The organism is Novosphingobium sp. BL-S-19 (genome assembly GCF_055521675.1).
The window spans coordinates 65,172-147,500 of the sequence record NZ_CM145497.1; the positions used below are offsets into that span (position 1 = coordinate 65,172).

The following is an 82,329-nucleotide window of genomic DNA, read 5'->3' on the forward strand; positions in this document are numbered from 1 at the left end:
CTGGCCCACAATCGACCGTTCGCAGTAACAGCTTCGCCGCCCTTCCCCGGGCGGCGGTGCACTACCAGTTGGACGACCGCCAGCAGGTCTTCGCCAACGTGACCACCAACTTCCGCACGCCGAACGAGTTCGCGCTCTACAACAGCTATTACGGCGGCGAGGTGGTCAGCCAGGGGGCGGACAATCTCAAGAACGAATATTCGGTCTCCGAAGAGCTGGGCTATCGCTACATCGGCCCCAGCCTGTCGTTCTCGCTGACCGCGTTCCACTACCACTTCCGCAACCGTCAGGTGGCGACAGTGATCGACAGCGGCGGCGCGCTGGTCAATTCCACCGTCAATGCCGGCAGCCAGACATCCTACGGCTTGGATGGAGAGATCGACTATCGACCGGCCAAGGGCGTCAGCGTCTATCTCTCCGGCGAATACCTGCACACGCGCCAGGGCGACGATCTGGCCATCGGCGACGACTATCTGCCGACCAAGGGCAAGCGCGCCGTGGCTAGCCCGAAAGTGCAGTTCGCCATGGGTAGCACCTATGACGATGGCCGCCTGTTCGGCAGCACCGCGCTGAAATACGTCGGCCGCCAATATGCGACCTTCATGAATGACGAGAGCATCAAGGGCTATGCCACGCTAGACCTGTCGGTGGGCGTGCATCTGGCGGGGCTGATCGATGCGCAGCGCATGGACCTGCGCCTCAACGCCATCAACGTCACCAACCCGCATGTCCTGTCCGGCGTGCAGGCGATCAGCAGCAATGCGCTGGATACGGTGGGCCGGGGCGGCACGGTGATCGCCGGCTCCGCACCGACTTACTACGTGGGAAGCGGGCGCGCCTTCGTGGTGTCGCTCAGCCGGGCCTTCTGACGATGAGCGGCGCGGCGCCAGATCTTGCCCCGCATTTCGTGCACGGTATGGGCACGGCGCTGGAGGCGCCGGTCTGGCCGACGATCACGACGGCAGAGGCAGAGATGGTGCTGGCCCGGTTCCCGGCAGCGGGCGCTCTGGCAGGGCTGCGCTGGCATTCGCCGCGCCCGTTCTCGGCCGCGACGCTGGTGGAGACGGACCGCGGCGCGTTCTTTCTGAAGCGCCACCACCGCCGCCTGCGCAGCCCCGCCGCGCTGGCGGAGGAACATGCGTTCATGGCGCACTTGCGCGCGGCGGGGCTGGCGGTGCCCGATGTCCTGACCGCAACCGATGGAACCAGCGCCATCGCCAGTGGCGAATGGAGCTACGAACTGCACCGCCGTGCGCCGGGCTGCGATCTCTACCGTGACCGGCAATCGTGGACGCCGTTCCTCTCGCAAGGCCATGCCCATGAAGCGGGCGTCGCACTGGCGCTGTTGCATCGGGCCGCCCGCGACTTCACGGCGCCCGCGCGCGGGAACCATCCGCTTATCTCCAGCCTCACCATCCTGCCCGCCCGCGACCCGTTGGCGGCGGCGGCAGCCTACGTCGCGGCCCGGCCGGCACTGGCCGGTTTTCTGGCGGACAAGAACTGGCGTGGCGAACTGACCCGGCTGTTCGCGGCTCTGGGCGAAGGGCTTTCGGAACTGCTGGAAACCCAGCCGCCGCTCTGGACGCATAACGACTGGCATCCCTCCAACCTGCTGTGGTCGCCCGAAGGCAGGGTGAGCGCGGTGTTCGACTTCGGGCTGGCGACGCGAACCTGCGCGCTGCACGATATTGCCACCGCCATCGAGCGCACGGCCATTCCCTGGCTGGAAATGGACGCCGGCCCGCCCGATGCCGAAGCCGCACTGGCGCTACTTGCCGGATACCGGACCATTCTGCCGCTGACCGCTGCGGATATCGAGGCCGTGACCCGCCTGCTGCCGCTGGTGCACATCGAATTCGCACTGTCCGAAGCCGATTACTTCGCCGGTATCCTTGCCGATCCCGATCAGGCGATGATGGCCTGGCAGGATTACCTGATCGACCATGCCGACTGGTTCCTCTCCCCGCCGGGGCAGGCCTTTCTGCAAGACCTCAAGAACGGAGAGCAGGCCTGATGTCGGCGCTCGAAATCATCGCCGTAATCGTCAGCTTCGCGGGGATCTGGCTGACGGCGAAGCGCCGGTTGCTGTGCTGGCCGGTGAACCTTCTGGCCTGCGCGCTCTACTTCAAGCTGTTCCTCGACGTGCGGCTCTATTCCGACATGGTGCTGCAGGCGCTGTTCGGCATTGCCATCGTCTACGGCTGGATCGTCTGGGCGCGGGGGAAGGACCAGACCGGCGAGGTCCTGGTGAGCCCCCTGTCCCCCACGAAGGCGTGGCTTGGGCTGGCGACAGGCGCAATCGGTGCAATCGCCATCGGCTGGTTCACCAGCCGCTATACCGATGCCGCCTTGCCGTGGATGGACTCGGGGCTCAGCAGCTTCAGCCTTGTCGCCCAATACTGGACGGCGCGGCGCCACGCAGCCAACTGGCTGCTCTGGATTGCGGTGGACGTTCTCTACGTCGGGATGTTCGTGTTCAAGGGGCTGTGGCTGACGGCCGGGCTCTACGCCGCGATGGTGGGGCTGGCGGTGCTGGGCTATGTTCGCTGGCGGCAGGCGGCGGCCGGATACGCCAGCGCGGCCTGACAATGCCCCCCAACGGCATAAGCGGGCTGCCCCTCTGCAAGCCGATCGGTAGATCCCTCAGGTCCTTAGAGGCCAGTGGGGCAACCGCCCCGGTAGTTATCCCGGATTAACCCTCAATAGCGTTGCCTCACCGCCCGCCATCCGGGCGACTATGCGGCAGTTATCGGGAGGAAGCCGATGCTCGAGGGTGCCAATGCCGAGCTGTTTTCCGAACTGATCGTCACCTGCGATGGAATGCTGTCCCCGCAAGTCTATGCCCGAGTTTACGAGACTGCGCAGCGCGGCGGGGTGATCGTGGAAGTGGGCACGGCGCTGGGCGCGGCCACGGTGGCGCTGGCGCTGGGCCTGCGCAATTCCGGAAAACCGGGGCATGTGTTCACTTTCGATCCGATGACCGGCGGCCCACGGCGATCGATCAAGACGGCGGAACAGCGCATCGCCCGGATCGAGAAAAGCCTTGCCCATTACGGCGTGGCGGACCGCGTCACCATTACCCCGCAAGATCTGGTCAGCGGCGTGGACGCGCTGCCAGCGGGTGAGGACGTGTCCGTCCTGATGCTGGACGCGGACGGCCGGATCGACCGCGACCTGCACGTCCTGCACGGGCGCTGCGCCGCGGACTGTGCGATGATCATCGATGACGTGGCGGACCGGGTACGCGTGAAGCGCCGGGGCGCAACCTACCGGATCGACAGCAAGATGCGGCTGTCATGGCTGCTGACGAACATGCTGATCTCGTCAGGCAAGCTGAGCAGCGGCCAGCGTCTGGTAGACACCTATTTCGGCGAACTGACTGGCGACCCCGCGCGGATCATCGACCCGGGCGATGCGCTGGCGGTCTATCGGCAACTGGTGTTCCAGTCGGCATCGGCCAACCGGATCCAGCGGCTGCGCTCGCGCGTGCTCGAATGGGGACAGGATCTGGCCCCGGACCTCGCTGCGCGGTGCCGCCGGGTCTATCGCCATGTGAAGTACGGTCCCGCGCAGGGCGAACCGCAAGCGCAGGACGACGAGGCGCCGGAGGACGAGGTCAGGCGGCAAGTCGCGAGCTATCACTGATCGCAAGCTACCATTGATCGCGCGGGCCCGATGATGCGGGAGCAATTCGGCTGGCGCAGGCGTTGTTGGGGCAGGAAAAGGAGCCTGCCCGATGTCGCTTGCCGCCGACTTTGCCACCACCGCCCGCCGCGAGATCCTTACCCGGCCGGTCCTCTCGCTCGTGCAATCGGCGCTGCCCGCGCTGTCCGCCACGGAGAACGAGGCGATCGACGCGGGCAACACCTGGTGGGATGCCGCGCTGTTCACCGGCAACCCGGACTGGGACCAGCTGCTCGCCGTCCCTCCCGCAGCATTGACCGAGGAGGAGCGCGCCTTTCTGGACGGCCCGGTCGACACGCTCTGCGCGATGATCGACGATTGGCGGATGACCTGGGAAACCCGCGATCTGCCGCCGGAAGCCTGGGACTTTCTGAAGCGGGAGAAGTTCTTCGGCATCATCATTCCCAAGGAACATGGCGGTCTGGGCTTTTCCAACTTCGCGCATAGCGAGATCGTGCGAAAGATCGCCACCCGCTCGGTCTCCACGGCGGTGACGGCCATGGTGCCCAATTCGCTGGGGCCGGGCGAACTGATCCTGCGCTTCGGCACGCAGGCGCAGCAGCAATACTGGCTGCCCCGCCTCGCCGACGGGCGCGAGGTGCCGGCATTCGGGCTCACCAGCCCGGAAGCGGGGTCAGACGCGGCCGCCATGATCGACGAAGGCGTGGTCTGCCATGGCGAATGGAATGGAGAGCAAGTGCTGGGCATCCGCCTCAACTGGCACAAGCGCTACATCACGCTGGGCCCGGTGGCGACGATCCTCGGTCTCGCCTTTAAGCTGCAAGATCCCGATCACCTGCTGGGCGGAGAGGACGATATCGGCATCACCGTGGCGCTGGTGCCCACCGATTTACCTGGTGTCACCATCGGCCGCCGGCACATCCCTTCGATGCAGACCTTCCAGAACGGCCCGAACGAAGGGCGCGACGTCTTCATCCCGCTGGACAATGTGATCGGCGGCCCGGACCGGGTGGGCCAGGGCTGGAAGATGCTGATGAGCGCACTGGCGGCGGGACGCGGAATCTCCTTGCCCTCGCTCTCGGCAGCGGCGGCGGCTTTTGCCACGCATACCACCGGCGCCTATGCGCGGGTGCGGTCGCAGTTCAACCTGCCGATCGGCAAGTTCGAAGGCATTCAGGAACGCCTCGCCCGGATCGCGGGCAATGCCTATCTGCTGGACGGGGCGCGGCGCCTGACTTGCGCGGGGCTGGATCAGGGCAACCATCCGGCGGTGATTTCCTCGATCCTCAAGCTCCATGCTACCGAGCGCATGCGCGTGGTCATCAACGATGCGATGGACGTCCACGGCGGCAAGGCGATCATAGAGGGGCCGCGCAACTATCTGGGCAGCCAGTACCGCGCCATCCCGGTGGGCATCACTGTGGAAGGCGCCAATATCCTCACCCGCAGCCTGATGGTCTTCGGCCAGGGCGCAATCCGGTCGCACCCTTACCTGTTGCAGGAAATCCGCGCCGTGGGGGAGGCCGATCGCAGCCGGGCTCTGGCCAATTTCGATCAGGTGCTGTGGAAGCACATTGGCCATGCGCTGAAAACCGCCATCCGCGCTTTCGTGCGCAGTTGGAGCGGCGGCATCTTCGCCCCCGCGCCGAAGGCCGATGGGCGGACGAACCGGGGCGCAAAACGGGTGGGCCGCTATTACCGGCAGATGAGCCGCTATGCCGCCGCCTTCGCCTTCGTGTCCGACATATCGTTCCTGACGCTGGGCGGCGAATTGAAGCGGCGCGAACTGCTCTCCGCGCGGCTGGGAGACGTGCTTTCCGAACTCTACCTGCTGTCCGGCGCACTCAAGCGCTGGGAAGATGAAGGGCAGCTGGATGACGACCTGCCGCTTCTGGCCTGGTGCATGGAAAGCGGCTTCGCCACCATCGAGCAGCGCTTTTCGGAGATCATCGCCAATTTCCCCGCGCGACCGGTCGGCTGGATGCTGCGATTGTTCATCCAGCCCTTCGGCCGCCGTCGCAATGGCCCGTCCGACCGCACGATCCGCCAGTGCGCGGACATCATCCTGGAACCCTGCCCCGCGCGCGACCGTCTGGTGGAGAACGTCTATATCGGCGGCGCGGACGAGGCGGTGGGCCGCCTGACCGACGCATTCCTGCAGACGGTGGCAACCCAGCCGGTCCATGACCGCCTGCGCAAGGCGCGCATCCGCAATCTGGACAAGGCACACGCGCAAGGCCTGATCACCGACGAAGAACTCGCAAGCCTGCGTGCCGCCGATGCGGCGGTGGCCGACGTGATCGCAGTCGACGACTTTGCGGCGCAGGATCTCAATCGCCCCGCGCAGGACGGCACAAACCGCATTGCCGAACCCGCCGAATAGCTTGGAGGCATGAGAAAAGGCGCATGGCCACGAGCCATGCGCCTTTTCACTCGCTTGCGGGCGATACCCTAAAGTCGATCGGAAACCGCTCTAGAGAGCCTTCGCCATGTTCAGGTGCGCCGTGACCGTGGGGATCAGCGACTTCGCGAAATCCTTCAGCGGGGCAGCGGCATCGGTGCTGGCGGCATAGGCCTTCAGCGCATCAAGCGTCGCCTGATGGCCATCGACTTGCGCCTTGGCATAGGCCTTGTCGAAATCGGCGCCCTTAAGGTCCTTGAGTGCGTCCAGCGCCTGCTGCTGCGCGTCGCTCAGGTCGGCATCGGGCGTGATCGAGGGGGACATCTTGCCGGTCACCAGCTTCAGCTTTTCGGTGGACTGGGTATGTGCGTCGATCATCTTGGTGGCAAAACGCTTCACTGCCGCAGACTGGCTGTTGGCAATCGCCAGCTTGGACGTCTCGATCTCGAAAGCGTCGCTCGCGGCCGCCGTGTTGACGAAGGTCTGCGCCGGATCCAGCGTGGCGTCCGCCACAGGGGTTTCGGCGCCCGGCATCATGTCCGGTGCCATCGGGGTGGCCGGCGCGGTCGTCGCCGTCTCGTTAGCAGCGGGAGCCTCCTTCTTGCAGCCGGCCAGAGCCAGCGCCGCGAACGAGACAGTCCAAAGTACCTGAAGCCTCATGGTGTATTCCTCTTCCAGTCCATTGCTGTTTCGTGAACCGATATCCCCGCCTTGCGTTCCCGCGATGCTTCATTCTGTTCCGTCAACCGCCCGTCGCGACCGGTTCGGCCGGATTCCCCAGCGTCTCGTCCGCGCCGATCGCGCTGTAGACGGTGACCCGGTTGGTCAGATCGGCCAGGATCGTCGCTATCCGCGTCTGCTGGTAGGCATAGAGCGAACGCTGGGCGACAAGCGCGTTGAGGTAGGTCTCCGTCCCCGCCCGATATTGCGCATCGGCAAGGTCGTAGCTCTTTTGCGCCGCCGTCACCAAGCGGTCCTGCGCGGTGCGCTGATCGGTGATGGTGCCGCGCCGGGCCAGCGCGTCGGCCACGTCCTTGAAGGCCGATTGCACCGCCGCGCGGTAGGTGGCGAGGTAGTATTCGCGCTGCGCCTTGGCGTATTCCAGATTGCCCTTGTTGGTGCCGCCCAGGATCGGCACGCTCGCGCTGGCGGTGCCGCTGGCCAGCGTCGCGCCGCCGGTGAACAGGTTGCCCAGCGCGGTGCTGGCGAGGCCCACCGCACTGGTCAGCGAGATCGTCGGGAAGAACGCCGCACGGGCCGCGCCGATCTGGGCATATGTGCCCTTCAGCTGGTGTTCGGCCTCCACCACGTCCGGACGGCGCAGCAGCACTTCGGACGACAGCCCGGCCGGAACCTGTCCGATGCGTGCATCCAGTTCGGCCAGCGATGCGGGCAGCAAGGCATCCTCCACCGATCCGCCGACCAGCAGTTCCAGCGCATTGCGATCCTGCGCCACCAGCGTCGTCTGCGCGGCGACATCGGAATTGGCCTGCTCCAGCACGGTCTGTGCGGAGGCGAGGTCTCCGGCGGCGGCAAGGCCGGACTTGAGCAGGCTTCGGGTCAGGTCCACCGACCGCTGGCCACTGGCGCGCGTCTGTTCGGCCAGCGTGAGCAAGTCCCGGTCCGAGGCCAGCGTGACATAGGCGGTCGCGACATTGGCCACCAGCGTCAGGCGGGCGGAGCGATAGCCGGATTCGGTCGAAAGGTACGTCTCGAGCGCCTCCCGGCTCTGGTTCTTCACGCGGCCGAACAGATCGAGTTCGAAGGAACTGAAACCGACATTGGCGTCATAGGTCTGCGTATCGGCCTGCGAGGTTTTGAGCCCGCGCGTTCCCACCGCGCTCGCCGTCCCCGCCAGCGTCGGCAACTGGTACGAGCGTTCCACATGATACTGCGCCCGTGCCGAGGCGACATTGGAAAGGCTGGCCTGAAGGTTCTGGTTGTTCGCCAGCGCCCGCTCGATCACCGTCTGCAGGCGCGGATCGGCGAACAGCGTGCGCCAGGGCATCCCGGCCTCTCCGGCTTCGGCCGGCGCATAGGCCGCGCCTTGCGGCCACTGCGCCGGGGCGGCGGCGGCCGGCTGGACGTACTTGGGCGCCAGATTGCAGCCCGACAGGGCCGTCGCGGCAATAAGGAGCGGGATCAGGGTGCGGCGCATCGGCATGGTCCTCGATGAAGGTGCCCGGAGCCCCGATCGATGGCGGATCGGCGGGGCCCCGGGCTTCACCGGCGCGGGAGGGTGCGATATTCTCCGGGCCGGTGAATGGGGGTCAAAGGCGGGCTGGCGGCAGTGGCTGCCGGTCAGGCCTCTCCTTCGGATGGGGTGCCCGGAACTTCGGCATGCGACCCTTGCCGCAGGTTCCGGGCAGCGTCGTCGTCACCTCCTCGGTGGAAGAGCTTGGCAACGACGACGAAGAACATCGGCACGTAGAAGATCGCCAGCGCCGTCGCGGTCAGCATGCCGCCCAGCACGGCGGTGCCGATGGCGATACGGCCCTGCGCGCCCGCGCCGGTGGCCACGGCGAGCGGGACGACGCCGGCCATGAAGGCGATCGACGTCATCATGATCGGCCGCAAGCGCACGCGCGCCGCTTCCAGCGCGGCGTGGAGCATGTCGTTCCCGTCGCGCCACGCCTGCTCGGCGAATTCGACGATCAGGATCGCGTTCTTGGCGGCAAGGCCGATGGTGGTGAGCAGGCCGACCTGGAAATAGATGTCGTTCTCCAGACCGCGCACGGCCACCGCGATCACCGCGCCGATCACGCCCAGCGGGATCACCAGCAGCACCGCCAGCGGCACCGACCAGCTTTCGTAGAGCGCGGCAAGGCACAGGAACACGACCGCGATCGACAGCGCGTAGAGATAGACCGCCTGCCCGCTGGACTGGTTCTGCTGGTAGGACAGATCGCTCCAGGCATAGCTGGTGCCGGGCGCGATCTTCTGTTGCAGCGCCACCATCTCCTGCATCGCATCGCCCGAACTATAGCCCGAACCGGCATCGCCCTGGATCGTGTAGGACGATCGCCCGTTGAAGCGCGAAAGGCTGTTCGGCCCGGTTTCCCAGCCCATCGTCGTGAAGGCGGAGAAGGGCACCATCTTGCTGGTACCATCGGCATTGGTGCCGGCGGTGGAGCGGACGAACCACTTGTCCAGATCGCTGGGCAGCATGCGCGCCTCCGCCTCACCCTGCACATAGACCTTCTTCACGCGGCCACGATCGATGAAGTCGTTGACGTAAGTGCCGCCCCAGGCAGTGCTGAGCGTATCGGTCGCGTTCGCGACGGACAGGCCGAGCACGGAGAGCTTGGCATCGTCGAAATGGACGTCGAACTGCGGCGTATCCGGCAGGGTGGAGGCGCGGACCTGTGAAAGCTTGGGATCCTGATTGGCCGCGGCGATCAGCTTGTCCCGCAGGGCGACGAATTTCGCCCGGTCCATGTTGGTGGAATTGAGCAACTGGAACGTGAAACCGTTCGACTGCCCCAGCCCCTGGATCGAAGGCGGCGTCATCACGAAGACTTGCGCATCGCGGATCTTCGACAGCTTGGCCATGATCCGCCCGGTGATGGCATTGGCGCTCTTGCTGGAATCCTTGCGCTCATCGAACGGGGCAAGATTGGCAAAGCCCATGCCCGCGTTCTGGCCGGATCCGTTGAAGCTGAAACCGCCGACGGTGAAGCGGATCGGAACGTTGCTGCCCTCGGACTGGAAAGCCTGCTCGATCTGCGCGCGCACCTTGTCGGTCCGTTCGGAGGTGGCACCGGCGGGAAGCTGGTAGACGACCATGACCTGCCCCTGATCCTCGGTCGGCAGGAAGCCGGTGGGCAGGCGCGTGAAGATCACGACGAGGGCGACGATCACCAGTCCATAGACCACCAGCCAGACGCGGCGGCGGGCGATCAGCTTCCCGGTCATATCGACATAGCGGCCGGTCATGCGGTCGAACCAGCGGTTGAAGGCGCCGAAGCCGCCGTTCACCCGCTGCTGCAGGCGCGACATCGCGCCGCGCAGGCCGGTTGCGGGCGCCTGCGCATGGTCCACGTCTTCACGCGCCTTCAGCAGTGTGGAGCAGAGCGCGGGCGAAAGCACCAGCGCGGTCAGCACCGAAAGCGCCATGGCCGAAACGATGGTGATCGAGAACTGGCGATAGATCACCCCGGTACTGCCGCCGAAGAAAGCCATCGGCAGCAGCACCGCCGACAGCACCAGCGCGATGCCGACAAGCGCGGAGCCGATCTCGTCCATCGAACGTATCGTCGCGCGATAGGGGCTCAGGCCCTCCTCGTGCATCACGCGTTCGACATTCTCGACCACGACGATGGCGTCGTCGACCAGCAGACCGATGGCCAGGACCATCGCGAACAGCGTCAGCGTGTTAATAGAGTAGCCCAGCAGCGCCAGGATGCCGAAAGTGCCCAGCAAGACCACCGGCACGGCGATCGCCGGCACCAGCGTGGCGCGCCAGCTTTGCAGGAAGGCGTACATCACCAGCACGACCAGCACGATGGCGATGACCAGCGTCTCGATCACTTCATGGATCGACAGCTTCACGAAGTCGCTGGTGTCGCGCGGGTAGGCGATCTTGTAGCCCTGCGGCAGGTCCTGCGACAGTTCGGCCACGCGCGCCTTCACGGCGGCCACGGTCTTCAGCGCATCCGCGCCGGAGGCCAGTTCGATGCCGATGCCCGCCCCCGGATGCCCGTTCATGCGGGCGGACATCATGTAGCTTTCCTGCCCCATCTCCACCTGGGCGACGTCGGACAGGCGCACCACCGAACCGTCGGTGAGCGTCTTCACCACGATCTGGCGGAACTGGTCGGCGGTCTGCAGGCGCGACTTGGCCTTGACTACGGCGTTGAGCATCTGCCCCTTCACCAGCGGCTCCGCACCCAGTTGCCCGGCCGAAAGGTCCACGTTCTGCGCGGTGATCGCGCTTTCCACGTCGGACGGGATCAACTGGCGCGCCATCAGCTTGGCGGGATCCAGCCAGATCCGCATCGCATATTGCGAACCCAGCACGCGCACGCCGCCCACGCCGTTTACGCGGGCCAGATCGTCCTGCAGGTTGGAGACGAGATAGTCGGCAACGTCGCTGTCGGTGGTCTTGTCGCTCTCGTCATAAAGCGCGACGACCAGCAGCATGTCGGAACTGGATTTGGTGACCGTCAGCCCCTGCTGCTGCACTTGCGTCGGCAGGCGCGAATTGGCCTGCTGCACCTTGTTCTGCACTTGCACTTGCGCAACATCAGGGTCGGTGCCCTTGGCGAACGTCGCCGTGACGGAGGCCGAGCCGGAACTGTCCGAACTCGACGAGAAGTAGAGCAGGTTGTCGATGCCGGTCAGCTGCTGTTCGATCACCTGGGTGACCGAGTTTTCCAGCGTCTGCGCCGAAGCGCCGGGATAGGTGGCGCTGACGGTGACGGACGGCGGCGCGACATCGGGATATTGCGCGACGGGAAGGCTCATGATCCCGGCAATGCCGGCCATCATGACGATGATGGCGATGACCCAGGCGAAGATCGGCCGGTCAATGAAATAGCGGCTGAGGTTCATCGGATCAGTCGCCCAGCTTCACGGTCACGGTCTTGACCTTGGCGCCGGCATGCGCCTTGTCCGTGCCTTCCACGATCAGGCGGTCGCCGGCCTTGAGGCCGCTGGTTATCAGCCACTTGTCGCCGATCGCCTGCCCGGTGGTGACCTTGCGCTGCTCCACCGTGCCTTGGGCATTGACCACCAGCGCGGTGCCGTTGCCTTTGGCATCGCGCGAGATGCCCTGCTGCGGGGCCAGGATGCCGTTCTGCATCACGCCCTGCGGCGCATCGACCTTCACGAACATGCCCGGCAGCAACAGCCCATCGGGATTGGGGAAGCGCGCGCGGATCGTCACCGTGCCCGCTTCGGGATCGACGTTGACCTCGCTGAATTCGATGGTGCCTTCTACGGGATATTTCGTCCCGTCCTCCAGCGTGAGGGAGACCTTGGTGCTGCCCGGCAGAATGCTGCCCTTGGCCAGCGCGCTGCGCAGGCGCAGCAGATCGGCGGAGGACTGGGTGATGTCCACGAAGATCGGATCGAGCTGCTGGATCGTCGCCATCGCATCGGTCTGGCTGGCGGTAACGAGCGCGCCCTTGGTTACCGAGGAGCGACCGATGCGGCCGGTGATCGGGGCGAGCACGCGGGTGAATTCAAGGCTCACGGCGTCGCTGCGGCTGCTGGCCTGATACTGGTGGACGGCGGCCTGCGCGGCGCGCGCGGCGGCGATCGTCTCGTCCTTGTCCTGCGCGCTCACCGCCTCGCTGTCGCCCAGCGTGCGATAGCGCCGGGCCTTGGCCTCGGCGCTGTAGAGCGTGGCCTGCGCATTTTCCAACTGCGCGCGCGAGGTATCGAGCGAGGCGCGATAGAGGCGCGGATCGATCTGGTAGAGCGGCTGCCCGGCGTGGACCAGCGATCCTTCCTCGAACAGGCGGGACTGGATGATGCCGGCCACCTGTGGGCGCACTTCGGCAACCATGGTGGCGGCGGTGCGCCCCGAAAGCGTAGTGGAAACGGCAACCGGCTCCGCCGTCAGGGTGACGACGCCGACTTCGACGTCCATCTGCGGCATGGCGGGCTTCTGCCCGCAACCGCCAAGGCTCAACGTGGCCAGCGCCAGCGCGGATGCCATGGCGAGATGTTGGAAGGGGTGGCGCAAGCGGGGGGCTCCTGTGCACGATTGCAGGTTTGGGGTGCAATTGTGCGCCGCAGCACGGATCGGCAATGAACGGTGCGTATCGTCAAGTTGCCGGCGGTAGCCTATTGTTTCATCGTGTATCGGCAGGGCAGACTTCACCGGGCAGCGCGTCTATGGCCTCTTTCATGATCCCGCAGAGCGATGCGCCCGAAGGCCGCATCATCGTCCTGGAAGACGATCCCGACATTCGCGAACTGATCGCCGCGCAGCTTTCGCGCGAACCGCAGCGCGTGGATTCGGTCGGCTCCGTGGCCGAACTGCGCCGCAGCCTTGAAGGCGATCCGGTGGACCTGCTGATCCTCGACCTCAACCTGCCGGATGGCGACGGGCTGGACATCTGCCGCGACTTGCGCGCCGCCGGGCATCAGGGCGCGATCATGATGGTCACCGCGCGCGAAGGGCCGATCGACCGCGTGCTGGGGCTGGAACTGGGTGCGGACGATTACCTGACCAAACCTTTCGAGCCGCGCGAATTGCTGGCCCGCGTGCGCAACCTGCTGCGCCGATCCCGCGTGTTCGACGGCGTGCATGGCGGTCAGGCCGGCGCGCGCCCGCGTGTGGCCCGCTTCGCCCGCGTGGGCCCGTGGCGGCTGGACCTGCACCAGCGCCGGCTCGTCACCGATGACGAGCGGCTGGTCATGCTCTCCTCCGCCGAATACCGCCTGCTTACCCGCTTTATCGAAGCGCCCAACCAGGTGCTCTCGCGCGAGGAACTGCTGCCGGAACGCAGCGCCACGGTCGCCTTCGATCGCTCCATCGATATCCAGATCAGCCGGTTGCGTCACAAGCTGGCCAGCGTGCCGGGCGGTGACGAACTGATCCTGACAGTGCGCAGCGAAGGCTATGTCCTGCCCGGCCCCGTCGCGTTCGAATGACCGCCGCTGAACCCGCAAAGCGCAGTTTCCTGCGGCGCCTGCGCGATTATCCGCGTTCGCTGGCCGGGCGGCTGACGCTGGTGCTGTCGCTGGGCATGGCGATTTCCGCGCTGCTGGCACTGCAGGCCTCCGACAGCCTGCGGCACTCCATGTTCCGCAAGGAACAGGTCGCCGCCGCGCTGCGCAGTGCCGAGGATATCGCCCACCGCTTCGAAAGGCAGCCCGAACAGACCGACCGCCTGCTGTCGCGCGGCGTGATCCTGGGCGCGCACGATGCCAATCCGGCATGGCGGATGACCGCGCCGGACGCCACCTTTTCGCAAAGCCTTTCCGAACGGCTCGGCCGCCCGGCCCGCGTCATGCCGCTGCTGAACGGAGAATGCTTCGCGCAGCTCACGCGCTATCCCCACGCGGCCGGCATGAACACCGATCCGCTGCCGGACTGCTGGTTCATCAAAGTGGCCCGCCCCGGAAGCGCCGACTTGCGCTATGTCGTAGACCTCTGGCCCGATCGCGGGTGGGATCGGCACCGCATCGGCCCGCCCTACCTGGAACTGATCATCATCGCCGGCGCCCTGCTGGGCCTGCTCGCGGCCAGCCTTGCCACCGCCCCGCTGCGCCGCATGGAACGCGCGGCCCGCGCCTTTTCGCTGATCGGGGAGTTCGAACCGATCCCGGTCAAGGGCCCCAGTGAAGTGCGCGCCGCGCTGGAAACCTTCAATCTGGCTCAGGAACGCGTGCGCGAAGGCTTGCGAGAGCGGACCCAGATCCTCGCCTCCGTCACCCACGATCTGCAGACCCCCCTCACCCGGCTGCGCCTGCGGCTGGAACAGGTGGAGGACGAGGATCTGCGCGAGCGACTGGTGGCCGATCTGGCGATCACCCAGCAGATGGTGCGCGACGGGCTGGACCTTGCCCGCAGCAGCGAGATTCGCGAGCCCTGGGCAGTGCTGGACATCGATTCCATCCTCTCCAGCATTGCCGAGGATGCCTCCGAATTCGGCCACCGCGTCGCCTTCGTGCGCGGCTGCGGGGCGGAGGCACGGGTGAAGCCCAATGCCCTGGCCCGCGCGCTGGGCAATCTGGTGGACAATGCCCTGAAGTACGGCGGCAGCGCGGAACTCAGCTGCCTGCGCGAGGATGGCGATCTGGTGATCCGCGTGGCGGACCGAGGGCCGGGCCTGCCCGAAGACGAATTGCCGCTAGCCATGCAGCCGTTCCGCCGGCTTTCCTCCAGCAAGGGCAATGGCACCGGCATCGGCCTTGCCATCGCGCTGGCGCAAGTGGGCACGTTCGGCGCCACGCTCCAGCTCCGCAACGCACCGCAGGGCGGGCTGCTGGCGGAAATCCGCATTCCCGGCAGCGCCATTCGCAGCAGGGACGAGGGCCACACCGGATAGGCACCACGCATCGTTTGCCATGCAACGTTGCAACGGATGCGGGCCCGCAATTTTGCCAAGCACGGCATCGACGGCGCGCATTCTGGCCGCTAGAGCGGCTGGCATGACTGCACAGATCACGATCCGCCGCCCCGACGATTGGCATGTCCACCTTCGCGATGGCGCGATGCTGAAAGCCGTTGTCGGCCACACCGCGCGCCAGTTCGCGCGCGCCATCGTGATGCCCAACCTGACGCCGCCCGTCACCACCGTCGCCGGCGCAGAGGCCTATCGCCAGCGAATCGTCGATGCCCTGCCCGAAGGTTCGGACTTCACGCCGCTGATGACCTGCTATCTGACCGACGGTGCCGATCCGGCGGAAATCGAGCGCGGCTATGAGCAGGGCGTGTTTGCCGCCTGCAAGCTCTATCCCGCCCACGCCACCACCAATTCCGCGCACGGCGTCACCGATATCCGCAAGCTGACCGGCGTGCTGGAAACCATGCAGCGGATCGGCATGCCGCTGCTGGTCCACGGTGAAGTCACCAGCCGCGAAGTCGACATCTTCGACCGTGAGGCCGTGTTCATCGACACCATCCTGACGCCGCTGGTGGCGGACATGCCGGAACTCAAGATCGTGCTGGAACATATCACCACCGCCGAAGCGGTCGAGTTCGTGGCGGCCAGCGGCCCGAAGATTGCGGCAACGATCACGCCGCAGCACCTGATCATCAACCGCAACGCGATGTTCGATGGCGGCATCCGTCCCCATGCCTATTGCCTGCCCGTCGCGAAGCGCGAACAGCACCGGCTTGCCGTGCGCAAGGCGGCCGTTTCGGGATCGCCGAAGTTCTTCCTCGGCACCGACAGCGCGCCGCACGAAGTGCATCGCAAGGAATCGGCCTGCGGCTGCGCCGGCATCTTCAACGCGCCCTTCGCGCTGGAAAGCTATGCCCAGGTGTTCGAGGACGAGGGCGTTCTGGACCGTCTCGAAGGCTTCGCGTCCGAGCATGGCCCCAATTTCTACGGCCTGCCGCTGAACGAAGGCACGGTAACGCTGACGCGCGAGGATGTGATCGTGCCCGATACGATGGGCGAAGGCGATCTTCGCGTGGTTCCCTATCACGCCGGCGAAACGCTGCGGTGGCGCTTCGCGGGCTGAACGCTGGCAAGTCCGGAAGGAGACGAGGATGGATCAGAACGCACGCGCGGCCAGCTTTGCCGCTATGCATGAACGGCCTGGACATCCTCTGGTCCTGACCAACGTGTGGGATGCCGGCAGCGCCAAGGCCGTGGCGGGGGCAGGCGCGGAAGCCATCGCGACCAGCAGCTGGGCCATCGCCGCCTCGCTCGGCCACGCCGATGGAGAGCTGCTGACGTTCAACACGCTCGCCGCGACTGTCAGCCAGATCGTCGCCACCGTTTCCGCGCCGGTCACGGTGGACTTCGAACGCGGCTACGCGGAAACGGCGGAGCTTGCGGCCGACAATCTTGAGCGGATGCTGGAGACGGGCATCGTCGGCATCAATGTGGAGGACGGCCTTGCCGGCACCACCGAATGCCGCCCCGCCGCCGATCAGGCCCAGCGCATCGCCGCTCTGCGCAACCGCGCGGAAGCACGCGGCGTGCCGCTGTTCATCAATGCGCGCACCGACTTCTTCCTGAACAGCGACGGCGCAGAGCACCCCGGCTTCATCGCCGAAGCCAAAAATCGCGCGCGCGACTACAGGGCCGCCGGCGCATCCGGCCTGTTCGTGCCGGGGCTGATGGACCCGGACCTGATCGCCGATCTCTGCGCTGCCGTGGACCTGCCGGTCAACGTGATGGTTACCGATCTGGCCGCTTCGCTGGAGCCCTTCGCGCAGGCCGGCGTGCGCCGCGTAAGTCGCGGGCCGGCGCCCTATCTGGCCGCGATGGCCCATCTGGCAGGCATCGCACAGGGCTGATCCGCACCGCTGGCACGGTCAGCCCTTTCGCGGCGGATCATACCAGCGGAACTGCGGCCACACTGTCCGAAGAGGTCAGGAACAGCGTCTTGCCATTCTGCCCCAGTGCGGAATTGGAAACGGCCTTTCCAGTCTCCACCACGCCGAGCACCTGCCCTTCCGGCGTGCAGACATGAATCCCGCCGGGGCCGGTGGCGAAGACGTGGCCGGCACGGTCCACTTTCATCCCGTCCGGCAAGCCCGGACGCCCTTCCGCCAGTTCTGCTCGGAGGTCCAGGAACCGGCGCCGATCGGTGGGCATGCCGTTTGCGTCGAGGGTATAGGCCAGAACTTCGGGCTGGGCCTCGTCCGACAGCGACAGGTAAAGCGTACGCCCATCGGGCGACAGCGCGACGCCGTTGGGGCGGCGATGATCGCGGTCCAGCACTGTCACCTTGCCGTCGGGCGAAAGGCGATAGAGGCCGCACCATGGCACTTCGCGCAGCGAGGAATCGTCGCCTTCCGCCAATCCATACGTCGGATCGGTGAAATAGATCGCGCCCGATGCGGCGATGGAAAGGTCGTTGGGGCTGTTGAAGCGCTTGCCTTCATACCGGTCCACCAGCGTTTCGCGGCGGCGCGTGGCAAGATCGATCCGCACCAGCGCGCGCGATCCGCTGTCCGCCGCGATCAGCGCCCCGCGGGCGTCCAGCGCCAGACCATTGAGACCGGGCTCGCGGATGCTGGCGGGAACCGGCGTTTGCAGGCCGGATGGGCGCAGAAAGACTTCCGCACCCTTGCGCGCGCTCCAGCGATGCACGGTGTTGGCGGGCGGATCGGTGAACAGCAGGCAATTCTCACGCGGAATCCATACCGGCCCCTCGGTCCACTGGAAGCCGGTGGCGAGACGGCGGATCTGCGCGCCGGGCGCGATGACTTTGTCCAGACCGGGATCGAGACGGCGGACATTGCCGAAACCGGCCTCCTTCGCCGCCAGCAGCGGCGCGGCGTCCAGCACGGACGCGGCGGCCATTCCCGCCAGAAGACTGCGACGATTCATCATGCCCCTCACCCCAATTCCGTCAATGCAACGTGGCGACGCTCCGCCATCGCGCGATAGATCGCTTCGATAATCCGCATGTCCTTCAGACCTTCCTCACCGGCGACGATCGGCGTCGCGCCGGTCTGGATGCATTCGGCCAGATGGTCCAACTGTGCCGCGAACTGGTTGCGCGCGGGCGGCGGCAGCATTCTGGGCGCGGTGGTGCCGTCCTTGTTGATCGTCATCGCCTGCCCCGCATAGGGCGTGGCCGGCTCCAGCGCGATCCAGCCCTGCGTGCCGGTCACGCGGTAGCCGTTGTGCGCGGAGCTATAGCTGGAAATGCAATTGGCCTGGATGCCGGAGGGGAAGCGCAGGACGAAGCTGACCCTGTCCTCCACCTCGCGGAAACGCGGGTCGGATCGGTCGGTCGATTCCACCGCGCTCACCTCTATGGGCTCCTCGCCGGTAAGATAGCGCGCGGCATTCAGGCTGTAGACGCCGATGTCCATCATCGAGCCGCCGCCGGACATCGCCCGCTGCAACCGCCATTGGCCCGGCTGGATGGAGAACCCATGCTCTGCGGTGATAAGGCGCGTCGGGCCGACATGGCCGCCGCGCGCCAGTTCGATCGCCAGCTGGTTGTAAGGCTCGAACCGCGATCGATAGCCGATCATCAGCTTGGTCCCCGCCTTCCGGCAGGCGGCGATCATCGCCTGACATTCGGCCACCGAAGTCGCCATCGGCTTTTCGCACATGACGTGCTTGCCCGCCCGGGCCGCGCGAACGGTATATTCGGCGTGAAGGCTGTTGGGCAGCACGATGTAGACCGCGTCGATATCCGGATTGTCGCGGATGCTATCGAAATCGGCGTAGCTGTAGCGATGCGATGGCGGGATGCCGTATTGCGCGCCGTACTGTTCCAGCTTTGCCGGCGTGCCGCTGACCAAGGCGACCAGCCGGGAATGCTCGCACCCAGCGAAGTTCGGCATGATCTGCCGCGTGGCGTAGTAGCCAAGGCCGACCACGGCATAGCCGATCTTGCGCGGTGCCGCGATGGCCGGGGGCGCGCGCAAGCCTGCCGCCATCACCAGCCCTGCCCCCATGCCGCCCAGAACTTCTCGCCGCGATCCCATCTCCGTTTCCCCTGCCGCCTTAAGGACAGAATGCCGAAGGCACCAGCCGCCCGGCGGCAATGGCCACCTGGGTGCGGTTGCGCACGTTCAGCTTGCGCATCAGCGCGGTCATGTGAACCTTCACCGTGGCCTCGGCCATGCCCAGTTCGTAGGCGATCTGCTTGTTCAGCAGACCAGACCGCACGCAGCGCAGAACCTTCAGCTGCGTCGGCGTGAAATGCGGTGCTTCCGCCACTGCCTCTCGCCGGCTGGCAGGAATCGTGCACGGATCTGCAGCGTGGTGCATCGGCTTCTCTCCCTTGACCCAATTCTTGCGGCGCCGTCGTTGAGCGCGGTGATACGGGAATCAGTCTGACAGGTTCAAGCGGATTCTGCCGTCAGGCGCGAAATCATGTGGAATATGCGCGCGCGCCAGCTATAACCTGTCCAACAGGTTTTTACGGGATGCACGCCCGTCAAACGGAAACAATAAGGGGAGAGGCGGGGAATGACGCCGTCATTTCATCGGGCAGGACCGCTCGACAAAAGGATAACCGACATGGTCGCACCGTCGGGAGCCGGCGAATCGTGACACCGGAAGACGTAAGGCTGGTCCTTTCCGCCGTCGCCGGCATCGCGCTGTCCATCGCGCTTATCGTTCGCGGCCGTCTTCATCCCTTCGTCGGGCTGCTATGCGGCGCTTTCACGGTGGGCATTCTGGCCGGAATCCCGCTGGAAGAGACCGTAAAGGCCGTGGAGAAAGGCGCCGGCACGATCCTTGGCGGCACCGGGCTGGTGGTGGCACTGGGGCTGGGCCTTGGCGCCATGCTGCAACTGTCGAACGGGGCTGCCGGGCTGGCGCGCGCGGCGCTGGGCGTCTCCGGCGTCAGGGGCGCGCCCTGGGCCAGCCTTTTCACCGCGCTGCTGATCGGCCTGCCGCTGTTCTTCGAAACCGGGCTGGTGCTGCTGCTGCCAATCGTCGCCTCCGCGGCGGCGGCACTGCCTAAGGGGCAGGACGACGACGATGCCAAGCTGCGGCTGATGTTGCCGGCACTGGCCGGCCTTACCGTCATTCACGCGCTGGTGCCGCCGCATCCGGGGCCGCTGCTGGCGGTCAACGCGCTGGGCGCCAACCTTGGCCTTACGCTCGCCTACGGCCTGCTGGTGGGCATTCCCACTGCCATCGTCGCTGGCCCCGTGCTGGCACGCTTCACGGCGCGCGGGGTCCAGCTCAGCCCGCCGCTGCTGGCACCCGCGACCATCGACGTGGCAACGCCTTCGGTCGGCCGCGCACTGGCCGCGGTTCTCCTGCCAGTTCTGCTGATCGCCGCCGGGCAGGCGCTCGCCCTCGCCCCGCCGGCTCTCGCGGCACGGCTGGCATGGGTGGCGTGGACGGGCGATCCGGTCGTTGCTCTGCTGCTGGCCAATCTTTTCGCCCTGCCGCTGCTGTTCGGGCACCGTTTGGGCGAACGCCGCATCCAGGAATCGATCTGGGCGGAGGCGATGAAGCCCGCCGGCGGCATCCTGCTGGCGATCGGTGCCGGCGGCGCGCTGAAACAAGTGCTCGTCAGTGCCGGACTTTCGGACATGCTGGTGCGCCTTGCCGGCGGGGGCGCGATTTCTCCCCTGCTGCTGGCCTGGGGCATCGCCGTCTGCATCCGCCTCGCCACCGGATCGGCCACCGTCGCCACGATCACCACGGCCGGCGTGATGGAGGGGCTGGTCGCCAGTTCGGGCGTCGCGCCCGAATGGATGGTGCTGGCGATCGGCGCCGGCTCGGTGTTCTTCTCCCACGTCAACGACCCCGGCTTCTGGCTGGTGAAGAGCTACCTCGGCACCGACATGCCCGGCACGTTCCGCACCTGGTCGATCATGGAAACCGTTGTCGCGGTGGTGGGCCTGCTGCTGGTGCTGGCCGGCAGCAGCCTGTTCTAGGCGTATAGGAGCTTCGATGAACCAGCCGCGCCTTTCCGATCATGCCTATGCGGGCATCGTGGAGATCATCAAGGCCGGGAATCTGGAGGTTGGCGCGCGCCTGCCGTCCGAAGCGCGGCTGGCGGAACGGTTCGGCGTATCGCGCGCCATCGTGCGCGAAGCGCTGGTGCGCCTGGCTTCCGACGGCATTACCGAGGCGCGGCGCGGCGCCGGCTCCTTCGTCAAGAGCCGCCCTTCCGACCGCCTAGCCGCCTTCATGCCGATGACCGAGCTGCCCGCGACGCTGGGCAGCTATGAGGTGCGCTTCGTGCTGGAAGCGGAAGCGGCGCGTCTTGCCGCGACCCGGCGCACGTCGGTGGAAATGGCCCATGTGGAGGAAGGGCTGGAAATGCTGCGTTCCGCCCTGCTGTCGAACGCGCCGGCCCATGTCGAGGACCGGGAACTGCATCGCCGCATCGCCGCGGCCACGGGCAATCCCGCCTTCCTGATCGCCTTCGATGCGCTGTGGTCCGATGTCGAGAAGATCATGCGCGCCGGCGTGGACATCTCCCGCTCCCGCTCACCGGACGTGATCGCCACGATGCTGCGCGAACATGAGGTGATAGTGGCGGCGATCCGCGCGCAGGATGCCGAAGGCGCTGCATTGGCGATGCGCTGGCACTTGTGGGAAGGCCGCCGCCGCCTGATGCCTTAAAGCATTTTCCAATCAGATGGAATCATCTGATGACTCGGAAAATGCGTCAAACCAGAAGCTTAGAGCAGTTGATCCGATGCAATCGGATCAACTGCTCTAAGTTATGCGAAGATCGCGCAGCACCCGGTCGCGCAGGATTTCAGGCGGCTGTTCGCTATCCAGAATCAGCGCCTGCTCACGGTCCACCGGGTATTCCAGCGTGGCCAACTGGCTGTCGAGCAGGCTTGCCGGCATGTAATGGCCGGGGCGGTTCTCCATCCGTGTGACCAGCTTTTCCCGATCGGTTTCCAGCAGCACGAAGCGCACCGGCTCGCCGATGGCCGCGCGCAAACGGTCGCGATAGATGAGCCGCAGCGCGGAACACGCGATCACCGTCCGGCCGCGCAGCGAAATCGCCTTGGCCCCGGCCTCTCCCAACCGGTCCAGCCAGGGCCAGCGATCCTCGTCCGTCAAGGCCTGCCCGGCGCGCATCTTCTCCACCGCATCGGCCGAATGGTACGCATCGCCTTCAAGGAAATCGCAAGCCAGCGCCTCCGCCAGCATCGCGCCCAGCGTCGATTTCCCGCAGCCGCTGACGCCCATCACGATCACGGCGCCGTCTGGCTGGCTGGAGTTTACGGAAGATCCTGGCAAAACGCGGTCCTTGCTGTCCGAACACACCCGGCGGGCGCATCGCTTCTGTCGCGGCCCAAGGTATAGAGCCGCAGCCTGCCGCCGAATACTACGACCTTCGTCGCAGGTGCCTCTGCCGCCCGTTTGAAAATTCGCGAAATGCGAATTTTGCGGCACCGGCCCTCTCCCGTTCCGAAGAACACGAAAAGGTCCGGGGGACCTTTTCGCTGAGGGGGCCTACCACCCGCAGGATACTACCGATGGGTGGTAGGGTGGGGGAGAGGGCCGGTGCCGCCTCAAAAATGCCCCTGCGGGCATTTTTCAAACGGACTCTGCCAGCGCTTCACCCATAATCCGGCGCGCAGTAAGTGGTTTTGAACGCAAGGATCGGATCGCTGGCGATCATCGCCTGCCCTAACGCGCAAGGCAGGCGATGAAGGACGAAGATCATGAATACCGGGAAAGAGACTTTGCACTATGCGATCGGTACCGCCCGGCTGGGCACAGTGATCGCCGCGACGAGCGCGCGCGGCGTCGCCGCCATCCTGATGGCCGACGATGCGACGCGGGCGCTGCGCGATTTGCGTGCCGCCTTTCCGGAGGCAGAGCTGATCGCCGACGAGGAAACGGCCGGCCCGGCGCTCGCCGCCGCCATCGCGCTGGTCGATGCGCCCCAAGGAGATTTCCCGTTGCCGCTCGACATGCGCGGGACCGCGCAGGAACGGGCCGTGTGGCAGGCGCTGCGGGCGATCCCGCCCGGCGAAACGCGCAGCTATGGCGCGCTGGCGAAAACGCTGGACATGGCAATCACCGCACAGGAAGTGGGCGCGGCCTGCGCCGCCAATCGCATCGCGGTGGCCATCCCCTGCCACCGCGTGGTCAAGGCTGACGGCGGCATTTCCGGCTATCGCTGGGGCGTCCATCGCAAGCGCAAGCTCATCAATATGGAAGCGGTGGCATGAGAAACGACAGGGCCACGCTGCAAACGCGCATCGCCGGCTATGATTGGCAGGCCCTGGCGGCAGACCTCGATCGCGATGGCTGGGCCGTGCTGCCGGGCCTGCTGGACGACGCGGAATGCGATGCATTGGCGGATCTCTATGGACCGACCCCCATTTTTCGCAGCCACATCCACATGGCGCGCCACGGTTTCGGCCTGGGCGAATACCGCTATTTCGCCTATCCGCTGCCGCCGCTGGTGCAGGCGGCGCGGACGGCGCTTTACCCGCGCATTGCCCCGATCGCGAACCGCTGGCACGAACGGATGGGAATCGATGTGCGCTTCCCGGCCGATCATGCGGAATTCCTCGCACGCTGCCACGCCGCCGGCCAGCGCCGCCCCACGCCATTGCTGCTGCAATACGGGCGGGGCGATTACAACTGCCTGCATCAGGATCTCTATGGTGAGCATGTGTTCCCCCTTCAGGTCGCCGTGCTGCTTTCCGCGCCGGGCACCGATTTCACCGGCGGCGAATTCGTGCTGACCGAGCAGCGCCCGCGCATGCAGTCGCGCGCGACAGTGGTGCCGCTGGGCAAGGGCGACGGTGTGGTGTTCGCGGTCAACATGCGCCCGCAACGCGGCACGCGCGGCGACTATCGCGTGATGCTGCGCCACGGCGTCAGCACGCTGCGCTCGGGCAAACGACATGCCTTGGGGATCATCTTCCACGATGCTGCCTGACTTGTTCGCCCACGAACGGCGCGATGCCACGCTGGGACCCGATGCGGGAATTCTGGGCGGCTTCGCGCTGGATATTGCCGATCAGCTGATCACGGAAATCCGAAGGATGAATGCCGATACCCCGTTCCGGAACATGGAGACGCGGGGCGGCCGGCGACTGTCGGTGGCGATGTTCAATTGCGGCGCGCTCGGCTGGATATCCGATCAATCCGGCTATCGCTACGCCGCGATCGATCCGGAAACGGATGCCCCATGGCCCGCGCTGCCGCCGCTGTTCGTCGACCTTGCCGGTCGCGCCGCCGCCGCGCTGGGCTTTGCCGGCTTCGTGCCCGACGCCTGCCTCGTCAACCGCTACCTGCCCGGAACACGCCTGTCGCTGCATCAGGACATGGATGAGCGGGACAAGGCGGCGCCTATCGTGTCGGTCTCGCTCGGCTTGCCCGCCACTTTCCTCTGGGGCGGTTTCCAGCGCGGCGACCGCCCTGCCCGGCATCGTCTGGTCCACGGTGACGTTGCCGTCTGGGGCGGCCGGTCACGCATGGTCTTCCACGGCATCGATGCCTTGAAGGACGGTGTTCATCCCGCGACCGGCGCCTTGCGCTACAACCTTACCTTCCGGAAAGCCCGGTGATTGGCCGGAAGGCGCGGTGCTGGGGTCCGTGACCGGCGCGCGCTCCTGCAGCACGGCGGCGATCACGCGCAATGCGTTCTCGCTGGTTTGCGCGACGTTGAAACGCATGAAGGGCGCGGCGCTTTGGCTGGGGCTGAACACGTTGCCGGGGGCCAGCACCACATCGCGCGACAGGCAGCCTTGTGCCAGCACGGCACTGTCCACCCCGCCCGGCAACCGGCACCACAAAGTGAAACCGCCAATGGGGCTGCCTTGCGGAACAATGCCCATTGGCGCCAGCCGCTCCGCCAGCGCCTTGCGTGCCTTGGTCAGCTTGCGCCGGAGATTTTCCATGTGTCGCCGATAGCCGCCGCCCGCCAGCACCCGGCTTATGGCGGCGGTGGCGATGGGGCTCGGCCCGCCGAAGCCGGTCGCCAGTTGCAGGTCGGTCAGCGCCTCGATCCATTCCGGGCGCGCGGCGATGTAGCCGCAGCGAAGCGCCGCCGACAGCGTCTTGGAAAAGCTGCCGATGCGGATCACACCCGAAAGCCCGTCCAGCGCGGCCATCGTTGGCGCGCCGGGGGCGAAATCGGCGAAGATGTCATCCTCGACGATCACCATGCCGTGCGCCGCAGCAATTCCCGGCAGCCGATGCGCGGTAACCAGGCTGAGGCTGGCGCCCGACGGATTGTGCAGGTTCGAATTGGTGATGTAGAGGCGCGGCCGCTCGGCGGCGACGATCGCCTCGAACTGGTCCGGATCCGGGCCGGTCGGCGTGAACGGCACGCTGACCGCGCGCACATCGTGTGCGGCAACCAGCGCCTGATAATTGAAGTAGCACGGGTCATCCAGAAGGACGGTATCCCCTGGCTTCAGCAGCAGGCGGCAGATCAGGTCCAGCGCCTGCGACCCTGAATGAGTCAGCAGGATGCGGTCCGCTTCGCATGTCAGCCCTTCTGCGGCAAAGCGCAGCGCGATCTGGCGGCGCAGCACCGGATCGCCGGCCGTAGTTCCGTAGAGAGCGAGCAGTTCGGGATCCCGGCTGACCTCGCGCAGCGCCTTTTGCAGGGCAGGTTGCGGCATCCAGTCCGGCGGCAGCCAGCCACAGCCCGGCTTGTCCGTCACTTGCGTGAAATCGAGCGACTGACGCGATACCCAGAAGGGATCGATCGCGTGCTCGCGCTGCGGCGTCCGTGCGGCGGGGCTTTGCGGCGCGCCGGCAAGCGGGCTGACGAAAAAGCCGGAGCGTGGCACCGCCTCGATAAGCCCGTCGGCAACCAGCCGGTCGTAGGCTTCGACCACCGTCGCCGGCGAGACGCCGAAACTTGCCGCGCTGGCCCGCACCGATGGCAGGCGATCCCCCGAACACAGCAGGCGCGCGGCAATCCGGCTGCGGATCCCCTCCATCACGCGCCCGGTCTGCGTCTCTTGGCCCATTCTGTGTCACTCTCTATACCAATACAGATTATCCATACTGTATCGTTCTGTCACTGGGATCGCCAGTGCCTTCGCCTAAAATCGACACGCATCGGATCGCGAAGGAAGAGTCGTGCAGGAACAGTGCGAAGGGCAGATCAATTTCAGGAGCAGCCGTCAGGTCGACGGTCGCGCAAGCAGATGGGCGGATTTCCGCGGCAGCGGCTGGAGCAGCGGTCTGCTGGCCGTGGCGATTTTCAGCGGATCGATGCCGGCGACGCGCCTCGCGGTTCTGGACATTTCCCCCCTCCTGCTGACCAGCGTGCGCGCCCTGATCGCGGGCGGACTGGCATTTCTCCTGCTGGCCGGCCGGCGCCAGCCGCTTCCCGCGCGGGGCCACTGGCCGAAGCTGGGTGTGGTGGCGGCATGTTGCGTCATCGGCTTTCCCTTGTTTTCGGCGCTGGCGCTGCTGCACATGTCGTCCGCGCGTTCACTGGTCTTCATGGGCCTGCTGCCGCTGAGCACCGCGATCTTCGGCGTGATCCGTGGGGGAGAGCGCCCTTCGCACGCGTTCTGGATCTTTGCCCTTGTCGGCGCACTGGCGGTCGCCTCTTTCGCGCTCCTGAAAGGCGGGGAGACATCCGCGCTGGGGGACGGCCTGATGATCCTGGCCATTGCCGTCTGCGGCCTCGGCTATGCCGAAGGTGCGGTGGTCAGCCGGGAACTGGGCGGGTGGCAGGTAATCTGTTGGGCGCTTGTGCTCAGCGCGCCACTGGCCGCAGGAGGCGCGATCGCATTCTGGCCGGCGGAGGGCATGGCCGGCGTACATGCCTCAAGCTGGCTGGGGCTGGCCTATGTCTCCGTCTTTTCGATGCTTGTCGGCTTCGTGTTCTGGTACCGCGGGCTCAGCCTGGGCGGGATAGCCAGGGTCGGACAATTGCAATTGCTGCAGCCGTTCCTGGGACTGGGGCTGGCCGCCTTCCTCTTGCGGGAACACGTTGCCCCGGCGATGCTGGCCGCAACCCTGGTCGTGGTCGCCTGCGTGGCCGGCGCGAAGCGCTTCGCCTGAGCCCGTTTGAAAATTCGCAAAATGCGAATTTTGCGGCACCGGCCCTCTCCCCCACCCTTCCCTTCGCCAGGAAAATCGTCGAGGATCAGGACATGCTAAGTCAACCCTACCCGCTCGTCGAACCCTACGAAACCGGAACGCTCGATACCGGTGACGGCCACAGCATCTATTACGAGCGCTGCGGAACACCGGGCGCCAAGCCGGCGGTCTTCCTTCATGGCGGCCCGGGGGGCGGCATTTCACCGGCGCATCGGGGCCTGTTCGATCCGGAACTCTACGATGTGCTGCTGTTCGACCAGCGCGGCTGCGGCCGGTCCACGCCGCACGCCTCGCTGGAAAACAATACCACCTGGCATCTGGTTGCCGATATCGAACGCCTGCGGCTGCTCACCGGTGTCGACCAATGGCTGGTTTTCGGCGGTTCCTGGGGGTCCACGCTCGCGCTGGCCTATGCGCAAAAACATCCCGAGCGCGTGAGCGAGTTGATCCTGCGCGGCATCTACATGTGCACGCGGCCAGAGCTAGACTGGTTCTACCAGTTCGGCGTATCGCAGATGTTCCCGGACAAGTACGAACGCTTCCTGGCGCCGATCCCCGAGGCCGAGCGGGGCGATATGCTGCACGCCTATCATCGCCGCCTGACTTCCGGATCGACCGAGGACCAGATCGAGGCGGCACGTGCCTGGAGCCTGTACGAGGGTGAAGTCATCACCCTGATGCCGGATCCAGCCATGTCGCAGCAGCATGACGATGGCCATTTCGCGCTGGCGTTCGCGCGTCTGGAGACGCACTATTTCGTCAATGACTGCTGGCTCGAACCGGGCCAGCTTCTGCGCGATACGGACAAGCTTCGCGCGATTCCGGGCACGATCGTCCACGGACGCTACGACATGCCCTGTCCCGCCCACTACGCCTGGGCGCTGCACAAGGCGTGGCCCGAGGCGGAGTTTCATCTGATAGAAGGCGCCGGACATGCCTATTCGGAACCGGGCATCCTGGATCGTTTGATCCGCGCGACGGACCGATATGCGAACAAGGGCGGCGACTAGGCTAGCTTGGCAAACCGGGCTGGCGCATGTTCCATGCACTAGCCCGGTCCCCTCGGATTTGCGATACCGAACCGCTTATGCCGCCTCTGCAATAGCTTTGGCACGGCGCGCGATGCTTTCGGCGAACATCGGCGTTTCCCGGCGATTGTGATCGCCTCCGGCCGCTTGGCGGGCGGCAGCGGCCTCTTCGTAACTGACCCCATGTTCCGCGATGAAAGCCATGAAGGCATCCGTCGGACGTGCGGTGACCCGATTGGTGTAACGCGTGCGGCCGTTACCGGCATCCTCCGCGATCAGTTCCCACAGGACATTGACCTGCGTACGGCCATTGGGCGTGAACACGTCCGAGATGGAATTCATCCGGCAATAGCTGGGCGTCGCTTCGTCGGCGATGTAATGCTGCACCACCAGGCCATTGCCGATCATCTCGACATTGATGGACATGCGGCGCCCGTCATCGGTGGTCGTCGTGCCCGCGGCGATATGATCCGGCACGCAGCAGCGCTGATATTCCGCTTCGGAAAGCGTGAATAGCCAATCGGCGATGTCGATCTGGCTGAAAGGGACATCGATCTCGTGCGAGTAAGCGGACTGCGAGAGAATTTTGTCGAGGATTTTCATGGCGATTCTCCTTTGGGCTGGCGGGAAGCGATTGCTTCGCCGGTGCCCACTGAATGCCTCGACACGGTGCCGCCGATAACGCATGGCGATGCACTAACGGCTTTGCGTTTTTGGCAAAGAAGGAGCTTGCTGCATGAAAGATCCGCGCTTCGCCGAACATCTGGCCGTGTTCGTGGAAGTGGTGCGCCATGGCAGCTTCTCCGCGGCGGCGCGACGACGGGGACAGACGCCGTCCGCCATCGTTCGTCAGATCGACGCACTGGAACATTCGCTGGGCGTGCCGCTGCTGACCCGCTCGACCCGTGCCCTGACCATGACCGACGCGGGCGAATGCCTCTATGACCGCGCGCAGCCGCTGCTGGATCAACTTGCCGACACCCATGCGGAAGTCTCCGCTTTCGACGGCATGGTCGCAGGTACCGTGCGCATTGCCTGCTTTCCCACATTCGGAAAGCGCTACGTCATCCCCGCGCTGGAACGCTTGATGGCCGAGCATCCGCGCCTGACCGCCGAACTGGACCTGACCGAGCGGCTGGCCGATCCCGTGCTGGAGCGGCTCGATGCGGTGATCCGGATCGGCAGGCTTGCCGACAGCACGCTCATCGCCGCCAAGCTGGCGGACCAGCGCAGACTGCTCGTTGCGAGCCCGGCCTATCTCGCGCGTGCCGGCATGCCGGTGAGCCTTGCCGATCTGAGAGATCATCGGCTGATCGACAAATTGCATGGCGCCGACCTGCTGGGCTGGGCCGATCTGCTGGGCGCGCCGGCTTGCACCGGCGGCGATCACGCCGCAACCTTCCGCTGTGACGATTTCGAGGCGATGCGCCTTGCGGCCCAGGCCGGCATGGGCATCGCACTGCTGCCCGATTGGGTGGTGGGGCCCGATGTGCAGGAGGGCAGCCTGATACGCCTGCCGATCGTTGGCGAACCTTGGAATTCCGACCCTTCGGGGATCTGGCTGCTACGTGCGCTTCCGCAGCCATCGGCCCGGCTTCGCGTGGTCATGGCTGCTCTGCGCAGCGCGGTCGGAAGCCCCCCGGTCTGGACGGTTTGACGCAAGTGGCACGCGACCTTCATGGTCCAGCCCGGTGCCGGCCGCGCGCATCGCGCTTTCCGGGCCGAACTGCTACAGGGTCGCCATGAAGCTTCCTGACTCGAACGCCCCCTTCGCTCTGGACGATGCCCCCGCTGCCGAAAACCCGGACTTCGTCGTGGTCGATGTCGAGACCGCCTGCGCGCGGGTCAGCAGCATCTGCCAGATCGGCATCGTCGGCTTTAGAAATGGGCAGGAGATCTTCGCCTACGAAACGCTGATTGATCCGCTCGACGACTTCTCCACATTCAACATCGGCATCCATGGCATTTCGCCCGAACACGTGGCGGGCAAGCCGACCTTTAGCGATATCCATGGCATCGTCGCAGGGCACCTGGCCGGACGTGTCACGGTCGCCCATTCCGGGTTCGACAAGGGCGCCTTATCCGCGGCTTGCCGGATCGGCGGCCTGCCCTTCATCGAAACCACCTGGCTTGACAGCGTGCGCGTGGCCAAGCGGGCGTGGCCGCAATTGCCCAATCACCGCCTCAACACGCTGGCCAGCCATCTGAAAGTCCGCCACCGGCATCACGACGCACTCAGTGATGCGCGGGCGGCGGGCATGGTCATCCTCAGGGCCATCGAGGAGACCGGCATCGATCTGCAAGGCTGGCTGGCCAAGCCCGCGAAACCCGGAAAGGCCCCGCGGGCCGCTTCCACCGGCACGCTGAAGGGCCAACGCATCGCGATCCTGGGTGAGCGGCGGGACGAAGGCCTGGCCCAATTTCTGGCCGCGCACGGTGCGCGCGTGGTTTCCAGCGTCGGCACGACCACGACGATGCTGGTCATCAGCGCGCGCCAGCCATTCGGTCGCTGGGCGGCCGCCCATGCGGAGTATCGCAAGGCCGAAAACCTGCGCATCACTGGCGCAGGCTTGGAGATCGTCACCGAAGCGGAACTGCGCGCCCGTCTTTAGAGCAGTTTTCGACCCGACCGCGTCGGATCGACTGCTCTAAGGTTTTGGTTTGGCGCATTTTCCGAGTCATCAGGTGATTCCACCTGATTAGAAAATGCTCTAGGCCGGGTGCGGAGAATTCACTCTATCGCAGCCATGCTTTCGCGGGCCATGCGGGCGAGGACGGGAAGGCTTTCGGCCCGGCTGGCCGCCTGCGCATTGGCGGCATTGCCGCGCAGCACCCGGCCCTTGATGCCGTGGAAGATCGCGGCCAGGCGGAACAGGTTGAACGCCACATAGAACTCGTAGTTGGCAATGCCCTCCCGCCCCGTGCGCGCGCAATAGGCCGCGACGTAGTCCTGCTCGGAGGGGATGTTCAGCGCGGCAAGATCGGCGTCGATCAGGCCCGGCACGATCTCCGGCGGCATCCGGTACATCAGCGTGTGATAGGCGAAATCCGCCAGCGGGTGGCCCAGCGTGGAAAGCTCCCAGTCCAGCACCGCCAGGACGCGCGGCTGCGTGGGGTGGAAGATCATGTTGTCGCAGCGGCAGTCGCCGTGGATCACCGAAGTCTCATCCCCCGGCGGGATCAGCGCGGGCAGCGCATTCACCAGCGCGTCCATGTCGGCATTGCGGCCGGCCAATTCGTCGGCCTGGTACTGCTTGGTCCAGCGGCCGATCTGCCGCGCGAAGTAATTGCCCGGCTTGCCGTAATCGCCCAGCCCCACCGCATCGGGATCGATGGCGTGCAGCGCCGCCATCGTCGCATTCATCGCATCGAAGTACGCCGGCCGCTCCTCACGAGAGACCTCAGGGAAAGTCGCATCCCAGAAGATGCGCCCCTCCACCATGTCCATCACATAGAACCAGGTGCCGATCACCGCGTCGTCGGTGCAGAGGCCATGGATGCGCGCGACCGGAAACCCCGCCGTGCCCAGCGCCATCTGCACCCGCGCCTCGCGGTCTACCGCATGCGCGCCGGGCAGCAGGTCTCCGGGCGGCTTGCGGCGCAGCACATAGTTGCGCGCGGGCGTGGAGAGCCGATAGGTCGGGTTGGACTGCCCGCCCTTGAATTGCTCCACCATGAGCGGCCCGGCAAAACCCTCGACATGCGCCGCCATCCAGCGCGCCAGCGCCGCCTCGTCGAAGCGATAGCCTTCGCGGACGGGCACGGTGCCCGCATTGTCGGCAGCGAGATCGACGGCCATCGCTTACGCCGCCTGCTCTGCGCGGGCGGCCTCTTGCGCCTGCTTCCATTCGCGCTTGATCTTCTTGGCGAGCGACCATTTGTGCACTTCGGTCGGCCCGTCATAGATGCGGAAGGCACGGATTTCGCGGAACACCTGCTCCACGATCGTGCGATCGGTAACCCCGGTGCCGCCCATCACCTGCACGCAGTTGTCGGCTATCTTCATCAAGGCCTCGCTGACCGAGACTTTCGCCATCGAACTTTCAACCGTGCCCAGCGATCCGGTGTCCAGCACGCCCGCGCACCAGTCGATCATCAGCCTGCACTGCTGGATCAGGATGCGGTTTTCGGCGAGCATGAAGCCCACGCCTTCGTGATCGATCAGCGTCTTGCCAAAAGCCTCGCGTCGGCAGGCATAGTCCACGGCAATCTCGTGCGCGCGGATGCAGGCGCCCAGCCAGCGCATGCAGTGCGAAAGGCGTGCGGGGCTGAGGCGGATCTGCGCATACTTGAAGCCCTCGCCCGGATCGCCCAGCATCTGCGCGGCGGGAACGCGAAGCTCTCGGATCGTCACAGTGGAATGGCCACCGGGCATCGAACTGTCGATGGTGTTCGGCACCTCGTCTATCACGATGGCGGGATCGGGCAGATCGACCAGGAACATGCAGGCCCCGCCCTTGCTCTCCTGATCCACCGATGCGGCCATGACGATGCCCACCATCGCCCCCTTGGCGCCCGTGATGAAGGTCTTGCGCCCGTCGATCACCCAGTGGTCGCCATCGCGGCGGCAAGTGGTCTTCATCATCGATGGGTCGGACCCGGCGCCGCCCCAGTCGGCCGGTTCGGTCATGAAGAAGGCGGAGCGGCCCTTGCCCTCCACCAGCGGCTGCAGGAACCGCGCCTTCAATTCGGGCGAGCCGACATGGCCGATCAGGTACATGTTGCCCTCATCGGGCGCCATGGTGTTGCAGGCCAGCGGGCCGAGCGGAGAGAGGCCGGAGCGGATCAGCACTTCGGCCGTCTCGCGCTGGGTCAGGTGGCTGCCGTCGGCGCGGATATGCGGGGTGAGCACGCCCGCCGCGCGCGCCTTGCCGCGCATTTCCATGACGAGATCGTCGGTCGGTGCGCCGTGATGGTCGCGGCGCGGATCGTTCTCGTAAGGCACAACGACTTCGCGCACGAAAGCCTCGACGCGGTCGGCCATGGCGGCGGCGTAGGGGGAGAGCGGCGCGCTCATTGCAGCACCCGCACGGGATCGCTGCCGTCCCAGTCGCGCGCAGCGGCCTTCATCATCTCGAACAGGCCCTCCGATCCGGCCATGGGCTGGAGGTATTCGATCACGAAACCGGGGCCCTGGCCGGGATCGACGTAGATCACCTCGCCATCGTCGCCCACTTTGCCCTCCACGATCACTTCGGCGCCCACTTCGGCGCAGGCGCGGCGTGCCTCGGCAATGTCCTTCACGAAGACGCAGACATGGTGCAGCCGGTCGCGCACCGCATATTCGCCGGTGTAGAGCGACGGAGCCGTGCTCTGGGTGCGGATCAGCTCGATCTGGATATCGCCCCAGTAACCGATCGCCATCGAGAAGGTGGCATCGGTGGGCTGGCCCTTGTACTTCATCTCGCCCAGCCGCACGTCGTTCAGCACGAAGAACGGGCCGACGCCCACGGTTTCGATCCAGTACGTCAGCGCGGCGTCGAAATCGCTGGGGAAGTAGGCCAGCTGGATCACGTCCCCCAGTGCTTTGAGCGGTCCCGGTTTGGCCGGACTTGTCATGATCTGTCCTCTAAAGCGTTTTCAAGTCAGGTGGCACACCTGACGACTCGGAAAATGCGACAAATATAAGCGCTCAGGCGAAGAGGCCTTGCGGCTCCTCGATGAGAGTCTTTAGCGTCTGCAGGAACTGCGCGCCGGCAGCCCCGTCGATGGCGCGGTGATCGACAGAGAGAGTCAGGGAGATCCGCGTTTCGAACGCCACGCCGCCAGACGCGGTCTCCACCGGCTGGCGCTGCGCCGCGCCGACGGCCAGGATCGCGCCCTGAGGCGGGTTGATGATCGCATCGAAGTTCTCGACCCCGAACATGCCCAGGTTGGAGACGGAGAACGTGCCACCCTCCATGTCCTCCATGCCGAGCCCCTTACTTTGCGCCTTGTCGATCAGGCGGCGGGTTTCGGCGGCAAGCTGGTCGATCCGCATCCGGTCCGCCTGCCGCACCACCGGGGTGACGAGGCCCTTGGGGCCGGCCACCGCAATCGCAATGTCGGCATGGGGGAAGCGGTAGATATCGGTGCCGTGGACCTGCACGTTGACCTCCGGATGGCGGACGAGCGCCATCGCGCAGGCCTTGACCACCCAGTCGTTCACCGAAGCCTTGCAGCCCAGCACCAGATTGGCGCTCCCCCGCAAGTCCAGCAGCGCATCAGCGCGGGCAGACAGGCGCAAGTAGAAGTGCGGGATTTCCTGCTTCGCCTGCGTCAGACGCTGGGCGACCACCTTGCGGATGCGGTCGAAGGGAACGATCTCCGGCTGGTTGGCGCCGGCGACGAACGCGGGCGGCGCCAAGCCATCCGAATTGGCCGGCGCGGGAATCAGCGCGAGCACATCGGCCTTGGAAATGCGGCCACGCGGGCCGGTTCCGGCCACTCCGGCCAGCACGATCCCGTGCAGCGCGGCGATGCGGCGGGCGAGCGGGGAGGCAAAGACTTTCGCGTCGTCCTCCGGCAGCGCCAGAGCGCCCTTCAGTACCGGACGGGCCGGTCCGCGCATGGCCTTAACCACGTCCTGATGGGTGATGCGGCCACCCCGCCCCGATCCCTCGATCGCAGCGATGTCGACGCTTTCCTCTTCCGCCAGCCGCAGCGCCTCCGGGCTGATCGGGCGGTTGGTCTCGATCGGCACGCGCACGCGTTCGGGCGTGCCAGCGATGGCGCCGACCGGTTCCGCCACTTTCGCCTTCGACGCGCCCTGGGCCACGCCGCCCTCGGCGGGCGTGAAACCGGCTATGAAGGCGTCGATTTCGTCATCCGAATGCGCGCCCTCGTCGAACACCGCCAGCAGCGCGCCCACCGGCTCGGCCTCGGTGCCGCCGGTGACCATGATGCGGCGCACGGTGGCGTCGTATTCGGCCTCAACTTCGTTGGTGATCTTGGCGGTCTCGATCAGGCACAGCGTCTGACCGCGCGTGAAGCTGTCGCCTTCCTTGACCATCCATTCGGCCACGGTCCCTTCCGTCATCTCGATGCCCCACTTGGGCATCGTGAAAGCGCGGATCCTGCTCATGACGGCGCCCTCCTCAACGGTATGCCAGCGTCTTGCGGACGGCGGCGGCGACTTTCGCGGGGCTGGGCAGGTAGGCGCCTTCCAACTCGCGGGCGAAGGGCACCGGGGTATGCGGCGCAGTGACCATCTCGATGGGGGCCTTCAGGCTGGCGAAAGCCTTGTTCGCCACCAGCGCGGCAATGTCGGTGGCAAGGCTGCAGCGCGGCGGTGCCTCGTCCACGATCACCAGCCGCCCGGTCGCCTCCACGGAATCGAGGATCGCTTCCTCATCGAGCGGAGAGGTGGTGCGCAAGTCGATCACGTCGCAGCCCACGCCGTCCTGCGCCAGATCGTCGGCGGCGGTCTCCGCATAGCCGACCATCATGCCGGAGGCGACGATCGTCACATCCTCACCCGCCCGCGCCAGCCGCGCGTGGCCGAAGGGGATGACGAAGTCCGGATCGTCCGGCACTTCGCCGGTCATCGCATAGAGAAACTTGTGCTCCAGAAAGACCACCGGATCGTCGTCCCGGATCGCCTGACGCAGCAGCCCACAGGCATCGGCGGGGGTTGCGGGCATGACGACCTTCAGGCCGGGCATGGAGGTCACGAACTGGCTGATCATCTGGCTGTGCTGCGCAGCCGCGTTATAGCCGGCGCCGCAGGGCATGCGGATCACGGCCGGGCAGACCGACTTGCCGCCGAACATGTAGCGGAACTTGGCGATCTGGTTCCACAGCTGGTCCATGCAGACGCCGATGAAGTCCGCGAACATGATCTCCGCCACTGGTCGCTTGCCCGCCAGAGCAAGGCCGCCCGCCGCGCCCATGATCGCGCTTTCGCTGATCGGCGTATCGATCACGCGGTCCGGCCCGAACGCATCGTAGAACCCGGTGGAGGTGGACCAGATGCCGCCGATCGCCTCCGGCCCGCCGGCGGTGCCCATGCCCCCCACCACGTCCTCGCCCAGTACGACGACGCGCGGATCGCGCTGCATTTCCTGGAATATCGTGCCGCGAATGGCGTCGCGATACATCATCTTAGCCATGTGTTTCGCTCCGCCGTCAGTAGCTGATGTAAACGTTTTCGAGGACGTTCTCGGGCTGCGGCCGGGCCGCCGCGCGAGAGTCTGCGACAGCCTGCTCGATAGTGCCGAGGGCATCGGTATCCACCGCGTCCAGATCGGCGTCGGTCAGCAGTTTCGCCCCGGTCACCTTCTCGCGGAACTTGCGCAGGCAGTCGCGCGTGGCGCGCAGCCGGTCCAGTTCCCCCTCCCCGCGATAGCGCTGAGGATCGCCTTCGAAGTGGCCGAAGAAGCGCTCGGTATCGAATTCCACCGCCGCGGGGCCGTTGCCCGGCGTGCGGACGAATTCCAGCACTTCGCCGAAAGTGTCGAATACCGAGAAGAAGTCCGTCCCGTCCGCCCGCCAGACTTTCATGCCGAAGGCTTCGGCGCGGCTGGCGATGTCCTGCGCGGTGCCCACGGCATAGGCATCGCCGGTATGTTCCGAATAGTGATTGTTCTCGAAGACGAAGATCGCCGGCGCCTTGGTGACGACGGCCAGGTTCATCGCCTCGAACGTGGTGCCCTGATTGCACGCCCCGTCGCCCGAGAAGGCGATGGAAACGGCCAGCTTGCCGTTCTCGTCCGGCCCGTCGATCTTGTTCGAAAGCGCCGCGCCCACCGCGATCGGCGCGCCGGCGCCGACGATACCGTTGGCGCCCAGCATGCCCTTGTCGATATCGGCGATGTGCATGGAGCCGCCCTTGCCGTTGCACAGGCCTTCCTGGCTGCCCCAGATCTCCTTCATCATGCCGGTGACGTCGCAGCCCTTGGCCAGACAGTGGCCGTGGCCGCGATGGGTGGAGACGATCTTGTCGCGCTGCGAAAGGTGTTCGCACACGCCCACAGCCACGGCTTCCTGTCCGCAATAGAGGTGCGTGAAGCCCGCGATCTCCCCGGTCTGGATCTCCTCGTGAAGGCGTTCCTCGAATTCGCGGATCAGCTTCATCTGCCGATAGGCGCGCGTCAGCGCCTCGCGGTTCAGTTGCATCCCGGCTTCCTCTCCCATTGTGGTCCGCATGTCTTCACGGTTCCCTTCAAAGGCCCAAGACGGACTTGGCGATGATGGTGCTCTGCACCTCGTTTGTCCCCCCGAAAATCGTCCAGGCCCGGCTGTTGAGATAGCGGGCGGCGGCGACTTGCGCGGCGCGTGAGTGAACCGGCTCCGGCGCATTGGCGCCATAGAGCGGGCGTGAGGTTTCCAGCTGGAGCCCGGCGATGCCGAACAGGTCCACGGCCAAGAGGTCGATCTCCTGCCGCAAGTTCGATGCCAGCAACTTGGTGAGCGAGGTCTGCGGCCCCGGCTTCCGGCCCTTGGCGATTTCGGAGATGATCTTCAGCTCGATCATTTCCAGCGCTTCCACGCCCAGCCGGGCCTTGGCCATGCGGCGGCGCCAGTCCGCGCTGCCGGCCAGACAACCGCCGTTCCCGTCGCTTTCCGCTTTCGCCGCCGCCTCGATCTGGGCGAGGTCGTAGCCGAGTTTCGGCGCATGGCACGATCCGCCGCGCTCGTTTTCGAGGAGGAATTTGGCAATGGTCCAGCCCTGCCCTTCCTCGCCCACAAGGTTTTCGACGGGCACGCGCACGTCTTCCAGGAAGACCTGATTGACCTCATGGTCGCCCGCCGTCGTCAGGATCGGCCGCACCGAAACGCCGGGGCTGGCAAGGTCGATCAGCAGGAACGAGATGCCCGCCTGCTTCTTCACCTCCGGATCGGTGCGCACCAGCGTGAACATGCCGTTGGCGTGGTGGGCATGGGTCGTCCAGATCTTCGATCCGTTGACCACGTAGTGATCGCCTTCTCGCACCGCGCGCGTCTTCAGGCTGGCAAGGTCGGACCCCGCGCCGGGCTCCGAAAAGCCCTGGCACCAGTAATCCTCACCGGAAAGGATGCGCGGCAGATAGCGGGCCTTCTGCGCCGCGCTGCCAAACGTCCAGAGCACCGGGGCCAGCAGCTTCAGGCCCAGCACGGTCAGGTTCGGCGCGCCGGCGGCGGCGCATTCCTTCTCGAACAGGTAGCGCTGCAGCGGGGTCCAGCCGGTGCCGCCATGTTCGACCGGCCATTGATAGCCGAGCCAGCCCTTGGCGGCGAGCACCGCGTTCCAGGCCTGCCCGATGTCCGGCTCCACGAAGACCGAAGGCGTGGCGGCGGCGCCGGCCTTCACCGCATCGGGCAGATGATCGCGCAGAAAGGCGCGCACATCCTCACGGAAAGCTTCGTCGGCGGGGGAGAGTTCGATATCCATCCGTTCTATCGTTCCAGAATCGTCACCGCGGATACGCCCGGCGCGCCGTAGACGTGGCTGTAGGCCGTCTTGGGGCCGCCCCGCCTGTGGCCGGGCACCTGACGGCCGCCGCCGTCCCCGCGCAATTGCACCACGTTTTCGTAGACCTGCCGCAGACCCGAAGCGCCGATCGGCTCTCCGCAGGCAAGGCAGCCGCCATCGGTGTTGACCGGCAGCGTCCCGCCGATCTCGGTCCATCCTTCGGCCAGCCAGCGTTCCTGATCGCCATCGGCGCAGAAGCCGTTTTCGGCCATGTGCATGATCTCCGCACCCGCCTCGGTATCCTGAAGCTGCGCCACGTCGATGTCGCCCGGACCGATCCCGGCCAGACGGAAGGCATCGGCGGAGGCGATGCGCGTGGCGGTGCCGCGCGGCGCGCTGTCATCCGCCACCACGTCCACGCTGGGCGCAAAAACCTCGAAACTGTGCGGCGGGCGCGTGCGCATGGTCGCGGCCTTCAGGCGGACCAGCGGCTTGCCCAATTCGCGCGCCTTCTTCTCGCTGGCGAGGACAAGCGCCACGCCCCCCTCGGCAGGGGAGCAGAACATGTACTTGGTATAGGGATCCGACACGAGCGGCGCGGCCAGGATCTCCTCGATCGGCACCGGCTGGCGCCGCCAGGCATGCGGCGCGTGGGCACCGTTACGAAAGGCCTTTTCCGCCACGCGGGCCAGCGTCTGGTGGGAGATACCGAACATGTGCATGTAGCGCATGATCTTCGCCGCGAAGAACTGGGTGGTGACCATGTAGCCCGCCTCCCCGTACCAATCCGGCAGGTTGTATTCGCTGGGCAGGGCATTGAAGGCGCCGCGCGGATGCTTGTCGAAGCCGACCGCAAGGCCAAGCTCGAACTCGCCGGACTTGATCGCCATCTGCGCCGAAAACAGCGCCGATCCGCCCGCCGCGCAGCCGTTGCGCACATTGATGAACTGCACGCCGGTCAGCCCCAGCCGGTCCACCATGGTATCGGGGTTTCCGGCTGCGTCCGAACTGCCATAGGCGAACTGGACTTGCGGCCAGTCCACCCCCGCATCGGCCAGCGCCTGCCGCACCGCGAAGACGCCCTGATCGACGCCGGACAGGCCATCGGTGCGCCCGAAGGGATGGATGCCGATGCCGACGATGCAGACGTCGCTCATGCCCCCGCCCCCTCGATCGGCGCGAAGGCCGGAATGGCCAGCGGCTCGGCCGCATCGGGATCGAGCGGCACCTGTACGAGGCGCAGCGGCATGCCGATCTCCACCGCATCGAACGCCACATCCACCAGCCGCGCCTCCACGATCACCTCGCCCGGCAGCTCGACATAGGCGACGATCCACGGCGCAAAGGCCTCGGGCCCGGCATAGGGCGGCGTCTTGGGGCGATAGCGCTGCACGGTGTAGGACCAGAGCCGGCCCTCGCGCGCCAGCGGCACGGGGTCGCAGGCGTCGCCGGCAGGGCAGGGAAACACCACGCGCCCGGTGGTCCGCTCACGGCCGCCCAGCAGCCGGGGCGGCGTTTCGTCGGTGAACAGGCCTTCGGCAATGGCGCGCATCGTTCTCCCCATCTCTCGGCTTTCGAGTCCGTTGATGTGAATGATTTAAGCGTGCCCGCCCCGGCTTTGTGACTCACCAAAACGCTAGGGTAGCCAATGTGCCAGTTCGTGCGACGCAGTGGGGCGGGAGAACGAAGCCATGGCAAAAAGCTGGGACTACATCATCGTCGGCGCCGGTTCGGCCGGCTGCGTCATGGCGGAACGGCTGAGCGCGGACGGCCGCGCGCAAGTGCTGCTGCTGGAGGCAGGCGGCGCGAACGACAGCTTCTGGGTCACCCTGCCCAAAGGCGTGGCCAAGCTGGTGAAGAAGCCCGAACACATGTGGGCCTATCCGGTCAGTCAGCCGCGCGAGGAAGGCGCGAACGAGGCGGGCGGCGAAGTCTGGATCCGGGGCAAGGGCCTTGGCGGCTCATCCTCGATCAACGGCATGATCTGGAGCCGGGGCGAACCGACCGACTACGACGCCTGGGAAAGCGACGCGGGCGCCACCGGCTGGAACGGCGCGAGCATGACGGCCGCCTTCGTGGAACTGGAGGACCACGCGGCGGGCGCTTCCCTGATGCGCGGCAGCGGCGGCCTCGTCCACGTCGATCCCGCCTGCTACACGTACCCGCTGGCAGAGCGCATGATCGAATCCGGCGAAGCGCTGGGCCTGCGCCGCGTGGACGACCTCAACGCGGCGGCCGGCCCACGCGTCGGCTATTACAGCCACAACATCCGAAATGGCCGCCGCGAATCCTCGGCACGGACTTATCTGGCGGCAGCACGCGGACGGCCGAACCTGACGGTGGTGACCGGCGCCCTGGCGGAGCGGATCGTGTTCGACGGCACCCGCGCCACGGGGATCGACGCGGTGGTGAACGGCGCACCGCAACACTTCGCCTGCTGCGGGGAGATCGTCGTGAGCGCCGGCGCGATGGAAAGCCCGCTGCTGCTCCAGCGCTCCGGCATCGGCGATGCCGAAAGGCTGAAGGCTGCGGGGATCGCCCCGCTCGTCCATTCGCCCGACGTGGGGGAACGGATGATCGAGCACCTGTCGATCTCGATCCCCTACCGACTGGAGCACGGGCGCGGCACCAACCGCAGCTTCTTCGGCGTGGGCGCGGCCATGGCCATGCTGCGCTATCTGCTGCGACATGACGGCGTGCTGGCAACCGGGCCTTTCGAGGTCGGCGCGTTCTGCAATGTCGCCCATCCCGACGGGCGGACGGACGCGCAGTTCTATCTGGGCGGCTACACTTTCAAGGTCGGCGATGACAAGGACCCGGTCCCGCTCGACAAGATCGACCCGCGTCCCGGCGTCACCATCTACGGCCAGTTGCTGCGCCTCACCAGCGAGAGCGCGGTGCGGGCAACCGGCCCGAACTCCGGCGACCTTGCCGACATCCGCCACAATTTCCTGACGACCGAGCACGATCGCCGCTCCGCCGTCGCCTTGGTGCGCAAGATGCGCGCTTTCATGGCCGAGGCACCGCTGGGACAGATGGTGGGCGCGGAACTGGTGCCCGGCGCAGACATCGACAGCGACGCGGCCATCCTCGCCGCGTTCCGCCGCCTGTCCAGTTGCGGCCTCCACGCCATCCGCTCCTGCCGCATGGGCAGCGATCCGGCAGCGGTGGTCGATCCGCGCCTGCGGGTAAATGGCGTGACCGGCGTGCGGGTGGCGGACTGTTCGGTGATGCCGGGCCACGTAACGGGCAACACCAACGCCCCCGCCATGGCACTGGGCCTGCGCGGCGCGAAGCTGATGCTGGAGGACCGGATTACGTTCTAGCTCGATCTCCGGGCGCATGATCAAATTCCGACGCTGAATGACTGTCGGCTTTCTGGCAGCGCATCAATGCGGCGGAGAGTCGGCTTTGTTGGGGTAAGCGGACGTTCCCGTTTTGTGGGAAAACCCACTTTGGGAGGCTGTCGAGCCCATTCGCAGTACGACAGCATCTGGTACGTATCCCAAAGTGTGGACACCTCGAACGCCGCGCGCAGCGCAATTCTTAGCGGAATTGCGCTGCCTTTAGGGAAAACGATAAGGCGGCGTCAAATGACTCGGCACTTCTTGAAAAAGAAACCTTTGTCGGCCTTTGCTTTTTTCAAGGCTCTGCAAAGCTGGTCGCTGACGAAAAATGCGTCACCAACGTTAGTGTCTACCCAGATGTCGGGACCTTCAAGAGCAACTGAAGAAACTGCGAACTGGTTATCCTTTAGCGACCATCCAGGAAGCCATCCCTTTTCACCCTTGCGGATGTAGCCTTCACTGGCATTCTCCGATTCATCTAACAAGAAAGCGACCTTCTTGTTACCGAAATTGAGGCAGGACCATTCCCCTTCGACCGGTGTACGCTGATCTTTCTTGAGCACTCTAACCGGGTAAAGACCTCCTTCACCCAAATCGAACTGCCGGAGGACATCGGCAGTTGTCTCCCTGACAACCCAAGGTCCGCCTAGCCTGCAAACATCCGGGAGATTATAATTGCCTTCCCGCGCCTTTGCCATGCCCCATATTTCGGTTGGGAAGGAATCCGCCGGTAGTGGCTCGCCATTACGGTTTCGATCGATGTCGTCGACGGCAATACTGCTCACAAAGGGACGCATATTACTAACATGGCCTGGCGCGATGCTAATCCAAACCTTGCCGCTCATCCCTGTTCCTTCATCACAAATTGTTTGCGCTGTGATGAGGCGATAGTTGGACTTGGTTAATATCAGTCCCGTCTGGTGATGAGATCGTCCGGAATCTTTTAATTGCGGTCATGTCCGCTTTGTTGGCGCATCCGGAACGCCCGCTTCCGTGCGAAAATCGCGCAAAGGTGCCATCCGCCCCCGTTCACACGCTTTGGATCAAGCCCTAGTTATGCAGCGAGATGTACCCCAGTTGCGCTGCCTTGAAGACCGTCTGGCTGCGGTTCACCGCGTTCAGTTTGGTCGCCGCGTTGTGGATGTGGAAGCGCACGGTGGCGCGGCTGCGGGACATGATCATGCTGATTTCCAGATCGGTCTTGCCGATCGCCGCCCAGCGCAGGCATTCCACTTCGCGCTTGGACAGGCGCGATTCCGGCGGCAGCGCCTGGGTGGAGCCCATCACCTGAATGTAAGTCGCAATGAACGTGCGGGCATAGAGCCCCAGCGCGTCCGACAGGCGCAGGAAATCTTCCGAAAGGTCGGTCCGGTCCTTGTCCAGCGGGTTGAAGCTCACCGCACCGATCTGGCCGAACGGTAGGTGCACCGGCACCGCGATGCAGGCGCGGGTCATGGCGCGCTGTTCGAAATTGGCGATGTCGATCGACTGCAGGTAGGCGTTCGGTTCACGCGTGCGAAAGCCCTGCGCATTGGCCCAGAACGGCTGGCTCTCGAAGCGGCACGCCGTCGTCAGCGGGGAATCGAGCGCGATGCGCGAATTGCGCCACCACACCCGCTCGTCATCGCCCCATCCGAACACTTCGATGGCCAGCACTTTGCCCTCGCCATCGACGGGGGTGCGCTTGTCGGCAATGTCGTGCGCGGGCGCGGCCCTGTACCCAAGGTCCATGGCGATCTTGTGCAGAGCCTCCGCCGCCGGGCGGATGTCAGCCGGCGAGGAGACGCGCACGGCGTCTATGTTTTCCTGTGACAACAGCGACATGTTTTTCCTCTCTTGGGACAGAGCGTAACGCGTCCCGCCGGGGTGCACAATTGTCCGAAAGCCGAAAAACGGCTCGTTCTGCCCTAGCCTTTTACACACTAGCCTTTTGCCCAGCGGAGATGGTCCCACGGCAGGTGCTACACCCGTGTGACAGACGGGAGAGGCATGTGAATTTCGATCTCAGCGAAGACGAGGAAATGCTCAAGGCGCTGACCGAGCGCTTCGTCACCAATACTTACGACCACACCACGCGCCGCGCGTTCCTGGCGGAACCGAGCGGGTTTTCGGGCAAGAACTGGGCGCTGTTGGGCGAACTGGGCCTGATTGCGGCGCCGTTTCCGGAAGAACTGGGCGGCCTCAGCCTCGACGCCACCGGCATCGCCACGGTGTTCGAGGCGCTGGGACGCGGCATGGTGGTGGAGCCGCTGGCCGAGGCTTCGGTACTGGCCGGCCGCCTTTTCGCGCTCACCGCGCCGGAGGCGCTGCGGGACGAATGGCTGGACGGGCTGTTGACGGGCGAAAAACGCCTCGCCCTCGCCCACGCCGAAGCGAAAGCGCGGGACGGGATGGCATGGGTGGAGACCGCAGCCGTGCCTGATAACGGCGGCTATCGGCTGGACGGGGTGAAGCCCTATTCCATCGCCGGCGGCGGGGCGGACGGCTATCTCGTCTCCGCCCGCCTGTCCGGCGCGCCCACGGATGCGGAGGGCGTTGCGCTGTTCCTCGTGCCTGCCGACACACCTGGCCTATGCCGCCGCGAGTGGCCGCTGGCGGACGGGTCGATTGCCGCCTCGCTGATCCTGCAGGGTGTCTCCGTGCCCGAGAGCCACCGGCTGGACGGCGGCCTTGCCGCTATCGAGGAGGCGCAACAGGTCGCCGCTCTGGCCCGCTGCGCCGAGGCGCTGGGCATCATGGAGCGCATGTTCCACGACACGCTGGACTATGTCCGCACGCGCGACCAGTTCGGCGCGGCGCTGGGCTCGTTCCAGGCGATCCAGCACCGCATGGTCGCGCAATATGCCGCCATCGAGCAGAGCCGGGCCCTGCTGAACCTGGCGCTCGTCTCCTGGGGCGGGGACCGCTTTGCCGAGGCGGTGAGCGGCGCGCGCGCGTGGATCAGCGAGGCGTCGATCGTGCTGGCGCATGAGATGGTGCAGTTCCACGGCGGCATGGGCGTGACCGACGAACTGGCGATCGGTGCGGGCCACAAGCGGTTGCTGGTGCTTTCCCGCTGGCCGGAAGGACCGGAAGCGGCGCTGGATCGTTATGCGCGGTTGTTGAACTGAGTGTGGAGGGGGAAAAAGCACAAGCGGGGCCCCCGCCTCCGCGGGGGCGACGAGGTGATGTTTGATGGGGTGTGCTGGACGCAAAACGGGCAATTGCGTTGATATTGGAATCCGCCCCGCCCAAACACCCGTCGCCCCCGCGCAGGCGGGGGCCCCGCTTCCTTCTCTAGCCGCTATTTCTCCCGGCGCTTGATCCAGCCGATTCCCCGGCGCAGCAGATCGTAGAACACCGGCAAGTCCCAGGCACAGCGGTCCACCGTCGGCCACCAGTCCAGCATGGGCTGCAAGTCGTAATGCCCCCGGCAATGGCCGAGCGTGTTGTAGAGCACCGCGCCCTTGCCATGCTGCTTGATGTACATCACCGGATGCGTGCCGATGGCCTGCGCCGCCTCCACGAAGCCGGTGCCTTCCTCTGTGCATTCGGTTTCCAGCAGCACATGCAGGTCGCCATGGCATTCCATGTGGTAGAGTTCGTCGGTCGTCTCGAACGGTTCGATCCCCTCTACCAGCGGATGGCCGGGATCGGCGACGGTGACGGTATAGGGCGCGATCGGCGGGTGGCTGACGAACTGGCTGCCCAGCAGGTCCATGAACAGCGGGGTCCAGCGCGGCGCATCCCATAGCCCGGCATTGGGACCGTTCTCCAGCAGGCGCAGCACCGAATTGGTGCCGTGAAGCGCGTACCAGCGCCCGCCGGCGGAAAGCCAGTCGCGCAGCACCTCCTGCGCCGCCAGCGATGGCGTGACGTCGCAGGTATACGTGATCAACACATGGGCGGAGCGGATAGCGTCGAGGTTCTCGTAATCCTCGAACACGCGGGTGCGCACCGAAGGATCCTCGGCCAGAAGCTTCAGCAGTTCCAGCCGGGCGAAGTCCATGTCGTGCCAGACCCCGCCGCAGATCAACACGCAGTCGATACGCGGCGGGCGGCTTTCAGCGGTTTCGCTCATGCGGTCAGGCCATCCCTTCGGGCGTGGTCTGGCCCAGTTCGCCGTCGATGTACTTCATCAAAGTATCCTGGAACTGGCGGATGCGGATTTCCTGATAGTTGCCCAGGTTCACCTTGCCCGTCTTCGAGGCATGCAGCCCCTCCTGAACGAAGGGCAGGTTGTCCATGTCCTGTTCGAACACATCGCCCAGAATGCCCAGCTCCGGCGCCTCGGTCCACTTCTGGTCCAGCCGCAGCATCTTCAGCGGCGCGCCGCGCGGGATCGGCTGGCCCTTGGGAATGCGCGCCAGAATGCGCACTTCCATCACGCAAGTGTCCGGCGTCTTACCCGGCAGCCAGTTGTAGACGATGTTCGGCATATACCCGCCCCAGGGCGCGAAGTTGGGGAAGACGTTATAGACCAGCGCGTCCAGCAGCTCCGCGTCGGTCGCCTCGGCATGGTCGTAGCCGGTGCTCTCTGTATAGGCGGCGCGCATCGCCGCGCCCAGCGCGGCGCGGGCGGTGACGCCTTCGGGCACCCGGATCGCCATGGGATTGGCCGAGGCCTCGCCCTCGTAATTGTCTCCGGAGCGGCCGTTGTACTTGATGAACTCGTCGACGATCCACTGCTCTCCCTGACCCTGTTCGATATGCGGGCTCATCACGCCGAAGGGGACAAGGTTGACGTTCACATTGTCCCCCCAGGTCCAGTAGGCGGCGTTGGAATCGCCGGTGAACGGCAGCAGCTGCGGGTGGGTGACGATGGTGTGCCAGGCCTCCATGAAGGCCTCCATCACCACTTTCCAGTTGGCCGGCACTTCCTTGGCCACGCGCATGACGCTGGCGCATTCCTCATGCCGCCAGCGCTTGAAGTGCTCGGGCAGCGGGGCCAGGAATTCCTCCAGACTGGGCCCGCCCTTCTCCTCGCGGATGAAGACATAGCCCGCCCAGCGGCCCACTTCGGCCTCCGGCAGGTCGAGGTTCTGTTCCGCCAGATGCGGAAAGTCCCACTGGCATGGCATGGAATCGAAGCTGCCGTCCTTCTTCCACGCAAAGCCGTGGAACGGGCAGACGAACTTGTCCGCATGGCCTTCCTCCGTGCGCAGCTTGCGGCCGCGATGGAGGCAGACGTTGTGCATGGCGCGGATCGATCCATCGTCCTGCCGGCTGACGAGGTAGGACCGGCCCGCGTTCTCATAGACGATGAAGTCGCCGGGCTCCGGCAGGTCTTCCTCCCGCGCGACGAACTGCCAGACGTAGGGCCACATCCGTTCCCGCTCCAGCTTCGCGAATTCGGCGCTGGTGTAGCGGGCGGCGGGGATCGGGTCTGACCCGCGATAAGTGTAGCTCTCCTGCGTCAGGATCGCGGGGGCCGCCCGCGAATCCTGCGCCATGAGTTCGGCCCAGCTGATACCCTCGCTGCGGTCTTCTCCCAGCGTAGAGCCCAATTCGGGGTCACGTTCGGCCATCGGTCCAAGGTCTCCCAACCTGTTTCGTTTTTCCCTGTTTGGGGCATGTCTGGACCGGTGGGAAGGCGAAGTCACCTTGCTCTAATCATAGGTTGCCCCCCGGCGAAGATCGGCCATGTTCGAAGCAACGCATAAGACGGGAGAATGCCGTGAAGCGGCTTGAAGGCAAGGTGGCGCTGGTCACCGGAGGAACATCCGGCATCGGCGCGGGTGCGGTGCGGCGGCTCTGCGCGGAAGGCGCGCGTGTTATATTCACCGGATCCAACCGCAGCGCCGCGGACGAGGTTTGCGCCGCGACCGGGGCCGAATTCGTCAGCCACAACGTGCGCGACGGTGCCGCGTGGGATGCGCTTTCCGCCCGGATCGCCGCCGACTATGGCCGGCTGGACTTCGCTTTCGCCAATGCCGGCACCGAGCACGGCGACGGCAGCGTGGAGGATATCACGCTGGAGGGCTGGGAAAACGTCATCGGCGTCAACCAGACCGGCGCGATGCTCACCGTGCAGCACGCGATGCGGCTGATGGCCCGCAATCCGGACGGGGCAGCAGGATCGATCCTGGTCAACTCCTCCATGAACGCGCATCGGGCGATGGGCAATTTCGTGGCCTATTCGGTGTCCAAGGCGGCAGTCGTCGCGCTGGTGAAATCGGCGGCGGTCCACGCGGGCAACCGCAAGTACCGCATTCGCGTGAACGCGATCCTGCCCGGCGTGGTGGAGACCGCGATGATCCGCAACCTGATCGAAACTTCCGGCGATCCGGTGGCCACGCGCGCCGCCTACGAAGGCATGTCGCCGCTGGGCCGCATGGCCCAAGTGGACGAGATCGCCGGGCTGGTGGCGTGGTTCGCATCGGACGAATCGCAGTTCGTCTCCGGCAGCGAATACGTGATCGACGGGGCAACCACGGCAGGGATGATGGGCGTATGAGCGATCTGGGTTCGCAGCGGCTGAAGGGCCGCGTGGCGCTCGTTTCGGGGGGCCTTCGCGGCATCGGGCTGGCCTGTGTGGAGCGCTTTCTGGCCGAAGGCGCGGAAGTGGTGCTGACCGATCTGGAAGCGCAGGACAGCCCGCTTGTGGGTGAGACGCTCGGCCGGCTGGGTCAGGCGGCCAGCTATGTGCGCGCCAACGTCACCAGCGAAGATGACTGGCAGGCAGTGCTGGATGCCGTCACCCAGCGGCACGGCAAGCTGCACATCCTGGTCAACAACGCAGGCATCGATCTGACCGGCCCGGTTGCCGAAACCTCTCTGGAAGGCTGGCGGCGGATCATGAGCATCAATGTCGACGGCGTATTCTTGGGTGTGCGCACGTTCGTGCCGCTGATGGCCACGAGCGGGGCGGAAGTGGCGGGCGGCGCCTCGATCATCAACGTCAGTTCGATCATGGGCCTTGTCGGCATGAGCGAGGTTTCCGGATACAACGCCAGCAAGGGTGCGGTGCGGCTGTTCACCAAGTCCATCGCGCTGGAATTCGCCGGCAAGCAGATGCCGATCCGCGCCAATTCGCTGCATCCCGGCTTCGTGATGACGCCGCTGCTGAAGGAAGGCTTCCAGCGCTGGGTGGACAAGGGCGTTGCGGAAAAGCCGCAGGATCTGGTGGATCTGATGTCCGGCAAGACGCCGATGGGCCGGCTGGCCGAACCGTCCGAACTCGCCAGCGCGGTGTTCTTCCTCGCTTCCAGCGACAGTTCCTACATGACCGGCGCGGAACTGGTCGTGGATGGCGGCTGGACCGCGCAGTGACGATGCGTGGTGCCTTGTTTGCTGAGGGCCCGAGGTTTGGCCTGACCCTTCGACAAGCTCAGGGTGAGCGGGGTTTGTTCAATACTCCCCTGTCCCATTCAGGAAGCGGTCCTGGTTCCATGCCCCCATTCCCGCTCAGGCTGAGCTTGTCGAAGCCCCCTGCGCGCAGGGCGCAACCGAACACATAGAGGAACACCAAGCATGACCCCCACCTCACCCGGCGCCCTCCCCGACACCATCGCCGTCGTCACCGGAGCCGCAGGCGGCATCGGGCGAGAGATCGTGAAGGCCATGAAGGCCGCCGGCGCCACCGTGATCGCCACCGACCTGAAGGACGACGCCGCGATCGAAGGCGCCGACCACTATCTGAAGCACGACGTCACCAGCGAGGCTGACTGGCGCGCGGTGGAGGCGCTGGTGCGGGAAAACTACGGCAGGCTGGACGTGCTGGTGAACAACGCGGGCTTTTCCATCGTCACCAAGTTCGAGGATACGCCGCTTTCCGAATTCCACCGGGTCAACGCGATCAACGTCGATTCCGCCATCATCGGCACGCAGATCCTGCTCGATCTGCTGAAGGCCGGGGGCAAGGCGCGCAAGGGCGGGGCTTCGGTGATCAACTTCTCCAGCGTCGGCGGCCTGCGCGGTGCGGCGTTCAATGCGGCCTATTGCGTCAGCAAGGCGGCCATCAAGATGCTGTCCAAGTGCCTGGGCGCCGAATTCGCGGCGCTGAAGTACAACATCCGCGTCAATTCGGTGCACCCCGGCGGGATCGAGACGCCGATGCTGGCATCGATCATGGACCGCTACGTCGAACTCGGCGCCTCGCCCTCGCGCGAGGCTTCGCTGGCGGCGATGAACACCACCCACCCCATCGGCCGCCTCGGCCGGCCGGAGGAAATGGCGGGCGGCGTGGTCTTCCTTGCCAGCGAGGCATCCAGTTTCATGACCTGCGACGAACTCGTGATGGACGGAGGCTTTAGTCAGGTCTGATTTCATGAGGCCCTGAAGAGGCCATCGGGAGAGAGACAATGAGCAACAAGGCATACGATCTCGTCGTGCTCGGTTCGGGCGCGGCGGGGCTGACGGCTGCGCTGACCGCGGCCGAACATGGCGCGAAAGTTCTCGTGATCGAAAAGGGGCAGAAGCTAGGCGGCACTTCGGCCTGGTCCGGCGGGCAGATCTGGATTCCCTGCAACCCGCACCAACAGGCCTTCGGCAAGGAGGACAGCCGCGAAAAGGCGCTGACCTACCTCGCCTCCATGTCCAACGGCCTGATCGAGCCGCAGATGGCAGAAGCCTATATCGACGGCGGCGTCGAGATGGTGGCCTTCCTGGAAGACCGCACGCCGGTGAAGTTCATGGTGGTGCCCGATTTCCCAGACTACCACCCCGAACAGCCCGGCGCGGCATCGCGCGGGGGCCGCACGCTGGAATGCGCGGTCTATCCCTACGGTGATCTCGGCGAATGGCGGGACCGGGTGGAAGTCTCCCCCTATTACTGGCCGCACGTCTATTTCACCGTGGGCGAAACCTCGCTGGCGCAGGCCGTGCCCGATCCGCTGGACCCTGCCGAGGCCAAGCGCCGGGCCGACAATGACGAGCGCGGGCTGGGCCACGCCCTCGTCGGCCGTCTGCTGCGCGGCTGTCTGAACCGGGGCGTGGAATTCCTGCTGGGCACCGGCGGCAAGGAACTGCGGATCGAGGACGGCATAACCAAGGGCGTGGAATTGGACGACGGCACCCTGATCGACGCGCCCAACGTCATGCTGGCAACCGGCGGCTTCGAACATAACGAGGCGTTCAAGGCCGCCTTCCTGCGCGGCCCGCTGACCTCCCCCGTCTCGATCCGCACCAATACCGGCGACGGATTGCGCATGGCGATGAAGGCCGGCGCCATGCTCTCCTCCATGCGGGAAGCGTGGTGGATGCCGGTGGTGGAGGCCCCGCTCAACGAAATGGGCCGGATGCTGTTCACCGGGGAACGGACGCTGCCCGGCACCATCATGGTCAATCGCACGGGCAAGCGCTTCACCAACGAGGCGGCGAACTACAACGCCTTCGGCGCGGCGTTCCATGTGCAGGATCTCAATTCCTGCTCCTGGGCCAATCTTCCGGCCTGGTGCCTGTTCAACCAGACGTTCTACGACAAGTGGGGCTTCCTCGACACGCAGTTGATCGGCGTGGGCGACGGCGAGCACAAGCGCGAACCCGCCGACTGGATCGCGCGCGGCGATACCCTTGCCGAACTCGCGGACAAGCTGGGCATTCCGGAAGGCGCGCTGGAGGCCACGGTCGAACGCTGGAACAAGATGGTCGACACCGGCAAGGACGCGGATTTCGGCCGGGGCGATAGCTACTACGACCTCTATTGGGGCGATCCCGACCGCAAGGGCCGCAAGGAGGCCACGCTCGGCAAGATCGAGGGCGGCCCCTACTACGCGGCCGAGGTCAAGTCCGGCGCGCTGGGCACCAAGGGCGGGCCGAAGACGGACACGCTCGGCCGCGTACTGGACGTGGACCTGAAGCCGATCGAGGGCCTCTACGCGGCAGGCAATGCCATGGGATCGATGATGGGCATGACCTACGGCGGCGGCGGCGGCACGCTGGGGCCGGGCATGGTCTTCGGTTACCTTGCCGGCCGGCACGCCGCACAGCGCAATGTCGGCGCGGAAAGCACGGTAGCGGCATGAGCGGCCCTCTTCCCGGCGTGATCGGCGTCCACCACATCGGCGTCTCGGTGCCCGATCTGGCCAAGGCGCGGCACTTCTACCTCGATATCCTGGGCGCGGTGGAGGAAGTGGAGCCGCTGCGCTGGGCGGACAATCCCTTCATCGACCAGATCGTCGGTCTGGAAGGCAGCGCGGCGGAGCAGTTCTTCTGCCGGCTGGGCAATGTGCAGATCGAGTGCTTCGAATATACCGCGCCGAAGCAGAGCCAGCCGCAGGATCCGCGCCGGGGCGTCAACGAATTCGGCTACACGCATATCGCCCTGCAAGTAGAGGACCTCGCCGCCGTGCACGAGCGGATCGTGGCAGCGGGCCTGCCCGTCCACGCCCCGCCCGAACTGGCAACGATCACCACCGACGCGGACGGCACCAAGCACGGCTATGCGGGCACCTATTGCCGGGATTTCTTCGGCAACGTCTTCGAAATCCTGGAAATCCACGAGACGCCGCTGATCCGGCCGATTGCCTGAAAGGACCCCCAATGCGCATCATCGTGGCCGGAACGCTCCGCTTCGCGGGCGACGACACCCTTTGCGCCGCCATCATCCAAGGCGGCGCGCAGCACATCGCCTCCAGCCGGGAGGAACACGGCTGCACCGCCTACAACTGGGCGGTCGATCCGCTCGATCCCGGCGTGATCCATGTCTACGAGGAATGGGACAGCGAGCGCGACCTGCTGGGCCACTTCGCGCATGCCTCCTATGCAGCGATGCGCGCGCATCTTGGCGAATACGAGCTGACGGGCTTTGCGGTGCAGATCTATTCCGTCGCCGGGATCGAGCCGGTCTATGACGAGGAGGGCTGGCCGCGGAAGGAGATTTTCGGGGTGACGTTGTAGGGCTCGTACACCTCGCGCGCCCACAAACGCCAACGCCGCCCACGCCACAACTCCCACCCCCCCTTCTCGTCATCCCCGCGAAGGCGGGGATCCCGCTTGTTCTTGAGCCGTGGCGCGAAGGAAAGCGGGGCCCCCGCCTTCGCGGGGGCGACGAGGTTTTGGATTGCGGCGTTGTTATACGGGGTGCAGCGTGCCGCGTGTGCCGGTCAGCAGCTCACGGACGGCTTCGCGCTCCCTCACCCCTCCGGCGGGATCAAGAAGTCCATCGTATAACGCGCGGCCTTCCACCCCGCCGCCGTGCGCGCCACGTCGAAATAATACCGCCCGTGGACGGTAATCCCGCCGCCCGCCCGATACCGCCCCATGCCGATCACATAAGCGCGGATGGAGGCCCGATTGCCCTCATAAGCGGTGATCGCGAAGTTCGTCAGGTAATGCGCATGGGCAGCCATCGCCGCGAAGGTATTCTCGAAGAACGCCCCGATCGCCGCCCGGCCGACAAGGTTGGGAAAGCCGATGCCCGAAAGGTCGAACACCGCATCCTCCACGAAGACATCGCATATCCCGTCGATGTCATGCAGGCTGTCCACGGCGTGCGCATAGGCGACGATAAGGTCCTGGATCGCCAGCCGATCCTCGATAGGGCAAGGGATCACCCCTGCACCATGTCGTTCAGCAATTCGTGGAACCGCTGCACGCGCTTTTCCTGGCCCGGCAGGATGCAGCCCTTGAACCCGCGCGAATTGAGGCCCTGCTGCTGGCTGGTGCCGATGGACAAGTCCTGATCCGCCACGAAGCCCAGCGAGACGCCGTCGCCATAGACCGAATGCCGCGCGACGGCATCGTGGCGCAGCGGCACCGTGCCCACCGGCGTTTCCACCTCGCGCATGCCCGCGATCGGCGGATAGAGGCACCAATGCTGGAACACGCACTTCTCGGGATCGGTGGGATGCGGTTCGGTGCGCAGCACCTGAAGCTGTTCCGGGCTCATGGTCAGCGTCAGGTTCGGAAACAGCGTGCAGTGGAAATAATCGACCAGTTGCTGGTCGCTCATCTGCGCATAATTGGCAAAGCCCCGCTCCGGCCCCAGCCGCCGCTTCGCTTCGATCACCGCCGCGCGCAAGTCTCCGGTATGGCCTGCATAATCGGCCGGATCGATGCCCCAGGCCTGCGCGATCTGGTCCAGCGGGGCGGGCACTTCGGTGGTGTGATAGTCGACGCGAGTGGTGGCCTGATGGCCCTTCATCCACATCGAGTTATGGCCCGACGGATACATCTCGAACAGCGTATCCGGCAGCCCGTCATTGATGAAGGTCGCCAGTTCCGGGTGGATGGTGGGCAGGTGGTAGCTCTCGTTGAAATTGTCGCGGATGATCTTCCAGTTGAATTCGCAGTCGGCAGAGAGGTTCAGCACGCGCACCCAGTTGTCTATGCCGTAACCGGCCAGACGCTCGGGAAAAGGGGACAGCCATTCGTGCAGCGGGGCGACGTCATCGTCCATGCACCAGAACACGAAGGGGCCCCAGGTCTCGCAGCGCAGTTCGGAAAGGTGGACTTTGCCGCAAGGGCTGCCGCCCTCGAAATCGTCCGGGTCCTGCACTTTGATCAAGGTGCCGCCCAGGTCGTATGTCCAGTTGTGATAACCGCAGGTGATGCGCGGCACGCTGGTCACGTCGGCCAGGATCAGCCGGTTCCCCCGGTGCGGGCAGGAGTTGTAGAAGGCGCGGATGGACTCGTCCTCCTGCCGCACCATGATCACCGATTCCTTGCCGAAATTGTGCCGGATCACGTCGCCCGGCTCCTCCAGATCGGCCAGCACGCCGCCAAGATGCCAGACCTTGGGCCAAAGGTTCTTCATCTCACCCGCCATCCACTCCTTGGAGATGTAGCGGTCCGCCGTGATCGTGTCCCCGCGCACCGGCGGATCGAATTCCTGCGAGTAGCGGGAAACCTTGCTCTGGACGTTCATGAACGCGCTCCTGTCTGGCTGGAGTCGATGTCGCTGGGATCGCTGCCGCGACGGCCGCCGCGCACGACGCCGGGATTGGCGGCGAAGAAATCGAGTGAGCCGGGATCGTCCTTGACCCAGTCGGTCACCAGCAGGCGCGCGGTGATGCGCCATTCGCCGTTCCGGCAGGCATATTCGTCAAGATATCGTCCGGCGACGAACAGGTCCCGCACGCCGCCGCCCTCTTCGCGCACGCCGTGCCAGGCCTGGAAATAAGCCTCTCCCCGCGCGGTCTCTCCCGAAACCTCGATGCGGTGCTGGCCCAGCAGATGGTGCGTCGCCTCCATGGTGCCCAGAAAGTCCTGACAGAAGGCCACGAACTCATCGACGCTGCCCTGCATCAGCCCGCAGTCCACCACGGCATCGTCGTGAAAAGCCCGGCGCTGCAGCGCCGCGTCCAGCCGGTCCAGCCCGCGCATGTAGCGGTGCGCGGCTTCGGCAATGTCGCGCCGCGCGGCAAGGTCGCGCACTTGCGCGGCGAGATCGAATTCCTGCGCCAATTGCGCCTCGGTCATGGTCTGCCTTCCTCTCCGCCCCTGCACGCTTCGCGGCGTGTCTTGAGGGTCCGGCAAATCGGAAACCGACTCACCTGCCGGTTTTATGGTATGAGGCGGCAGTCTTCCTCACCTGCGACTAAGGCTAGGTGGCGCTGGACGGCATTGGCAGGCAGCCTTCCCGCCAAGGAGAGGCCATGAACAGCGAGACCCTTCAGGACCGCATCCTGGGCGCCCTGGCCCCGGAAATCCACGCCGAGCCGCCGGCCAAGTGGCAGCAGCGCAAGAGCGCGCGGATGCGCGAGCGGCTGGTCTCGGCCGCGATCGACTGTCTGGTGGAGCATGGCTATCCCGGCCTCACCACCGCCGCCGTCGCCACCCGCTGCGACGTTTCGCGCGGGGCCATGCACCACCACTTCCCTTCACGCATGGCGCTGGTGGCCGCCGTGCTGGACCATGCGGTCTACCACCGGATGCGCGCCTTTCTGGACGATTACCTGAACGCGCTTGCCCACCGCGCCAGCGAACCGAAGATCGAACTGGCGTGCGAGGCGCACTGGCGTTCCGTGCAGACGCGCGATTATGCCGCCTGGCTGGAACTCGCCGTTGCCGCGCGGACCGATGGCGAACTGGCGGCGATCTTCGCCCCGGTCGCCCGCCGCTACGACGAAATCTGGATGAGCGAGATGATCGAGGCATTCCCCCAATGGCGCGACGATTGGGAGAACCTGAAGCTGGCGCACGATTTCACCAGCGCCATGCACATGGGCATGCTGCTGCACCGGCCGATCTTCGGCGACGGCGACCGGATGGACCGCCTGCGCCGCTTCGCCGCGCGCACCATGCAGGATCTGAACGAGCGCAGCTGAAAGAAAACCGGCCAGATGAAAACCGGCAGCGCGTCCGGCTTTCTCGCACAAGTGACAGGTGCCCCGCCCCTGCCCCGCCCGCAGACTTGCGGCGAAAGAATCGAAAAGACGGGGACAGGAGTGCAACCGGCATGAACAAGCCTGCGGAGGCCATGGCGCCGCTCGACGGCCGCGATCCCGGCAACTTGCGCGGCGATCCGATCACGGGGGACCGCTACTACGCCCGCGATTTCGCACAGAAGGAATGGGACGGGCTCTGGACCCGCATCTGGCACATCGCCGGGCGCCTGGCCGACATTCCGGAAGCCGGCGACTTCATGGTGCATGATTTCATGAAGGAATCGGTGATCGCGATCCGGCAGGAGGACGGCTCCGTCCGCGCCTTCTACAATTCCTGCGCCCATCGCGGCATGCGGCTGGTGCGCGGCATGTCCTCCGTCGACACGATTTCCTGCCCCTACCACGGCTGGCGCTATGCGCTGGATGGCGCGCTGATCCAGGTGCAGGACGAAGGCGATTTCCCGCAAGGCAGCCCCTGCGGCAAGCTCTCGCTGAAGGAACTGCGCTGCGAAAGCTGGGGTGGCTTCGTCTGGTACACGATGGCGAAGGAGGGACCGGGTCTGCGCGAATATCTGGCCCCCCTGCCCGACGTCTACGCGCGCTATCCGATGGAAACTGCCGTCCGCGTCGCCTGGTATCGCATCGCGCTGAATGCCAACTGGAAGTTCGTGACCGACAACTTCTCGGAAAGCTACCACACCCGCACCGCCCATCCGCAAGTGCCGCCGTGGATCGATCAGGACGTCGACACCGCCCGGCACGAGATGTGGCCCGCCGGGCATGGCCGCACGGTGCAGCCGATGCGCCCATCGCTGTCCGACCGGCTGCCGGACGACCTGCCGCATCCCTACAAGCTGATCCTCCAGCACTGGGGCATCGATCCGGACGGCTATGCCTCTTACGAGGACATGGCGATGCAGGGCTGGCTGGACCTGAAGGCCGCGAAAAAGCGCGATTGGAAGGCGCGCGGCTATCTCCATTACGAACACATGGATGAGGAGGAGATTACCGACAGCCCGCACACGGTGATCTTCCCCAATGTGACGATCAGCTTCCTGCCGGACAATCTGGTGCTGTTCCGGTCCGAACCGCATCCCGAAGATCCGGAGAAATGCTTCTTCGATCTGTGGTGCATGGCCTTTCCGGTGGCGGGGCAGGATGTGGTGGAATCGGTGATGGCCGGCCCCCGCCCGCTGCGCGAGGCGGCCGCCTGCGAACACCGCGATTTCGACGGCGGTCGGGGGATTCCTGAACTGGCCGGGCAGATCGTCTATCAGGACATGGAACTGGCCGAAGGAATGCAGGCAGGCATGCATTCGCGCGGCTATACCGACGCTTACCTGCCGGCGCAGGAAACCCGCGTGCGCTTCTTCCACGAAGTGCTGAACGACTGGATCGAAGGAAGGAAGCCCTGATGGCGAACGTGGCAATCACCGGCGCGGGGCGCGGCATCGCGCTCGAACTCGTCAAGCTGCATCTGGCGCAGGGGGACCGCGTGTTCGCCCTGCTGCGCGATCCGGGGCGGGCGACGGCGCTGCAAGATATCGCCGAGGCTTCGGGCGGCCTCGTCACCCTGCACGCCATGGACGTGGGGGACGACGCCTCGGTAAAAGCCGGCGCGGCTGACACCGGCCACGGCGCGATCGACGTGCTTTATAACGTCGCGGGCGTATCGGGCAGCGTGACCTCGGAACTGGAAAGCGCCGATTTCGCGGACTGGCTCAACGTCTTCAACGTCAACGTCAATGGACCCATGCGCGTGTTCCAGGCCTTCCTGCCGCGCCTGAAGCCGGGCGCGAAAGTGGTGTGCTTCGGCAGCCAGGTCGGCGCCTCCACCTGGCCCTATCCGGGATATGAGGCCTATTCCGCATCCAAGGCGGCGCTGCACCGGCTGGTGGTCTCCATCGCACTGGGCACGCAGGATCGCGGGATCATCGCGATCAGCGTCCACCCCGGCTGGGTGCAGACCGACATGGGCGGGCCGCAGGCGGATCTGACGCCGCAGGAAAGCGCGGCCGGCATCGCCGAACTGACCGGGCGGCTGACGCTCGCGATGTCCGGCGGGTTCTACAAATGGAACGGCGAACCACATCCCTATTGAACACGCAGGAGATACCCCGCGCATGGCATTCACCGGACCGCTGGAAGACCGCATCCTGATCCGCGAACTGTTGGATAGTTACGCCCACGGGGTGATGACGCGCGATGCCGAAGTCTGGGCCGCGACATGGGCGGAAGACGCCTTCTGGGCCTTGCCCGAGTTCCCCGATCTGGGCGGCTACACCGGCAAGCCCGCCATCGTCGCGGCATGGGTGGAATCGATGAAGCGCTACGGCCTTTCCGGCGGCCGACCGATGATCTACGTCGCCCATCCCGGCACGATCCGGGTGGAGGGCGATTGTGCCACGGCGGTCTCCTACACATCCGAACTGTTCGACGATCCCGCCAGTGGCAAGACCATGCGCCTGCGCGGCCGCTATGCCGACGAACTGGCGCGGATCGACGGGCAATGGCTGTTCACTCGCCGCGAATATACGACGATGGACGCGCGCGAGGATTGAAGGGCGACGAAGTCGCGGGGACAAATTCAACGTCATTTGATGGCTTGGATGGGTGGTGAGTTGCCATCACCTCACCCACCCCGCTCATGCTGAGCTTGTCGAAGCATGGGGAGCCGCGGCGCCCAGCCTAGGGGGCTTCGACAAGCTCAGCCTGAGCGGGGCTGGAAGGATGGTTTTTGGGTGGACGCGAACATGAGGTCGGGTACGCTGCCGAGATGCGATTACTAGTCCGCTTATCATCCGCCGCGACACTGGCGGCCTGCCTTCTGACCGCAGGAACAGCCAATGCCCATGCAGAGTGTTACGACGCAAAAGTTATGGGAAGTATTGTCAGTCAACAAAGGGGCGAGGTCCGTGAACGCAAGGGCATCATATATTTTACGTTTCCCTACGCTCTTGAAATCGAGGTCAAGAAGGTCCTTGAAGGAACGGTAAAATCTTCTCGGTTGGCTGTCAGGTCCATTCAACACATGGCGGAACCGACTGAGCCACGCACTTGGAGGCTTCGACGTAATTCGGCAGGTTCTTATAATCGGGTTGAGGGCGCGGAGCGCCGATGCTCGTTGAAAGCTCCGCCAGCCAAGCCTCTCCCATCTGAATACCGTTAACCGCTTTGTCGACACTTGCGGACTATCCAAATCCGTCCACGCACCCTAGCCTAGAACCGAGGCCACGTCGCTGACGCTGAACGTGCGGATCCGTTCGCGATCGAACAGCCGTTCCTCGTCCTCCGCGATCATCGCCTGCGTCGCGGGATCGCCCAGCGCAGCGAAGCAGGCATCCCGCGTTGCTTCGTCGGGAAAGTCGATCTCCATCACGACGTCGACATCGCAGATCTGGTCCACGCCGTCGGTCGGCGTGAGGTAGCGCCGCACATAGCGCGTGGCATAGCCGGTCAGCACCCGCTCGCCGACGCGGCGGTGGTGGGTCTCGTAATAGATGCGAAAATCCTCGCGGCTCATGCCCTTGCGGCGCTTGAGCAAGGTGACTACGGTGACGGTCACGCCAGGGTATCCAGCCAGCCGCGCGTGGCATCCAGTACCGCCTTGGCGCGCAGCACCGGATGGGCGAAAGCCTCGCGCAGTGCGGCAGAGCGCAATTCGATGGACAGCGGCACGTCGGCCGGCAGCGCTTCCAGCAACGCCGCCAAAGGCAGCGCCCCCTCCCCGCACTGTTCGCGCAAGTCCACCGCATCGGTAATCACGGCGGCGAAATCGTCCGGATCGGGCCGCGCGGCGCGGGCATCGCAGAATTGGGCATAGGGCAGCAGTGCCGGATCGATGGCGGCGATCTCCGCTACACTGGTACCCGAACGGTCGACATGGATCGGATCGACCAGCACTGCCGCCAGCGGATGATCCACTTGCGCGATCACGCCCAGCGCCTGCGCCAGGTTCTTCACCTCGGTAAAAATGCCGAATTCCAGCGCCACGCGCATGCCCGAACCCTCTGCGTGACGGCAGAGCGAAGCCAGTTTCGCCGCCGTCGCCCCAAGGTCGGGGTCGGAGGAGACGCAAAGCACATTCCCCGCGCCCAGATCCGCGCCCACGTCGATCACCTTGCGATGATCGTCGAGCGCGGAATCGGGCTTGATCCACACGACTTCCACATCGAGCACCGGTATCCCGGTGCGCGCCAGCGCCGCACGGGTATCGCGGCTGTGCTGCGCGGTCCACTGCGCCGGATCGATCCAGAGGCCGACCGCGTCGAACCCCGTCGCCGCGCCGGCCTCCACCACGTCCACCGCGCCGAATTCGGGCAGCACGCCCGAAGCCAGCGAAAGCTTGCGCGCCATCTGTCCCGTCCGCCTTACATTTGCGGTTCGGGCAGCGAGGCGTCGTCCTGCAAATACCAGTTCAGCCATTCATGGAAGTACTGGTTGCCCCTTTCGTTGCGACCGAAGGTAAGCTCGTCATGCGCGCCTGATTCCAGGCCTTTCTGGATCTCCAACCCGATGACGTAATCCTCCTGATAGGTCACGTCGCGGAAGAAGTTCATTGCCGCCTCCACCTTCTCGCGGTCCGCCTCGTCACGGACGGGATCGCGGCGCAGGTAGTTCAGCACGGTGCGGTTACGGTCGGGCGTCGGCCCTGGGAATAGCTGGGCGACCTGGGTGATTTCGGGCGCGATGAAGATCGATACGTTGGGGAAGAAGATGCGCACGAAATCGTAGCCGTAATTCTCCTTGTTGCCCCATTCCTCGCGCGGGACGTCCTTCAACTGCTCGGCAATCGAGTGCTGGGGGAAGCCGATGCGGATGTTCGGGCCGAAGCCTTCGTAATGCGTGCAGTTGGACGGCGTGCGCGGAAAGATCGTTTCCGGATGGAGCGACTGGAAGTGATAGCCCTCCAGATAGCCGTCGAAGGCGATCTTCCAGTTCGCACCCTCGATCGTGCGGTTGCCCAGATAAGTCCAGTTGGCGAAGTCCAGCGCCTCGAAATCCTCAAGATAACCGCGAAAATGATTGTCGAGGTCCATCGGCGCATTGGGCGTCAGGCAGACGAAGATCATGCCGGCGCGTTCCTCGCACGGAAGCTGGCGCAGGCCCATCTCGGCCTTGTCCACTTGCCCGAAGGTGCTCGCCTCCGAAATGCCCAGCAGGCGGCCGTCCGCCGCGTACGTCCAGGCGTGGTACTTGCAGGTGAAGCGCGCGCAATTGCCATGCCCTTCGGCCGCCACCGGCGCGCCGCGATGCGAACAGACGTTCAGGAACGCACGGACCTTCCCTTCCTTGTCGCGCGTGATCAGCACCGGCAGGCCCACGGCCTCCATCGCCTTGTAATCGCCGGGCTTCGGCATTTCCGCGGTGAAGGCCAGCATCAGCGGCACGCGCTTGAACACCAGCTCCATCTCGGCCTTGTACTGGTCCTTGTCGGTATAGCTTGCGGTGGGGACCTTGAATGTCCGATCCGTCTGGAAAGTCTTCTTGTTCTCGACGTAATCGAGCATGATCTCGGCAACGTCGCCAATGTGCTTCACGCGGTCCACTCGGTCCTCTCCCGCATCGTTATCGCCTGCGATCCTGTGCCCGTGAGCGGATGGCGGCAACCTGCGCAAGGTGATAGGTGCCATCCGGTGGCTTGGTACTTTGGCCAGTTGGCCGCGATCTTCGGCAAGGGCAGTCATCGGCGATGATGGAGAGGAATGACAGCCCCTGGGCGTGGCTGAAAACGCCGCCGCCGCACCTGGCCGCCTATGCCGAAACCGGCGTGTGGGACGAACGCACGATCGCGCAGCAAGCACAGGCGCTGGCCGAGGCGGACCCCGATTTCGTGGCGCTGATCGACGGCGAAGTCACCGTGACGCGCGCGCAGGCACTGGCCGATGCAGAGGCGCTTTCGGCCGCGCTCCACGCGCGCGGGCTGCGGCCCGGCGATGTGCTGGCCTTTCAGGTGCCCAACTGGCGCGAAGCGATGGTCATCAATCTGGCCGCCGCCATGTCCGGGCTGGTCGTCAATCCCATCGTACCGATCTACCGCGACCGGGAAGTGGCGCAAATGCTGGCCGATTGCCGCGCCGCCGCGCTGTTCGTGCCCGCCACGTTCCGCAAGTTCGACTATGCCGCCATGGCCGCGCGGATCGCGGCCGAGTTGCCCGACTTGCGGCATGTCTTCACTGTGCGTGGAGAAGGCGACGACGATTACGCCGCGCTGGTCGCGGAAGGACGCGGGCGGGCTTTCGCGCGCCCCGCCGTCGATCCGCTGGGCGTGAAGATGGTGCTCTACACCTCGGGCACGACAGGCAAGCCCAAGGGCGTGCTGCACAGCCACGTCTCCATCGCGCGCATCCTGCGGGAAAGCGCCGCGCATTGGGGCCTTGCGCCGGGGGAGGCGACGCTTATGCCCTCCCCCGTCACCCACGTTTCGGGCTATGCCAATGGGCTGGAGGCGCCCTTCGTCTGCGGCACCCGCACCGTGTTGATGGAAAGCTGGAACGCGGCCGAGGCGCTGGCCCTGATCGACCGGCACGCACTCGTCGGCACGGTCGCCGCCACGCCCTTTCTGGTGGAACTGGCGGCGGCGGCGCGTGCGGCGGGCAATCCGCTGCCCACGTTCCGCTTCTTTGCCTGCGGCGGCGCGGCGGTGCCGGCGGACCTGATCCCCGCCGCCAATGCCGCCTTCGCCCAGTGCCGCGCCTTCCGCGTCTTCGGCGCATCCGAAGTGCCGCTGGTGACGTTCGGCTGGCCGCGCGACGAGGCGCTTGCCGCCGTGACCGACGGCAAAGTGGTCGATTACGAAGTACGGATCGTCGACGGCGAAGACCGCGACTTGCCCGATGGGCAGGAGGGCGAGATTCTCGCACGCGGGCCGGGCATGTTGCTGGGCTATGCCGACGCGGAGCAGACGCGGGAGGCGATCACGGCGGATGGTTTCTTCCGTACCGGAGATCTGGGCACGCGCTCAGCCGAGGGGGCGATCACGGTGACCGGCCGCAAGAAGGACCTGATCATCCGGGGCGGCGAAAACATCTCCGCCAAGGAGATCGAGGACGTGCTCCACGGCCATCCGCTGGTGCGGGAGGCGGCCGTGGTCGCCATGCCCCACGTGCGATTGGGCGAAGGCGTCTGCGCTTATGTGATCGCGATTGGGGCGGTGTCGGGCGAAGACCTTGCCGCCCATGTCGCCGCCAGTGGGCTCGCCAAGCAGAAGATTCCGGAGCGGTTCGAGTTCCGCGAGGATTTCCCCCGCACCGCCTCGGGCAAAGTCCGGAAGGATTTGTTGCGCGAGGATGTGCGGGCTTTGCTGGTTCCGTGAGGATCAGGGAAAGACGTCCAAAACAATAACGTCATCCCAGCGAAAGCTGGGACCGCTGTCCATGAACAGCCCACCTTTCGGCAGGGCGTCAATACCCCGCCCGCGTACCTAAAGACTTGCCAGCGATCCCGGATCAAGTCCGGGATGACGAAGCTATGGCCGCGTCGATCTCGCTCTTCATCGGATTGCGCCGCAGGGTCAGGCCGCCGTTCACTTGCAGGTTCTCGCCGGTCATGAAGCATTCGTCGCTGGCCAGCCAGACGGCGGCGGCGGCGATATCGTCGGAGGTGCCGATGCGGCCCAGCGGATAGCCGGCCAGAAACGCATCGAACAACCCCGGCACCTGCTTGGCATCCGCGGTCATCGGCGTATCGGTCAGCCCCGGAGAGATCGAGTTCGCCCGCACCCCCTCGCGCCCGAATTCGTTGGCCACGCAGCGGATCACATGGTCCGTCCCCGCCTTGGTGCCCATGTAGGCGGCGTGATCGTCCAGCATGATCGTCGCCGTGGCCGAACTGATCTGGATGATCGAGCCGCCCTGCCCGCCCCGGCTGCGCGCCATGCGCCGCAGCATCGACTGGAAGAAGTGGAACGGCCCGACGTACTGCAGCATGGTCATCGCCATCACGTCTTCGTGCGTGGTGTCGAGGAACGGCTTCAGCAGGCCCCAGCCGGTGGCGTTGAGGGCAATATCGATGCCGCCCAGTTTCGCCGCGCCCGCTTCGGCCAGCGCCTCCACGCTGCCTTCGTCGGTGAGGTCGCACGGGGCCCATTCGCAGCCATTTTGCGCGGCAAAGTCGGCCAGAACGGCCTCCTTGCGCCCCGATACCAGCACGCGCGCGCCTTCGGCCAGAAAGCGCCGGGCGATGTGCTGGCCCATGTTGTCCACGCTGCTCGCGCCCAGAATCACGGCGCGCTTGCCTTGCAGTCGTCCCATCATCGTCTCCCGTCTCTATCAGCGGGGGCGTACCACGCCGATGGATGCGCCGTTCCTGACCAAAATAGGAGTGGCCCCCGCGCCTTGGAGCGGCGACAACTCACACAGAAAACAACGCGCGAAGGCAGAGGAACAGGCAGCCATGGATCTTGGACTGAAGGGCAAGAAAGTCATTCTCACCGGCGGCAGCCGCGGCATCGGCCGCGCCGCGCTGGAGATTTTCGCCGCGGAAGGCTGCGACATCGCGTTCTTCTCACGCAATGCCGAACAAGTGGCCGAAACGGTGGAGTCGCTGGCAAGCCAAGGCGGCATCGTGATCGGTGAGGCGTTCGACATGCTTGACCACGGCGCTTACGTCGAATGGCTGAAATCCGCCGCCGACAGACTGGGCGGCTGCGACATTTTCGTCCCCGGCGCCAGCGCCTCCGGCTCCGGCGCGACCGGCGATTGGGAAGCCTGCTTTGCCGCCGACATCAAGGGCACCGTGCTCGGCTGCGAGACCTTGCTGCCGTATCTGGAGAAATCCGGCTCCGGCGCGGTCGTGATCATGGCCTCCACCGCCGGCACCGAAACTTTCATCGTGCCGCAGGCCTTCAACGCCATGAAGGCGGCGCTGATCGCCTATTCGGGGCAACTCAGCCAGATGGTCGGCCCGCAGGGCATCCGCGTGAACTGCGTTTCGCCCGGCCCGATCAAGTTCCCCGGCGGCAACTGGGAAGCGATCGGCGCGGCCATGCCCGAACTCTATCAGGCGACCGAGGCCGCCTTCGCGCTCGGCCGCTGGGGCGGACCGGAGGAAGTGGCCCGCACCATCGTGTTCCTGGCCAGCGCCGCCTCTTCTTACACCACCGGCACCAACGTGGTGGTCGACGGCGGCTATACCAAGCGCGTGCAGTTCTGACGTTTACCCTCCGGCATGGAGCTGGCGGCGGGCCTTGGGTCCGCCGCCTTTTTTTGCGTAGTGCGGGGGTGCGGGGGCCTTCGACAAGCTCAGGCTGAGCGGGTTGAAAGAGGCGTGCGCGAGGGGGGCGGGAAAGGGTGGATGAGGGCGTGGCGAGAGCATGAACGAGGCCCCCCAGCACCCCACCTCGTCATCCCCGCGAAGGCGGGGATCCCGCTTTTCTTGCGGCATGCGAAAGGTTGCAGAAGGAAGCGGGGCCCCCGCCTGCGCGGGGGCGACGATGGTGTTTGTAATTTGATGTTGGCGTGGGCACGCGCCCAACAGGCACTTACACGATCTTCAACACCAGCTTCCCCGTATTCGCCCCCGAAAACAGCCGCATGAACGCGGCATAGGCGTTCTCCAGCCCCTCCTGCACATCTTCGTCGGCACGCAACCGCCCCTCGGCCAGCCACTTTGCCATCTGCGCGCCGCCCTCGGCAAAGCGATGGGCGTAATCGGCGATCAGGAAGCCATGCACCGTCGCGCGCCGCGTCAGAATTTGCCAGAGACTCCGCAAACCCTGCTTTTCCGCCGAATTGTATTCGCTGATCAGCCCGCAAAGCACGATCCGCGCATGGAGCGCCAGGTTGAACACTTCCGCCTCCAGCACCGGTCCGCCGACGTTTTCAAAGACGATGTTCGCGCCGTCCGGCGCCGCCTCGGCTATCGCGGCGACCAGCGCGGCGTGGTCCTTGCCCTTGTAATCGATGGCGACGTCGAAGCCATAATCCTCGATCAGGCGACGGCACTTTTCCGCACCGCCCGCGATGCCGACCACGCGGCACCCGGCGATCTTGCCAAGCTGGCCTACCGCCGATCCCACCGCACCCGCGGCGCCGGAAACCAGCAAGGTTTCCCCCTCACGCGGCTGGGCCACTTCCAGCAGGCCGAAATAGGCCGTCAGCCCCACCGCCCCCAATGCCGAGAGATAGTTGGACGGCGACGGCACCGCCGCAATGTCGATCGGCATGGTGAAGCCGCCCGGCATCGCCACCGAGTAATCCTCCAGCGCGTTCAGTCCCATCACCCATTGCCCTGGCGCGAAGTCCGGATTGTTCGATGCGTGGACCACGCCCACCGTCGTCGCGCGGACCGGATCGCCCAGCGGAATCGGCGGCATGTAGCTTGCCACGTCATCCATCCACCCGCGCTGTGCGGGATCGAGCGAGGCGTAATGGTTGCGCACGACGATGCCGCCGGGCGGCGGGACGGGCACCGCCTGCTCCACCAGCGCGAAATCGTCCGGCACGGGTTCGCCCTGTGGTCTGCGGGCCAGCAGGAAACTACGGTTCACGGGCATGGCGTGGTTCTCCTCTCGATTGTCCGCTGCCTCGCCATTCCAGTCCCAGTGTGCACCTGTGCAAATTGTCAGGTCGGGTCGCAGCGAATTCGTAGCATAGTGAAAGAGTAAAAACGGCTACACGAATAGTCGGGGAGAGGGAGAAAACCAATGGCATCCGCACGTCGTCGCGGAGCGTTGCTTGTCGCACTTTCGACAAGCGCGCTCTCATGCATCGCGTCTCCAGCCTATGCGCAGAGCGAGGCAGCAGCCCCGCCCGAAGCGCCAGCAGCCCCGGCTCCGGCCGCGACTCCCCAACACGCCACGGTCGATACGACCGAGATCATCGTTACCGCGCGGCGGCGTTCCGAAACGCTGCAGTCGACCCCGGTCGCGATCACTGCCGTCAACGCCGCGATGCTGGAAAACCGGGCCGCGGTGAACATCGGCGATCTTCAGGGCGCCGCGCCGGGCCTCTTGATCACCCAGCAGAATTCGGGCGCGCAGGCGGCCAACATCTCCATTCGCGGGCTGACGTACGCCGATATCGAAAAGTCCCAGACGCCCACCGTGGGCGTGGTGGTGGACGGGGTGACGATCGGCACCAGCACCGGCCAGCTTCAGGACGCGTTCGACATCGCCCAGATCGAGGTGCTGCGCGGCCCGCAAGGCACGCTGTTCGGCGCGAATACCATCGGCGGCGTGATCAACATCACCCGCAGCAAACCGACGATGGAACCCGGCGTGAAGGCCGAATTCACGTATGGCCGCTGGAACACCTGGTCCGCCAAGGCCATTGCCAACTATGGCGACGGGGAGACCTGGGGCGTGAAGGCCTGGTACTTCCACAACCAGACCGACGGGTTCTACCACAACGTCACCCGCGACACGAGCGATGGGTGGAGCAAGGGGGACAACTACGGCGCCAGCCTGCTGTTCGAACCCAGCGGATCGGGTTTCGACGCGCAGCTTACCGTTGCCAATGTCGTTCAATCGTTCAATCCGGTGGTCAGCAACCTGACCAACAGCACCGAAGTGTTCTGCCAGTACGAGCCGGCCAATCAGTGCAACCGCAACACCACGACCGACCTCTACACCACCTTCGGAGACGCCGCGAAGAGCACCTATCGGGCCCCTGAAGCCACCTTGCAGATGAATTACGACCTTGGCGGCGTGAAACTCTCTTCGATCACCGGCTGGCGGCACAGCAAGGAAAAGCAGACGCAGGACTTCGATGGATCGTCCACCGATCTCTACTATGTCGACCGGCGCCAGCATTATACCCAGTGGAGCCAGGAACTGCGCGCCGCCGGCAACCTGTTTACCGGTCTCGACTATGTGGTCGGCGGATACTACTTCCATTCCAGCTACGACCTGATCCAGTGGACGCGCCTGTTCGGCTTCGATTCCTCGATCCCGCCGACGACGTTCGACAAGAACCCACAGAGCGTGGAGGGCAAGACCACCAGCTATGCGTTCTTCGGGGACTTCAACTGGGCCTTTGCCGACAAATGGCGCCTCTCCTTCGGTGGACGCTGGTCGCATGACAACAAGAAGCTGACCAACAGCTTCGCCGAAACCGGCTTGATCGGATCGGGCGATGCCAACTTCTCGAAATTCACGCCCAAGGTGGGCATCGACTATCGCCCCAATTCCGATGTGATGCTCTACGCCAGCTGGTCGCGCGGGTACCGTTCGGGCGGGTTCAGCCCCCGCGCGGCAACGGCGGATACCGCCAGCACGCCGTTCCAGCCGGAAACCGTGGACGCTTATGAAATCGGCGCGAAGATTTCTGCTTTCGATCGCCGCGTGCAGATCGATCTGGCCGGATATGTCTCCGATTACAAGAACATGCAGCAGAACCTGACGGTGCCCGGCGGCCCCACCGGCAACCAGACGATCACCGGCAACGTGCCCGGCGGCGCGCTGATCAAGGGTATCGAGATGGACGGCACCTTCCGCGTGACGCCGGACTTCACGATCACCACCTCCGCCGCCTTCATGAAATCGCACTTCCGCAATTTCGTGACCGACGGGGCCTATGGCACGCTGATCGTACCGTTCGACTATTCGGCGAACCGGCTGATCTACGCCCCGAAGTTCACCGCATCGATCAACGGCGACTACACGATTCCCACCAGCTTCGGCAAAGTGGTGGCGACGGCCGGATGGCGGCACATCAGCCCTTATGACGAGCAGATCTCGCAGGCCTCGCTCACGCCCGTGCTCGATGCCGACGGCAATGTCACCAGCGTGATCGTCAACGGCAACGATCCGCGCGTGCGCACCACTACGCAGGATCTGGTCGACGCCAGCCTGACCTTCAATTTCGATATCGGCGACAAGGAAGCCTATCTGCGCGTGTTCGGCCGCAATCTTCTGAACGAGAAGACGACCACCCACGCCTTCACCGTCGCCGGCTTGTGGTCGTTCGGCATGGCGCTGGAACCGCGCACCTACGGCGCCACCATCGGATTCAAGTTCTAGTCTTACCAGGAGTACTGCGAATATGGGTCGTCTCGAAGGAAAGATCACGCTGGTTACCGGCGCCGGAAACGAACGCGGGCTGGGCGCGGCCACGGCGCGGCGCTTTGCCGAGGAAGGGGCGTTCGTCTACCTGACCGACCTCGATGCCAAGGGCGCGGAAAGCGTCGCCGCCGCCATCCGTGACGCCGGCGGGCAGGCGGAAGCCCATGCCCAGGACGTGACCAGCGAAACGGGGTGGGAGGACCTGTTCCAGACGATCGAGAAAGGCCATGGCCGGCTGGACGTGCTGGTCAACAATGCCGGAATCGCCGTGCTCAAGCCGCTGACTTCGCTCTCCGTTGCCGACTGGGAACGGCAGAACAAGGTCAATCTGGACAGCGTGTTCCTGGGCACCCGCCGCGCGGTGGAATCGATGCGCAAGACCGGCGGGGGCGGATCGATCGTCAACCTCTCCTCCATCGGCGGGCTGGTCGGCGTGCCGATGTGCGGCGCCTATGGCGCGGCCAAGGGCGGCGTGCGGATCTTTTCCAAGGTGGTGGCGATGGAATGCGCGGCGGAGGGCATCCGCTGCAATTCGGTGCACCCCGGCATGATCGAGACGGCCATGCAGGACGTGGCCCGGCACGACAATCCCGAAGGCTTCAAGGAGATCGTCGCCTCCATCCCGATGAAGCGCATGGGCAGCCCGCTCGATATCGCGAACATGATCCTGTTCCTCGCCAGTGACGAGGCGAACTACATCACCGGCGGGGAATTCGTGGTGGATGGCGGCGTGACAGCGATGTGAGGGGGGCGGCCCGGGCTTCGCGACAGAGGCGAGGCCCGGGCCGGTCTTGCCGCCTCACGGATCGGCTAATGCGAGCGCGTGTGCCAGCCGATCCGTGAGAGAGCGCCCGCATAATACCACTTCGTCATCCCCGCGTAGGCGGGGATCCCGCTTGTTCCTCGCGGCGAGGCAAAAGGAAGCGGGGCCCCCGCCTTCGCGGGGGCGACGGATGTGTTTTGACCCGCCGAGTATGGCGCATTGAGGCCCCAAGCCTGCGCCTCAGGGGTCCGGATCCTAAAGCCGCACCACGACCTTGCCGATGTTCTTGCCCGTCAGCATCCGCTCATAGGCGGTCAGCACGTTCTCGATACCCTGCGTCTCGTCGAAACGGACCGAGAGCTGCCCCGCATCCAGCCACGCGCGCAGTTGCGGCAGGAATTCCGCGCCGCGTTCGAGGAAGTCCGGGATGAAGAACCCCTCCACCCGCAGGCGGCGCATCAGGATCTGGTCGAAACGCGCGGGGCCGGGCATCGGCGCGTCGCTGTCATAACCCGCCACCATGCCGCAGATCGCCACGCGGCCGTAATGCGCCATATTGGGCAGTACCGCGTCGAGGATCGGGCCGCCGACATTGTCGAAGAAGGCATTGATCCCGCCGGGCACGCTCGCCAGCCGCGCCTCCACATCCTCGGCGCGGTAGTCGATCGCCATGTCCACGCCCAGTTCCTCGACCAGCCAGCGGCACTTCTCCGCCCCGCCGGCGATACCGACCACTTTCGCGCCCAGATTGCGGCCGACCTGACAGGCCAGACTACCGGTTGCACCCGCCGCTGCCGAAACCGCCAGCCATTCGCCCGGCTTCAGCGCGGCCACTTCCTTCACGCCGACATAGGCCGTCCAGGCGTTCATCCCCAAAGCGCCGAAGTGCTGGCGCGGGTCGGTGACGCTCTCATCCACCGCCTCCAGCCCGGCCAGCGCAGGGACGACCACGGCCTGCTGCGCCCATTGCCCGAAACCGCGCACCATCGTGCCCACCGGAAAGGCGGGATCGCGGCTCTCGCTGACCCGGCCGAGCACCAGCCCCACCATCTTCGCGCCCAGTGGAAGCGGCGGCTGATAGCCATCGGTGCGCGGGCTCATCCACATGCGGGTGCCGGCGTCCATCGACAGCCATTGGACGGCGATGCGCACTTCGCCTTCGGCCAGCGGGGCCGGGTCTTCCTCGCAAAGCGTAAGGAAACGGCCGAAATCCGCATTGCCTTCGGGGTGACGGTCCAGACGCCAGAAACGGTTGCCGTTCAAAATCCACTCTCCTGTCTGGCTCTTGCGGCCCGATCGGGCACCGTCGCCCGCCCGCGCGCAGGCGCCACCTGACCAAACAGATAGGGCTATCCGTTTGCACAGGCCGCCCTGCCGCCCCCGCAGTTCTACGAAGGGGCCAAGACAAGAAAATACGCGACAAGAAAATTGGTGGGAGTCCTGACATGCGATTCTCGAAATCCATCCTGCTCACGTCGACGGTGCTCACCGTCACGCTGGGCGCCGCTTCGGCCCATGCGCAGGAGGCACCCCCTCCAACACCCGCTCCGGCTCCTCCAGCCGCAGCCGAGCCAGCACATGCCACCGGCGGCATTCAGGAAATCATCGTCACCGCGCGCAAGCGGCAGGAAACTGCGCAGGATGTGCCGGTGGCCGTCACCGCGATCTCGGCCGAGCAGATCGTCTCGCGCGATATTACCAGCGTGGAAAAGATCGCCGCCATCGCCCCGCAGTTCAACGTCGGCCGCGCCTCCAACGGTTCCGGCGCGCAGTTGACGCTGCGCGGTATCGGCTCCTCCTCCACCTCGATCGGTATCGAGCAATCGGTGGCCGTGGTGGTGGACGGCGCCTATTACGGGCAGGGCCGCGTGATCCAGGAAGGCTTCTTCGATCTGGCCCGCGTGGAAGTGCTGAAGGGCCCGCAGGCGCTGTTCTTCGGCAAGAACGCCACCGCCGGCGTGATCTCCATCACCACCGCCGATCCCACTTCCACCCCGCAGTTCCAGATCAAGGGCGGGTACGAGTTCAAGAGCCAGCAATACCGCGTGGAAGGCTTCGCCTCGATGCCGATCACCGATACGCTCGGCATCCGCATCGCCGCGCGCTATTCGAAGATGGACGGCGGCTATTACCGCAACGTCGCCAACGACGTGACCTTCACGGACATCGATTCCGTCAGCATCCTGGCCGGCGGCAACGGCAATCCCACCTCGCACATCGCCACGCCGGCCGCGCACAAGGCACCGGGAGAGGAAGAATTCCTGGCACGCGGCACCCTGAAGTGGGAACCGACCGACCGCCTGACCGTCAGCCTGAAGGGCAGCGTGGACCTGAACGAGGTCAACAACTCATCCTGGAACTACGTCGCCTATGCCTGCGGCAACGGCGCGACATCGCAGCTGAACGGCTATGCGTGCGAGAAGGACTTCGTCACCCACCAGAACAACATGCCGGCGGACGTCGCCGCCAACTATCCTTACGCCAAGAAGGACGGTTCGCTCTACAACCGCTACCATTCGGCGGCGGGCACGCTGAACATGACCTATGACGCGGACGAGTTGCAGCTCTCCTCCGTCACCAACTACCAATGGAACAACAACCGCTGGGCCTGCGCCTGCGATTTCCAGTCGAGCGACAGCGGCAGTGCCTGGGCGACCGAGAATTCGTCTTGGAAGGCGTTCAGCCAGGAATTCCGCGCGCTGACGCAGTTCAGCGGGCCGTTCAACATGATGGTGGGCGCGCTCTACCAGAACACCAAGCGCGATTTCGCGCAGTTCGTGATGACCGGCGGCGTCTCCAATTCCGCCGCACCGGAAGGCTACGAATACGTCGCCACTGCCAAGAGCAGCTTCACCAAGGGTGAGACGATGGCCGTGTTCGGCCAGCTGACCTACAAGATCGTCCCCACCGTGGAACTGGCCGGCGGCGTGCGCTATTCGGACGAGACCAAGAACAGCTTCTTCACCCAGCCCTACAACAACCCGCTGGTCACCAGCATCTTCCGCGACCAGAACGACCCCGACGGGCTGGGCGAAGTCACCGCCCGCCAGCATTTCACCAACTGGTCGCCCGAAGCCACGCTGACCTGGAAGCCGACGCAGGACCTGATGGTCTATGCCGCGTACAAGACGGCGTACAAGTCCGGCGGGTTCTCCAACGGCGGCATCAATTCGAAATTCTCGACCGATCCCACGGCGGACCTCACCTTCGATCCGGAAAAGGCCGAAGGTTACGAACTGGGCTTCAAGTCCACGCTGTTCAACCGCCAGCTGCGCTTCAACGTCACTGCGTTCAACTACAAGTACAAGAACCTGCAGGTGGACTTCTTCAACTCGCCCATCTTCGCGTTCCAGACGCTGACCGCCGATGCCCGCACCAAGGGCATTGAGGCCGAATTCCAGTTCGCGCCGAACGGCATTCCCGGCTTCGACCTGCACGGCTCGATCAACTACAACAAGGCGCGCTACACCGATTTCCCGGAAGCCCCGTGCTATGCCGGCCAGACCCCGGCGGAAGGCTGCAACCTTGTCGGCAACACCCGCCAGGACCTGTCCGGCACGTCGCTTTCGGTGGCCCCGCGCTGGACCGGCAATCTGGGCGTGAATTACGAGATGTCGGTCGGCTCCGCGATGAAGATCGGCATGAATGTCGATGCCCGCTATTCGGACAGCTACCTCGCCTCCGCCTTCGGCAATCCGCTGTCGAAGCAGGACAAGTACGTCACGCTAGACGCCGGCCTGCGCTTCGGCGCGGAGGACGACAACTGGCAGATCGCGGTGATCGGCAAGAACCTGACCAACCAGTTCTACGTCACCGGCGTGGTGGACGGCCCCTCCACCGGCAGCGGCACCGGCACACCGGCGGGCGTCCGGGCCGACCAGCTGGGCTTCGGCACCCTGCCGCGCACCGTGATGGTGGAACTGACGAAGAACTTCTGATTACGCCTCCCCCGCAAGGGAAAAGCCCGGCCTCCTATGCGGGAGGCCGGGCCTTTCTTGTTTGGAGAGTAGAACTGCGTTCGTTCCACCACCCCCTCCCAAACCCGCTCAGGCTGAGCCTGTCGAAGCCCCCGCGAGCGTGGCGCAAGGGTCCCATCCTTCGACAAGCTCAGGATGAGCGGAGTGGTTGGGGCGATGTCGGGGAGAGGTGGCTGGCAGAGCCCGCCCTAACACCCCTTCGGCGCATGCTGGCGATGGATATTGCGGAACGTCCGGCTCTGGAACAGCCACCGCCCATCGACCCTGCTGCAGGTGTCCTCATAGACACCCCGGTCGCGCATGGTCACACCGTCCTGATCGTAGATCTCTGAAGTATAGCTGCGCATCGTCGCGCTATCGCCGGTTACTTCGATGGAGCCCGGCCACGCCTCGAACATGATGCCGGGATAGGCCTTCATCGCCTCCATCCACATGGCGACGATAGCCGGGCGGCCCTTCTGGGTGCCCAGTTCGGGATAATCCGGCAGCGACCATTCGGCGTCGTCCGCCCATGTCGCGCCCCAGGCATCCGCATCGCGGCGGTTCACCGCATCGGCGTAGGTTTCCAGCAATTCGCGGATGGCAAGGCGGTCCTCGAAAGGTCCGGTATAGGCCATGGTTCTCTCCCTTTCAGACGTCGGTTTCGACCGGGCGCTCATGCGGCCCCGGCGGCGTATCGGGTACGGCGACCTCGATCATCCCGCCGGCAATGCGCAAATCGAACCGGCGCAGATCGGCATACGTCCCGCCGATGCAGCGGCCGGTGGAGATCTCGAAACGGGCGCCGTGCAGCGGGCACATGATCGCCCCGCGCCGCACTTTGCCGCCTGACAGCATCGCCGCCTGATGCGTGCAGCGGTCGTTGACGGCGCGGAACCCATCGTCGGTGCGCGCCACCAGCACGCTCCAGCCTGCGATCCGCGCGGCCAGCTTGCCCTCTTCCGGAAACTCGCCCTCGGGCACGAGGGGGTGCCAAGTTTCGCTCATGGCGTCAGATCCGGACAAGAGTCTTGCCGATCGTGCGGCCGGACATCAGATCGATGAACGCCTCGGGCAGTTTCTCGAACCCGTCGCGCAGATTGGCGAGCGGCTTCAGCTTCCCCTCGGCCACCCAGCCATCGAGTTCGGCCTGTGCCTCTGCCAGCACTTCCGGATAGTCGTAAGTGATGAAACCCTCCATGCGGATGCGATTGACCACCAGTTGCCACAGGGTGGTGACGCCGTGGGGATGATCGGCATCGTTGTACTGGCCGACCATGCCGCAAACGGCGACGCGGCCGTGCAGGCGCATCAGCGGCAAAATGGCCTCCAGCACTTCGCCGCCGACATTGTCGAAATAGACGTCCACGCCCTCCGGTGCGGCCTTGGCGATTTCCGCCGCGATGTCCGGCGTGGCGCGGTAGTCGATCGCCGCATCGAAGCCGAGTTCGCGGATCACTTGCGCTTTCTCCTGCGATCCGACGATGCCGACGACCTTGCAGCCCCGCGCCTTGGCGATCTGGCCCACGGTCGATCCGGTGGCGCCGGCCGCCGCGCTGACCACCACGGTCTCACCCGGCTTGGCCTTGCCCACCGCGAAGAGGCCGACCCAGGCGGTCAGCCCCACTGGCCCCAGCGCGCCCATGTAATGATGCAGTTCGGTATCGGGCTGGCGGTGCACCGTCTCCAGCCCCCAGGCATCGCCTGACAGCACGTAGTGATCGGACCATGTGGCAAAGGCCCGCACCAGCGTGCCTACCGGATAGTCCACGTGGTTGGATGCCACCACTTCGCCCAGCGACATGCCGTTGATCGGCGCGCCGAGCGCCACCGGATCGATATAACTGGGCCGATCGTCCAGAAATCCGCGGATCGCCGGATCGACCGATCCCACCCGCATCGCCACCAGAAACTCGCCCGGCCCCGGTTCGGGGCCCTCGGTCTCCACAAGCTGGAAGTCTTCCGGCACCGGCACCCCTTTGGGTCGCCGCGCCAGCACGATCTGTCTGACCTTTCCCATTCCGGCAGCTTAGCCGCGCTTGCCCCGCTGGCACGCTAGTCGAAACGCTAGGTTCGGGAAAATCGCGGGTTTGTCAGAGTCCGTCGCAGGCCAGACATCATGGCGGTGAGAGGAGCAATGCGATGACCATGAGCCCCGAGCAGATGATCGATTTCGTCGACCGCCTCTACGCCGCCACCGGCACGGGCGACTGGGAAACGGCGTCGCAGATGCTCACCGACGACTTCGTCGCCTATGAAGCAGACAGCCTGCCGATGGCTGGCGAGTATCGGGGCAAGGACGGTTTGCGAAACCTCTACGCCATAGTCATGGGCATGTGCGACGTGGTGGCTCTAGACCGTATCGAGACGGCGGCGGGCAAGGACTACGCTGTCGCCATCCTGTCGCTCCGTTTCGCGGACCCGTCGCTTCCCCCCGCCGAAATTTGCGAAAGGTTCCAATTTCGGGGCGGCAAGTGCTGCGAAATCAAGCCCTACTACTTCGACCCCGCCCCTTTCATCCAGGCGCGGCAATTGAAGATGAGTGTCGCCCATTAGAGCATTTTCCAATCCTGCCCGTCGACGATCGCCTGAATCGTGCCGACCAGCCAGGTCTGAGCTTCGATCTGCTCGGCCGGCGATGAAAGCGTCTGCATGTAACGATTGAAAATGGCGAAACCCACACTCAGCATAAGCGTGCTGGCGGCGCGTGCCTCGCCGTGGGGCTGGCCGATCCACGCGGCGAGCGGGGCAATGATGTGCTCCCTCGCCACTTTCGCGGATATCTCGCGCGCTTCCTGATCGCCCAGCGACAGCGCGATCATTGCCGGCGCGGTGATCCGCATCTCCGGATCCAGCACCGACCGCATGAGCGCTTCGCCGAACCCGGCCTTCTCCTGCAGATGCATGGAATCGCCGATGGAGGCGGCCAGCGCCTCCTCGAACAATTTGGCCTTGGTGCCAAAATACTTGACCACAAGGGAATTCACCACACCGGCACGCGCCGCGATTTCCCGCAGCCCGGCCAGCGAATAACCCTTTTCGGAGAAGGACAACTGCGCCGCTTCAAGGATTCTTGCCCGGGTATGGGCAGCGTCACGGGGATGCGGGCGCGCGTTCGAAGGCATTGCGCCCGCCTAGCACGCGATTGACACATGCCCAAGCGAGGGCACAGTGAGCAGGTGCTCACCCGTACCGGGGAGGCACGCACAGGGAAAGATAAAAAAGCAGAAGGGGGATGCCGGTGCTTCGTTGGCCGCTTGCAATCATTCTCGCGATTGTCGGGGCGACGCTTGCTGTTGGCGGCGTCACGCTGATCGAGGCGGGAGGCAGCGCTTACTATCTGGCAGCCGGCGTGCTGGTGCTTGCATCCACACTGGGCCTTGTCCGCCGTGCGCCTTATGCAGCCTGGGCCTATGGCGCGATGCTGGCCGGGACGATCGCGTGGGCCCTGTGGGAGGCCGGGTTCGATGACTGGGCATTGATGCCCCGGATCGTGGGCCCCGCCATCGTCGGACTGCTCTTCCTGCTGCCGGGTATCCAGCGGGCCACGGGCGCAAGCCGCTGGTGGGTCGGAGCGCCGATCCTGGCCGCGGCGGCGGTCATGACCTTTGCCGTGGTGCGCGCGCAGACGGCCGAAAGCGGCCTTCCCGCTGCCGCAGAAGTCGCCGCGATCCCCGGCGCCCCGCGCGACTGGCGGCACTGGGGCAACGATCTGGCAGGCACGCGCTTTGCCGCGATGGATCAGATCAACCGCGGCAATGTCGCTCAGCTCAAGCTTGCATGGCGGTATGATTCCCCGCTCAAGCCCGGCAAGCTGCCCAGTCTGGAAGCGGCCCCGCTTGCGGTGAACGGGCGGCTTTTCATGTGTCTGGAATCCGGTTCGGTGGTCGCGCTGGATCAGGACAGCGGGAAGCCGGTCTGGCAATATCTCGGCCTGCCGCGAAACTCCCCGCTGACCGGGTGGAAATGCCGCGGCGTCGCCTATTACGAGGCCCGCGGCCAAGGCGCGGAATGCCGCCGGCGCCTGTTCCTGACAGTGGCGGACGGAACCCTGCGCGCGATCGACGCGGAAACGGGCCGCCCGTGCAGCCAGTTCGGGACCGGCGGCATCACCGACCTCAAGCCCGGAATGGGCGCGTTGAAGCCCGACGATGCCCTGCCCACCTCCCCGCCCACCGTGGTGAACGGCGTGATCGTCGTGGGGCAGAGCATATCCGATGTCGCCTCCTTCGATGCGCCATCGGGCGTCATACGCGGCTATGACGCCGAAACCGGCGCGCTTCGCTGGGCCTGGGATGCCGGCCGACCTGACCGCCCGATGCTGAAGCCCGGCGAAACCTACACACGCGATACGCCCAACGCCTGGGGCGTGTTCAGCGGGGATGAGCAGCTGGGCCTCGTCTATGTCGGCACGGGGAACAGCCCGCCCGATTACTACGCCGGCTTCCGTTCCCCGATCGCGGACCGGTTCACCGACAACATCGTCGCGCTCGATGCGGCTACGGGCCGGTTGCGGTGGGCCTTCCGAACCGTCAATCACGACTTGTGGGACTATGACATCGCTGCGCAGCCCGTCGTTCTAGACCTGCCCGACGGCAAGCCGGCACTGATCGTGCCCACCAAGCGGGGAGAGATCTTCGTGCTGGACCGCCGCACCGGCGCCCCGATAGACCGCGTGGTCCAGAAACCGGTTCCGCACGACAATCCAGTAAAGGGCGGATGGAACGCGCCCACCCAGCCCTACACCACCGGCTTTCCCTCGGTTGCCGGGGAGGATCTGCGCGAGGCCGACATGTGGGGCATCACGCCGCTCGATCAGATGGCCTGCCGCATCCGGTTTCGTCAGGCACGCTATCAGGGCCAGTTCACGCCGATCACCACGCAGCCGACCATCACCTATCCCGCCGTCGGCGGCGGCATCAACTGGGGAAGCGTGTCGATAGACCGGCAGCGCGGGCTGATGGTGGTCAACACCCTGCGGTTCGCCAATCTCAACCGCCTTGCCCCGCGCGAGAAGGGCAAAGTGGTCAAGGCGGGCTTCGAAGGCGGCGTCATCAAATTCCCGCAGGAAGGCACGCCTTACGTCTTTGAATCGTTTCCCTTCCTCTCCCCCATCTTCGCGCCTTGCCAGAAACCGCCCTATGGCACGATCAGCGTGTTCGATATCCGCACGCGCAAGCTGCTGTGGAGCAAGCCGCTCGGCACCGCCGAAGGTTCCGGCCCGCTGGGTCTGGCGAGCCACCTTCCGCTTCGCATGGGCGCACCGAACTTCGGCGGATCGCTGACCACTGCCGCCGGGCTGGTGTTCATCGCCGCCTCGCAGGATCGAAGGCTTCATGCCTACGACATCGGCAATGGCAAGGAACTCTGGAGCGCCAGGCTGCCGGCCGTGGGGGCGGCGATGCCGATCAGCTACACCTCGCCCCGCACGGGCCGGCAATATGTGGTGATCGCCGCCGGCGGGCACTTCTCGATCCCCGGGCCACAGGCCAGCGCGGTGATGGCCTATGCCCTGCCCCAAGTGAAACCCCGATGACCTGCCCATCCACGTTTCGGGAGCCTGCGTGACCATGCCATTCGATCTTCAAGGCAAGACGGCACTCGTGACCGGCAGCAGCCGCGGTCTGGGGCGGGCCATTGCAGAGCGCCTTGCGGCGGCGGGCGCAATCGTCGCCATCAACTACGCCGCCAATGCCGAAGCCGCTGCCGAGACCGTCAGTGCCATAGAGGCCAAGGGCGGGCAGGCCTTCCCCGTACAGGCGCAATTGGGCGGTGAAGCGGAAGCGGGCCGCCTTGCGGACCATCTTGCAGAGGCCTTCACACTGCGCACCGGCCAGCCCGGGCTCGACATTCTGGTCAACAATATCGGCGGCGGCGACTATGGATCGCTGACCCAGACCAGCGAGGACGACTACGACCGGATGTGGTCGAACAATGTGCGCGGCGCCTTCTTCCTGACCAAGGCACTGCATGGCCGGCTCAACGATTTCGGCCGGGTGATCAACATCTCCTCGGTCGGTTCGCGGCTCACCGATCCCAACATCATCGTCTATACCATGGCGAAAACGGCGGTGGAGAGCTTCACCCGCGTTCTGGCCAAGGATCTTGGCGCGCGGGGCATCACGGTCAATGCCGTCCTGCCGGGTTTTACGGTGGGCGAAACCAACCTGCACGTCACCGAAGACCCCGAAATGGCAAAGATGGTGATCGACAACACCTTGCTGCGCCGGTTCGGCCGGCCCGAGGAAATTGCCGACATCGTCTATGCCCTCGCCTCCCCGCTGATGCGCTGGGTGACGGCGCAGAGCATCGATGCCAGCGGCGGCTTCAAACTCTAGGAGAAAGCCGCAGATGCCCCGGACAGTCAGGTTCCACCGCTTCGGTGATGCCGAAGTACTCCAGCTTGACGCGCTTCCCGTCGCCGAGCCCGGCGCGGGCGAAGTGCGCCTGCGCGTCGCCGCCTTCGGCCTCAATCGCGTGGAAACGCTCTATCGCGCAGGTAGCTTCGGGCCCGTGCGCTTCCCGGCCCGCATCGGTTACGAGGCAGCGGGCGTGATCGAGGCCGTGGGTCCGGACGTGGTGGACTGGGCCCCGGGAGACAAGGGCGCGACGCTGTTCGGCTTGTCCATGGAGGACTATGGCACCCACGGTGAGGCAGTCGTCTACCCTGCCGACATGCTGGTGCGCGTGCCGGACGGGCAATCGCTGATCGAAGCCGCCGCAAGCTGGATGCAATATGGCACGGCCTTCGCGCTGGTGGAGGTTGCCGGGATCAAGGCGGGCAATGCCGTGGTCATCTCCGCCGCCTCATCATCGGTCGGCCTCGCCGCGATCCAGATCGCCCGCGCGGAAGGCGCGCTGCCGATCGCCGTCACGCGCGGCCGTGCCAAAGTCGAAACACTGAAAGCCCACGGGGCGGCCCATGTCATCGTCAGCGACGAGGAAGACGTCGCCGGCCGCGTGCTGGAAATCACCCAGGGCAAAGGCGCACAGGTCCTGTTCGATGCGGTGGCGGGGCCGGCGCTGGGGCCGTTGCTGGGCGGACTAGCCCCCGGCGGCATAGCCATCGTCTACGGCCTGCTTGGCGGAACCACACTCGATCTGGCGGCGCCACAACTCATGACCGGCAACCTGACCCTACGCGGGCTTTCTGCCGACGTGTTCGTCCGCGATCGCGACATTCGGGAGAGGCTGGTCCGCTACGTCAGCGAAGGCCTGGCGCGCGGAACCCTGAAACCCGTGATCGACCGCTGCTTCGATCTTGCCGACATCGCCGCAGCGCACCGGTTTCTCGAAAGCAACGCGCAACTCGGCAAGATCGTCGTGACGACGGCCTGAAGGCTTTTTCCGAAGGACATGCGATGACCACCAAGACCAGCCAGATCCTTGCCGAACTTGCCGACCGCGAAGCGATCAGGGAATGCCTCTATCGCTATGCGCGCGGTGTCGACCGGCTCGATGCCGACATGGTGCGAAGCGCCTATTGGCCCGACGTCGTCGACAAGCATCTTGAGTTCGAAGGCAATGCGGAGGAGTTCATCGCCTGGGCCTTTCCGGCCATGCAGTCGATGGACCAGACCATGCATCTGATCGGCAATGTGCTGATTGCGATGCACGGGGATCACGCGGACGTCGAATCCTACTTCTACGGCTATCACCGTATCACCGTGGACGGGCGCAAGCTGGATGTGATCGGCGCGGGGCGCTACCTTGATCGCTTCGAAAAGCGCGACGACGAATGGCGGATCATCGAGCGGCTGGTGATGACGGACTGGTTCCGCGAATATGCCGATTCCGCCGATTGGAGCTTGGGTTTGCTCGGACAGCGATTGGACATTGGCGGACGTTTTCCGGACGATCCCAGCTACACCAGGCTCCAGCTAAGACTCTGAAAATGGGTTAGCGCTTAAGCTCGAAATCCCTCAGGCAAAGGCCGCGGCGATAGGAGAGCGATGGACCGATGAGCCCCGCGCTTGCACCGCGATGACATGGAACATATAAAGAACAAATGTCCCGACTCGCGATCAAGGCCCAGCTGTCGATCAAGGAACGCCTCGAAATCCTCGCCGATGCGGCCAAGTACGATGCGTCATGCGCCTCGTCCGGAACTGCCAAGCGTGACAGCCGCGATGGGCGAGGCCTTGGATCGACTGAAGGGATGGGAATCTGCCACGCCTATGCGCCGGATGGGCGCTGCATCTCGTTACTTAAGCTGCTGCTGACGAACCATTGTATCTTCGACTGCCATTACTGCATCAACCGGAAAAGTTCGAACGTGCGGCGCGCGCGTTTTACGCCGCAGGAGGTCGTGGACCTCACTCTCTCGTTCTACCGGCGCAATTATATCGAAGGGCTGTTCCTGTCCTCCGGCATCGTCAAATCGTCCAGTCACACGATGGAGCAACTCATCGAAGTTGCCCGAATTTTGCGGGAGGAGCACGATTTT

At 65.4% G+C, this 82,329-nt stretch carries 77 protein-coding genes (2 of these 77 running past the window's edge); 41 read left to right on the top strand and 36 right to left on the bottom strand.

Going from position 1 to position 82,329, the window contains the following annotated elements:
* The 5 genes from ACZ1JV_RS00280 to ACZ1JV_RS00300 form a co-directional block, all read left to right on the top strand.
* Positions 1-869 carry the 3' end of a TonB-dependent receptor gene (locus tag ACZ1JV_RS00280; RefSeq protein WP_465149102.1) on the top strand. It extends 1,420 nt beyond the left edge of the window, so the window shows 869 of its 2,289 coding nt (coding positions 1,421-2,289); the start codon falls outside the window, past its left edge; its stop codon occupies positions 867-869.
* A 2-nt stretch (positions 870-871) separates the two neighbouring features.
* Positions 872-2,014 carry a phosphotransferase enzyme family protein gene (locus tag ACZ1JV_RS00285; RefSeq protein WP_465149103.1) on the top strand — a complete coding sequence of 381 codons (1,143 nt, stop codon included), beginning with the start codon at positions 872-874 and terminating at the stop codon, positions 2,012-2,014.
* Positions 2,014-2,586, top strand: a complete 573-nt coding sequence (gene pnuC, locus ACZ1JV_RS00290) for a nicotinamide riboside transporter PnuC (RefSeq protein WP_465149104.1) — start codon at positions 2,014-2,016, stop codon at positions 2,584-2,586. The genes ACZ1JV_RS00285 and pnuC overlap by 1 nt, the downstream gene beginning before the upstream one ends.
* A 177-nt stretch (positions 2,587-2,763) precedes the next feature.
* On the top strand, positions 2,764-3,645 hold the full coding sequence (locus ACZ1JV_RS00295) for a class I SAM-dependent methyltransferase (RefSeq protein WP_465149105.1): 882 nt from the start codon (positions 2,764-2,766) through the stop codon (positions 3,643-3,645).
* Between the two features lie 91 nt (positions 3,646-3,736).
* Positions 3,737-6,028, top strand: coding sequence for an acyl-CoA dehydrogenase (locus ACZ1JV_RS00300; protein WP_465149106.1), 2,292 nt, complete (start codon positions 3,737-3,739; stop codon positions 6,026-6,028).
* 90 nt (positions 6,029-6,118) lie between these two features.
* Here ACZ1JV_RS00300 and ACZ1JV_RS00305 read toward each other — a convergent pair whose 3' ends face one another.
* The 4 genes from ACZ1JV_RS00305 to ACZ1JV_RS00320 form a co-directional block, all read right to left on the bottom strand.
* A complete protein-coding gene (locus ACZ1JV_RS00305) occupies positions 6,119-6,706 on the bottom strand; it encodes a DUF4142 domain-containing protein (protein WP_465139009.1) in 588 nt (195 codons plus the stop codon).
* Positions 6,707-6,788: 82 nt separating this feature from the next.
* Positions 6,789-8,204: an efflux transporter outer membrane subunit gene (locus tag ACZ1JV_RS00310; RefSeq protein ID WP_465149107.1), complete on the bottom strand. Its 1,416-nt coding sequence runs from the start codon at positions 8,202-8,204 to the stop codon at positions 6,789-6,791.
* A gap of 143 nt (positions 8,205-8,347) precedes the next feature.
* Positions 8,348-11,599, bottom strand: coding sequence for an efflux RND transporter permease subunit (locus ACZ1JV_RS00315; protein WP_465149108.1), 3,252 nt, complete (start codon positions 11,597-11,599; stop codon positions 8,348-8,350).
* 4 nt (positions 11,600-11,603) lie between these two features.
* A complete protein-coding gene (locus tag ACZ1JV_RS00320; RefSeq protein ID WP_465149744.1) occupies positions 11,604-12,710 on the bottom strand; it encodes an efflux RND transporter periplasmic adaptor subunit in 1,107 nt (368 codons plus the stop codon).
* 191 nt (positions 12,711-12,901) lie between these two features.
* Here ACZ1JV_RS00320 and ACZ1JV_RS00325 point away from each other — a divergent pair, with 191 nt between their 5' ends.
* The 4 genes from ACZ1JV_RS00325 (at position 12,902) to ACZ1JV_RS00340 (ending at position 16,976) form a co-directional block, all read left to right on the top strand.
* Positions 12,902-13,651, top strand: a complete 750-nt coding sequence (locus tag ACZ1JV_RS00325) for a response regulator transcription factor (protein ID WP_465149745.1) — start codon at positions 12,902-12,904, stop codon at positions 13,649-13,651.
* Positions 13,648-15,051, top strand: a complete 1,404-nt coding sequence (locus ACZ1JV_RS00330; RefSeq protein WP_465149109.1) for an ATP-binding protein — start codon at positions 13,648-13,650, stop codon at positions 15,049-15,051. Before ACZ1JV_RS00325 ends, ACZ1JV_RS00330 begins: the two co-directional genes overlap by 4 nt.
* A 103-nt stretch (positions 15,052-15,154) precedes the next feature.
* Positions 15,155-16,192, top strand: a complete 1,038-nt coding sequence (pyrC, locus tag ACZ1JV_RS00335) for a dihydroorotase (protein ID WP_465149110.1) — start codon at positions 15,155-15,157, stop codon at positions 16,190-16,192.
* 28 nt (positions 16,193-16,220) lie between these two features.
* Complete coding sequence (locus ACZ1JV_RS00340; protein ID WP_465149111.1) at positions 16,221-16,976, top strand: isocitrate lyase/PEP mutase family protein; 756 nt, start codon at positions 16,221-16,223, stop codon at positions 16,974-16,976.
* Between the two features lie 37 nt (positions 16,977-17,013).
* Here the strand turns inward: ACZ1JV_RS00340 and ACZ1JV_RS00345 are convergent, their stop codons facing one another.
* Genes ACZ1JV_RS00345 through ACZ1JV_RS00355 form a run of 3 tightly spaced genes read right to left on the bottom strand, consistent with a single transcriptional unit; the run spans position 17,014 to position 19,416 of the window.
* Positions 17,014-18,018: an SMP-30/gluconolactonase/LRE family protein gene (locus ACZ1JV_RS00345; protein WP_465149112.1), complete on the bottom strand. Its 1,005-nt coding sequence runs from the start codon at positions 18,016-18,018 to the stop codon at positions 17,014-17,016.
* Positions 18,019-18,023: 5 nt separating this feature from the next.
* Positions 18,024-19,130, bottom strand: a complete 1,107-nt coding sequence (locus tag ACZ1JV_RS00350) for a Gfo/Idh/MocA family protein (RefSeq protein WP_465149113.1) — start codon at positions 19,128-19,130, stop codon at positions 18,024-18,026.
* A 19-nt stretch (positions 19,131-19,149) separates the two neighbouring features.
* Positions 19,150-19,416, bottom strand: a complete 267-nt coding sequence (locus ACZ1JV_RS00355) for a helix-turn-helix domain-containing protein (protein WP_465149114.1) — start codon at positions 19,414-19,416, stop codon at positions 19,150-19,152.
* A gap of 281 nt (positions 19,417-19,697) precedes the next feature.
* Between ACZ1JV_RS00355 and ACZ1JV_RS00360 the strand changes: the two genes are divergently transcribed.
* Together ACZ1JV_RS00360 and ACZ1JV_RS00365 are read left to right on the top strand one after the other, a co-directional pair.
* Positions 19,698-21,044 (top strand): GntP family permease, encoded by a 1,347-nt coding sequence (locus tag ACZ1JV_RS00360; protein WP_465149115.1) that lies wholly within the window; start codon positions 19,698-19,700, stop codon positions 21,042-21,044.
* 16 nt (positions 21,045-21,060) lie between these two features.
* Positions 21,061-21,738 carry a FadR/GntR family transcriptional regulator gene (locus tag ACZ1JV_RS00365; protein ID WP_465149116.1) on the top strand — a complete coding sequence of 226 codons (678 nt, stop codon included), beginning with the start codon at positions 21,061-21,063 and terminating at the stop codon, positions 21,736-21,738.
* A 96-nt stretch (positions 21,739-21,834) separates the two neighbouring features.
* On the opposite strand, the gene ACZ1JV_RS00370 is transcribed toward ACZ1JV_RS00365, so the two are convergent.
* Positions 21,835-22,320: a gluconokinase gene (locus tag ACZ1JV_RS00370; protein ID WP_465149746.1), complete on the bottom strand. Its 486-nt coding sequence runs from the start codon at positions 22,318-22,320 to the stop codon at positions 21,835-21,837.
* A 479-nt stretch (positions 22,321-22,799) separates the two neighbouring features.
* Here ACZ1JV_RS00370 and ACZ1JV_RS00375 point away from each other — a divergent pair, with 479 nt between their 5' ends.
* Genes ACZ1JV_RS00375 through alkB form a run of 3 tightly spaced genes read left to right on the top strand, consistent with a single transcriptional unit; the run spans position 22,800 to position 24,662 of the window.
* Positions 22,800-23,312: a methylated-DNA--[protein]-cysteine S-methyltransferase gene (locus ACZ1JV_RS00375; protein WP_465149117.1), complete on the top strand. Its 513-nt coding sequence runs from the start codon at positions 22,800-22,802 to the stop codon at positions 23,310-23,312.
* Positions 23,309-24,031, top strand: coding sequence for a 2OG-Fe(II) oxygenase (locus ACZ1JV_RS00380; RefSeq protein ID WP_465149118.1), 723 nt, complete (start codon positions 23,309-23,311; stop codon positions 24,029-24,031). Before ACZ1JV_RS00375 ends, ACZ1JV_RS00380 begins: the two co-directional genes overlap by 4 nt.
* Entirely contained in the window at positions 24,021-24,662 is a 642-nt protein-coding gene (alkB, locus tag ACZ1JV_RS00385) for a DNA oxidative demethylase AlkB (protein WP_465149119.1), read from the top strand. The genes ACZ1JV_RS00380 and alkB overlap by 11 nt, the downstream gene beginning before the upstream one ends.
* Here alkB and ACZ1JV_RS00390 read toward each other — a convergent pair.
* Positions 24,564-26,078: an aminotransferase-like domain-containing protein gene (locus tag ACZ1JV_RS00390; protein ID WP_465149120.1), complete on the bottom strand. Its 1,515-nt coding sequence runs from the start codon at positions 26,076-26,078 to the stop codon at positions 24,564-24,566. The genes alkB and ACZ1JV_RS00390 overlap by 99 nt on opposite strands.
* 112 nt (positions 26,079-26,190) lie before the next feature.
* Between ACZ1JV_RS00390 and ACZ1JV_RS00395 the strand changes: the two genes are divergently transcribed.
* On the top strand, positions 26,191-27,126 hold the full coding sequence (locus tag ACZ1JV_RS00395) for a DMT family transporter (protein ID WP_465149121.1): 936 nt from the start codon (positions 26,191-26,193) through the stop codon (positions 27,124-27,126).
* A gap of 92 nt (positions 27,127-27,218) precedes the next feature.
* On the top strand, positions 27,219-28,175 hold the full coding sequence (pip, locus tag ACZ1JV_RS00400; RefSeq protein WP_465149122.1) for a prolyl aminopeptidase: 957 nt from the start codon (positions 27,219-27,221) through the stop codon (positions 28,173-28,175).
* Between the two features lie 75 nt (positions 28,176-28,250).
* Here pip and ACZ1JV_RS00405 read toward each other — a convergent pair whose 3' ends face one another.
* Entirely contained in the window at positions 28,251-28,796 is a 546-nt protein-coding gene (locus ACZ1JV_RS00405; RefSeq protein WP_465149123.1) for a hypothetical protein, read from the bottom strand.
* Positions 28,797-28,929: 133 nt separating this feature from the next.
* On the opposite strand from ACZ1JV_RS00405, the gene ACZ1JV_RS00410 reads away from it, so the two are divergent.
* Both ACZ1JV_RS00410 and ACZ1JV_RS00415 read left to right on the top strand, forming a co-directional pair.
* Positions 28,930-29,850, top strand: coding sequence for a LysR family transcriptional regulator (locus ACZ1JV_RS00410; protein WP_465149124.1), 921 nt, complete (start codon positions 28,930-28,932; stop codon positions 29,848-29,850).
* Positions 29,851-29,935: 85 nt separating this feature from the next.
* Positions 29,936-30,805, top strand: coding sequence for an exonuclease domain-containing protein (locus ACZ1JV_RS00415; RefSeq protein ID WP_465149125.1), 870 nt, complete (start codon positions 29,936-29,938; stop codon positions 30,803-30,805).
* Between the two features lie 119 nt (positions 30,806-30,924).
* Here the strand turns inward: ACZ1JV_RS00415 and ACZ1JV_RS00420 are convergent, their stop codons facing one another.
* From ACZ1JV_RS00420 to ACZ1JV_RS00460, 9 genes are all read right to left on the bottom strand, one after another.
* Positions 30,925-31,992, bottom strand: a complete 1,068-nt coding sequence (locus tag ACZ1JV_RS00420; protein ID WP_465149126.1) for a phosphotransferase — start codon at positions 31,990-31,992, stop codon at positions 30,925-30,927.
* A 3-nt stretch (positions 31,993-31,995) separates the two neighbouring features.
* Positions 31,996-33,210, bottom strand: coding sequence for an acyl-CoA dehydrogenase family protein (locus tag ACZ1JV_RS00425; protein ID WP_465149127.1), 1,215 nt, complete (start codon positions 33,208-33,210; stop codon positions 31,996-31,998).
* Positions 33,207-33,752, bottom strand: a complete 546-nt coding sequence (locus ACZ1JV_RS00430) for a VOC family protein (protein WP_465149128.1) — start codon at positions 33,750-33,752, stop codon at positions 33,207-33,209. Before ACZ1JV_RS00430 ends, ACZ1JV_RS00425 begins: the two co-directional genes overlap by 4 nt.
* Positions 33,753-33,825: 73 nt before the next feature.
* A complete protein-coding gene (locus tag ACZ1JV_RS00435; RefSeq protein WP_465149129.1) occupies positions 33,826-35,256 on the bottom strand; it encodes a 2-oxo acid dehydrogenase subunit E2 in 1,431 nt (476 codons plus the stop codon).
* A 13-nt stretch (positions 35,257-35,269) separates the two neighbouring features.
* Positions 35,270-36,283 carry an alpha-ketoacid dehydrogenase subunit beta gene (locus ACZ1JV_RS00440; protein ID WP_465149130.1) on the bottom strand — a complete coding sequence of 338 codons (1,014 nt, stop codon included), beginning with the start codon at positions 36,281-36,283 and terminating at the stop codon, positions 35,270-35,272.
* 16 nt (positions 36,284-36,299) lie between these two features.
* Complete coding sequence (locus ACZ1JV_RS00445) at positions 36,300-37,289, bottom strand: thiamine pyrophosphate-dependent dehydrogenase E1 component subunit alpha (protein WP_465149747.1); 990 nt, start codon at positions 37,287-37,289, stop codon at positions 36,300-36,302.
* Positions 37,290-37,335: 46 nt separating this feature from the next.
* The gene (locus ACZ1JV_RS00450) at positions 37,336-38,544 is read right to left on the bottom strand and encodes an acyl-CoA dehydrogenase family protein (protein ID WP_465149131.1); all 1,209 of its coding nucleotides are present in this window, start codon (positions 38,542-38,544) and stop codon (positions 37,336-37,338) included.
* Between the two features lie 5 nt (positions 38,545-38,549).
* Positions 38,550-39,722: a thiolase family protein gene (locus ACZ1JV_RS00455; RefSeq protein WP_465149132.1), complete on the bottom strand. Its 1,173-nt coding sequence runs from the start codon at positions 39,720-39,722 to the stop codon at positions 38,550-38,552.
* Positions 39,719-40,117, bottom strand: a complete 399-nt coding sequence (locus ACZ1JV_RS00460; RefSeq protein ID WP_465149133.1) for a Zn-ribbon domain-containing OB-fold protein — start codon at positions 40,115-40,117, stop codon at positions 39,719-39,721. The genes ACZ1JV_RS00455 and ACZ1JV_RS00460 overlap by 4 nt, the downstream gene beginning before the upstream one ends.
* A gap of 139 nt (positions 40,118-40,256) precedes the next feature.
* Between ACZ1JV_RS00460 and ACZ1JV_RS00465 the strand changes: the two genes are divergently transcribed.
* Positions 40,257-41,891: a GMC family oxidoreductase gene (locus ACZ1JV_RS00465; protein WP_465149134.1), complete on the top strand. Its 1,635-nt coding sequence runs from the start codon at positions 40,257-40,259 to the stop codon at positions 41,889-41,891.
* 263 nt (positions 41,892-42,154) lie between these two features.
* Here ACZ1JV_RS00465 and ACZ1JV_RS00470 read toward each other — a convergent pair whose 3' ends face one another.
* Positions 42,155-42,757, bottom strand: a complete 603-nt coding sequence (locus ACZ1JV_RS00470; protein WP_465149135.1) for a hypothetical protein — start codon at positions 42,755-42,757, stop codon at positions 42,155-42,157.
* 205 nt (positions 42,758-42,962) lie between these two features.
* Positions 42,963-43,736: a helix-turn-helix transcriptional regulator gene (locus tag ACZ1JV_RS00475; RefSeq protein ID WP_465138981.1), complete on the bottom strand. Its 774-nt coding sequence runs from the start codon at positions 43,734-43,736 to the stop codon at positions 42,963-42,965.
* Between the two features lie 167 nt (positions 43,737-43,903).
* On the opposite strand from ACZ1JV_RS00475, the gene ACZ1JV_RS00480 reads away from it, so the two are divergent.
* Complete coding sequence (locus tag ACZ1JV_RS00480) at positions 43,904-45,022, top strand: acyl-CoA dehydrogenase family protein (protein ID WP_465149136.1); 1,119 nt, start codon at positions 43,904-43,906, stop codon at positions 45,020-45,022.
* A gap of 173 nt (positions 45,023-45,195) precedes the next feature.
* On the opposite strand, the gene ACZ1JV_RS00485 is transcribed toward ACZ1JV_RS00480, so the two are convergent.
* Both ACZ1JV_RS00485 and ACZ1JV_RS00490 read right to left on the bottom strand, forming a co-directional pair.
* The gene (locus ACZ1JV_RS00485; protein ID WP_465149137.1) at positions 45,196-45,972 is read right to left on the bottom strand and encodes a ThuA domain-containing protein; all 777 of its coding nucleotides are present in this window, start codon (positions 45,970-45,972) and stop codon (positions 45,196-45,198) included.
* 4 nt (positions 45,973-45,976) lie between these two features.
* Positions 45,977-47,419 (bottom strand): aromatic ring-hydroxylating oxygenase subunit alpha, encoded by a 1,443-nt coding sequence (locus ACZ1JV_RS00490; protein ID WP_465149138.1) that lies wholly within the window; start codon positions 47,417-47,419, stop codon positions 45,977-45,979.
* 149 nt (positions 47,420-47,568) lie between these two features.
* Here ACZ1JV_RS00490 and ACZ1JV_RS00495 point away from each other — a divergent pair, with 149 nt between their 5' ends.
* From ACZ1JV_RS00495 to ACZ1JV_RS00520, 6 genes are all read left to right on the top strand, one after another.
* Positions 47,569-48,348, top strand: coding sequence for an SDR family NAD(P)-dependent oxidoreductase (locus ACZ1JV_RS00495; RefSeq protein ID WP_465149139.1), 780 nt, complete (start codon positions 47,569-47,571; stop codon positions 48,346-48,348).
* Positions 48,345-49,163, top strand: coding sequence for a glucose 1-dehydrogenase (locus tag ACZ1JV_RS00500; protein ID WP_465149140.1), 819 nt, complete (start codon positions 48,345-48,347; stop codon positions 49,161-49,163). Before ACZ1JV_RS00495 ends, ACZ1JV_RS00500 begins: the two co-directional genes overlap by 4 nt.
* Before the next feature lie 201 nt (positions 49,164-49,364).
* A complete protein-coding gene (locus tag ACZ1JV_RS00505; RefSeq protein WP_465149141.1) occupies positions 49,365-50,156 on the top strand; it encodes an SDR family NAD(P)-dependent oxidoreductase in 792 nt (263 codons plus the stop codon).
* 38 nt (positions 50,157-50,194) lie between these two features.
* On the top strand, positions 50,195-51,856 hold the full coding sequence (locus tag ACZ1JV_RS00510) for an FAD-dependent oxidoreductase (RefSeq protein WP_465149142.1): 1,662 nt from the start codon (positions 50,195-50,197) through the stop codon (positions 51,854-51,856).
* Positions 51,853-52,362, top strand: coding sequence for a VOC family protein (locus tag ACZ1JV_RS00515; protein ID WP_465149143.1), 510 nt, complete (start codon positions 51,853-51,855; stop codon positions 52,360-52,362). The genes ACZ1JV_RS00510 and ACZ1JV_RS00515 overlap by 4 nt, the downstream gene beginning before the upstream one ends.
* Positions 52,363-52,373: 11 nt before the next feature.
* Positions 52,374-52,730 (top strand): putative quinol monooxygenase, encoded by a 357-nt coding sequence (locus ACZ1JV_RS00520; protein ID WP_465149144.1) that lies wholly within the window; start codon positions 52,374-52,376, stop codon positions 52,728-52,730.
* 236 nt (positions 52,731-52,966) lie between these two features.
* Here ACZ1JV_RS00520 and ACZ1JV_RS00525 read toward each other — a convergent pair whose 3' ends face one another.
* From ACZ1JV_RS00525 to ACZ1JV_RS00535, 3 genes are read right to left on the bottom strand one after another with little or no spacing between them, the layout of a single operon-like run.
* Positions 52,967-53,386, bottom strand: coding sequence for a nuclear transport factor 2 family protein (locus tag ACZ1JV_RS00525; RefSeq protein ID WP_465149145.1), 420 nt, complete (start codon positions 53,384-53,386; stop codon positions 52,967-52,969).
* Positions 53,383-54,699, bottom strand: a complete 1,317-nt coding sequence (locus ACZ1JV_RS00530) for an aromatic ring-hydroxylating oxygenase subunit alpha (protein WP_465149146.1) — start codon at positions 54,697-54,699, stop codon at positions 53,383-53,385. Before ACZ1JV_RS00530 ends, ACZ1JV_RS00525 begins: the two co-directional genes overlap by 4 nt.
* Positions 54,696-55,253, bottom strand: a complete 558-nt coding sequence (locus ACZ1JV_RS00535) for a nuclear transport factor 2 family protein (protein ID WP_465149147.1) — start codon at positions 55,251-55,253, stop codon at positions 54,696-54,698. The genes ACZ1JV_RS00530 and ACZ1JV_RS00535 overlap by 4 nt, the downstream gene beginning before the upstream one ends.
* A gap of 176 nt (positions 55,254-55,429) precedes the next feature.
* On the opposite strand from ACZ1JV_RS00535, the gene ACZ1JV_RS00540 reads away from it, so the two are divergent.
* The 4 genes from ACZ1JV_RS00540 to ACZ1JV_RS00555 all read left to right on the top strand — a co-directional run bounded on the left by ACZ1JV_RS00540 (position 55,430) and on the right by ACZ1JV_RS00555 (position 58,722).
* Positions 55,430-56,101 (top strand): TetR/AcrR family transcriptional regulator, encoded by a 672-nt coding sequence (locus ACZ1JV_RS00540; RefSeq protein WP_465149148.1) that lies wholly within the window; start codon positions 55,430-55,432, stop codon positions 56,099-56,101.
* 131 nt (positions 56,102-56,232) lie between these two features.
* Positions 56,233-57,576: an aromatic ring-hydroxylating oxygenase subunit alpha gene (locus ACZ1JV_RS00545; RefSeq protein WP_465149149.1), complete on the top strand. Its 1,344-nt coding sequence runs from the start codon at positions 56,233-56,235 to the stop codon at positions 57,574-57,576.
* A complete protein-coding gene (locus ACZ1JV_RS00550) occupies positions 57,576-58,262 on the top strand; it encodes an SDR family oxidoreductase (protein WP_465149150.1) in 687 nt (228 codons plus the stop codon). Before ACZ1JV_RS00545 ends, ACZ1JV_RS00550 begins: the two co-directional genes overlap by 1 nt.
* A gap of 22 nt (positions 58,263-58,284) precedes the next feature.
* A complete protein-coding gene (locus ACZ1JV_RS00555; RefSeq protein ID WP_465149151.1) occupies positions 58,285-58,722 on the top strand; it encodes a nuclear transport factor 2 family protein in 438 nt (145 codons plus the stop codon).
* Positions 58,723-59,375: 653 nt separating this feature from the next.
* Here ACZ1JV_RS00555 and ACZ1JV_RS00560 read toward each other — a convergent pair.
* Genes ACZ1JV_RS00560 through ACZ1JV_RS00570 form a run of 3 tightly spaced genes read right to left on the bottom strand, consistent with a single transcriptional unit; the run spans position 59,376 to position 61,710 of the window.
* Complete coding sequence (locus ACZ1JV_RS00560) at positions 59,376-59,726, bottom strand: EthD domain-containing protein (protein WP_465149152.1); 351 nt, start codon at positions 59,724-59,726, stop codon at positions 59,376-59,378.
* A complete protein-coding gene (locus ACZ1JV_RS00565) occupies positions 59,723-60,517 on the bottom strand; it encodes a sugar phosphate isomerase/epimerase family protein (RefSeq protein ID WP_465149153.1) in 795 nt (264 codons plus the stop codon). Before ACZ1JV_RS00565 ends, ACZ1JV_RS00560 begins: the two co-directional genes overlap by 4 nt.
* Before the next feature lie 14 nt (positions 60,518-60,531).
* The gene (locus tag ACZ1JV_RS00570; protein WP_465149154.1) at positions 60,532-61,710 is read right to left on the bottom strand and encodes an aromatic ring-hydroxylating oxygenase subunit alpha; all 1,179 of its coding nucleotides are present in this window, start codon (positions 61,708-61,710) and stop codon (positions 60,532-60,534) included.
* Positions 61,711-61,853: 143 nt separating this feature from the next.
* Here ACZ1JV_RS00570 and ACZ1JV_RS00575 point away from each other — a divergent pair, with 143 nt between their 5' ends.
* On the top strand, positions 61,854-63,476 hold the full coding sequence (locus ACZ1JV_RS00575) for an AMP-binding protein (RefSeq protein ID WP_465149155.1): 1,623 nt from the start codon (positions 61,854-61,856) through the stop codon (positions 63,474-63,476).
* Between the two features lie 133 nt (positions 63,477-63,609).
* Here ACZ1JV_RS00575 and ACZ1JV_RS00580 read toward each other — a convergent pair whose 3' ends face one another.
* Positions 63,610-64,413 carry an SDR family oxidoreductase gene (locus ACZ1JV_RS00580; protein ID WP_465149156.1) on the bottom strand — a complete coding sequence of 268 codons (804 nt, stop codon included), beginning with the start codon at positions 64,411-64,413 and terminating at the stop codon, positions 63,610-63,612.
* A gap of 142 nt (positions 64,414-64,555) precedes the next feature.
* Here ACZ1JV_RS00580 and ACZ1JV_RS00585 point away from each other — a divergent pair, with 142 nt between their 5' ends.
* On the top strand, positions 64,556-65,314 hold the full coding sequence (locus tag ACZ1JV_RS00585; protein WP_465149157.1) for an SDR family NAD(P)-dependent oxidoreductase: 759 nt from the start codon (positions 64,556-64,558) through the stop codon (positions 65,312-65,314).
* 328 nt (positions 65,315-65,642) lie between these two features.
* On the opposite strand, the gene ACZ1JV_RS00590 is transcribed toward ACZ1JV_RS00585, so the two are convergent.
* Positions 65,643-66,656, bottom strand: a complete 1,014-nt coding sequence (locus tag ACZ1JV_RS00590; protein ID WP_465149158.1) for an NADP-dependent oxidoreductase — start codon at positions 66,654-66,656, stop codon at positions 65,643-65,645.
* Positions 66,657-66,806: 150 nt separating this feature from the next.
* Between ACZ1JV_RS00590 and ACZ1JV_RS00595 the strand changes: the two genes are divergently transcribed.
* Entirely contained in the window at positions 66,807-69,122 is a 2,316-nt protein-coding gene (locus tag ACZ1JV_RS00595; RefSeq protein ID WP_465149159.1) for a TonB-dependent receptor, read from the top strand.
* A 22-nt stretch (positions 69,123-69,144) separates the two neighbouring features.
* Entirely contained in the window at positions 69,145-69,909 is a 765-nt protein-coding gene (locus ACZ1JV_RS00600; RefSeq protein ID WP_465149160.1) for an SDR family NAD(P)-dependent oxidoreductase, read from the top strand.
* 273 nt (positions 69,910-70,182) lie between these two features.
* On the opposite strand, the gene ACZ1JV_RS00605 is transcribed toward ACZ1JV_RS00600, so the two are convergent.
* Complete coding sequence (locus tag ACZ1JV_RS00605; protein ID WP_465149161.1) at positions 70,183-71,190, bottom strand: NADP-dependent oxidoreductase; 1,008 nt, start codon at positions 71,188-71,190, stop codon at positions 70,183-70,185.
* A 182-nt stretch (positions 71,191-71,372) separates the two neighbouring features.
* Between ACZ1JV_RS00605 and ACZ1JV_RS00610 the strand changes: the two genes are divergently transcribed.
* Positions 71,373-73,865 carry a TonB-dependent receptor gene (locus ACZ1JV_RS00610; RefSeq protein WP_465149162.1) on the top strand — a complete coding sequence of 831 codons (2,493 nt, stop codon included), beginning with the start codon at positions 71,373-71,375 and terminating at the stop codon, positions 73,863-73,865.
* Positions 73,866-74,092: 227 nt separating this feature from the next.
* Here ACZ1JV_RS00610 and ACZ1JV_RS00615 read toward each other — a convergent pair whose 3' ends face one another.
* Genes ACZ1JV_RS00615 through ACZ1JV_RS00625 form a run of 3 tightly spaced genes read right to left on the bottom strand, consistent with a single transcriptional unit; the run spans position 74,093 to position 75,903 of the window.
* Positions 74,093-74,521, bottom strand: coding sequence for a nuclear transport factor 2 family protein (locus ACZ1JV_RS00615; RefSeq protein ID WP_465149163.1), 429 nt, complete (start codon positions 74,519-74,521; stop codon positions 74,093-74,095).
* A gap of 13 nt (positions 74,522-74,534) precedes the next feature.
* The gene (locus ACZ1JV_RS00620) at positions 74,535-74,891 is read right to left on the bottom strand and encodes a Rieske (2Fe-2S) protein (RefSeq protein ID WP_465149164.1); all 357 of its coding nucleotides are present in this window, start codon (positions 74,889-74,891) and stop codon (positions 74,535-74,537) included.
* Positions 74,892-74,895: 4 nt separating this feature from the next.
* Positions 74,896-75,903, bottom strand: a complete 1,008-nt coding sequence (locus ACZ1JV_RS00625; protein ID WP_465149165.1) for an NADP-dependent oxidoreductase — start codon at positions 75,901-75,903, stop codon at positions 74,896-74,898.
* 122 nt (positions 75,904-76,025) lie between these two features.
* On the opposite strand from ACZ1JV_RS00625, the gene ACZ1JV_RS00630 reads away from it, so the two are divergent.
* Positions 76,026-76,439, top strand: coding sequence for a nuclear transport factor 2 family protein (locus ACZ1JV_RS00630; RefSeq protein ID WP_465149166.1), 414 nt, complete (start codon positions 76,026-76,028; stop codon positions 76,437-76,439).
* Here the strand turns inward: ACZ1JV_RS00630 and ACZ1JV_RS00635 are convergent.
* The gene (locus tag ACZ1JV_RS00635; protein WP_465149167.1) at positions 76,436-76,936 is read right to left on the bottom strand and encodes a TetR/AcrR family transcriptional regulator; all 501 of its coding nucleotides are present in this window, start codon (positions 76,934-76,936) and stop codon (positions 76,436-76,438) included. The two genes, ACZ1JV_RS00630 and ACZ1JV_RS00635, sit on opposite strands and share 4 nt — an antisense overlap.
* A gap of 182 nt (positions 76,937-77,118) precedes the next feature.
* On the opposite strand from ACZ1JV_RS00635, the gene ACZ1JV_RS00640 reads away from it, so the two are divergent.
* The 5 genes from ACZ1JV_RS00640 to ACZ1JV_RS00660 all read left to right on the top strand — a co-directional run.
* The gene (locus ACZ1JV_RS00640) at positions 77,119-79,419 is read left to right on the top strand and encodes an outer membrane protein assembly factor BamB family protein (RefSeq protein WP_465149168.1); all 2,301 of its coding nucleotides are present in this window, start codon (positions 77,119-77,121) and stop codon (positions 79,417-79,419) included.
* A 34-nt stretch (positions 79,420-79,453) separates the two neighbouring features.
* Positions 79,454-80,221 carry an SDR family NAD(P)-dependent oxidoreductase gene (locus tag ACZ1JV_RS00645; protein ID WP_465149169.1) on the top strand — a complete coding sequence of 256 codons (768 nt, stop codon included), beginning with the start codon at positions 79,454-79,456 and terminating at the stop codon, positions 80,219-80,221.
* A 13-nt stretch (positions 80,222-80,234) separates the two neighbouring features.
* Positions 80,235-81,221 (top strand): zinc-dependent alcohol dehydrogenase family protein, encoded by a 987-nt coding sequence (locus ACZ1JV_RS00650; RefSeq protein WP_465149170.1) that lies wholly within the window; start codon positions 80,235-80,237, stop codon positions 81,219-81,221.
* 23 nt (positions 81,222-81,244) lie between these two features.
* The gene (locus ACZ1JV_RS00655; protein WP_465149171.1) at positions 81,245-81,775 is read left to right on the top strand and encodes a nuclear transport factor 2 family protein; all 531 of its coding nucleotides are present in this window, start codon (positions 81,245-81,247) and stop codon (positions 81,773-81,775) included.
* 116 nt (positions 81,776-81,891) lie between these two features.
* On the top strand, positions 81,892-82,329 hold the 5' end (the start) of the coding sequence (locus ACZ1JV_RS00660; protein WP_465149172.1) for a putative DNA modification/repair radical SAM protein. Its footprint extends 822 nt past the window's final position; the window shows 438 of its 1,260 coding nt (coding positions 1-438); the start codon lies at positions 81,892-81,894; its stop codon lies beyond the right edge, outside the window.

What these genes read in the sequence shown, in the direction of transcription:
- ACZ1JV_RS00545 (WP_465149149.1), top strand. Translation starts at nt 56,233, where the DNA reads ATGAACAAGCCTGCGGAGGCCATGGCGCCGCTCGACGGCCGCGATCCC.
- ACZ1JV_RS00645 (WP_465149169.1), top strand. Translation starts at nt 79,454, where the DNA reads ATGCCATTCGATCTTCAAGGCAAGACGGCACTCGTGACCGGCAGCAGC.
- ACZ1JV_RS00375 (WP_465149117.1), top strand. Translation starts at nt 22,800, where the DNA reads ATGAATACCGGGAAAGAGACTTTGCACTATGCGATCGGTACCGCCCGG.
- ACZ1JV_RS00580 (WP_465149156.1), bottom strand. Translation starts at nt 64,413, where the DNA reads ATGGGACGACTGCAAGGCAAGCGCGCCGTGATTCTGGGCGCGAGCAGC.
- ACZ1JV_RS00595 (WP_465149159.1), top strand. Translation starts at nt 66,807, where the DNA reads ATGGCATCCGCACGTCGTCGCGGAGCGTTGCTTGTCGCACTTTCGACA.
- ACZ1JV_RS00655 (WP_465149171.1), top strand. Translation starts at nt 81,245, where the DNA reads ATGACCACCAAGACCAGCCAGATCCTTGCCGAACTTGCCGACCGCGAA.
- ACZ1JV_RS00285 (WP_465149103.1), top strand. Translation starts at nt 872, where the DNA reads ATGAGCGGCGCGGCGCCAGATCTTGCCCCGCATTTCGTGCACGGTATG.
- ACZ1JV_RS00305 (WP_465139009.1), bottom strand. Translation starts at nt 6,706, where the DNA reads ATGAGGCTTCAGGTACTTTGGACTGTCTCGTTCGCGGCGCTGGCTCTG.
- ACZ1JV_RS00410 (WP_465149124.1), top strand. Translation starts at nt 28,930, where the DNA reads ATGAAAGATCCGCGCTTCGCCGAACATCTGGCCGTGTTCGTGGAAGTG.
- pyrC (WP_465149110.1), top strand. Translation starts at nt 15,155, where the DNA reads ATGACTGCACAGATCACGATCCGCCGCCCCGACGATTGGCATGTCCAC.
- ACZ1JV_RS00325 (WP_465149745.1), top strand. Translation starts at nt 12,902, where the DNA reads ATGATCCCGCAGAGCGATGCGCCCGAAGGCCGCATCATCGTCCTGGAA.
- ACZ1JV_RS00555 (WP_465149151.1), top strand. Translation starts at nt 58,285, where the DNA reads ATGGCATTCACCGGACCGCTGGAAGACCGCATCCTGATCCGCGAACTG.
- ACZ1JV_RS00390 (WP_465149120.1), bottom strand. Translation starts at nt 26,078, where the DNA reads ATGGGCCAAGAGACGCAGACCGGGCGCGTGATGGAGGGGATCCGCAGC.
- ACZ1JV_RS00620 (WP_465149164.1), bottom strand. Translation starts at nt 74,891, where the DNA reads ATGAGCGAAACTTGGCACCCCCTCGTGCCCGAGGGCGAGTTTCCGGAA.
- ACZ1JV_RS00470 (WP_465149135.1), bottom strand. Translation starts at nt 42,757, where the DNA reads ATGAGCGGCAAGGTTTGGATTAGCATCGCGCCAGGCCATGTTAGTAAT.
- ACZ1JV_RS00300 (WP_465149106.1), top strand. Translation starts at nt 3,737, where the DNA reads ATGTCGCTTGCCGCCGACTTTGCCACCACCGCCCGCCGCGAGATCCTT.
- ACZ1JV_RS00460 (WP_465149133.1), bottom strand. Translation starts at nt 40,117, where the DNA reads ATGCGCGCCATTGCCGAAGGCCTGTTCACCGACGAAACGCCGCCCCGG.
- ACZ1JV_RS00430 (WP_465149128.1), bottom strand. Translation starts at nt 33,752, where the DNA reads ATGACAAGTCCGGCCAAACCGGGACCGCTCAAAGCACTGGGGGACGTG.
- ACZ1JV_RS00355 (WP_465149114.1), bottom strand. Translation starts at nt 19,416, where the DNA reads ATGCACCACGCTGCAGATCCGTGCACGATTCCTGCCAGCCGGCGAGAG.
- ACZ1JV_RS00435 (WP_465149129.1), bottom strand. Translation starts at nt 35,256, where the DNA reads ATGAGCAGGATCCGCGCTTTCACGATGCCCAAGTGGGGCATCGAGATG.
- ACZ1JV_RS00625 (WP_465149165.1), bottom strand. Translation starts at nt 75,903, where the DNA reads ATGGGAAAGGTCAGACAGATCGTGCTGGCGCGGCGACCCAAAGGGGTG.
- ACZ1JV_RS00295 (WP_465149105.1), top strand. Translation starts at nt 2,764, where the DNA reads ATGCTCGAGGGTGCCAATGCCGAGCTGTTTTCCGAACTGATCGTCACC.
- ACZ1JV_RS00565 (WP_465149153.1), bottom strand. Translation starts at nt 60,517, where the DNA reads ATGGCGCGCAAGCTTTCGCTGGCTTCGGGCGTGCTGCCCGAATTCGGC.
- ACZ1JV_RS00450 (WP_465149131.1), bottom strand. Translation starts at nt 38,544, where the DNA reads ATGGATATCGAACTCTCCCCCGCCGACGAAGCTTTCCGTGAGGATGTG.
- ACZ1JV_RS00585 (WP_465149157.1), top strand. Translation starts at nt 64,556, where the DNA reads ATGGATCTTGGACTGAAGGGCAAGAAAGTCATTCTCACCGGCGGCAGC.
- ACZ1JV_RS00535 (WP_465149147.1), bottom strand. Translation starts at nt 55,253, where the DNA reads ATGACCGAGGCGCAATTGGCGCAGGAATTCGATCTCGCCGCGCAAGTG.
- ACZ1JV_RS00350 (WP_465149113.1), bottom strand. Translation starts at nt 19,130, where the DNA reads ATGGGATCGCGGCGAGAAGTTCTGGGCGGCATGGGGGCAGGGCTGGTG.
- ACZ1JV_RS00530 (WP_465149146.1), bottom strand. Translation starts at nt 54,699, where the DNA reads ATGAACGTCCAGAGCAAGGTTTCCCGCTACTCGCAGGAATTCGATCCG.
- ACZ1JV_RS00550 (WP_465149150.1), top strand. Translation starts at nt 57,576, where the DNA reads ATGGCGAACGTGGCAATCACCGGCGCGGGGCGCGGCATCGCGCTCGAA.
- ACZ1JV_RS00425 (WP_465149127.1), bottom strand. Translation starts at nt 33,210, where the DNA reads ATGAGCGCGCCGCTCTCCCCCTACGCCGCCGCCATGGCCGACCGCGTC.
- ACZ1JV_RS00440 (WP_465149130.1), bottom strand. Translation starts at nt 36,283, where the DNA reads ATGGCTAAGATGATGTATCGCGACGCCATTCGCGGCACGATATTCCAG.
- ACZ1JV_RS00445 (WP_465149747.1), bottom strand. Translation starts at nt 37,289, where the DNA reads ATGCAACTGAACCGCGAGGCGCTGACGCGCGCCTATCGGCAGATGAAG.
- ACZ1JV_RS00600 (WP_465149160.1), top strand. Translation starts at nt 69,145, where the DNA reads ATGGGTCGTCTCGAAGGAAAGATCACGCTGGTTACCGGCGCCGGAAAC.
- ACZ1JV_RS00630 (WP_465149166.1), top strand. Translation starts at nt 76,026, where the DNA reads ATGACCATGAGCCCCGAGCAGATGATCGATTTCGTCGACCGCCTCTAC.
- pnuC (WP_465149104.1), top strand. Translation starts at nt 2,014, where the DNA reads ATGTCGGCGCTCGAAATCATCGCCGTAATCGTCAGCTTCGCGGGGATC.
- ACZ1JV_RS00340 (WP_465149111.1), top strand. Translation starts at nt 16,221, where the DNA reads ATGGATCAGAACGCACGCGCGGCCAGCTTTGCCGCTATGCATGAACGG.
- ACZ1JV_RS00615 (WP_465149163.1), bottom strand. Translation starts at nt 74,521, where the DNA reads ATGGCCTATACCGGACCTTTCGAGGACCGCCTTGCCATCCGCGAATTG.
- ACZ1JV_RS00520 (WP_465149144.1), top strand. Translation starts at nt 52,374, where the DNA reads ATGCGCATCATCGTGGCCGGAACGCTCCGCTTCGCGGGCGACGACACC.
- ACZ1JV_RS00575 (WP_465149155.1), top strand. Translation starts at nt 61,854, where the DNA reads ATGATGGAGAGGAATGACAGCCCCTGGGCGTGGCTGAAAACGCCGCCG.
- ACZ1JV_RS00465 (WP_465149134.1), top strand. Translation starts at nt 40,257, where the DNA reads ATGGCAAAAAGCTGGGACTACATCATCGTCGGCGCCGGTTCGGCCGGC.
- ACZ1JV_RS00650 (WP_465149170.1), top strand. Translation starts at nt 80,235, where the DNA reads ATGCCCCGGACAGTCAGGTTCCACCGCTTCGGTGATGCCGAAGTACTC.
- ACZ1JV_RS00310 (WP_465149107.1), bottom strand. Translation starts at nt 8,204, where the DNA reads ATGCGCCGCACCCTGATCCCGCTCCTTATTGCCGCGACGGCCCTGTCG.
- ACZ1JV_RS00505 (WP_465149141.1), top strand. Translation starts at nt 49,365, where the DNA reads ATGACCCCCACCTCACCCGGCGCCCTCCCCGACACCATCGCCGTCGTC.
- ACZ1JV_RS00540 (WP_465149148.1), top strand. Translation starts at nt 55,430, where the DNA reads ATGAACAGCGAGACCCTTCAGGACCGCATCCTGGGCGCCCTGGCCCCG.
- ACZ1JV_RS00610 (WP_465149162.1), top strand. Translation starts at nt 71,373, where the DNA reads ATGCGATTCTCGAAATCCATCCTGCTCACGTCGACGGTGCTCACCGTC.
- ACZ1JV_RS00590 (WP_465149158.1), bottom strand. Translation starts at nt 66,656, where the DNA reads ATGCCCGTGAACCGTAGTTTCCTGCTGGCCCGCAGACCACAGGGCGAA.
- ACZ1JV_RS00420 (WP_465149126.1), bottom strand. Translation starts at nt 31,992, where the DNA reads ATGGCCGTCGATCTCGCTGCCGACAATGCGGGCACCGTGCCCGTCCGC.
- ACZ1JV_RS00490 (WP_465149138.1), bottom strand. Translation starts at nt 47,419, where the DNA reads ATGGCCGAACGTGACCCCGAATTGGGCTCTACGCTGGGAGAAGACCGC.
- ACZ1JV_RS00455 (WP_465149132.1), bottom strand. Translation starts at nt 39,722, where the DNA reads ATGAGCGACGTCTGCATCGTCGGCATCGGCATCCATCCCTTCGGGCGC.
- ACZ1JV_RS00510 (WP_465149142.1), top strand. Translation starts at nt 50,195, where the DNA reads ATGAGCAACAAGGCATACGATCTCGTCGTGCTCGGTTCGGGCGCGGCG.
- ACZ1JV_RS00475 (WP_465138981.1), bottom strand. Translation starts at nt 43,736, where the DNA reads ATGTCGCTGTTGTCACAGGAAAACATAGACGCCGTGCGCGTCTCCTCG.
- pip (WP_465149122.1), top strand. Translation starts at nt 27,219, where the DNA reads ATGCTAAGTCAACCCTACCCGCTCGTCGAACCCTACGAAACCGGAACG.
- alkB (WP_465149119.1), top strand. Translation starts at nt 24,021, where the DNA reads ATGCTGCCTGACTTGTTCGCCCACGAACGGCGCGATGCCACGCTGGGA.
- ACZ1JV_RS00640 (WP_465149168.1), top strand. Translation starts at nt 77,119, where the DNA reads ATGCCGGTGCTTCGTTGGCCGCTTGCAATCATTCTCGCGATTGTCGGG.
- ACZ1JV_RS00370 (WP_465149746.1), bottom strand. Translation starts at nt 22,320, where the DNA reads ATGGGCGTCAGCGGCTGCGGGAAATCGACGCTGGGCGCGATGCTGGCG.
- ACZ1JV_RS00315 (WP_465149108.1), bottom strand. Translation starts at nt 11,599, where the DNA reads ATGAACCTCAGCCGCTATTTCATTGACCGGCCGATCTTCGCCTGGGTC.
- ACZ1JV_RS00405 (WP_465149123.1), bottom strand. Translation starts at nt 28,796, where the DNA reads ATGAAAATCCTCGACAAAATTCTCTCGCAGTCCGCTTACTCGCACGAG.
- ACZ1JV_RS00515 (WP_465149143.1), top strand. Translation starts at nt 51,853, where the DNA reads ATGAGCGGCCCTCTTCCCGGCGTGATCGGCGTCCACCACATCGGCGTC.
- ACZ1JV_RS00330 (WP_465149109.1), top strand. Translation starts at nt 13,648, where the DNA reads ATGACCGCCGCTGAACCCGCAAAGCGCAGTTTCCTGCGGCGCCTGCGC.
- ACZ1JV_RS00380 (WP_465149118.1), top strand. Translation starts at nt 23,309, where the DNA reads ATGAGAAACGACAGGGCCACGCTGCAAACGCGCATCGCCGGCTATGAT.
- ACZ1JV_RS00320 (WP_465149744.1), bottom strand. Translation starts at nt 12,710, where the DNA reads ATGGCATCCGCGCTGGCGCTGGCCACGTTGAGCCTTGGCGGTTGCGGG.
- ACZ1JV_RS00415 (WP_465149125.1), top strand. Translation starts at nt 29,936, where the DNA reads ATGAAGCTTCCTGACTCGAACGCCCCCTTCGCTCTGGACGATGCCCCC.
- ACZ1JV_RS00500 (WP_465149140.1), top strand. Translation starts at nt 48,345, where the DNA reads ATGAGCGATCTGGGTTCGCAGCGGCTGAAGGGCCGCGTGGCGCTCGTT.
- ACZ1JV_RS00485 (WP_465149137.1), bottom strand. Translation starts at nt 45,972, where the DNA reads ATGAGCGAAACCGCTGAAAGCCGCCCGCCGCGTATCGACTGCGTGTTG.
- ACZ1JV_RS00365 (WP_465149116.1), top strand. Translation starts at nt 21,061, where the DNA reads ATGAACCAGCCGCGCCTTTCCGATCATGCCTATGCGGGCATCGTGGAG.
- ACZ1JV_RS00345 (WP_465149112.1), bottom strand. Translation starts at nt 18,018, where the DNA reads ATGATGAATCGTCGCAGTCTTCTGGCGGGAATGGCCGCCGCGTCCGTG.